We start from the raw sequence: 115,343 nt of genomic DNA on the forward strand, positions 1-115,343 counted from the left end.
CGACGAACGCCCAGCATATTGGCGATTAACTCCTGAGTCATGACCAGTTCATCGCCCGATAGCCGGTCGAGGCTGAGCAGCAGCCAGCGACATAGCTGCTGGTCAACACTGTGATGGCGATTACATACCGCGGTCTGCGCCATTTGCGTTAGTAACGCCTGGGTATAGCGTAGCAGCAGCCGTTGCATCGGCCCGGCGCGGTAGAACTCATTTTTTAGTACCTGACCCTTAAGACGATACGCTTTCCCAGCGCTTTGCACGATCGCTCGGCTGGGTGTGGTCTCACCGCCCATGAACAGCGAGACACCCACTACGCCTTCATGGCCCACCACAGCGATTTCCGTCGAGGCGCCGTTTTCCATTACACAGAGTAGGGAGACAATGGCATCAAGTGGGAAGTAGACATGGCTCATTTGCTGACCGGATTCACACAGCGATTGCCCCAGCACCAATGGCACCTTTTCAAGATGGGGCAACAAACGTCCTAGTTCCTCTTTTGGCAGTAACCTAAGCAACGCATTTTGGTGAAAATCCTGCGGTTCAGACATCGACACCTCTCCTAATCCCCAGCGGTTGAGCAGAGCATGACGCGAATTGTCTGCATAGGTAGCCGTGATAGGCACCTGGGAGTATCGCCCCCAGTCGGGAGATACATTTAGTTTCAGTATAGGTTACTTAGGGGGGCTCTCTGTACGCTACCGCACATAGCTGGGAGTGAGCGGGTTTACAAATCGTTCTTATATTAGACAAATGTAGCCTTGTGAATATTTCATCATCCATGTTCGCCAGCGCACGGTCAGCTGCCGCTGTATTTCCTAGTATGCATCCTAAGTGCGGCAACGGACATGCCTAAACAGGATGTTGCACTTTGCGCTGCAGGGAACGCAGCGCCTCCTTTCTAATATCGTCAATACCGAATACCGCTCTAGTGTCATTCACCCATTCGGGCTATCTGTTGTGCATTTAATGAGCAATAGTGCCTATTGAGAGGGATAGCGACGCTTTGGGCATGACCGCATTGAAAAATGCGCCATGCGTTCGCTTGCGCACAGAGCAAGGGCTTGTAACCCCCTTATGGTTGAAAAAAAGCATCGATAATCACCAGCGGAAAACGCCATTCAGAAGATTAAAAAGTAAGAGGCCTAGTTTTAAAACAGAGGCCCTGCGCATGAAGGGGAGCGACTATGCAGAACGGCAGCTATCAAAAAGATGACGTTCAGACGTTTGAAGGTATTACCGAGCAAAAACATGCCGACATTCGGTTGCGTGATGCTGAAGCTGCCCTGCAGGCCGCCACCGAATGGGCCCAAGTGACGTTAAACTCGATCGGCGATGCCGTCGTGACGACCGACCTTGAGTGTCGGGTTACCTATATGAACCGAGTCGCTGAAGCACTGACCGGGTGGTCGAGCATTAAGGCGCTCGGCAAACCCTTGGCTGAGGTCTTTACGTTAATTGATGGGCAGACGCTTAAGACGGCCACCAACCCGGCGCTGCGCGCTATGGAAGAGAACCGTACCGTTGGGCTCGCCATGGATTGCGTGTTGATTCGCCAGGATGGAAGTCAGTTGGAGATAGAGGATTCGGCTGCGCCTATTCATGACCGCAACGGCTGTGTCACAGGTGCCGTGATCGTATTTCATGATGCCTGCCAGTCACCTACCCAGTCGGCGAAGCTGGCCTATCAGGCCCAACACGATGGCCTGACTGGGTTAGCCAATCGTGTTCTGCTCTCGGAGCGTCTCTCGCGGGCTATTGGGCTGGCAAAACGGCATAACCATCAGGTCGCCTTGATATACTTGGATCTTGATGCGTTTAAAGCCATCAACGACTCTCTCGGCCATGCCATAGGCGACTGCCTGTTACAGTCGGTTGCGGGGCGACTCAGTGAATGTATTCGCGACACGGACACAGTTTGCCGCCAGGGGGGTGATGAGTTCGTGGTATTGCTGAGCGAAATTGAAAAGCCACAGGATGCCGCTAGGATTGCCGAGAAAATTCTTGCTGCGTTAGCCAAGCCGTACCATATCGGCAACCATGTGCTAAACGTTACCACCAGTATCGGAATCAGCCTCTACCCTGACCACGGCATCGATGGCCATACGCTGCTGAATAATGCCGATACAGCCATGTATCATGCAAAGAATAGCGGTGTTAATCACTACCAGATGTTCAGGGCTGATATGACCGCCTTGATGGTGCAGTACACTCATATTGAGTCCCAATTGCAGTTGGCTCTGCAGGGAAATAGCCTGTTTCTCGACTTTCAGCCCAAGATAGATATCGCTACCGGGTACCTGTGTAGTGCCGAGGCACTGGTTCGCTGGCGCAATCCGACACTGGGGCTCATGCAGCCCTCGGTATTTCTTCCTGTCGCAGCAGCCTGCGGGCTCATCATACCGATCGGCCAATGGGTGTTGCTCGAAACCTGTCGTCAGTTACAAGCGTGGCGCGAGGAGGGCGTGGAGATTGTGCCCATAGCGGTGAATATGTCGGCCATTGAATTAAGCGACAAAACACTGCCCGCCCGTATTACCCAAATCCTCGCTGAGACAGGAATAGAAGCACGTTACCTGGAACTGGAAGTGGCCGAAATCAGTTTAATGCATCATCATGTTGACGTTGCGATATCAACGTTAGCCGAGTTGAGTCGCTTGGGAATACGTATCGCCATTGATGATTTCGGCGCTGGGAGTGCCAGTCTGAAGCACTTAAAGTGCTTTCCAATTGATACGCTTAATATCGACGCCTGTTTCATTAATGACATGCTCGACAATCCAGGAAATGCCAGTTTCACCAAGGCGCTCATCAACCTAGGCCAGAATTTGGCATTGCGGGTTATTGCGAAAGGCGTCGAGACTCAAGCACAGCACGACCAGCTCAAATCCCAAGGCTGCAACGGTGCCCAGGGCTTTTTGTTTAGTCGGCCGCTTTCATCAACCGACTTCCGCGCATTACTCCTTCCTGATCAGCCCGGTTGGGGGCAGCGTCATCGAGAGCTTGTTTCTCTCCAGTTGCCGAGCTCTGAGAGCGATGCGATTTGAGTAATGCGAGAGACGTTCTAATCTACCAATAAAGCTAGTGGGCCTTTAAGACCTAGTTCCCATTGTTAAGCGTAATAAAAATTCGTATCATTCGCTTTACAATAAAATTATATCTTCCTTCGCATCCTCGAGGCCCTCTTCATGCTCCGGAACCCTATTCCCTTCGCGCGCGTACCACTCGCTGCCGCAGTGCGACGTTCATTGACCTTATCGCTGGGTGGTATGCTCTGCATAGCTCCGCTCGCCGTGCTTGCCCAAGAAGAAGATAACGTTGATAACGGCACCACGGTGGTTACCGCCACGGCGTTGAAGGTAGATACGCCTTCAGTCGAAACCCCTCGCCCCGTTTCTACTGTGAATCGTGAAGAGCTAGATGATCGTAATGTCCAGCAGCTAGACGAGACATTTCGCTATCGGTCTGGCGTGCTGTCTGGCCACTATGGGGTCAGATAACAACACTGACTGGTTCAAGGTTCGTGGGTTTGATCAGGCAACCTATCAGGATGGCCTGCGTCTCTATCGCACTGGGTATTACCAGTGGCTGCCTGAAACTTATGGCCTTGAGAGTGTGGATGTCTTTAAAGGCCCCACATCTATTCTCTATGGCGAAGCGCCCTCAGGTGGGATGATTAATGCCGTTAGTAAGCGTCCGACCGATGAGCCCCGTGGAGAGTTCGAGATCCAGGCAGGCAACCGTGATCATCGTCAGTTGGGCATTGATACATCAGGACCGGTTACAGAGAGCGGAGATGTACGTTACCGCTTCGTGGGGCTGTACAAGGAGCGAGATGGTGACCTGGATGGCACCGACAACGAGCGTTACTATTTTGCGCCGAGCCTTGAATGGGATCTCTCCGATGATACGCAGCTAACGCTGCTGTCCAGTTTCCAGAAAGATGATGGCGTTCCGGTCAACTCCTTTAAACTTCCCTACGGTACGGTAGACGATACCCCTTTTGGCAAGGTAGACCCGCAAACTAACTATGGCGCGCCCGACTACGATAAGGATGAACGTACTCAGGCCACTCTAGGTTACGAATTCAAGCATCAACTCGATGACACTTGGCAATTCGAGCAGAATACTCGTTACAGCCATCTCGATTTGAACCTTCGCAGCACCTATGTGCTAGGAGGAACCGGCGATGGGCAGACTGCTTCTCGAGGTCACTTGCAGCGTGATGGTGAGATAGACAGTTTTACAATTGATAACCGTATGGTGGGCAAGTGGTACACCGACCGCACTGAAAATACCTTGCTATTTGGGGTGGACTACCAAGACCTAAGTCTTGATGGTAAAGAGTTCGATAGCTTTGGTTATGATGTTGTCGATATTTTTAATCCCCAGGGCGATATTGCGCCAGTCCCGAATGATCAGTTGACAGAGCGCCAGATCAATAAGGATCAACTGGGTTTGTATTTTCAAAATCAACTACGTATTGATGACCGCTGGGTTTTATTGGGTGGCGTTCGCTACGATAGTGCTGATGTCAGAAACGAGTCTGAGCGTGAGAACACAACGGTAGATGAAACTCAGACCGCAACGTCCTTGTCTGGTGGCGTTATGTATCTTGGTGATAATGGTCTGAACCCCTATCTCAGTTACAGCGAGTCGTTCCAACCGGAAGCGCAAACTGACCTAACCGGTGCCGTCTTTGAGGAAATCAAAGGTGAACAGTGGGAGTTGGGGGTCAAATATGCACCGTTTAACTGGGATGGATACGTAACGGCAGCATTATTCGACATTGAAGAATCGAATTCTTTTGCTACCACGCCTGCGGGATATCAAACCCAAGAGGGTGAGAGAACTTCGACTGGGCTTGAACTTGAGGGGGTTGGTTATATTACTGATTCGCTCAAGCTGACGGCGGCGTATACCTATACGGATGCGCGTGACGCTAATGACGATCGTGCGGCATTGATTCCAAAGCATATGGCGTCTGCATGGCTTGACTATGACTTTGAAGGCACTGCCGTGGATGGCTTGAAAGTTGGCGCTGGTATTCGACATGTCGGTGAAAGCTCAGGCGGACCTACCATCGAAGTGCCTAGTTATACCGTGGGCGATGCCATGGCGAGCTATGACATCAATGATAGCTGGACGGCACAGATCAACGTCAACAACGTCACTGATGAAGAATATGTGGCGAGTTGCGAATCTGACTTCTGGTGCTACTACGGTGAATCCCGAAGCGTCGTGGGCAGCCTGAAATATAATTGGTAACCTATGGATTCACGATCAAAACCCGGCTTAATCGCCGGGTTTTTTTTATGATGACAGCGGGTGTGAGGACATAGAGAGTGGGCCGCTTAGCGCTTCGCCACACGTCACCTCAACCGCCTGCCAAATAACGCTTTCGGTGGGGCCTTGCTCAAGGTCGGCGCAGGTATCCACGCGCATGATGGTGGTGGCTTGGCAGCGTATGCTGAGCTCACCCTGATCGTCACTGCGTTGCCACTGCCAGTGTAGCCAGCGTTCCTGCTCGTCGCCTGTTTCGTTCCGCAGGGTGAGGTGGGGCTGCTCGTCATCGCTGCTTAAATGGGTAAGCGCCGCCAGTTGGCTACACTGCTGGACGGGCGTGAGGCGGGAGTCACCGCGGTAGCCGGGCAGGTAACGCTGACCTTTTGCTTCGGCGTGTAAGAAGGGCAGCGTCTGGTCGGGGCTAATACGCCCGTATTTACGCACCTGTGGGAGCAGGATAAGGCTGGCGGCGAGACGGCAGCCTCCCAGGTGGCTGCTTTCCCATACCTCGAACGGCAGGTGATGCTCGGTAACGGCTTTTACCAGCGCCTTGTACGTCTGATAGCCGTATTTCGCGCAGCATTTGTCCTTTTTGCCGTGAGTACAACAGAGCACCAGATCGTTTTTGAGCGGAAATTGCTCCCAGCGAGCCAGGCGATTGCCCGCTTGTAGGGCGGTTAAGAAGCTTCCTAACTGATGCCGTGCCACCCGAAAGCGCCGTCGTTCGGGCATCAGAAACACCTGATGCTGGTGCGTATCCATGCCCGATTGCTGGATAAGGTTGATGCGCAGACCGTTATCCGCAATAGCATCCAGCGTTTGTTTGAGCGTATCGTCCATATCGCTGGCGTGACGCAGCTTGCGCTGCCATTTCGAGCGGGGCCAACTAATCAACAGGTGGCGTTCAGCATGGGCGGCGCTGCCCGCAAGTGGGTCTCCCTGCTCGCGACTCAGGTCGGCACAAAAGTGATGATTCATAAGCGATGGCTCATAAGGCCCCCCGGCTCTGGCTGGCTTTCTTGGTGTTGGAAGCAGGTCGGGCACGCGGGATACATAGCGGACGGCCGTTTTCCGGGTCGTACATAACGTGGGCGTCCAGATCAAAAACGTGCTTGAGGTTTGCAGCGGTAAATACCTCACTGGGCGTACCGCTTGTCACGATGCGGCCATCGCGCATCATCACTAGGTGATCGGCGTAGGCGGCGGCTAGATTCAGGTCGTGGAGGACCAATAACAAGGTGCGACCGTGCTCGTGCGCGAGGCGGGAAAGCAGTTCCAATAGATCGACCTGAACCTTGAGATCCAGGAACGTAGTGGGCTCATCGAGCAGGATCAAGTCGGTCTGTTGGGCTAGCACCATCGCGATCCAGCAGCGTTGGCGTTGTCCGCCGGAAAGTGTATCAACACTATGTTCAGCAAAATCCGTCACATTGGTATACGCCATGGCTTCGCTAATGGCATTGGCATCCTTGCGCGCGTCGCGCTGCCATAGTCGTTGGTGAGGAAAACGCCCCATGGCCACCAATTGATTCACGGTGAGTCCCTCTGGCGCGATGGGGCCCTGAGGAAGGATGCCTAACTGCGTTGCCACCTCGCGGGTGTTGCGACGGTGAATATCTTTGCCATCCAGATACACATGCCCAGCGCTGGGTGTGAGCGTTCGTGCCAGCGTTTTTAACAGCGTTGATTTACCACTGCCATTAGGGCCCAGCAGTACCGTCAATTTTCCCTCTGCCACCGCCAGGTTCACGCCATTGAGCACGTGACGTGATTCGTAGCCAGCATAAAGGTTGTCCCCCGTTAAACGGGCATGGGGGGGTAAAGAAAAGGGCATGGATAGGGTTCACCAGTCATCAACGCAGGTCGCACCGTAAGACAAAATATTCTCATTTTCAATGTTATTGAGCAGGTTGGTGATGACTTACTGTGCTTGGCAGGTGCTAACAGGCCGCCGGTCATATCTCGCTGTGATTGACTATTGCCCTTTTAGCAACGTGCTGTTGCACCAAGGTAGACGGGAAACCTTCTTCTATGCATAATGTACTCATTCTCATTTGTTTATGAGTTGTATTAGCAAGGGTGTCTAACAGCAAGAAGGGGATAATGAGGATGCATTCCAAGAAACACAGCGCGCTCTGGTCGACGTTGTCTTTTGTCAGTTTGGTGGCAACAAGCCAAGTGCATGCACAACAGGCTTCCACTAATGCCGAGAGCGAGAGTCTTTCGGAGGAAAGCGAGGCCATGGTGGTCACCGCGACCCGCAGTCGTAGCGATGAAGGTGAAACGCCTCAACGCGTGACGGTCATTGACCGGGAGCAGATCGAGCAACAAATGGCGATCACCGAGGACCCGGGGCAGGTCTTGAGTAATCTGATTCCTTCCTATTCCCCCAGCCGCCAAAAGCTCTCAAACGCCGGGGAAACCTTTCGTGGCCGCGATGCGGCTTTCTTGGTCGACGGGGTGCCACAGTCCAATCCATTACGGGATAGTTCGCGGGATAGCTACACCATTGATCTCTCCATGGTCGAGCGCATCGAAGTAATTCATGGTGCCAGCGCTGAGCATGGCCTGGGTGCAACGGGTGGACTGATCAATTTTGTGACCCGTAAAGCCGAGGGTGGGGGAATTAGCCAGCATGCGGGTGTGCGCCTGACCACTGATGACGACTTCGAGTCTGATGGATTCGGCCATAAGCTGGACTACCGGGTCAGCGGTCAGCACGAAAAATGGGATTTTGTCGCCGCCGCTACGCGCCAGGAGCGCGGCTCGTTTTACGATGGCAACGACCAGCGTGTGGGCATTGCCTATCCAGGTGAACTGCAAAACTCTGAAAGCTATGATCTATTCGGTAAGTTGGGTTACTGGATAGACGACAACCAGAACCTCGAGCTGACGCTTAACCATTTTGATCTGGAAGAAAGCAATGACTATGTGCCCGTAGCGGGTGATCGCGATGCGGGTGTTCCCTCTACCGCGCAAAGGGGCACGCGAGATGGTGCGCCTGGCTTCAACGAGGTCACAAAGGCGCGGTTGGCCTATTCCCATGCCGATTGGCTGGGCAACGAGGTGGATGCTCAGGTGTATCACCAGCGCTTCCGTGCCCGTTTTGCCACTACACCGTTTTTCCCTTACCTGGACAGCAACGGCGACACGCAATACGACCAAACGCGTAATGAATCTGACAAGGTCGGTGCCAAGTTCACTGTGAACCGCGATGGCATGTTGGACGACCGTCTTAGCCTGACAGCGGGTCTGGATATACTGCGCGATGAGACGCGTCAGATGCTGGTGGAAACCGGGCGTACCTACGTGCCGGAAAGCCAGTTCGATAATATTGCGCCGTTCTTGCAGGGTAAGTTTGAACTGGCCGAGCCGCTCACGCTTCACGCTGGAGTCCGCCACGAGCACGCCGACCTGGAGGTGGGCACTTACCAAAGCATCGACCGCAGCAACGTTACCCAGGATAACGTGACCGTCGAGGGCGGTAAGCCGAGCTTCGATGAAACCCTGCTGAACGCCGGCCTAACCTATCAAGCTACTGATTGGGCGCAACTTTACGCCAACTACTCGGAAGGCTTTGGCATGCCCGACGTCGGCCGGGTATTGCGAGGTATCGATACGCCGGGGCAGAACGTGGATAACCTGTTGCAGCTGCAGCCCATCGTCACCGACAACCGCGAAATCGGTGCGCGTTTCGACTGGGACCGCTATGGCTTGGAGCTGAGCTACTTTGAATCCGATTCCGACTATGGTCAGCGCCTGACAGAGCAGAATGGTACCTGGGTAGGCAGCCGTGAGAAGACCGAAATTCAGGGTGTTGAGATTACTGGCGATATGCAGGTGACCGATAATCACGACCTGTCGCTGTCGTATACGCATGCCGAAGGTGAGTCCGACCAGGACGGCGACGGTCGTGTAGACACTGACCTAACCGGGATCAATATTGCACCGGATACGCTCAAGCTGGGATGGAGCGCCACATGGAATGACCGGCTATCGAGCCGTTTACAAAGCACTTACTACTTCGATCGTAGTGTGGATAGTCCCGACCTCGATTTCGAGGGCTATGGCCTGGTCGATGCCTCGGTGGGTTACCGCCTGCCAGCCGGTAGGGTCTCGGTGGGTGTCGAAAACCTCACCGACGAGGACTATCTGACCTATTACTCCCAGTCGGCGCGGATCAGTGATGAGTATTACTTCACCGGCCGTGGGCGCACCTTCACGCTGGGCTATCAATTGGATTTCTAAGCGTTGACGTTCTGAAATGTAGGGCTTTCAGCAATAAAGAACTACCGCCGGTAGATTGGCGGTAGTTCTTACTCCTCTTAACTCATTCGATAAGCACAACACCACATCTAAAAAACTTCGCAAAGTGACTAGCCACGGACGCGCGGATTCACATGCCATGCGGCATATGAATCTTAAAAGGATGACATTTTTGCGGGGGCCATATGAGCTACGCACACTACTCTCGTTTACCTGGAGAGATCAGTCGGCATGCCTCTATGCATGCGTTGCTGAACTGTATTATCAAGGAAGTGGCAATACCCGATAGTACGCTATCCTATCGCTGGCCAGACTGTCTTAAAGGTTTGCCTGAGCATTTGTATGGCCTGCCTTTACTGATTGAGTGGTCCACAACCCTCACCCTGCTGGTGATGGTCGACCGGCGCTCAAGCATCGGAAACCATTACTACCTCTCCGACATCTACGCCAGAGCTGGCGCGGCATCTCAATGGCAAGTGCTTGGCATGGCAAGTTTGGTCAATGCGTTACTGGAGCACTGCGAGTGGCTGGACGGTTCGCCCAATGGTGAGCTGGTTGACCAGATACTCCAGAGCCAGGAGGTCATGACCTCGATTGTCGCCCATGCTTCTGAGCAACCCAGCCTCGACCCCCTGAAAGACTACCGCAGCAGCGAGCAGGGGTTATGGTTTGGTCACCCCAATCATCCAACCCCAAAGGCCAGGCAGTGGCCTGCCCATCTGCTGCAGGATAAGCCCCCTTATGCGCCGGAGTTCAGCGCCACTACGGCCTTGCATCAGTTTTCGTTTCCGCTTGACGGGTTGAATGCCCAGGCCAACCGAATGAACGCACTGGAGGTGCTCCCGTATGTGGCGGATCAGCGCAAGTCAGAAAACAGCCAGCGTGTCGTACTTGGCATGCATCCGGTTCAGGCGGCGCTGTTCAAGCAGGATGCCAGGGTGGCCGAGATGATAAAGGAGGGCGTCATTGGCGATCTTGGCAAGACGGGTTGGCAAGCTGCTCCGACTGCCTCCATGCGCACTTGGTATGTCTATGAACAACCCTGGTTCATAAAAGGCTCGCTCAACGTCCGTATTACCAACTGTGTGCGCAAGAATGCCTGGTACGAGCAGGAAAGCACGCTGATTATTGATCGCATCATGCATCGACTTCTTCAGCGCAAAGACAACGCGCTGGAAGCGCTCTACGTGGCACAGGAGCCCGCCACCATACACTGGCAACCGGTAAACGGTGATGAGGAGCAGAAGCGCTGGTTCCGTGAACAGACCGGGGTGATTCTGAGGGAGAACTTCTGCCAGCGCTACGCTTCACAGAACTGCCTGCTAAGCGCAACGCTGTTTGCCCGCGATGCACGGCTGGCGCCAATGATACTGCCCTTCATTGATGGCGCGATGACCTCCGCCCAGCAGGAAACCCTACCGACGGAACGCCGGGTGCGGCACTGGTTCCAGGCATATTTACGCACACTGGTGGCCCCGGTTATGGGGCTGTTCTTTCGGCATGGCATCGTCATGGAGCCGCATCTACAGAACTGTGTGCTGATCCATGCACTTGGCGAACCGCAAAAAATGCTGCTGCGAGATTTTGAAGGGGTCAAGCTGACCAGTGACAAGGGCGTTGACTGGCTGGCGGGCGAAGCCCTTGATCCTCGCGTTGAGGCGTCGATGATCTACAGCCGCGAGCAGGGCTGGAGCCGGATCGCCTACTGCCTGTTGGTCAACCATATTGCCGAGGCGATCCTCGCTCTAAGCTGGCAGCGACCGGCTTTGGCCGATCTGCTATGGGAGGACACCCTGGAAGAGCTGCTCCGCGTGAGGAAAACGCTGGATGTAGCGGCGCCCGAGCTGGACGCCTTGCTGAAGGGGGGCAGCCTGCCGTGTAAAACCAACTTCAAACTGCGGCTGATGGCCAAGCCCGACCGCCAGGCCGAGTACGTGTTGCTGCCTAGTCCATGGCAGCTAAACCGGGTCATGAGGCAGGAGGTGGCTTATGGCTGAGCAGACCACGATGCCTGTTCACGTGCTTGCTGCCATTGAAGAGCATCAGCGGCAATGCAGTGACCCCGTGGCGGCCTTCTTTTATGACCTGCCTGCGCTTGCCGCCCATGGCCGTGCGGTCAAGTCAGCGCTGCCTGAAAACGTCGAGCTGTACTACGCAATAAAGGCCAATAGCGAAGCCGCCATCATTGATACGCTGGCCCCTGTTGTCGATGGGTTTGAGCTGTCATCCGGTGGAGAAATTGAGCGCGCCTGCAACAGCGCAACGCCGCGCCCGTGGGTCCTGTCAGGGCCTGGAAAGCTAGACTCCGACATGCGCCATGCGATGCTGCAAGGGGTGGAGGCCTTTCATATCGAAAGCATTGGCGAAATTACTCGCCTGCAAACGATAGCGGCATCGCTCCAGCGCACCCAGCCGGTGCTGCTGCGCATCAACCCCACACTGCCGGATGAACTCTCAAGCCGATTGAAAATGGCTGGCACCGCCTCGCCCTTTGGTATTGATGAAGCGCAGTTGGCAGAGGCCGTTACCGCCGTGGATAGTGCGCCCAATCTATCGCTGCGCGGCTTTCATATCCATGCCATGTCGCATCAGAAATGTGAGCAGCGGCATCAACGGCTATTGAGTTTCTATTTGCAGTGCTGGCCGCGTTGGCGAGCGTTAGCGAGCAAGCACGAGCAGCTCACCCAGCTTAACGTGGGAGGTGGTATCGGCGTGAACTACCTCCAGCCAGCGCAGCAGTTTGACTGGCCCGACCTGTGCAGGTCGCTTGAGCAGCAACTGGAAGCTATGCACGAGCCGCCGCTGGTGCGCTTTGAAATCGGCCGGTTTCTTTCCGCTTTTTGTGGCTACTACGTAGTCGAGGTGATGGATACCAAGATTAGCCACGGAGAAGGTTTCCTGGTCTGTCGTGGCGGTACCCATCAGTTTCGTTTGCCGGCGGCTCAAGCCCACGATCATCCGGTCATTCACCTTCCGCGCAGCGCCAACCAGCCAAACCAGGCAGAGTACCGGCCGTGGACGGTCGTCGGTCAGCTATGTACGCCCAAGGATGTGCTGAGTCGGCATCAGCCGCTGCGCGGTGTCGCCATTGGCGATCTGCTGGTGCTGCCGCTGGCGGGCGCCTATGGCTACAACATCTCCCACGCGGATTTCCTCTGCCATCCCCGGCCTGAGCAAATTTTCGTCGGGCACGTCTCTGAGAGTCCCACTCCCGAGGCGTCGCATGTGCAGAGCGAGCCGGTGGAGTGAGCAGGCTGTTTAGTTAACCCATTATTTATGTTTTGAAGGTACCCCATGTCATCGCATGAATGCATATCTGGTGCGCCAGCGACACCGTTCGCTTCATTAGCCAGCTGGCGCCATCATCAGCGGATCGAACAGCGCGTAGTTGGTCAACTCCTGCAGACGTTGCTGTTTGAAGATGTACTTCGTTATGAGGTAGCGCCAGCGTCGAATCCAGCGTTTGCCGGCAATACGCTCTTCACTATCACCCTGGGTAACCGCTGCTATCAAGTGTACGGCTGGCTGTGCCATAGCTTCCAGATTATCCGGCTCGAGCACTCCTCGCTGACCATCGTTCCGCAAAACGGGGCGCCTGAACCCACCAGCCTGCAGCAATTTATCGACGACATTGAGAGTGTGCTGGGCGGCGGCGCGATTCAGCCCGGTTTCGTGAACGAGCTGAAGCAGACTCTGATCAAGGATATTCAATCCTCGGCCTCGCTCTCGGCTTGCCCCGAAGCACCGCAATCGCTGGATGCGGACGCCCTGGAGCACTACTTCACCGATGCGCATAGCTATCACCCCTGCTACAAGTCACGACTTGGTTTTTCGCTGCTGGATAATCAGCGCTATGGCCCCGAGTTTGCCCAGCCGCTTCAGGTGCTATGGCTGGCGGTGCCCCGCCAGCTGGCGCACCAGGGTGGAGTTGAGGGAGAACTGCCTGTTGAAAGTCTTGAGCAGTACGCTGGCCCTCGCGTTCAGGCAAGCCTGAAGGAGTACCTGACGCAGCGACAGTTGGCGCGTACCGAGGTGGTGCTGATGCCGGTACACCCATGGCAGTGGGAGAATGCGCTGGTGCCTGCGCTCTATCCAGAGCTTGCCAAAGGTGAAATCGCGCTGCTTGGCGCCGGGGAGATGACCTATAGCCCACAGCAATCAATTCGCACACTCGCCCCTCACGATACCCGCCAGCCCTATCTCAAGCTGGCGATGAGCATTACCAATACATCAAGCACGCGAATTCTGGCTCGTCATACTGTGACCAACGGCCCGATCATTACCCGGTGGCTTCAGCAGCTTGTTGACACCGATAGCACTGCCCAAGCGGCGGGCTTCGTGATCCTGGGTGAAGTGGCAGGCGTGGCTCTAGATGAGCGCGCCTTTCCTCGAACGCGCTACCACGATATCTATGGCAAGGTCGGTGCTATCTGGCGGCAGAATATCAGCCAGTTTTTGCAGGCTGGCGAGCAGGCCGTGCCCTTCAACGGGCTGAGCCAGCAGATGCGAAACCCAGCCGGCGAGCCGACAGCCCCTTTTATTGAACCCTGGATAGCAAATCATGGGCTGGAGGCCTGGACGCACCAGCTTGTTCACGTGGCTACGCTGCCGATTATCCACCTGCTGTTTGCCGAAGGTATCGGGATGGAGTCCCACGGCCAGAATATCCTGGTCATTCATCGCGACGGCTGGCCGACCAGAGTGGCGCTAAAAGATTTCCACGATGGTGTACGTTTTAGTACCGGCCAACTGGCCAGGCCTGAACTGGCCCCCGTGCTTGAGCCGGTGCCTGCGAGCCATGCTGCCCTTAATCGCAACTCCTTTATCGTGACCGACGATCTGGCCGCCGTACGCGACTACTCCTGTGATGCCTTCTTCTTTATTGCGCTGGCCGAAATGGCGATTTTCCTGCAGCGTCATTTCAGTCTGGAGGAGTCTCGGTTCTGGGCAATGACTGCTGGCGTCATCAGAGAGTACCAGCGCGCTCATCCTGAGCACGCCGAGCGCTACCAGTGCTTCGATGTGTTTGCGCCCGAATGGGAAGTGGAAGCTCTTACCCGACGCCGCCTGTTTGGGGATGAACGGCCACAGGTCAAGCAGGTCCCCAACCCTCTGGCCGCTTACGCCGAAATGGAGGAGGCGCCATGCTGAGAACCAACCGACTCAAGCGGGCGCTTTGCGAAGGCCGGGAAGTCTACGGTGTCATGGCTTCGATACCTTCGGCAGCCTCGATAGAGCTGATTGGTGAAGCCGGTTTTGACTTCGTGGTCATCGATACCGAGCACGTGTTGATCAACCCGGAAACCATCGAGCACATGATTCGCACCGCCGAAAGTTACGCGTTGACGCCGCTGGTGCGCGTTGCCGATGCCCACCCCAAAACACTGCTGCGCCTGTTGGATGGCGGGGCCCAGGGTATCGTGCTGCCCAATGTGGAAGATGCCGATACCCTGGCCCAGGCTGTCGCCGCCTGCAAATACGCGCCAGAAGGGCAGCGCAGCCTCAATGCCGGACGCCCCGGCGGGTTTGGCAAAAGCTCGCTTGCGGACTACGTCGTTCAGGCGAACCGGGAAGTAATGCTGATCGCCATGCTGGAAAGCCGTCGCGGTGTGGCGAATATTCATGAAATTTGTGCGGTGCCAGGGCTCGATATGGTGCTGGAGGGCGCGGCTGACCTTTCCCAGTCCCTTGGGGTGACATGGCAGCCAGAGCATGCCGAGGTCATCAATGCGCTGGAAACGGTCCAACGCGTGGCCTGTGATCAGGGGATTCCCTACTGCGCCTTTCTTCGCCAACCGAAAGCGCAGGAGAGATGGCGAGCAAAAGGAGTTGGCGCCTTCATGTTGGGCGATGAGCGGGGGATTGCCTTTCGAGCCCTGCAAACGCGCCTCGGTGAGGTCAGGGCCCCCACGTCGTGATCCGTTTAATGCGTTCTCGCCAACTATCCGCACTCATAATTTTTGGAGCTCTCTATCATGCAATCCCTTGATGCCAAACGCTATTCCCAGCAGCTGATCATGCAGGCCTTGGTAGATGGACTACTGGTGGAAGGCCTGCTGGATAAGCTTAATGCCGAGTGGATCAACATCGCGCAAGCCGCAGAGCTGCTCACCCAGCTACCCGTGTTGCAGACATGTCAGAACGACGCTTCAAAGCGGCTGTGGCGCTGGCCCCAGGATCAACAGCATAGCGTGATCATGCTGCTGCAGCCTGGTATTACCCAGGCATGGGAGAGGGTACCGCAAACACCGGTGATGTTGCTAAACCACGCAACCCGCCAGGGGCAGCCGCTGGATCCTGTGGAGGTCACTCGGCGCCTGTTTTGCGCTATAACCGACGGCGACCAGTCCTTGACACAGGGCCAGTTGGTATTCCTTCAAGCGCTATCCGACAGCCTCTGGCAGGCTGAAAGCTCTGTGGATCACCATGTGGAAACGCACGGTTTGCACCAGTTAACCACGCCCAGACACTTTGCCGTCATGGAGCAGTGGGCATCGCTGTTGGACCGGCCCTATCATCCCACGGCAAAAGCCAAGCAAGGGCTCAGTGAGGCGGAATATCGCGCCTATATGGCCGAGTTCAATAACCCGATCCAACTGCGCTGGGTAGCGATCAAGACCAACCGGATAATCACCGGGGCGGGTGTCAACGAGAACTGCGCTGCCCCGATTCAATGGCTGGCAGGCGATGAGCATGGCCAGGCGCTGGAGCGTGAGATGGCAGCAAAAGGGTTAGCGCACACGCATACCGCCATCCCCGTGCACCCTTGGCAGCATGAGCATGCGCTACCTCACTGGCTGCAGGAAGCCTTTGATGCAGGCGAGTGCGTTTCGCTTTCAGCGGTTACCGAGCCTTGGCTTGCAACCTCTTCGCTGCGTTCATTGGCTCCGACAACGGCAAGCCCCCATTTTCTGAAGCTGCCCATGGCGATCCACTCTCTGGGAGCCTCTCGCTATCTGCCTGCCGTCAAAATGGTGAATGGTGATCTTAGCGAACGGCTACTAAAGCAAGCCATACAGCTGGATGCCGAGCTTGGCGAGAGGCTTTACCTTTGCGACGAGAGCAAGTGGTGGGCCTATATGCCGGAAGAGGCGACGCTGTTTGATGAGGCGCCACGCCACCTGTCGGCCATGGTACGCAGCTATCCAGGCACGCTACTGCAAGACCCCAGCGTGCGTTTGGTTCCCATGGCCACGCTGGGCACGCCGCTACCGGCCAACGAGCATCATGTGTTTGATGACTGGCTGGCGCAGCGGGGCCTGGAGGCGAGTGGGGCAACGGTGATACGGCTATTTGGGGAGCTTTGCAACCGTTTCTTCGACATCAACCTGCGCATGCTGCGGCTGGGCATGCTGGCAGAGGTGCATGGCCAGAATGCCGTACTGGTTTTCAAGGAAGGCCAGTGCCATGGGCTGCTCTTGCGCGACCACGACTCGCTGCGTATTAGCGTGGAACGCCTGGAGCAGCATGGCATGCAGGACCCGTGCTATCGCATCAAGCCGGGACATGCCAATACGCTCTATCATGATAGCCTCGAAGACCTACTGTTCTGGTTGCAGACCCTGGCCATCCAGGTCAATCTTCGCGCAATCATCGACAATCTTGCCAACTATTATCGTCTTTCTGCACGCGACCTTTGGCAGGTGATGGCTACGCGCCTTGAAGAGCAGATCAATACGCTGCCTTTTGAGCAACACGATCGTGACATGCTCCGAGAGCAGCTGTTCGATCGGGAACAATGGCCCTACAAACGCCTTATTGCGCCGATTATCGAGCGTGCCGGCGGGCCGGGTAGCATGCCCTTTGGAACCAGCGCCACCTGTAATCCCTTTAGACGCGTAGCCTCTCACGCGGTTGATATCAAAGATGAGGCAGTGGCGGAGAGCTGAGAGTGATTAACCGCCCGATCAATATCGGGCGGTTTTTTACCGCCCTGATATTAAGTAAAGCGTTCTAAGCGAATGTAAACGAGTCAGTAAAACCAGTCAGCGAAACCATTCAGGAAACTCCGTCTTCAGCGCATGGCGCTTCTCTTCCTCCTGAGCCTGCTTGGCCTCCGCTGCATCTGCCAGCGCGTCAGCCCTATGGGGAGGAATGATAAACAATCCATCGTCATCGCCCACGACCAGATCACCGGGGTTGATGGTGACACCCTCGATAGCGACGGGAGTATTGAGCTCCCCTTCCAGCTCCAGCGCCCTGGTTGTCAGCGGGCTTGCGGCGCGTGCGTATGTCGGCAGCGTTAACTGGGTCAATGCGTCCCAGTCGGTGACCGCGCCGTTGGTTACCACACCTGCCAGTTGTTTGCGTAGCGCCGCATAGGCGCGAAACTCTCCCCAGCAGGCGCGTTGGTGGTCGCCGGAGACATCAATCACCAGCACGTCTCCAGGGCAGGCCATGTTTAGCGCTTCGCGGATAATACTGCCATCCACGTAGGGAATCCTGACCGTTAAGGCTGTGCCTAGCAGGCGCTCAGGGCGTCGAAGGGGCATCAGCGAAGTAATGGCGCCAAAGTCGGTGAAGTGACCCAAGGTTGACGTGGCCAGATGTCGGTAGCGAGAGTGCTGTTTGGCACTCAGTGTGACCTTACGAGGCTCGATATGGAACATGGCTCTCCCGGCTGATCGATAAGCTTTCTTGAGCGTGAACAAGACGGCTGTTTAACGCCTCTGGTAGCGTGTTCTGTGCAGTAGATAAACGAAGAAGGGCGCGCCTATCCCAGCAACGAAGATGCCTGCAGGCAAGTCTTTGGGTAAAAAGGCCACCCGGCCCAGCAGATCGGCGTAGAGCACGATTAGTGCCCCAACCAGCGCTGACGCGGGCACTAGCCGTGCCAGATTACGGCCTACCAGCCTGGCCGCCAGGTGGGGCGCAATCAGGCCCACAAAGCTCAAGCCACCGGCAAAGGCCACGGCAGCTCCTGCCAGCGCCACGCTGCAGGTCAGCAGCGCCAGTCGGCTGCGCACAATAGCCACGCCAAGGCCTTCAGCAACGTTGTCGCCAAGCGCCATGGCATCGGCATGACGGGCGAGGGTCAGACAAACCGGTAGCGTGACTAGCAGCCACGGCAACATGCCCTGGACATCCTGCCACTGCGCTGCATAAAGGCTGCCGGTCAACCATACGTAGGCCGTCATGGCGGCAGCGTCATCACTGATCACGATCAACAGCGTGGTGCCAGCGCCCATGGCGGCTGCCAGACCGATACCCACCAGTACCATGCGCAATGGGCTGATGCCGTTTTTCCAGCTCAGGCCAATCACCGCGAGGGCCGCTACCAGCGCCCCCAGCATGGCCGCAACGGGCAACCAATGAATGCTCAGAGGGGTGCTCAGCAGTGCCAAAAACAGCACGGCGGCAAACGCTGCACCGCTGGTTATGCCGATGACATCGGGGGATGCCAGCGGATTGCGCACAATGCTCTGCAGAATCGCCCCGGCTATTGCCAGGGCAGCGCCGACCAGTATCGCCAGTACGATGCGCGGAAGACGTAGTTCCCAGATAATAAAGGCGATATCGCTACTTTGCGGCGCTGCCAAAGCACGCAGCACCTGCGTAAACGATGTGGGAAAACTGCCTAAACACAGCGACAGCGTAGCGCTGGCCACTAATAGAAGACCTAGTAGCAGCAGTCTTCTAAGTAAGCGATTACTTGCGTTTTTTATTGCGCTGCTGTGGGTTAACGCTGCACTTGTTCTCATTGGGCGACCATCTTGCGTCGTGCTAAGTAAATAAAGAAGGGGGTGCCAATCAGCGCCGTCATCACACCGACCGGAATCTCCTGGGGCGGCATTAAAAACCGCGAGGCCAAGTCGGCCAGCAGCAACAAACAGGCGCCCAGCAAGGCGCAGGCGGGCAGCAGCCAACGGTGGTCGATGCCAAACAGCCCACGCGCCATATGGGGCACAATCAAACCCACAAAGCCGATCATGCCCGCCAGGGCCACGGAGCTGCCCGCCAGCACAATCACGATTAGCCCCAAAAGTAGCTTGATGGTGGTGGCCTGCATGCCAAGCCCGGTGGCCATGTCATCGCCAAGCAGCAGCGCATTGGCGTGGCGTACCAGCAGCGCGCAGAGCAAAAGTGCCCCGCCAAAAAGCGGCAGCAGAGGCATGACGACGGAAAGTTCACGCCCCGATACCGACCCCGCCAGCCACTGAAGAACGCTTTCAAAGCTTTGCTGGTCAATCACCAGGAGCCCCTGGCTGAACGATACGAACATCGCCGTGACGGCAACGCCTGCCAGTACAACCCGCAGGGGGGAGAGCTCGCCATGGCGACCACGGCTAAGTACCATCACCAGAACGGCTGCGACCAGCGCGCCCAAAAGCGCGGCCCAGACGTAGTGCGCGGGGGTGTGCAGCGGCAGTAGCGACACCGCTACCACCACAAAAAACATCGCGCCTGCGTTGATGCCCAAAATGCCTGGTGAGGCCAGTGGGTTGCGCGTCACGGTCTGCATTAGCGCGCCGGCAATGGCGAGACTTGCTCCCACCAGTGCGGCAATCACCGCGCGGGGTAAGCGTTCGGTTAGCAGAATGATGTGGGCTACGTTGGTTGGATCATAGTGATTAAGTGCGGCCCATAACGATGACCAGGCAATAGCGGTGGTGCCTAACATGACACTGGCACAGAAAGCGCCCAGTGCCATTAGTAATCCAAATAGAAGCCCAAGCCCTTTTGCGCTGACGCTGTTTAGCATGGAAAGGGCTCCACATGGTCGATGAAATGGGGTAGACAAACGTGCGGCTGCGCCGCTTCGGGTTGCGACAGGCCATAGTGGGCGAAGAGATCATCCAGCATGGCATTGGCCGCTAATATGCCGCCACCCATCATCCAACTGACCGGGTCGACCTCATACACCCGATCGTTTTGTACGGCTGAAAGTTGTTGCCATAGGGGATGAGACGCCCAATGCTGGTAATTATCCGCAATCGCCGGGTCATCCGGTTCAAGCAGAATAAAGATGGCATCAGCATCCATCACCGGAATATTTTCAGTACTGGAGAGCTTCATTCCCCATCCTTGGCTTTGCAGAGTATCGGGTTGCTCAAAGCCCAGCTCATCTAAAATCGAGCCCGCAAAGCCGCTGGTGTAGATGCGCACGTGGTCGCTCTTGAAACGCACCACTGCCACTTTCTGAGGCCACTCGCTGCCAAGCTTGGTGGCAATCTGCTGGCGAAAATCGACTACCCGCGCATCCCATTGCTGAAGCAGCTCATTCGCTTGCGCTTCGCGGTCGGTGGCATTGGCCACCATTTTAAGCGTGGTTTTGAAGTCAAACACAGTAGGTGCAGATACCGTGGGCGCGATGGCGGTGAGTAATGATGCTATTCGCGCGTGGCGAAAGTCGCTGGCAATGACAAGGTCTGGATCAAGCCAAGCAATCTTTTCCAGGTTTGGCTGGGTTTCCAGCCCCACATGCTCAACGCCCGCCAGCGCGTCGCGCAGGTAGCGGTACATGGGCTTTTCCAGCCAGGAATCGACCACGCCTATGGGCGTCAGCCCAAGAGCAATAGCGCTGTCGGTGGCGCCCTGGTAAAGCGTAACGATGCGTGTTGGCGTGCTGCGCGAAGCCGTTTCGGTGTTATCAGCACGGACGGCACTGGCTGCCGCGCTCGTCGCTGTAGAGAGTATGCCGGTCACCATAAGTGCTGAGGCGACAATACTCATGATGAGTCGAGGTAAGATCACTGACTGCATATCGTCCTGGCATCTGGGGTGGTCTGAATCACGCGACCTAACTGCCACGCCAGGGGTAAGCAGAGCGCGGCGATGCAGGCCAGGGCAAAAAAGGCCTGGTGAAGGCTCGAGGCGCTAGCCTCGGTATAGGTGGCTCCCTGATTAAGCGCTGCGTTGACTGTTATGTCGTAGTAGATCGACAGGGCAACAATGCCCACAGAAGCGCTTACCCGACGTGACATATTGTTCATCGCCGACGCCTGGGCAACACTCGATTCAGGCAGATCTTTCATGCCAGCCGTGGTGGCAGGCAGGTAGGCACAGCCCAGGCCAACACCGCGCATTCCCATCCAGGCGCCAATCACCCAGACCGGCGTGGCTGGCGTCAGCATGCCAAGCCCTATCAGACTCACAATAGTAACTATCAGCCCGATACTCATGCACCATTGGGGCGGGTAGCGGTCAATCAGCTGTCCTGCAACAGGGGAGCAGGCGGCGGCGGCGAGCGCGGTGGCCAAAAACACCACGCCTGTGGTTAGTGGGCTAAATCCCAGCGCATTCTGCATCCACAAGGGAACAAGCAGAATACAGCCAAACAGAATAACGGATTGCAGGCAGGCGAGCACGACACTGATACGGAAGCCTTGATGAGTGAAAAGTGACAGGTCAAGCAAGGGCGTCGGATGATGCCGCTCAACATGAACAAAACTCAGTAGCGCCAACACGCCGATTATCAGCGGGGTGATTATCTGGAAACGCAGAAGGTCGGCGAGGGTATCCACCCAGCTAAGCGAAAACAGCACCGCACCCAGACCAAGCGTAATCAGCGTAAAACCGGCTATATCAAATCGGCGCGGTTGGTTGGAGGATTCTGTCGTTAGATAGCGGTAGCCACACAGCAGACCAAGCAGTGCAAAAGGGATATTCATTAAAAACAACGCTCGCCAGTGACTAATTTCAAGCAATAGCCCGCCAACCGTTGGCCCAATGGCGGGCGCAATCATAACGGCAGCTCCCCATATGCCGCTGGCTCTGCCACGTTGATGAGAGGGATAGGCCGAAAAAATTAGCGATAGCGACAGCGGAATCATTAGTCCGGCCGCTATGCCCTGAACCCCTCGGGCGAGAATAATACCATTTAGACTTTGAGCCATGGCGCCCAGACTAGAACCGGCCAGGAAACCCAAAAGACCTAGCAGGTAAATACGTTTACGGCCAAATTTTCCGGCTAAGTAACCGGTTAGCGGCATGGTCATACCCATGGTGATCATAAAAAGGGTCACCACCCAGCTCACCTGGGTAGTGCTGGCATTGAACGTGGTCATCAATTCAGCTACGGCAAGGTTCAGGGCGCTATTGTTAAGGCTTACGGTAAAGGTGCCTAGTAGCACGCTGAATAGCACCTTGCTGCCATGTGCAGTAGTTGTCGGCATTTAACTTCACTTAACGATAAAAATTGCTTGGCAGAATGGCCAGCGAGGAATTTTATAGGGTTAAATGATGGCATGTTGTAAAAATTAATACAAATCGTTATCAATTAAGAGGTGTCTACTTAACCAACCGCTATCTTTTTTGCGAGTGTGGGTTACCATGCCGGGCACCTCGGCACTTCTCTTATATAGGCACTATCGGCATGAGTATTTCTCCTTTCCAGGCGCTGGCCTGCCCGTTAGATGGCGAACCGCTAACGCCGTCGGGCAGTGCATGGCGATGCTCAGCGGGGCATAGCTTCGACATTGCCAAGCAAGGCTATGTAAACCTGCTGCCCGTTCAGCACAAGCGCTCCAGTGACCCTGGTGATAGCAAAACAATGGTGGCCGCGCGTCGTCGCTTTCTAAATGCCGGGTACTACCAACCTATCGCCGACGCGGTGAGTCTCGCGGTTTTTGAACATACCCAGCATGAAACGAGCCATGACGCGGAGCTTAGTTGCCTGGATGCTGGCTGTGGTGATGGCTATTACCTTAGGGCATTGGCCAATGCGGTTTCGAGCGAGAAATCGCTGGCGCTGTTGGGGCTGGATATTTCCAAATGGGCGGTGCAGACGGCGGCTAAGCAGGATAACAAGCAGACACCGCAAAGCAGTTGGGTGGTGGGCAGTAACGCCAACTTGCCCGTGCAGAGCTCGTCGCTCGACTGCGTGCTATGCATGTTCGGTTTCCCGGTATATCGGGAATTTGCTCGTGTGCTCAAACCGGGCGGTGTGTTAATTCAGGTTGAGGCGGGGCCGGGTCATTTGCGCGAATTGCGCGATATTATCTATCCGACGTTAAAGGCAGAGCGTTTTAGTGAGCCTGAGTGGCCAGAGGGGTTCACGCAGTTGGGCGTAGAGGCCTTGCGCTATGCGCTGACGCTCAGCGATGCGGAAGCCATTGCTGACTTGTTGGTGATGACGCCACATTTTTATCGCGCCACGACAGAAGGTCGTGAGAAAGCGGCTGTGCTTAGGTCAATCACCTTAACGGTAGACGTGCGTATCGTGCGGTGGGCGCGCGTTTAGCGGGCGTTAAACGCAATGTTTGTATGTTCCAAATACAACAAGGCCCGCATAAGCGGGCCTTGGGGTCGAATCCGAAGATTCGGACAAACTGCTAACGGATGTTAGGAAGTTTGCTTGATGTTAGAGGCTTGTAGGCCTTTCTTGCCCTGGGTAACGTCAAAAGAAACGTTAGCGCCTTCTTGAAGAGATTTGAAGCCGTCGGCTTGAATCTCAGAGAAGTGAGCAAAGAGGTCGTCGCCGCCGTCAGAAGGAGCGATGAAACCGAAGCCTTTAGTGTCGTTAAACCATTTAACTGTGCCAGTTGCCATGATGTAGATCCTTTCGCGCAATAGCGCCTTAATAAAGTTCCTGGTATTACCCAGATTGAAGTAGCGGGTGAAACAAGGAATACAATGTCAGGCTGCCGAATAAAGATCGTACACTTCTGAAACCATGCTGCTTGCTAACCACTGACGACACAGTGTCATGGATTGGATATTAGGTCAAAGGGTTTCGCAATTATTTTTATAGGCGCTGAGCTTTTGACTGGTGCTGGATTAACGACTCGCGGTAGGTCGTACGACGATATCGCTGGTATCCACGTCATCGGGCTGGTTGATAGCATGCGCAATGGCGGAGGCGATGGCCTCGGGCTTTAGGGCAATCTGACGATACGTCACCATGGCTTCGGCGGCCTCTGGGTCAGTAATGGTATTAGCCAGTTCTGATTCCACCACGCCGGGATAAACACAGCTAACACGGATATTGTCGGTTTCCTGGCGTAACCCATCCGAAATGGCGCGCACGGCATATTTGGTGGCGCAATACACGGCAGCGGTTGGGACGACGGTGAACCCGCCGATAGAGGATACGTTGATCACTTGTCCGCTTTCCTGAGCTTGCAGGATGGGTAGAGTGGCAGCGATACCGTTGAGTACGCCACGAATGTTGACGTCGATCATGCGGTTCCACTCATCGACTTTAAGCGATGCCAACGGTGAGAGCGGCATAATGCCCGCGTTGTTGATAATGACATCAATCCGGCCATACAGATTGATAGCGAAATCCGCGAATGCCTGCATATCCTCCAGGTTAGTCACATCCAGCGCTCGATAATCCACCGTGCCGCCTTCTGCGCGCAGAGTCTTGGTCAGTGCTTCCAGCCTGTCGGTACGACGTGCGCCGATGATGAGACGGTGCCCTTGGCCTGCAAGCCAGCGAGCCGTTGCTTCGCCGATACCGCTGCTGGCACCGGTTAATAAGACAACTTTTGATGGATAGGGTGTAGATGAAGGGTTAGTTGTAACCGCCATTTGATAATCCTCTTATTGATAAGCACTGGAAATAAGCACTGGGGATAAGTACCTGGAGAAGATTAGCGAGCGGCAGCAAGTGGCAATAGCGGCGATCCTATTAAATTTTTGCCTAATCCTATTGCTTAAAGGGGTGAATGTGGGAGGTTTAGCCGTAAAGTATATATATTCCTCTCGTGGTGATGGCGGCTGCCTTTGTTTGGCCACGATGCCGGTAACCGTAGGCGAGGTAATTTACATGTCATTGAAGAGCAATGCTGTGGTTTACAGCAAGACCGTCGAGCGCTACTGATATAATAATGAGCGTGCTTATGATGTTAAAATCAATAACATATTCAATCCTGTTAAAGGACACGCAATGAAACGCATATGGAAAGCCTATTTTGAGGCGTCATTGATTTTACGCGTCACCATCGCGCTGGTGCTTGGGGTTGTTGTCGGGCTTGTCGGCGGCGAGACAGTGGCGGCCTGGCTGGCGCCACTGGGTGACCTGCTGCTGCGGCTGCTGACGTTTCTGATCGTGCCCATTGTGTTGTTTACCCTGATGGTGGGCGTTAACCAATCCCGGGAGGGCAGTGCAGGTCGCATCGGCGGAAAAGTGCTCGGCTATTACCTGGCGTCCTCGGCGCTGGCGATTATGGTGGGCTTAACCGTTGCGTCGCTGTTTAGCCCAGGCAGCGGGATGACGCTGGATGATGATGCCAGCTTCTCGGTGCCGGAAAACCCAGGCGTTGTCGATACACTGCTGAACATCGTGCCGAACAATATTATCGGTGCCTTCTCCGAACTCAATATGCTGGGGATTATTTTTACTGCGCTGGTGTTTGGGATTGCGCTGCTCAAAATGCGCCAGTCAGAGCGCCAGCATGCCATGGGCGAGCGTCTGTATGAGGTAATTGAGTCGCTCAACGAAGTCACGCTCAACGTAATGGCTGGGGTGTTGCACTACGTGCCCATAGGCGTGTTTGCGATTGTTGCCGAAACGGTGAGTCAGCAGGGATTGGAAACACTGCTATCGTTGGGAGATATGGTGGTTGTGCTGTACATCGCGCTGGGTGCTCAACTACTGATTTACTGCGGTGTCATGCGTCTGTTTGGGGTGAAACTACGCAACTTCTTCCGCGAGGCGCGCACGCCGATGTTAACTGCATTTGCCACCCAAAGTAGTTCTGGCACCTTACCCATCACGGTCAATGCAGCTCGCCGTTTGGGAATTTCCAAAAGTATTTATGGCTTCAGTCTGCCGCTTGGGGCCACCTTAAACATGGATGGTGCGGCGATTCGTATCGCGATATCAGCGGTATTTGCGGCCAACGTGATTGGCGCACCGCTGGATTTCATCAGCATGGTGCAGATTGTACTGATCGGGACGTTGGTCTCGGTGGGCACGGCAGGGGTGCCCGGCGCCGGCATTATCATGATTGCCACGGTATTTGCCCAGGTGGGGCTGCCGATTGAAACCGTCGCGCTGTTAACCGCCATTGATGCTCTGGTCGGCATGGGGTGCACGGCGCTGAACGTCACGGGAGATTTGGTCGGCACGTCGGTTATCGCCCGCAGCGAAGGCGAGCAGTTGAGCGAGCAGTCTGTTGGCGAAGCGTCGGCGGCAGCGAACAGTTAGTTGAAAGAAGGCTCGTAAATGAAAGGCCCGTAAATAGACAGGAGCTGCCAAGATGGATGATCGAGAAATACCCTTCATTGAACGGGCCGTGGCGCTCGCTGAAGAGGCGCTAAACGCCGGGGATGAGCCTTTTGGTAGCGTGCTGGTCGGTGGCGATGGCGAGGTGCTGGCTGAGGATCGCAACCGCATTGCCGGCGGCGATTCCACTCAGCACCCTGAATTCGCCCTGGCGCGTTGGGCCGCTCAGCACATGACGCCAGAGGCGCGGGCGCAGGCCACGGTGTTCACCTCCGGGGAGCATTGCCCGATGTGTGCCGCGGCCCATGGCTGGGTAGGGCTTGGGCGTATTGTGTACGCCAGTTCCTCAAAGCAACTGAGCAACTGGCTCGCTGAGCTAGGCGTGGCACCGCCGCCGGTGGCGACCTTATCCATTCAACAGGTGGTGCCAGGCCTTACGGTAGAAGGGCCGGTAGCCGGGTGGGATGAAAAGGTTCATGCATTGCACCAGCGTCGGCATGCGGGCCTCAGCTGAATATAAAAAAACCGCCTGAGCGCAGGCTCAGGCGGTTTTTTAATCGTTACCAAGGGAAAAGCTAGTGCTTCAATATCACGTAAAACGCGTGGATGATGCCGGGCACAAAGCCAAACAACGTCAAGATGATGTTGAGCCAGAAATGTCCTTTAAGACCCACCTCAAAGAATACACCGAGGGGCGGTAAAATGACCGCAAAAATCATTTTGATCGGGTCAGTCGCGGTAAACGCCATGAAGCCTCCTTTGCTTTCAGGGTATTAGTGCTTATGTCCATTTTCGTCATTGCGCACATGAGCACTTTAATAAGTACTTGAATGGTGCTTATACAAGAACGATAACAAGCGCTTTTGCAATAGCGGTAGCAAAAGCCATTACAAGTGTAGACACAGTCAGCGCTTCTATCGAGGCCAACGTAGTGCTGTGACGCATGCTGCGCAAAATCGTTCCGTCTGGTTATACATCATTGTTATACACATGTTTATCACTACCCCGGGAGGGACCCCTGTGAAAAGACTCACCATCACCACGGTTTGTGTGGCAGGCGGCTTAATGGCCGGCCCAAGTTGGGCGCAGACGAATGAGTCGGAAATGGCCACGCTTGAGGTAACGGCTCCCCGTCTTGCCCGTGAGCTTTACGCGACGCCTGCCGCCGTTTCCACGTTGGAGAGAGACGCCATCGCCCAGGGCCAACAGCGCGTTAGGTTGGATGAGTCGCTGGTGCGGGTGCCCGGCGTGTTTTTACAAAACCGCGATAATTTCGCCCAAGGCCAACGGATTGCCATTCGTGGCTTCGGGGCCCGCGCGCCTTTTGGCGTGCGCGGTATTACGATCATGGTTGACGGTATTCCCTATACGCTGCCGGATGGGCAGGCGCAGTTGGATGCGATTGATTTAGACAGCGCCGAGCGTATCGAAGTGATTCGAGGCCCGTCGTCGGTGCTCTACGGCAACGCAGCGGGTGGCGTGATTGATGTGACCACTGGTGACGGCCGCGATAACCCCGGTACAAGCCTGCGCGCCGAAGTAGGCAGCGATGGCTACCGTAAAACGTCCCTGCAAACCGGCGGGCGTCAAGGGGACTGGTCGCACCACGTTAGCCTTTCAGCGCTGAATGTTGATGGTTATCGCGAGCAAAGCTCTTCCGAAAAGTACCTATTAAATGCCAAGTTGCGCCGTGAACTGGGCAGCGAACGCGCATTAACCGCCATCATCAATCTATTAGATAACCCACGTTCGGAAGATCCCGGTGCACTGAACGCGGGCGAAGTGGCAGAAGGCCGCGATCAGGCAGCGCCGAATTCGCTCGCCCTTGACGCCGGGCAGAACGTGGACCAGCAACTGCTGGGATTACAGTACGAAGATCTGGCCGCAGGCCCTGGCGAACTTTACCTTAAAGGGTTTATCTCCCAGCGTGATTTTGAGCAGCAACTGCCCTATGTCGGCGACAGCCGCCTGGGCTATCAGCGGGATTACCTGGGCGCGAGCGCTGAGTACCACCACGAGGTGACGTTGGGCGACTTGCCGCTGAGCTATATCGCAGGTTTAGAGGTGGCCCAACAGGATGACGAGCGTTTCCGCAACGACGTGAACCCTCAAGGCGTCGTCGGTGAGCAGGCGGCCGAAGAAACCCAAACGGCAACCTCGACCAGCGCTTTCGCTCAGGGCGACTTGGCGTTGAGCGATCAGCTAACGTTGTCTCTGGGCGCGCGCTTTGACCGGGTGGAATTAGAAATAGATGACCGCTATCTGGACGATGAAGGTGGCGATCAAAGTGGAGAAAAAACCTTTAACGAGTGGAGTGGCTCTGCAGGGCTGAGTTATCGCTACCGCCCGCAGCATCAAGTCTATGTGAATACAGGTACCGCCTTTGAAACACCCACGTTTTCAGAGTTTGCCAACCCGGCGGGTGGTGGTTTTAACGCGGCCATTGAGCCGCAAAAAGCCTGGAACCGTGAAGTCGGTGCACGTGGTTACGTTGCGCCTTTGGCAATGGATTATGACCTCACGCTGTTTTCGGTGCGCGTGGATGATGAACTGGTGCCTTACGAAGAAGAGAGCGGAGGGCGTACTTTCTACCAAAACGCTGGCGATACCGACCGTGACGGGATTGAGCTGGCACTTGGCTGGCAGGTAGCCGATCAGTGGCGGCTGGATAGCGCCTTAACGCTGGCACGCTACGAGTTTGACCAGTTTGCCACGCCTTCGGAGCGCTTTGATGGCAATCGCATCCCTGGCTTGCCCGAGCAAACCTGGGTGAACCAGCTAACCTGGGAAGGCCTTGATGAGCGCTTTGCCACGCTGGAAACCCAGTACACGGGCGGTATGGTGGCGGACAATGCCAACGCAACGGAGGTCGATAGCTACTGGCTGGTGAACTTGCGCATGGGAGATGGCTGGCAGTTGGGAAGCGATACCCGGCTAAATGCGTATGTTGGCGTGCGTAATCTATTCGATGAAGAGCATTATGCCAACGTGCGCCTAAACGGCACCTTTGGCCGTTTCTACGAACCCGCGCCGGGGCGCAGTGTTTATGGCGGGGTAGAGATCAGTTTTTAAAAACGTCATAAGCAAAAAAACGGGCGGCCCCAGTGTTAACAATGAGGGCCGCCCGTTTATTGAGTCACCTATAAAAGGTTGTCTGGCTACTCAGGGAGCGCGTAGCCAATCACGTAGTCACCCATTTTGGTACCAAAGGTCCCGTGACCACCCGCCGTGACGACCACGTACTGGCGGCCGTCTTCACCGGTGTAGGTCATCGGGGTCGCTTGGCCACCGGCCGGTAGTCGAGCTTTAAACAACTCTTCGCCGGTGGTGATATCGTAGCCGCGCAGGTACTGGTCCAGCGTGCCGCTCAGGAACGAAACGCCGCCGCCAGTGGTCAGCGGGCCGCCCAGTGCTGGCACGCCTACCTCAAAGCCAATCGGCAAATCGAAGGGCATGCTGTCACGAGTGGTGCCGTTGCGGTGCTTCCAGGCAACGTCGCTTTCCTGCAGGTCGATACCCGCCACATCACCCCATGAGGGCGCTTGACAGGGTAAGCCGAGCACTGAGAGCAGTGGGCCAAGTTTCACCGCGTAGGGCGCGCCTGCATTGACTTGCAGCCCCTGTTCGCTAGCCGAGCCCTGACCTTCCTCGACCTCTTCACGGGGGATCAGCGTGGAGACAAAGGCCAGGTACTTGGCGCCAGTAAATAACGCTTGGCGCTCAGGGTCCACCGCGACGCCGCCCCAGTTCATCACGCCAACGTTACCCGGGTAGACGATGCTACCTTCGAGCGAGGGCGGTGTGTACTGGCCTTCATAGCGCAGCGAGCGGAACTGGATACGGCACATCATCTGGTCGAAGGGTGAGGCGCCCCACATATCGTGCTCGGTGAGCGGTGGGGGGAGCAGGTTAAGCGCCGAGCGGGGCTGCGTTTCAGACGTCCAGTCTCCTTCAACGGCGCCCAACGGTGCCGGAATTTCCTCGATGGGCACAATCGGCTCGCCGGTTTCGCGGTTTAACACGTAAAGGCTGCCCTGTTTGGTCGGCTGAATGACCGCAGGCTGGGTGCCTTCCTCGGTGGCAAGATCAATCAGCACCGGCTGGGCGGGCGTGTCCATGTCCCAGAGATCATGGTGCACAAACTGGTACACCCATTCCACCTGGCCAGATTCCAGGTCGAGAGTCACCAGCCCTGCGCTGTACGTTTCGTCGTTGGCGCTGCGGTTGGCACCGTATTGGTCGGGCGTGGCGTTACCCATGGGCAGATAAACCATGCCCAGGTCTTCATCGACGCTGATAGGCGCCCAAACGTTGGGTGAGTTGCGCGTGTAGGTTTCGCCGTCGTCAAGCGGCTGGGTGTTATGGGGGTTGCCGCTGTCCCAGTTCCAGACAAGTTCGCCGGTGTGTACGTCAAAGGCACGAATCACGCCGGACGGTTCATCGGTAGAGCTGTTATCGGTGACGTGACCGCCGAGGATAATCAGGTCTTCAGTCACCGTAGCGGGCGAGGTGGAATAGTAGCCGCCGGGGTCAAAGTCGCCGATATTGCGCGTTAGGTCGACTTCACCCGCGTCGCCGAAGGCGTCGCAGCGTTCGCCGGTATCGGCGTCAAGTGCAATCAGGCGTGCATCGGCGGTGGGCAGATAGAGCCTGCGCGGGCACATGACGTCGGCAGCGCTAGGCATGCTGGGTGTGCTATTTTCTTCAGCGGTATTGCCAGCGCTCAAAAACAGCAGAAATGCCAGATCGATATCGAAGTTATCGCGGTCGTTAAATAGCTCAGGCGCGTTGCTGGTGTCAGCGTCGTTGTCGGTGTCGCTATCTGAATAGCTGGCGGCATCGTAATAGGCGAGACCACGGCAGGTCATATGTGCCCAGCCGGAGAAATCATCCGCCCCCATGGTGCTGATCTCCGGGTCGAAGGACCAGTTGGTCTCGCCGGTTTCCGGGTCCAGCGACATTGCGCGGCTGTGCGAGGTACAGATGTAAAGGCTATCGTTTACCTTTAATGGCGTGTTCTGGTTGGTGATTTCCGGCGGTGCGTTAGGGCCGGCTTCGTCGCCGGTCTCGATACGCCAAACTTCTTCCAGTTCACCGATGTTATCCGGCGTAATCTGGTCAAGGCTGGAATAATGCGTGCCTGCGTTGGTGCCGCCGTAAGCGGGCCAGTCGTCACCGGCGATTTGGGCCGGGTTAACGGTTTCCTGGTGCTCGCCGCGCTGGGTGTCGATGGTGCCTTCGACGCTAGCTGGGTCATTTAACTGACTAGCCACTGCCACCCCAATCGCGACTAAGATACTTAGCGCCAATGCCAAACTGCCGCCACGCGAGTTAAGAGGTTTGCGCCACCATGGAAGTAGCAGCACAATGCCAATCAAGCACGGAATAGCCACCCTGGGGACAAGTTGCCACCAGTCTAAGCCGACTTCCCACAGGGCCCACCCCAAGGTGGCAAATAAAATCAGCGCGTAGAGCCATAAGGCAGCACCTTTGCGCAGTATCAGTAATACGCCGCTGGCAATGATGGCGACGCCTGCTATCAAGTAATAAGCGCTGCCCCCCAGACTAAGTAGCTGCCCGCCACCAATCGCCAAGGCCAGGCCTGCGATGATGAGCAATAAACCAAGTACTATGGCGGGCCATTTGGCCCGCTTGCGTTCTTCCATGAAGGATCCCCTTTACTTAATTTTTGATCGTCGCCGACCTGCGGGCGCTTTATTACTAACGTGACAAAACGCTTAACTTGCTAACTATTTTAAGAGTCAATGCGCCGTTGGTCTAATGATTTTTAGTACTTCTAAGTATAGTGACCTGGTGAACAAATAGAAAAGCCGCGCTTGCGGGCCAAGCGCGGCTTAAAAGACACAACATAAGCGTTAAGAGTGGGGTCAATCCAGCTTGACCAGCATTTTGCCGGTATTGCCGCCATCAAACAGTGCCAGGAAGGCGTCGGGGGTGTTTTCAAGCCCTTCTTTGACGGTTTCTTTATAGTCGAGTTTACCTGCGACTACCTGGGGGGCCACTTCCTTGAGGAAATCCGGATAGTACTTCCAGTGGTCCGTCACGATAAAGCCCTGCATTTTTGCTTTGCGTACTACGAGTTGGGCAAGGTTGCTAGGGCCAGGCATTGGCGTTTTGGCGTTGTAGCTATCAATCATGCCGCAAACTGCAATCCGTGCGCCTTCGTTTAACTGGCTTAGGGCAGCTTCCAGGCAAGTACCGCCAACGTTTTCAAACACCACATCGATGCCTTTGGGGCTGGCCAGTTGAATGGCATCGCTAAGTTGTTGAGCATTTCGGTCGCGGTAGCTCACCGGTTCTATGCCAAGCGATTCTAGCCAGGCCAGTTTATTGGCCGCGCCAGCAATGCCCACCACGTGGCAGCCTTTTGCTTTTGCCAATTGAACCGCCAGTGAACCGACGGCACCGCTCGCGGCACTGACTAAAACGTTATCGCCAGGCTGGCATTGAGCAATGCGATTAAGCCCCGTCCAGGCGGTCATACCCGGCATTCCCAGCACACCGAGATAGGCCTGTTCGGCAACCCCAAAGTCGGGCAGTGCTTGAACGCTCTCAGAGGAAATCTGGGCAATATCACGCCAGCCGCCCATATGGCCAACCAAAACGCCTTCTTTTAGGCGTTCATCGCGGGAGGCAATCACTTCACCAACCGCGCCGCCTTCCATGGGTTTACCCAATTCAAACGGTGCCACGTAGGTATGTAAGCCTGTCATCCGGCCACGCATATAAGGGTCGACCGAGAGCCAGCGGTTGCGTATGCGGACCTCTCCCGGGGTCAGCTCAGGCAGCGTTTGGGTTTCCAACTGAAAAAGCTCGCGTTCGGGGCGTCCTTCCGGGTAACGGCTCAAAGTGAAAAAGCGAGATTGCATGTGGCCTCCTGCGACTGCATTGAGAATAACGTTCCGTGCTCAATAAAGACCGTTAGCGTGCTTGATAGTTCGTCGCAAACCGTGACAAAGGAATTAGAAAAGCACAACGGGCGCTGAGCGCCCGTTGTCTGTAAAAAAGTAGCTTGAAAAAAACCGGTAAAACTAATAGCGGGTAAGCAAGCATGCGTGCTTAATCAAGCCGCGTCACCATGACAGGGGCAACCCCACGGCTCAGCATGCCAAGCTCACGCGCCGCACTTTTGGACAGATCAATGATACGTCCTTGAACATAAGGGCCGCGGTCGTTGATCAGCACTTCGACTTCTTGGCCTGTATCGGGACGCTTTACAAGGACCTTGCTACCGAAAGGTAGGCTGGGGTGTGCGGCGGTAAGCGACTGCTGGTCAAAAGCGTCGCCGCTAGCAGTCGTCGCTCCTTGAAAACGGTCACTGTAGAAAGATGCAACGCCTTCTTGCGTATCTGCCGCTGAGTCGTGGGCCAGAGCGCTATTCACTGCCGTGGTGAATATGGCTATGGCGAAACAAAAAGCCATTGATGTTCGTTTGATAGCTCCCATAGGAGTACCTCAGTGTGTCGTGTCGCGGGTGCCGCATTCATCGATGAGGTGCCAAATTGGCTATGTGATAGTAACGTCGTCTGCCATATTGGGCAAGCTTTCAGACGATCGGTGCCGTTAGCTTCACGTTTGCCTAAATTGACCAGGAGATGCAGCGCCTTTTAATTCAGCGGCTTATCCGTATTGCTAACAACATGGTTGTGGATAAAAAACACAAAGTCAGATTAGACAAAGCCCCATTCGAGGCCAGGATGCGCTTATACTATCGAGTTCAACCCAATGATTGTTTTGCCACTGGATCAAGGATGCGCTCATGGCTAAATCTTCTCCCATTAGTTATCTGTTAATTGCCCTCGGCGGCGGTGCAATTGGCTTTCTGGCCGCTCAGGCTATTACGCCCGGCGACTCGCCTGAGTCGGCACCCACATCAGAAAGCAGCGATGAGGGTGCTGAACCGACCGCACTGGAAGGCCTTGAGCGCGCTACTTTGGGGGAGCGCTTAAGAGGCGAAGTGACCTCTGAAAGCGAGCTTAACGGCAATGATGGCAGCCGCTTTGAGCGCTATATGATCACTCTCGATGAAGACGATCTAGTTGAGGTCTCGCTGGATGGCGCACTTCAGGGCGTGGTGGCACTTTATGATGACCAACTGCAACTGCTAAGTGCCAGCGAGACGTTGCGCCAGCGCATTGATCAAAGCGGTGATTATATGTTGGTGGTTAGTGGGGCAGACGCCCAAAGCTATGGCCCCTTCGCCCTGGAAAGCCGTCGTATTGAACTCAGCGATACGCACACCTTGACACTGGATTCGCCTCTGGATAGCTGGCTGCAAAGCGATGAACGCGAGTATACGTTCACGGTTGAAGAGGCGGGCATGTACGACATTGATATGCGCTCCGACGAGTTCGACGCCTACCTGGTGTTGGAGGGCCCAGATGGCTACTATCGCGAGGATGACGATAGCGCGGGCAACCTGGATGCACGGATTGCTGATTTTCTCGCCCCAGGCGAGTATCAATTAACCGCACGTTCTGCTTACGGTGAAGGCGAAGGTGTATTTACCCTAGCGCTGACACCCCGCGAGCTTTCTAGTGATATTGAACTGCGTAACGCGGGCGTGCTGACGCCCGATGAGCCACTCAATGGATGGTATAGCGGTGAAGAGTTAACCTACGAGCTCACCCTCGAAGAAACGTCTAATGTCACCCTGGAAATGCGCTCCACCGATTTTGATACCTACCTCGATGTCAACGGTAACGGCGTTTCATTAAGCGATGATGACAGCGCAGGTGGTACGGATGCGCGAATTGCTGAGCAACTATTGCCTGGCACCTACACGGTGACAGCGAGGGGCTTTAGCAATACCGCGAGTGGTCTGTTTGAACTCACCGCCCGCACCGAGCCAAGTGAAGGTGAGCCAGAGCTGTAATGATTGAAAAAGCCGCCTCTGTTCGGCGGCTTTGATCAAATACGTCCTGGTGTCGTGAGACTAACGGCTGGCTTTTAGGCAACCGACGACAACCAGTGCGCCCGCGACGGGTAGCCGCCAATCCAGCGTGCTCATTCCGGCCACTACCAACAGCAGCGCTGCTAAAATGGGCACGCCGTAAGCGAGGCTGCCGACCAAGCTGGTATGTCCCCAGCGCAGCGCTTTATCCCACGCGACCATCGCGATCCCGTAAGGCCCCAGACCTAATGCCATGCCGGTCAACACTGCTTCGCTGCTGGGCAATGCAATGTGGCCTTCCAGTAACGCACTCGCGGCTACGGCGATGACACAAGCAATCAGCAACAAGCGTGGCAGCAAGGGCGTCAGCGGTACCGGAGCCACCTGGCTAAGCCATGAATAAAGCGCCCAGCAGCATGCCGCCAAGAGGGCGAGTGCATAACCGGTTAGCGCGGTATCTCCGCCGCCACCAGACGCCTGAGGTATCAACAGCAGGGCGGCACCGGAAAACGCGATCAATGCGCCCACCAATCCGCCAATCCGCAAACGACCAAACCGGCTCCACTGGCTGAGCAGAACAAACAGCACCGGCCAGGTATAGGTGATCAATGCCGCTTCAGCAGCGGGAGCCAGCCGCATGCCGATAAAATAGGTGCTGACCGCACCGATGATCAATAACGGAATACCCAGCCAGATACTTAGTTGCCAAACGCGGCCGCAGGTCGCGACATTCACCCGCCGACTCAATGGAAGCGTGGCTAACGCGCCCGCTAATAGTGTCAGCGCCGTGAGCTGTAACGGCGGCGTTGCGCGGGCGTAATCCGCCAGAAGGGGGGCGACGCTCCAAAGCATCACGGCTACCAACGCCGCGCCAACACTATAGCTACGTGGAAACACAACGAGTGGATTTACGGGATGCATAAACGATCTCCTGACTTGCCTTGAAGTGACCTGCACAGCATACTCATCCAAAACACATCACAATATCGATCTTTTTTGATCGTTTTAATCAAGGATCATGATGTATGCGAGCGCCTACGCTGGATCTGACGTTGCTACGCACGCTCGTGGCGATTGCCGATACCGGTAGCGTGACGGCTGCTGCTAAGCGCTTGGCCTACACTCAGTCAACCGTGAGCATGCAGTTACAGCGTTTAGAAACCCAGTTAGCGCTAACGCTGCACGAGCGTGAGGGGCGTCGGCTACGCTTTACACCGGACGGAGAGCGGTTGCTCAACCACGCGCGCCGGTTGTTGATTCTCAATGACGAAGCCTGGAGCGACATGCAGGCGCGTCAGGTGGGGGGTGAGCTGACGCTGGGTATTCCCGAAGATTACGCATCGCTGCTGCCATCGGTGTTTGCCTACTTTCACCAGCTATATCCTGGGGTGGGGTTGCAGGTTCGATGTGGTACCAGCGGGGACTTGGTCGAGCGGGTAAAACGTGCCGAGCTGGACTTGGCGCTGGTGACCCGGCAGCGCAATTCGCCCGGAGGCGAGGTCATTCGACGAGAGCCTTTGATATGGGCGGTGGGTGTCAACCAGCAGCCATCGCTAACCGACCCGTTGCCATTAGCGCTCTACTCACCCGGCGCGGATGTGTTTCGTGAGATAGCCGAGGAGGCGTTGAAAAATGCCGGGCGAGATTGGCGCGTCGCCTACACCAGCCAATCCATGGCGGGGTTGGCGCCTATTGTCACAGCAGGGTTGGCCGTCGTGGTGGTCACACGGAGCATGCTGACGCCGCTGTTAAGGCCACTCGACGAGGCCAGCGGGTTGCCGTCCTTACCGATGATTGAGTTGGCGTTACATCGTGCACCGCATCGCCCATCGGAACCCGCTCGGCGGCTGGGCGAACTGATACGCGAACAGTTGGCAGCCCCAATAGATGCTTGGGTGCCATAAACGGTAAGCGTTGACGATAGAGGGCGGCTTTATCAGCGAAGCCGCTTAGAACTGGCTAAACTAAGCCCACATATATGATTTTTTGAGCGGGTGCAGAGGAGCAAAGCATGCATGAGTTGGACCACTATATTTACCCGCACCGGGTGCTCCACTGGCTGGTGGCAGGTGCGGCGCTGCTCTCGCTGGCAAGCGGGTTGACGCTGGGCTTTCTGGGCTTTGAGCGAACAGTCTCGCTGATCGGGACGGGGCTCACCAATGTGCTGTATACCAGCCACAAAACCCTAGGAGTGACGATATTGCTGCTGATGACGCTGCGTATTATCACTCGGATTGCGTTCGTGGTACCCGACCACGATCCGCCCCTGAATGGTTTCGAGCGCATCGTTAGCACCAGCGTGCATCATTTGCTGTATGCGGCGCTGGTGGTGATGCCGCTGTTGGGCTGGGCGGCAACGGCCAGCGGTGGCTTCCCCGTGGAGTTCTTCCAGTGGCATTTGCCTGGCCTCATTGGCGAACATCCGGCGCTGTCGGAGCAACTCTTCGTCTGGCATGGCTGGCTTGGCTGGGCGATTATCGTATTGACCACGCTGCATGTGCTGGGGGCGCTTTATCACTGGCGCATCAAGCGCGATAGCGTGATGACGCGCATGAGTCTATTTGATTAAGACTGAGCCGAACCATAGCGAATGCCGCTGTCGGTTCGGCGGGCTTTAACGTCGTACATTTGGCCGTCGGCTTCCCGCAGCAGGCTCTCTAAACTTTTATTGTCGCCCTGGCAAACACTCATGCCAATACTCACGCCGACACTGACCAGCTCGCCACAGGGTAGTTTAATGGGCGCGCGAATTGCCGAATTTAAGCGATGGCGTATCTCATTGAGCGTATTATGATCGGCGATGCCTTCGAGCAGTATAATGAATTCATCGCCACCAAAGCGGGCACAATGGTCGTGGGCACGTGCCAAATGCTCAATACGCCTGGCCACTTGCTGCAGCACAAAATCCCCCGCTTCATGCCCATACTGGTCATTAATCGGCTTGAAAAGATCCAGGTCAAGCATAAACAGTGCCACCGGTTGCCCCGTGTGCTCGCTGCGTTTGAGCGCTTTTGCGGCACAGTCGGCCAAGCCTTTTCGATTCAGCAGTCCGGTTAACACGTCTCGCGTGGCAAGAAGCTCAAGCGCTTTCGTACGGTCGGCGACTTTCTGTTCCAGCACGGCTTCCTGGCGTTTGAGCGTCATCAGCATATCCGCCTGGGCACGTTCTTTTTGCCGTTTTAGCTTATTAAAGCGAGCAGCGAGAGCAAATGACAACAGCAACATTTCTATGGCGGAACCAATTTGAATGCCGTGCAAGGTAATAAAATTTGCGGGCAAAATACCTAGGTTGCGCAGCGCGAACACGCAGGCCCCGACTAAAAACAGTGACCAGGCCAGGACAAATATCCGCGCGCTGGGCACACGTTGCGATATACAGTAAATCCCGCAGATCAGCATCAGTAGAGCGGCCATAAAACCGGTGACGTCCATCAGGCGCAGGGCAGGCTGAATAGGCAGCACCAGGGTTGCTAAGAGCGCGAGCGAGCAGTAGCCGCGAAAATAATTCAGCGCGCGGTGCCAGCGGGGAGTGAAGCCTTTAGTGTTAAGAAAGCTCTGAGCAAACAGCGTGCCCATGGTGGACGCAAACGTAAACCCAATAGCAACCAGCCGAGATGTGTTTTCGCTAAGTGCGCTCCAGAACATCAGCGTGCCAATACCGTTAAAGGTGAGAATAGCGACGGTAAAGCCCAACGCAAACAGTGAGTAATACAGAAATACGCGCTCTTTTAGGCCGAAAAATAACAGCAAATTGTAGAGGCCAAGAGCCAGCAACATGCCGAAATAGGTGGCCAACCAAAAATTATGCCGGTCGTTTTGTTGGAAGAACGTCTGCTCGGATAGCAGGTTGTAGTTCAGCATTTTGCTACCCGCCGCGTTCACCAGTGCATACAGCGTGACGGTTTCACCAGGCGCCAAGTTTAATGGAAACACCGGTTGGCGATGGGCAAGTGCACGTTGCTCTCTGGGCACAGCGCTGCCGCTTATCATGCTTTCGCTAAAATGCTCGCGCAGAACATTCAGTGTGACACGATCCAAAAAGGGGTATTCAAACTCAACAATCCAATGTTGGGAATGCGCCGTTGGGTTCTCGATCTGGGTACGCAGCCATATGTCGTTGGGCGTGTAACCAAAATTTAAGTCACTTTTGTGAGTAGCTCTAGTAAACGGAGGGTCGCGCTCAAGCAACTCGTTAAGCGTAAGCGACTCATCGCTGTGCCAGAGCTGGGTGTGGCTGGTTAATGAATAGCGAGACTGATCGTGAGAGGTGGAAAGCGAGGCGAAAGCAGGCTGCCAGCAGGCGACCCAACCGACGAACAGCACAAATAAGCCCACACAAACCTTTAAAGGTAAAACCCGTGTATGCATAAGGGGTCGCTTTGGTTATGTTCTTCTGACCCCGTGCTGATGTCCCTTTAAGCTGCTACTGATGCCGGGGTATTTCTTTATTATCGCCAAACCTCTGTGTATGGCGTCATCACGATGCTGTTCATACAATGGCTTAAAAACAAAGGAAGCTTAAGATACTTTGGCATCAGCGACGTTTTAATGACATGGCTTGCGTCAACGATAATTCAGCCTTTCGCTGTTGGGATACCCATCCTCCAAGGCTAACGCAATTGTAGAAGGGTTTTGCGACGGCATGGGGAAAAATGGATGATCTAGCTCAAGGCGACACTCGAAAGCCGGTCGGTGAGCCGCTGCACCAAGGTGCCGCTATGCCGCCAATAATGCCAATAAAGCGGGACGCTCAGGGTTTGCCCAGGCGCAATGCTGACCAGTTGGCCGCTATCCATCAGCGCATGGGTTTGTAGCTGCGGCATCATGCCGTAGCCAATGCCCGCTGTTGCCAGACGAATAAACCCCTCCGACGAAGGGCATAGATGGTAGGGAAAGCGACCGTGGTAGCCGCATTGAGCAAGAAACTGGTGCTGCAGCTGGTCGTGTGGGCCATAGACAATGGCGGGTGCTTGAAGGAAAGCGTCTGCGCTGGGGCCATGGGGAAAGTGGCGCGCCACGTAGTCGGGCGAAGCAAGCGGGTGGTAATGCATGTCGCCCAATGCCAGGCAGCGCGCGCCGGCGATGGGATGAGGCGTCGCGCACAGGCATGCTGCGACATCGCCATCGCGCAGGCGCTTGAGACCGACGTCCTGGTCTTCGATCACCAGGTCAAGCAACAGCCCTTCGGCCTGGCAGATATCGGCGATGGCATCGGCCCACCAGGTCACGACGCTATCGGCATTGATCGCAATCCGCAGGCGGGGTGCCGAGTCGTCCAGGGTGGGAAGCGAGCCGCGCAGGTCGCGTTCAAGGAGTTGAACCTGCTGGTAGTGCGTCAACAGCCGCTGCCCCGCCGGCGTGGGCGCCAAATGAGGATGGCGGATCAGCACGGGCTGCCCCAGACGGACTTCGAGGGCTTTGACCCGTTGCGAAACGGCCGACTGCGACAGTCCCAGCACGTCGCCAGCGCGTTCGAACCCCCCGCATTCCACCACGGTTGCCAGCGCTTTGAGTAATTTATAATCCAGCATGACGGTGTTCCCAAGGCATGAAGCCGTGACGTTAAGCAAAAAGGCAAGATTAAACAAATAAGCGGCCGTGATCAGGTATCAAATAAGATTGAATGTCAAAAGTTAATGGATTACATTTCAGTTGAAGGTACGGCAGACCTCTTTGCATAAGTACCTTTTGCGGACCTTCCGTCACGTTATCGCCTAAAGGACACTGCCATGCCCGCCATTATGCTTCGTCGCCCCCTTGTCGGCATCATTGCGCTTAGCGCCCTGATGCCTTTCGCCGTGAATGCCAGCGACTCGGTCAACGCCGATGCTGTCGTGCACCACTACGCCGACCTGGCCCATGCCAATTACGCCGATGCGCTCAACGCCGCCGAGGTGTTGAACGAGCGTATCGACGAATTGCTTGCCAACCCAAGCGCCGACACGCTGCAAGCCGCCAGGCAGGCCTGGCGGCAGGCGCGGGTGCCTTATCAGCAGAGCGAAGTATTCCGCTTTGGCAATGCCGTGGTCGACGACTGGGAAGGCCAGCTAAACGCCTGGCCCCTGGATGAGGGCATGATCGATTATGTGGAAGGTGATGACTACCAGCATGAGCTGGGTAACGAAGGCGCTACCGCCAATATCATCGCCAATGAGCAAATCACAGTTGGGGGCGAGAGCCTGGACGTCAGCGAGATCACTCCAGAACTCCTCGCCGACCTGAATGAAATCGGCGGCTCGGAAGCTAACGTCGCCAGCGGTTATCATGCCATCGAGTTTCTGCTCTGGGGGCAGGATCTAAACGGATTCGAGGCGGGCAGCGGCGAGCGACCGGCAAGTGATTTTCAGACCGGCGACGACTGCACCCATGGCCACTGCGACCGTCGTCGCACTTACCTGGACGCGGTATCCGATCTGTTAGTCGACGACCTTAAGTGGATGGTGGCCCAGTGGGCGCCGGATGCTGAGGATAACTACCGCCAGGAGCTGCTGGCGGAGAGTGACCAGGAAGGCTTGCGTCGCATGCTGTTCGGCATGGGCTCGCTGTCGCTGGGCGAGCTGGCAGGCGAGCGCTTGAAGGTGGCGCTGGAAGCCAATTCGTTCGAGGATGAGCACGACTGCTTCAGCGACAACACTCACAATTCCCACTACTACAACGGTCAGGGTATTCAGAATATCTTCACCGGCACCTACCAGCGCCTTGACGGCAGCGTGGTCGAGGGGCCTTCGCTGCAAGACCTATTGGCTCAGGACGATAGCGAGCTTGCCGATCCCCTTGCTCAGCAGCTCGACGCCACGATGGCGCGCCTCGATGCGATCAAGCAGGCGGCCGAGGCGGAAAGCTCACCGATGGCGTTTGACATGATGATCGCGCCGGGCAATGAAGCGGGCAGCGAGCTGATCAACGACGCGATTCTCACCCTGGTAGCGCAAACCGGTTCCATCGAACAGGCAGCGGGCGAGCTGGGTGTGACGTCGCTGCAGCCGGATGACGCAGGCCATCAATTTTAACGCAACCTATTGATGCCCACGAGCCGCCGGTTGCCTCGTCACCGTGCGGCTTTCGTGCTTCGTGTCTCATGCCATCCGTCTCAAGGTATCACCATGTACCGCTTATTCCGTGTCTCGCCAAGCCGGTGTTTGCTAACCGGTCTTCTGCTGGTGCTGATGGCAATGCCTGCGCAGGCAGCCGAATCACCTGCCCAGGATTATCCCATTCAGACCACGCCCATGAGCGGTGGCGATGGGTCGGTGGAGCAGTTCGACCACAACGCTTATTCGCTGCCGCTGGGTAATATGTCGATGACCAAGCGGCTGGATTTCAGCGTCGGCAACAGCTTCTTCCGTAACCCCTGGGTGGCGGCCCCTGCCAGCACTGAGGCGCGCGATGGCCTGGGGCCGCTGCTCAATACCAATAGCTGCCAGGGCTGCCATATAAAAGATGGTCGGGGGCATCCACCGGCAGGGGACGAGAGTCCCATTGCGCTTTTTCTGCGCCTTTCGCTGCCTGCTCAGCAAGCAGAGCCCGAGGTTCTGGAACAGCGCGGCGCGCTCCCCGTGCCCAACTACGGCCTGCAGCTACAAACCGCGGCGATTAGCGGTGCCGATCCTGAGGGTAAGCTGGTGATCGCGTATCGTCCACGGGAGGTGACGTTTGCCGATGGCACCAGCGTGACGCTCAAGGAGCCGCTCTACTCGATTGCCGAGCCCGCCTACGGCGAGCTGCCCGAGGATCTGCAGACCTCGCCCCGGCTGGCGCCGCCGATGATTGGTCTGGGGCTGCTGGCGGCGATTCCCGAAGCCGATCTGCTGGCCGCCGCCGACCCTGACGACGCCGATGGCGACGGTATTTCCGGGCGTGCCAATCAGGTCTGGGATCTGCGTACGGGCAGCACCGTTATGGGGCGCTTCGGCTGGAAAGCCGGCGAGCCCAGCATCGAACAGCAGGGCATGCACGCCTTTGCTGGCGATATGGGGCTGACGTCCAGCCTGGTGCCGCAAACCGACTGCATGGCGAGCCAGGGCTGCGATGACTTTCCTGATGGCGGTACACCGGAGGTGAGCGACGACGTGGCCGACTTCGTGACCTTCTATGCCTCCAGCCTGGCGGTGCCGATGCGCCGCAACCTGGATGACCCCGCGGTTCAGCAGGGAGCCGAACGGTTCAATGCCCTGGGCTGCGCCAGCTGCCATACGCCGCGCCATCGCACCGCCGCGGATGCTGAACGCCCGGCGCTGGCGGATCAGATCATATGGCCTTATAGCGACCTGTTGCTGCATGATATGGGCGACGCTCTGGCGGATCATCGCAGTGAGTTCCAGGCCGACGGCCGCGAATGGCGCACCCCGCCGCTGTGGGGTATCGGCCTGGCGCAAACGGTTAATCCCCGGGCGGGGTTCCTTCACGACGGCCGTGCTCGCACGCTGGAAGAGGCGATTCTCTGGCACGGCGGCGAGGCGGAAGCGGCCGCACAAAGCTATCGTGACTTGCCCGAGGATCAGCGTGCTGAGCTCATTCGTTTTCTTGAATCCCTGTAAGGGTCGTTGAATGGTTGAAAGGTTTGATTGCCAAGGAGTTTAGATGATGGCTGCGTTTCGACGGTTGGGGGTGCTGGCCTGTACGCTATTGGCCGCGCCGTTCTCTTTTGCTTCGGACGCTCCCACGCCGCGGGATATGTGGCACGGCGCGGTGGAGCTGCAGTACGCCGAGCTGAGTGCCGCCTCCGAGCGCCTGGAGGCTAGCGCCACGCGCTTTTGCCAAGCCCCCGATGAGTCGCACAGGCAGCGGCTGGAAAACGACTGGCTGAGTGCCTATCAGGCCTGGCAGGCAGTGCGCTTTATCCAGTTTGGCCCGGTGGAGCAGAACAGCCGGGGCTGGCAGCTGCAGTTCTGGCCGGATCGTAAAAACCTGGTGGGCCGCAAAGTGGGCGGATGGCTGCAAGCAGCCGACGCGCCGAATGCCCAGGATATCGCCGCTGACAGCGTGGCGATCCAGGGCTTCCCCGCCCTTGAGTACTTGCTCTATGACGACGCCATGGGCGAGCAGGCCCTTAGCGATCCTGCCGCCTGCGACTTGATGCAGGCCATCACGACGCATATCGCGGATGCCACAAACGCGCTGCATCGCGACTGGCAGGCCTTTGGTGAGCACTATATTGAAACTTCTGACTACACCGAAACTACCCTGGCCAGCGCCATCCAGACCCTTGAGCAGCTCGAAGACAAACGCCTCGGTGAGCCCATGGGCCTCAAAGGCGCTTCTGCTAATGGCTATCTGGCCGAAGCGTGGCGCAGTGAACAATCGGTTCGTTTGGTAGCGAGTAGCCTGGAGGGTCTGCGTACCGGCTTCCTGCCGGGCCTCACCGCGCTGCTGCGCGAGGCCGATGCGCTGCCCCTCGCCGAGGCGTTCCGCGATCAGCTCGACAAGACGCTCGCCCAGGCCCGCGAGTTGCCGCCGGGCTTGGTGCCCTCTCTTGAAGACGATGAGGCATTTCGCGGCCTGCAGTCGCTCTACCTCGACATCAGCCAGCTACGCCACCTGCTGGGTAACGAGATCGCTGGTGAACTGGGGTTGTTGCGCGGTTTCAATTCCAGCGACGGGGATTGAACCATGCAGCGACGCCAGGTACTCAAGGCAGGGCTGGGCAGTGTCGCCATGGCGCTGACCCCGCTGAGCTGGGCGCTGCCCGCTCGTGAGGAAGTGGATTGGCTGTTTAGCGCGGTGGATGACGCCAATGGCGGGCATTTTATTGCCGGGGTGGCGCTGGATGGCCAGGCCCGTTTTATGATCGAAGTGCCCGAACGCTGCCACGGCGGCTGCTTACGGCCGGATTCTCGCCAGGCGGTGCTGTTCGCCCGCCGCCCCGGCACGCGGATGCACGTGATCGATGGCGACAGCCGTCAATTAGCCCACACCATTGCCGCGGGAGAGGGCTACCATTTCTACGGCCACGGGGTGTTCGATCTGAGCGGGCGCTACCTATATGTCACCGCCAATCGCCTGGAGGACAGCGCCGGTCTGGTGCGGGTTTACGATGCGGCCAATGACTACGCCCATGTTCGCGATATGTCACTGGAGGGCATTGGCCCTCACGAGCTGCGGCTGATGCCGGATGGTGACACTCTGGTGATTGGTTTGGGCGGCATTCAGACCCACCCTGACTACGGCCGCGTAAAACTCAATCTGGACACCATGGCCCCGGCGCTGCTGCTGATGGATCGCCATAGCGGCGAAATTCTGGCCCGCCACGGGCCCTCGCATCACCAGTTAAGCTGCCGTCATCTGGACGTGTCCGCGGACGGCACGGTGATTGCGGGTTATCAGTTCGAAGGCCCTGAGTGGGAGACCCATCCGCTGATCTGCCGTCTGGATGCCGCTGGGCGCTTCTCAGAGCTGCCGCTGCCCGACGAAGTGACTGCCAGCCTGAATCACTACATAGCCAGCGTGGCGTTTAGCCGTGTATCTGATAACGTTCTAGTGACTGCCCCTCGCGGTAACCAAGTACTGCTGCTGGATGCCGCCAAAGGCAAGCTTGTTGCCAACCTGGCGCTGCCCGACGCCGCCGGCGCCCGCTGCGACGGCAACGGCGGCTTTCTGGTCTCCTCCGGCCAGGGCGGGCTCTACCGGGTAACGCCTGACTTGGCAGCGCCTGAACTGCTTGCCAGTCTGGCACTCCGCTGGGATAACCATCTGACCTGATCAGCGATGTGACAAATAACGAACTCCTTGCATAGTCATCGTCGAGAGCAGGAAAAATCCAGCGGCCAGGGTGACAATGGTCGGGCCGGTCGGGGTGTCAAAGAAGTAAGCCGCTTTAAGCCCCGAGGTGACCGCCACAGCCGCAATGCCCGCCGCCACCAGCGCCATCATTTCAGGGGTTCGGCAGAAGGGCCGTGCCGTTGCGGCGGGAATGATCAACAACGCGGCAATCAGCAATACCCCGACGACCTTGAGGGCTACCGCAACCACCACCGCGAGGGAAAGCGTGAGCACCAGTTGCTCCCGGCGGGGCTGAATGCCGCTGGCATGGGCGAGCTCATCGCTGAGCGTGGCGGTCAGCAGCGCCGACCAGCGCCAGCCGAGTAACGTCAGCACCAGTAAGGTGCCGCCACCGATGACCCACAAATCATTTTTGCCAACGGCCAGAATATCGCCGAACAAGTAGGCGCTGAGGTCGATACGCACACCTGAGATAAACGAAACGGCAACCAATCCAATTGCCAAAGCCGAGTGGGCCATGACCCCCAGCAGGGTATCCATGGCGTAGCCGCGCCCGCTCAGCAAGGTGACGCAGCTCGCCATGGTGAGGGCGACCATTAATACCCCGGCAAACATGGAAATGTTAAACACCAACGCCAGCGCAACGCCAAGAATGGCGGCGTGAGCCGTTGCATCGCCGAAGTACGCCATGCGCCGCCAGACCACAAAGCAGCCGAGGGGCGCGACGGCAAGCGCGATGAAAAGGCCCGCCAAGGTCGCGCGCCACATGAAATCATCCAGCATGGACGGCCTCCTCATGATGGTGGCGATACAGGGCTAACATTTGCGCTGTCTGCTCACCGAATAACGCCTGATAGTCTGGGGAGGAGGCAACCCGCTCGGGTTTGCCCTCGCAGCAAATGCGGCCGTTCAAGCACAGCACATGATCGGCGGTACGCATCACCACATGCAGGTCATGGCTAACCATCAATATCCCGCAGCGATAGGACTGGCGTACCTCTTCTATCTTTTGATAGAAATCGGCGATGCCTCGGTGGTCGAGCCCCTGCGTGGCTTCGTCGAGAATCAGGATGTCGGGCCTGTTGATGAGGGCGCGGGCCAGCAGCACCCGTTGCAACTGCCCGCCGGAAAGCTGGCTCATCGCCGCATTGTGTAACGCCTCGACGCCCGCGTTCGATAACGCTTGATGCACATCGTCACGGCGATGGCGGCGGGGCAGGTTCATGAAGCGCGAGACGGTGATGGGTAGCGTTGGGTCCAGATGCAGCCGCTGGGGCACGTAACCGATACGTAGCTTCGCGCCGATCTCCACACGACCCGATGTTGGCTTGATGGCGCCCACCAAGGTTTTGACCAGCGTGGATTTCCCCGAGCCGTTGGGGCCAATCAGGCTGACGATCTCGTCTCGGTGCAGCGCCAGGTGAATGTCTTCAAGTATAGGTCTTTTCCCGATGCGCACGTTGAGCTGGCATGCACGTAAAAGGGGATCGCTAGCGGTAATCGGTTGAGGCATTGGCAGGCTAACTCTGGCTTACGTATTAATTGTTATGTTATAACATATTTTGCGAGAGGCGCCTAGGGGTCAGCGTGACCTAAGTGCCTGGCCAGAAGACGATTATTTACCTGCTGTTGACCATTAGGAGAGAGCAATGACGCATCGCTTTGCACATTACGCCTTGCCGCTATTGGTGTGCCTTCCCTTGACGGCCGTGGCCGATGTTCCCCGTGTGGCGGTGGATATCCCCCCGGTGCATTCGTTGGTCGCCAAGGTCATGGGGGATCGTGGATCGCCCGAGCTGTTTATTCAGCCCGGTGCATCGCCCCACGGTTATTCACTGCGCCCCTCGGAAGCAGAAACGCTGGATAATGCTGACCTGGTGGTGTGGGTAAGCACTGACCTGACGCCTTGGCTGTCAGGCCCTATTACCAATTTGGCAGACGATGCCGAGCACCTGGAGCTGATGCGCGTATCCGACATCAACACCTTTGCCTATCGCGAAGGGGCAACGTTTGATGTGGTTGACGACCACGACCACGACCACGACCACGACCACGACCACGACCACGACCATGACCATGACCACGATCACGACCATGGTCATGACCATCATCACGAGGGGCAAGACCCGCATGGCTGGATGGACCCCGACAACGCGCGGCGTTGGCTCGACGCCATTGCCCGGCAGCTTGGCGAGCTGGACCCTGAAAACGCGGACTATTACCGTGACAACGCGGCAAGGAGTCAACAAGAACTCGAAGCGCTTGAGCAGTCAATAAATGAGCGTCTAGGCAACAGTGAAAACACGCGCTTTATCGTGTTCCACGACGCCTACCAGTACTTTGAGAAGGCTTTTAATCTGTCGGCAGCGGGCGCGATTTCCATCGGCGATGCCTCCTCACCCAGCCCTGCCCGCATCGAGGCCATTCAAGCACTGGTCAACGAAGAGGGCATTCAGTGCGTCTTCAGCGAGCCGCAGTTTAATCCGCAAATTGTCGATTCGGTCTTTGGCGATACCGATACCTATATCGGCGTTATGGACCCCCTGGGCGTTGACCTAACGCCTGGCCCCAAGCTTTACGACGCGCTGCTCAACCAGATGGCGGATGAAATTCAGCGGTGCACAGACACAACCTGAGTCATACAAGAATGTTTTAATTTACTGCGCCACGGCGATATTGTGCTCCCCGTTCGGGTGCTTCATCACCTGCATGGGGAGCCCGTAAATCGCTTCCAAGGTGCTGTCGCACATCATGTCATTGGGGGAACCGCAGGCCAGCAGGCGGCCACTGTGCAGCGCCATCAGCTCATCGCAGTAGCGCGAGGCCATGTTGATATCGTGCAGCACGATAATCACCCCGAGGTTTAGCTCATCGCACAGCTTGCGAATCAACGCCAAGACTTCGATTTGGTGGGCGATATCCAGCGCTGCAAGTGGCTCATCGAGGAGCAGAAAACGGCTGCCCTGGGCGAGCAACATGGCCAGCCAGACTCGCTGGCGCTCGCCGCCGGAAAGCGTATCGACCAGACGGTCGGCGAAGTCTTCGGTATGGGTCAGGGCGATGGCGCGGTCAATGGCGTCTTTGTCTTTCTGGGTGTGGCGCCCGAGCAGGCCATGCCAGGGGTAGCGCCCAAAGGACACCAGTTCACGCCCGGTCAGGCTCTCGGCGCTGGGTAGATGTTGAGGCAGGTAGGCGACTTGGCGAGCGAACTCGCGGTTGCCCCAGTCGCTCAACGGGCGCTGGTCAAAGTAGATTTCTCCCTGGCTGGTGGGCTGCTGCTGGGCCATGAGTTTTATCAAGGTCGACTTGCCCGAGCCATTGTGGCCAATCAGGCCGTATACCTTGCCTTCATGGAAGTTATGCTCAATAGGCTGAAGCAGCGGCTTGCCATTGATTTCAAAGGTGGCGCCTTTGACCTCGAACATGAATGACTCCTGGCGATTGGTTAAATGACAATGGTTCCATTCTAGTGCTAATAGTTCTCATTTTTAAACAAAAAATGAAAAGAACGATCACGGCTAGGTCTTGCCCGGCATGGCGGCCAGGTCGAGAGGCTGAGGAGATAGGGCAGCTAGAAACGCATGTAAGCGGTTATCAGCAGGCTCGTAAACATGCCAGCAACTGATGATGGTGATCCGGGTGTGTCGCTATCACGCTATTCCATTCTTCAGGGTTCGGCTCGCCATTGAGATTGGTTACGGTGCAGCCTGCTCCTCGGGCAATCAAATGCCCGCGGCGATATCCCAGAACTCGAGCTTGGCGCCCTGGGACCAAAAGGCAACAAGAACGGCCCAGACTGAGGTAGGCGATCTCCAGCGCCGCCGAGCCTGGACTGCTGATGCCCAGCCACTTGGGGCATCAGCAGCAGCGCATAAAAGGTGATATGTACAAGGCGCGCCAAGCGACCACCCAGCCCAGGCGGGTGAGGCGGGCGTTGCTTGCGGTTGACCCATGCCCAGCCAAGGCGCACCAGAGTCACTATCAGGAGCATAAAGCCCAATGAGCCATGAGGCCCAATGCTCGCCAACAACAGTGTGATAGCGTTTTCACCCATTCCCCGCCAAGCCAGCAACACAGTAAACTGAAGCGTGACCAGCGCAGCGGTCAGCCAGTGCAGCGCACGGCTTATGCGACCATAGTGGCGGGGGCTGTCTCGCCAACCAATAGACGTTTGAGCTGGCTTGCTTAGGTGATCACTGTTGAGCGCTGTGCTGTTTGCTGCGCCTTTACCCATTGGCCTTGTCCCTGCGCCAGTAGCCCATGCTAGTGACGTACTGCTTGGGTAACCCGCACTCGTTGATTAAATAGCGACGCAGCTTCATGGCGACTTTGGTTTCAGCGGCGATCCAGGCGTAGAAGGGCGCGCTGTCATCCAGAGTGGCGGGTTCCCAGAGAGGGCCGTCCTCATTGTCGCTTTGGTCGTTGGTAGTAGCGTTAGCAGGCGTGCCGCCCAGTGCTTGAATTTCCTTATGCAAATCAATGTCGTGCAGCGCTCTCATCAACAGCTCGCCGTGCTGGCAGGCGGGGTCAGCATCGCGGGCTAGCCAGTGCAGCTTGGCGGCTTGGGGCAGCGGCTGAACGTCGTCACTGCGGGGTACTTCGAACAGCGCTTCGACCCTGGGCTTGAGCGGCAGGTCATCGAGGGTTTCCAGAATGCCCGCCGCAGCGGGTAGGGCGGTTTCATCGGCGATGATCAGAATACGGCGCACACCCAGGGGTGGCTTCCACTCGTAACCCAGCTTGGGCCCTTCCACGTTGGCGTCGGGGGCCGTCATGGCCAGGCGGTCGCCAGGGCGGGCGCGCATTGCCCAGCGCGAGGCGGGTCCATTGTCGCCGTGGAGCACGAACTCTACATCCACCTCGGCTTTTTCCGGGCGCAGGGCGCGGATGGTGTAAGTGCGGGCAGAGGGCCGCTGGGCATCCGGTAGAGCGCGATAGGCGCCGTACCAGTCGTGCTCTTCCAGCTTGGCGATCTCGAACAGTGGATCAAGGCTGCCACCACCTTCGGGGAAGAACAGCTTGACGCGCTGATCCGGGGCGTAGGTCGCCATGTGGCCAACGTCTGGGCCGGTAAAGGTAAACCTGACGAGCGAGGCGCTGACCTGGGTACGCCTCGCAAGGGTGATGTCAAAAAGCTGATAGCTCGGCTTGGCTGCCATGGTGCGGGTCTCCTTTATATCAGGAGTCAATTGTAGTGCTAATTATTATCATTTAGAATCGCTATCTATAATTCAGCTATTAACCTCCAGAACACAGTAAGGCTAAGACAATGATTCTGCTGCCTATCACGTCCCGCTGGGTGAACGCCCCGGTCACCACAAAAGGGTGCCCACTATGCTAGGTGCTGCGCAAGTTGCTCAGCGAGTGGGGGGCATGTCGCCCGCAAAAGCCTGCCTATTGCTTAGCCTGCCCATGGTAGTGCTGTTTTGGCTGGGCCTACAGAGGCAGGGCGGTTTTGCGTTGGGCCTGCAGGCATTGGTGGCCCCCTCTTTTGAGAACGTGGATGAGCTGTTACTGCATTACGCCTGGTGGCCGCGCCTCTCAATCGCGCTGCTAGCCGGGGGCGGTCTGGGGCTTGCGGGGGTGCTGATGCAGCAGGTGCTGCGTAACCCGTTGGCATCGCCGACGACGCTTGGGGTGGCATCGGGCGCCAATCTGGCACTGATGACCGCCACGTTAATGGCCCCTGGCTTATTAGTGGTGGGACGCGAATGGGTCGCCTTGCTGGGGGGCGCGCTGGCGGTAGGATTAGTTTTCTTGCTCTCCTGGCGGCGCGGGTTAGCGCCTATCGTGGTGGTGCTGGCGGGCTTGGTGGTCAATTTGTACCTGGGAGCGCTTTCCACGGCGCTTTTGCTGTTTAACCACGAGGCGCTCTCAGGGCTGCTGATTTGGGGCGCGGGGTCGCTGGCGCAAAACGGTTGGGACGGGGTCTCGATACTCTGGCCACGGCTGGCGATTAGCTGTGTGGCCGCTTGGTTCCTGCTGCGCCCTCTGGCGGTACTTGAGTTGGACGACGCGAGCGCCAAAAGCCTGGGCGTATCGCTTGCTTACTTGCGTTTTGCGGGCATGGGGCTGGCGGTGTTTATTACCGGCAGCATCGTCAGCGTGGTGGGGATCATTGGTTTTATCGGCTTGGCCGCGCCCAATATCGTGCGCATGGCCGGAGCGCGCCGGCTAGCGCCTAGGCTGCTTTGGTCGACGCTGCTGGGGGCCGTGTTGTTGGCCACCACGGACCTATTGCTGCAGCAGTTCTCAGGCATGGCGGCGGCCTTTATTCCTACCGGGGCGATTACCGGTGCCCTGGGGGCGCCGCTTCTGATGTGGTTGATTCCTCGCTTGAAGCTGCAGGGCGATCGGCCGCCGCAAGGCGCGGGCGTTTTTGCCCATCGCCATCCTGCACCTTCGCGCTTGGCCACCGGTTTAATCCTCGCGTTACTAGGCGCCACGCTGCTTGGCTTATTGTTTGGCCAGGGCGTTGATGGCTGGTATTGGCTGCCGCCAAACGATTGGAGTGTGATGCAGTGGCGCCTGCCCCGCGTGATGGCGGCGGCGGCCAGCGGATTGATGCTGGCGGTGGCGGGTACGATTCTTCAGCGCCTGTCGGCCAACCCCATGGCCAGCCCTGAAGTATTAGGTATCAGCGGTGGCTGTGCTATTGCGTTGATTTTGGGGATTTTTCTGTTACCCGCGCCGACCAACATGATGCTGATCGGGGTAGGCACCCTGGGCGCTTTCGCGACGTTGTTGGTGTTGGTGGGTATCAACCGTAAAAGCGGTTTTCTGCCCGAGCGTTTGTTGCTCACTGGGGTGGCGATCAGCGCGCTGTTTGACGCTGTGCGCAGCGTAATGCTGGCGGGCGGCGACCCCCGCGGTCAGCAGGTTATCGCCTGGCTAGCGGGTTCCACCTACTACGTGGATATTACCAATGCGGTGGTGGTTGGGGTTGTTGCCGCCGTATTGTCACTGGTCACGCTGCCCTTTACCCGCTGGCTGGATATTCTCCCCCTGGGCGCGCCGACCGCGCGCGCGCTTGGGGTAACCCTCAACCGCGCACGTTTGGCACTGCTGCTACTGGTGGCGCTGTTAACTGCTTGTGCCACCCTGGTGGTGGGGCCGCTGTCGTTTATTGGCTTACTGGCACCCCATATGGCGCGCTTGGTGGGCTTCTCCCGCGCAGGGCAGCACCTGCTTGGGGCGGCATTGATCGGCATGCTGCTGATGGTGCTGGCTGACTGGGTCGGCCGTCAGATCATTTTTCCTTACGAGATACCGGCCGGCTTGGTCGCCTCTCTGATTGGCGGCGCTTACTTTATGTGGGGGCTGCGGCGGCTATGAGTAATGTGGCGACCAAACCGAGCGGACTTTGGACTTCGGTGGATCCTGCGGAGGCGTTATTGACGCTTTACCGTCAGCCGCCGCTGGATAAGATGAAGGCCCCCGTGTTTGGTCAACCCGATGAACCAACTCTGGCGGCTTCTGCGTTGCTGGATCGAAACTTCTTAAGTGAGCAACTGACGCGCTACGGCCACAGCTTCGGTGACGATGCCGACTATCTGGCTGTTGCCTCGGTATGGTCAAAGTATTATTTCAGCAGTGTCTCGATCCCGACGCTGGTGGCCAACCTGCTATTGGGTTATGACCTGCCGTTGGGTGGAGATGAGCTGCGGCTGGCGCTGGGTGATAAGGGCCAGACTGTGCGTATCTGGCTGCCCCATGGTGGTGTGCCGCTGGCCTCCAAAGCGCTCCAGGCACGCTTCAGTACCCTGTTCGATGACCATTGTGCGCCGCTTATCGAAGCGCTGTCCGAGGTTTCCGGGCTGTCTCCCAAGGTGTTCTGGAGCAATCTCGGCCATTATGTGGAATTCGTGGGAAAGACCTGCTCCCAGCACCCTGATTTCATTGGCGCGTGTGGGCCGCTGCTGGATTATCTCGACACTAGGACGCTCCCTGGTGGGCGCCGCAACCCGCTCTATCAGCCGGTGCGCTATCTGGAACTGGGCGGTGAAAGTCCCGCTCGCGTGCGGCGTCTGTGCTGCATCAAGTATAGGCTGCCTGGCGAGCCGCTGTGCGGCGGCTGCCCGCTAAAGCCAGAAAACAAGCCGGCCAAGCGTCGGCGCTAACTCGCTGCTAAGCGCCAAGGAGCCTGGTTCATGGAGTTGTTGAGGATTGTCTGGCGTGATTACCGCTGGCCCTTTGTGGCCGTGGTGGTGCTTAGTCTGGTCAGTGCCGGGCTGGGCATCGGGGTCATTGCCTATATCAATGACCGGATGCTGGGCACCTTTGCTGATCCCTGGCGCGTCCTGCCGGAATTTCTGGGCCTGGTGGTGCTGTTGCTAACGATTACTCTGGCATCGCAACTAGCCTTGACCACTTTGGGCCACCACTTCGTCTATCGGCTGCGGGGTCAGTTGATCAAGCGCATTATGGATACCGATATCGAGCGTATCGAGCAGATTGGCAGCCCGCGTTTGCTGGCCAGCCTATCCAGCGATGTGCGTTATATCACCGTCGCCTTTGTGCGCTTGCCAGAGCTGGTGCAGGGTGGCGTATTGACGGTGGGCGTTACCCTTTATTTGGCCTGGCTCTCGCCTGCCATGTTGGCGGTCACAGCGCTGTGGGTGATTGTCACGATCCTGGTGGGCATGCGCCTGGTGGCGAAGGTTTATCGGCATATGGCTAAGCTGCGCGATTCAGAAGACCGCCTCTACGCGGATTACCAGTCGGTGATCGAGGGGCGTAAAGAGTTGGCGCTCAATCGCGACCGTGCCGAGTGGCTTTACCGCGAGGTTTATACCCCCGACGCCAAAGAGTATCGGCACCAGATTATTCGCGGCGATACTTACCATCTTAGTGCTGTGAACTGGTTCAATATCATGATGTTGGGCGCCATCGGCGTGGTGTTCTTCCTGGCCAACGGCCTGGGCTGGTCGTCGGCCCAGGTGGCGACTACCTTTTCGCTCACGCTTCTGTTTTTGCGCGCGCCGCTTATTCAAGCCATTGGCGCCTTTCCGCCGCTGATCAACGCCCGGGTGGCGTTCGAAAAAATCAGTGCGCTCGATCTGGCCGAACACCACGAATCGTTCGGGCACTCATCCCGTCGCCATGAATGGCAAACGCTGGCGCTGGATCAGGTCGTCTATCGATACCCCGAGGAAGAGGCGCGGCCGGGCTTTGCCATTGGTCCTCTCGATCTGACCTTGAAGCGTGGCGAGGTGGTGTTTCTGATCGGTGGTAATGGCAGCGGCAAGTCGACCCTGGCAAGACTCTTAACCGGGCTTTATCAGCCCCAAAGCGGCTATGTTCGCGTCGATGGCAGGCCGTTGCAGGAGGAGGACTGGACAACCTATCGCCAGCACATCTCGGCTATTTATACCGACCTGCACCTGTTTGATCGCTTGATCGGGCCTGCAGGAGAGTCTCCGGACCCCGCGCTGATGGAAGAGTGGCTGGGGGCACTGGGTATGCATAGCAAGCTCGATTTTGACGGCGACCGGGTCACCAACGCCAATCTTTCACAAGGGCAGCGCAAGCGACTGGCAATGCTGCTGGCCGTGGCCGAGCAGCGCGACCTGTTGCTGCTGGACGAGTGGGCCGCCGATCAGGACCCGCAATTCCGGCGGGTGTTCTACCGTGAGCTACTGCCCCAACTGCGGGCGCTGGGCAAGACGCTGGTGGTGATCAGCCACGACGATCATTACTTCGACCAGGCCGACCGCCTGCTGGAAATGCGCCAGGGCCAGTTGGTCGAACTCACCGGCGAACAGCGTGAAGCCGCCAGCCGCGATGCGGTGGCAAGGGTGAATGGGTGAAAGCGTAATGGCTAACCAGCCATCAGCGCAATCGGCGGCTGATTTTGGCAATGTATGAAGCGTCTTTTTAATAAGAAAAACTAATGCCCCATTAGCAGGATGATTTTTAGTTATCCTAGCCGCCCTTTATCTTAGTGCCAGGATTTATCAACACGACGCTTATTCTGACGCTGGGAGCTGGGCAATGTGGGAGAGCTATATCACCGGACTGGTGGTGTGTGGCGGCATTATCATGGCGATTGGGGCGCAGAACGCCTACATTCTGGGGCTGGCGATTCGTCGCGAGTATCACTGGTGGTCGGCGGGTCTTTGCATCAGCGCGGATATTATTCTGCTCACGGCGGGAATGTTTGGGGTGAGCGCCTTCCTGCTGACGATGCCCAGCGCTATGGAAGTTATGCGCTGGGTGGGCGTGGTGTTTTTGAGCTGGCTGGCGGCGCAGGCGTTGTTCAGAGCCTTTAGCGGTCGGCAGGGCCTAAGCGCCGAAGCGGGCAAGGCGCGCAGTTTAATCAAAGTGATTTTCGCAACCCTTGCCGTCACCGTGCTCAATCCACAGGTCTACCTGGATACGCTGCTGCTGATACCCGCCATTGGCGCCCAGCAGGAGAGCGCCGGTGTGTTTGTGGCGGGGGCCTCTACCGCTTCTATCCTCTGGTTTAGCCTGCTGGCCTGGGGTGGCGCTGCACTCTCGCCTTGGCTTTCAAAACCTATCGCGTGGCGCACTATCGATGGCCTGATTGGCTTGATGATGGCCGGGATCGCCGTGCACCTGGCGCTTAATGCCGGCTGAAATAGGCTTCCATTACCGCGATGACCTTATCGATAACCGCATCGCTAATATCTCGATGTGCGACAAAGCGCGTGGCGTAGAGTAGCTCAATCAAAATACCGTGCTCTTTAAGCCAAGTGGAAAGTGGCTGAACGTGTTGATCGGGGAAGTGCGCGAATACCATATTGGTTGCCTGGGAAGTAATTTCGACCCCTGGCAGCTTTGCCAAGCCTTCGGCCAAGCGCGCCGCTCGGCGGTGATCGTCGGCCAGGTCTGCTACGTGATGGTCTAATGCATGCTGGCAGGCAGCGGCGATAATGCCTGATTGGCGCATGCCGCCACCGACGACTTTACGCCAGCGACGAGCGCGGTCGATCAATGCTTGCGAGCCCACCAGTGCCGAGCCGATGGGCGCTCCCAGGCCTTTCGAGAAGCACAGCGAGACGCTATCAAACGGCACGCACAACTGCTTGAGCGAAGTATCCGTGGCGACCGCCGCATTAAACAATCTTGCGCCATCCAGGTGCGTTGCCAAGCCGCGTTCACGGGCCAGTTCAGTGGCGTTTAGTACATACGCCTCGGGCAGCACTTTGCCGCCGATAGTATTTTCCAACGCCAGCAGCTTCGTGCGCGCAAAGTGAAAGTCATCGGCCTTAATAGCAGCGCTGATTTTTTCCAGCGGCAGCGAGCCATCGGCGGCGTTTTCAATTGGCTGGGGCTGGATGCTGCCCAAAACCGCTGCACCACCGCCTTCATAGCGGTAGGTATGGGCTGACTGGCCCACAATGTACTCATCGCCGCGTTCGCAGTGCGCCATGAGCGCCACCAGGTTGCTTTGCGTGCCGCTTGGGAAGAGCAACGCGGCTTCCTTGCCCGCCTGCTCGGCCAGATTTTCTTGAAACGCGTTAACCGTTGGGTCATCGCCCCATACATCATCGCCAACCGGCGCGGCCATCATGGCGTTGCGCATGGCGTCGGAAGGGCGGGTCACCGTATCACTGCGTAAATCAATCATGCGCATCTCCTTTTTTGTGTAGGGGCGACTACTTAAGCAGGCTATATCAAGCAAGTTCGCAGGAACCATCTATGGTTAACAGCATACTGCAAGTCAAACTGGCATAGGCAATCAGATGGATCTGAAAAGTGGTTACCCCTTTTGGGCGGTCAAGAATGGCCTACTTAAAACCTTTCCTCAGCTGACCCGCGATCACGAGAGCGAAGTGGTGGTGATTGGCGGCGGCATTACCGGCGCGCTAATCGCTGATGAACTGAGCCGTCACGGTCACCATGTAGTGGTGCTTGAGCGCCGGGATGTGGGGTGGGGAAGCTCTGCCGCTAGCACGGCCTTGCTGCAGTATGAAATTGATACTCACATGACCGAGCTAGCAAAATGCTACGGTGAAGCCGATGCCGTGCGTGCCTATCGCGCCTGCGCTGAAGCGATTGGTGAGCTCGAAGCCCTGGCTGCTGGGATGGGGGATGTGGATTTCGAGCGTCAGCAAAGCCTTTACTATGCCAGTAGCGATAACGATGTGGCGTCACTTAAACAAGAGCTGGCGCTTCGGCAAAAGCATGGCTTCGAAGCAACTTGGCTGGAGCGCGAGACTGTTTTGGCGGAGTACGGTTTTGAGGCGCCGGGCGCGATTCTTACCCAGTTAGCAGCCAGCATGGATCCTTATCGTATGGCGTATCAGCTGTTTACTCAGGTCTCCGAGCGTGGCGGCGAAGTGTATGACCGCACGCAAATGGAGAAAATGTCGAGTGACGAGCGAGGCGTCACGTTGACGCTTGCCAATGGCGCCACACTGCGTTGCCAGCATGTGGTGATGGCGGCAGGATATGAATCGCAGGCCTGGTTGCCCGAATCGGTGGCGGTTAATCGCAGCAGCTATGCGCTTATTACCGACCCGCTGCCGCCGGAGGCGCTCGGTAAGCTTCGTCACACCATGATATGGGAATCTCAGCGCCCCTACCTTTACATGCGTACGACACGCGATGGACGCTTACTGATAGGCGGCGACGATGATGAGGAGGACCTTCCCGAGCGGCGGGATGCTCGGGTGCTGGAAAAAGCTCAAGGGTTGGCGCGCAAAGTAGAAGCATTGTGGCCTGACCTGACGATCAACCCGACGTTCAGTTGGGCAGGAACCTTTGCTGAGACCGAGGATGGCCTGCCCTTTTTTGGCCCCCACGATGCGCTCAGCCCGCGCGTACACTTTGCTATGGCCTATGGCGGCAACGGTATTAGTTACAGCATGATAGGAGCAAAACTGCTGCGCGCATTGATTGAGGGTAAAACGCATCCGCTGGCTGAGCTGTTTTCATTTAAACGCCATACACTAAACAGTCGGTAGGCGTTCACCTAGCTTTGCTTACTGGCTGACATCTATTACCTGTCGTAGGGAAGAGATCACCATGCGAAACACGCTGCATCTGCGGGCGCTAGAGCGCAATGATTTGCGCTTTGTGCATGAGCTCAATAATAACCAAAGCATTATGTCGTACTGGTTTGAAGAACCTTATGAGTCCTTCGATGAACTGGAAGAACTTTATAACAAGCATATTCACGATAACGCCGAGCGCCGCTTTGTGGCCGAAGACGCCAGCAGCAACCCCATCGGCCTGGTTGAACTGATCGAGATTGACTACATCCACCGCAGCGCGGAATTTCAGATCATCATCGCACCGAGCTATCAGGGAAAAGGCTTTGCGCGCACGCTGATTTACCAGGCGCTGCACTACTCGTTCACTATTCTCAACCTGCACAAGGTGTTTTTGATCGTGGCGGTGGAAAACGTCAAAGCCATTCATTTGTATCAACAAAGCGGCTTTGTGGAGGAGGGACATCTGGTACAGGAGTTTTTCATCAATGGTCGTTATCGCGACGTAAAGCGGATGTATATCCTGCAAGAAGCCTTCTTAGCCCAGTTGACCGATACCGAGCATTCGGAACTCGCGGGGCTATAAAAAACGCCTCATTACGAGGCGTTGGGTGGCTAGCGCAAATAGGCGGCGATGGCCTCAAACGCAGCGTTCTGTTTCTCGGCACGTGCAGCCCATACGTTGAATACATCAACGTCGGCGGCGTTGCTGGGTAACGGCATGGCGTCAACTCCTGGGTGGGAAGGGAGGCGTGTTGTTATAGAAATAGCCGCTATATTGCTTAGCGAGAAAACGATATTAAGAGCTTTTGACCGATCAATCTAGTGCTTAAGATGTAGTCTTTATGCCTACGTTTGTAAGCATATGCTTACAATTTTGGCCTAAGGCACCCAGGTGTTTGAGCGGGAAAGCTTTTATAAAATCAAAAAGCCGAGCAACAGCTCGGCTTCGATGACAATCTTTTGGTCTAACGAGGTTAGCAATACGTCAGTGACTCGCAGTAATCCGCGAGGGCCTCACTGGCCGCGCGCTGTAAATGCGCACGTTGCGTCCAGAAGTTGAGCACTTCGCTATCTCGTGTCGGGCATAAATTGAATGAAGACATGTGTGTGGCCCTCCTATTCGGACAACATAACCAGTATAGCGCTTTTGCTGCGATGCAGCAAAGATTTTTCAAACGTTCGTTTTGGACTGCGGCATATATGGCGGGCGCGCTGTGTTAATGATGACTTGCTGAGTCATGTTGAGTGCCGATATCAGTTACACCAGTATTGTATTCAAGCGTTTATCGACCAGGTGAGCGCTGAGCTTTAGCATGGAGAAAGCGGATGCGCTTGCGCGTTTTATCAGACCCTGCATTTGGAGTTTTTTAATGGCGACCGTGTTTTGCCGGAGGTGATGGCCGATGTAGTGATTCTGGCGGGTGATATTCATCGTCAATGCGAAGGCTTGGCCTGGGCTCGTCAGCGCTTTCCTGAAACGCCAATTATTTATGTACCCGGCAACCATGAGTTTTACGGCACGTGCTTGCCGCTGTTGCGTGAGGAACTGGCGCACGAAGCCAAACGGCTCGACATTGAGCTTCTGGACAATCGTGCCGTCACCCTTAATGGCGTGCGTTTCTATGGCACCACGCTATGGACCGACTTTGCGCTTTACGCGGATAACCCGACGCGCAACCCGCGAGAAACCGTCACGAAAGCCAAAGGCTTTATGCCTGATTTCCGCATTGTCGAATCCGCCCCTGGCATCACCCTGACCCCCGAGGCCAGTAGCGCCCTGCACCAAGAAGCGTTGGATTGGCTATCGGAGGCGCTTGCCGAGCCGTTTGATGGCCCCAAGGTGGTGATCAGCCACCATGCGCCGATGCGTGACTGCATACCCGACCAGTACAAGGGCGATGCATTATCGCCGGCCTTTGCCTCCCATCTACCGCAACTGATGGGCCACATGAACCTGTGGATTCACGGCCATGTCCACGAGCCGGTCGACCGCTATTATCGGGGCACCCGGGTCGTGGCAAACCCCGGCGGCTATCCTGATGAATTCAGCCCGCCGCTGTTTAAGCCAGATTGGCTGGTGGACCTGTAAGTCTTGGGAATGACCACGATGCGACAAGGATAAAAACTGGCTAGACTCGAATAAGAGCGCGCATTTAGACTACCGCCCGCTTGCGGGGTAAGGCACTTCCCGCCGTTATTCAGTAATCTGGAGAGCATGGCCATGGAAATCCTCGAATCGATAGTAGGCCCGATGCGTGATGGCCTTTATGCCGTCATGATGCCGGTCAGCGACTTTATCTGGAGCTATATTCTGGTTTACCTGCTGCTAGGGGCTGGGGTGTGGTTTACGGTTATCACCCGTGGTATGCAGTTTCGATTGTTCGCCCACATGGCTCGTGTCACGGTAACCGCCAGGGGGGCTGGCGAAGGTATTAGCGGCTTCCAGGCGTTTGCTACATCGATGGCCGCGCGTATTGGTACCGGCAACCTCGCTGGGGTGGCACTAGCGCTATGGATTGGCGGCCCAGGGGCGATTTTTTGGATGTGGGTGACCGCGCTGGTGGGCTTCGCCACTGCTTTCATCGAATCCACGCTGGCCCAGGTCTACAAACACCGCAATGAAGATGGCGTATTTCGTGGTGGACCTGCCTACTATATTGAGCGTTGCCTGGGATGGCGCTGGCTGGGGTCGCTGTTCGCGGTATTTTTGATTATCGCCTACGGCCTTGCTTTCAATGCCGCGCAGTCCAATACCATTGCCCAGGGCATGAGCGGGGCGTTTGGCGTACCCAGTTGGTTAACGGGGGTGGTGATCGCCATCTTGGCGGGCTGTGTGATTTATGGGGGCCTTAAATCGGTGGCGCGTACCGCCGAGAAAATCGTACCGGTGATGGCGATTGCCTATCTGCTGGTGGCGCTGTGGATTCTAATTGCCAATATCTCCGCTGTACCCGATATGCTCTCGCTGATCGTGATGAGTGCCTTTGGGTTTGGTCCCGCCGTGGGTGGTGCAGCGGGCTACGCGATCAAGGCAGCGATGGAAAACGGCATCAAGCGCGGTCTGTTTTCCAACGAGGCGGGTATGGGGTCGACGCCCAACGCTGCCGCCCAGGCGACTGTAAAACACCCCGCCGCCCAGGGGCTGGTGCAGTCGTTTGGTGTGTTTGTCGATACAATCGTGATCTGTAGCTGCACGGCGGTGGTGATCCTGCTGTCCGGCGTATACGAGCGGCTGCTGTCTGAATCAGCGGGGGATAGCATCGAAGGCATTCAACTGACACAGGATGCTATGGTCGATCACCTGGGCGGCTTCGGGGAAATCTTTATCGCCTTGGCGATCTTCTTCTTCGCCTTCACCTCAATTTTGGCTAACTTCTCGTTTTCGTCGGTGAATATCGAGTACCTGTTCCGCCGCCATGCGCAAAAAGCGGTCAACGTCTTTAAAGTGATTATCATAGCCATGGTACTGATTGGATCGGTAGCAGAGCTCACCGTGGTGTGGGACTTCGCCGACCTGGCGATGGGGCTGATGGCTACTACCAACCTGTTTGCCATTCTCATCATGGGGCCAATCGCCGTGTCGGTGCTGAAAGATTACGAGCGCCAACGTCGGGACGGCATCAAAGAGCCGGTCTTCGACCCCTCGGTGCTCAAACACCCCGAACTCGTTGATGACGATGTATGGCCGATCAAGCCAGAAGCGCCTTCAAATCCGCCAGCGCGGGATTCATAACGTTTTAGTAGAACCTCAGACGTAATAGTGACTTTTAGCGGCCTGCGGGCCGCTTTCTAGTTCACTCCTGGCCATCGGCCTCGATAAACGCCTTGGCTCTTGGATCCTGCATGTAAGCAACATTGAGGCGTAACCAAGAGGTGGCTTGATGATCTGGCAGAAATAAATGCCCAGGCGAAAGTGTAACCCCGCAATGCTTTGCTGTTGCCTCGATTGTATCGAGCCGCGAGGCAGGCGGCTTTGCCCAAATGAACATGCCGCCTGTTGGCTCGGTAAATATTTCCCATTGGGCCTGCTTCAACTGGGTCAGGGCGATAGACATCTGGTTGGAAAGCCGACTACGCAGCCGTTCAGTCAATTTTCGGTAGCTGCCATTTTGTAGCATGATGGTGACTACCTGCTCTGCAAAATGGGGCGCAGAAATGCTGGTTAGCATCTTGATGTCGACCAAGCGTTGAACCCAGGCGGCAGGTGCGGCGATGAACCCGACGCGCAGTGAAGAGGATAGACTTTTTGAAAAACTACCCAGATAGAACACACGATCAAGAGCATCCAACGTCGCTAAACGTGGTGTCGGCGTTTGCTGGAAATCGGCATAGATATCGTCTTCGATAATCTGAAAATCGTACTGGTCAGCAAGTTGTAAAACACGGTGGGCAATGGCGGGTGCTAATGTGCTTCCCGTTGGGTTATGAAACACACTGTTGGTATAGAGCAGCTTAGGGCGGTATTGCTTGAGTAGGTCGGTCAATCGCTCGATGTCTGGCCCATCGGTTAAGCGAGGGACGCCAATAACGCGAACCCGTTGCAAATGCAGCAAACCAAAAAAGTTGTAATAGCCCGGCGATTCAACAAACACTACATCGTCAGGCGCCAGCAATAATCGCACTAATAAATCAAGCGCATGGCTGCCACCGCCGGTGGTGACAACTTGCTGTTCGTTAGCATTAATCCCCAGGGTGCGAAGGCGCTCCTTGATCAAATAACGCAGTACCTGGGGCCCTTGCGGTGTGCTGTACTCGAAAATACCTGAACGGCTCTTGCGCGTGACTTGGCGAATGGCGTAAGTAAGGTCTTCTCCTTCGCGCCAATCGTTAGGTAACCAGCCGCAGCCCAGGTTCAATGACTGTTCATCGGTGTTAAACACGCCCCATAAGCCATTCGTCACTTCTTCCAATGGCGTTGATGACGCGGGTTGAACCAGTTTCAGCGCGTTATCTGCCACATAAAACCCCGAGCCAGGTTGCGAGCGCACAAGCCCTAATGCCACCAGCTGTTCGTAAGCTTCAATGACTGCATTGCGGCTGACGTTATGTGTTGCTGCTAAATGGCGTATCGAAGGGAGGCGACGCCCGCCTGTCGCTGCATGCTGCTGTATCCACTGGCGAATTTCCACCTCAAGCTGTTTAGCCACGGAGATGGGCGCACGGCGGTTAATCGAGAATCTCATAACAAACTTGTCCACCTAAACTGTTCATGAAAACGGCAAAACAGTGTCTTGGTAATTGCGGCTAAGTGTACCTTACTGCTAGCCAGCAGAGCTGCGAGCGTAACGGTTCGATTGATTGCGCCTAGAGGAATAATGCCATGAACCGTTACCCAGCGTTCTGCCTGTCGTTCGCGTTATGCATGATTACGACGGCGGTTAATTTACAAGCACCGCTTTATGACGCGCTGGCAGCGCAGGATGGCCTGGGTGTTGGGGCCACAACGCTTGCTTTTGCTTGTTACGTTGCTGGCATCATGCCGGTGTTGCTGGGGCTTAACGGGCTAGCCGACCGAGTGGGGCGTAAGCCGTTAATCCTTCTGACACTTCTATTGTGCCTAGTCGCTACCACGCTAACGCTAGTGACACCGGGGCTATGGGCGCTTGCTATTGCACGATTTCTGCTGGGCATTGGCACCGCTTTTACGACGGCTATCGCGTCTGGCTATATGCAAATGCTGGTAGGCCGTCACGCTCATCAGAAAGCCACGCATTATGTGACGGCCAGCACGGCATTGGGCTTTGGCTTGGGGGCAGCGGTGACCAGCGTGTTTATCCTTTTTGCACCAAGTGTCACACCACCCAGCCTGTGGCTTTACCTATGTGCTGCTGGCTTAGCGTTGGTGATGGTCATAACTCTGCCAGATGAAACAGTCCGCTCTAACGGGCGTGCCATGTGGCGTTTGCCGGCTTACCCGCACGGTACGCTAGGCTATGGGTTGGCGATTTTACTGGCTTGGGCAACGGTGGGTTTGGTGATCGCCATTTTACCTTCCACGCTTAACCAACACGGATTAAGCGCTTGGAGTGGTTTCGCTACTTTCGGCGTTTGCAGCGGTGGGGTGTTGTTTCAACCCTGGGCGAGAAAGCTTACGCCACATCGCGCGACAGCGCTTGGGTTATGTATTTTACCCTTGGCATATGGACTGATCGCATGGGGCGCTATTGAAGGCTATCTAGTAGCCGTATTAGCGGGCACGCTTGCGGCCAGCAGTGCTTGCTACGGGTTTATTTATTTAGGTGGACTAAGCGGCGTGCTGGCTGTCGCTAAAGACGTACCTAACGAGGCGAGCGCAGGTTATTTTTTAATGGCCTATATAGGATTTAGTCTGCCGGTGGTGGTCACGGGTGTGCTGGTTGATGCCACCGGTCATGCAGCCGCATTAACGCTGTTCGGTGGTGTGTTGCTGGCCGGTGTCAGCGTGGCCGGTTGGCTAGTCAAGCGGTCAGCAAGTCACGCGCATGAGCCGGGGTATGCGGATGGTTGAGTATTTTAATGGGATGTCTCAACCAACAGCCCGCAGGAGGGCGCGGCCCATCGGGTGTCGGCGGTAAATACCACGTCACAAATCACCGGTGAGTAGTAACGGCGCACGTGTTCGTCAATATGCGCTCGCAGGGCGTCTTGTTGAGTAATGGAGGCATTGGGCGACGTGTCGGGGAGCACCACATGGACCATGACATAGAGTAACCGTCCTGGGCGCACTATACGGACGCGCACTTCTTGCGTGTCAGTGTCGGCGAGTGCCCGTGCGACGGCTTGGCGAACCGGCTCGGCAATGGCCTCTTCAGGACTTTTATTGAGCAGTTCCTGCAGCGATTGAGATGCCATTCTCACCGGCACGCCGAGGCAAAGTAGTACGACAGCGATCACCAACACCGAATCCACATACGGCAGCACTGTGTGCCAGCCTAGCTGCTCGAACAGCATGACCAAACAGAACGCGGCGAGCACGGCCGCCGAAATCACGCTGTTAACCACCCAGTTGAGTTTATCCGCACTCACTAATGGGCTGTGTACATGTTGTTGGCTTCGATGCATGACCCAGGCCGTTAGCGAACACACCGCCGTGGCAAATAGCGCGTAAAGTACCGCTAACCCGGCAGCGATCTCACGCCCTCCGCTGAGGAGCGCCGCGATGGCATCCACCAGGGCAAAAATCGAGACGCCTAGAATCAATAGCCCCTTGCACAGGTTTACCAGCGACTCAAAGTAGCTATAGCCAAACGGGTAAGACTCGCTGTCCGGGCGGCTGGCTAATTTGCTGACCTTGATGGTGACCAGCGCAACGCTGAAATAGATAAGGTTGAATAACCCGTCCAGCAAAATGGCCTGGGAGTTGGAAGCCAGCGTCGCGGCAATGCCCGCACAGCCGATCAGCAGTGCCATCAAGGCGGAAAAGGCTAAAGTTCTGGATTCTGTCTTCACGAACGTTTCTGCTCCGATGCCTACCTAACAAAAAGTGGGAAAGCATAGCAATATCATGGGTTGTCTCAAAAAATGAAGGCTAAATAACCTCTTCTGGATGAAAGGCGCTTTTAAAGGCTGTTTTTGTAAGAGATTGCCGACATGGTTTGTAAGATATTAACCCTTTGTGCAGTGAAGGGGTTGCCTTGCTTTCTGGTGCCGCTACTCTGATCGTTTCTCATTAGCAGATAACGATCCAGGGAGCGGGATTATGTCTGAAAGGCTGGGGGCGGATAAGACAGGTTTGCAATTCACCCTGACACTTCCGGGGGTGGATGACGTGGCGGTGATCGACTTCACCCACCGCGAATCGCTCTCCCAACCCTTCGAGCTGGCGCTGAACCTGGCCAGCCGCGATGGCAGCCTGGACGCCGTCGAGCTGCTGGATCGTGAAGCGTCATTAACCATCTGGCAGGACGGCGAAGCGCTGCGCCGGGTGCACGGCATTGTCAGCGAATTTGGCCGGGGCGACCGAGGCCACCGGCGCACCTTCTACTCGCTGGTGCTGCGCCCCGCTTTGTGGCGGCTTTCTCTGCGCCACAACTCGCGGATCTTCCAGAAAGTCGACCCGCTCACCATCATCAATACCCTGTGCGACGAGCGCGGCATCCGCGACGTGGCCTTTGCAGTCACTCGCGAGCTCCCCGAACGTGAGTACTGCGTGCAGTACCGCGAGACCGACCTCGCCTTTATCGAGCGCCTGGCCGCCGAAGAGGGGCTGTTTTATTTCCATGAGTTTGAAGCAAGCGACGGCGGCGCCCATCGGCTGGTGTTTGCCGATGACCCGCAGCTACTCACTAGCCTCGGCGAGCGCAGCTATCACAGCCGTGCCGGAGGCACCGCTCCCATGCGCCATGTGCGCAAGCTCAGCCACACCGCCCGGGTAGCGAGTTCATCCGCCACGCTAAAAGACTACAGCTTTAAAAATCCCGCCTATGCACAGCTCCACGACCACCTGGGCCGTGATGTAGAAGACCATGGACAGCAGGTCGATTACGAACACTACGACTACCCCGGCCGCTATAAGCAGGATGCCTCCGGCAAACCCTTTACCCGCATTCGCCTGGAACAGCTGCGCCGCGAGGCGATTACCGCCAGTGCCGAAAGCGACCTGCCAGAACTGGCCCCCGGCCTGCGTTTCACGCTGACCGACCACGACACCGACAGCCTCAACCGCGACTGGCAGGCCATCGAAGTACGCCACGTCGGCGAGCAGCCCCAGGCGCTGGAAGAGGACGGCATCACGCAGGGTGACGCTGCCGGGATGACTCGTTATCACAACCAGGTCACGCTGATTCCCGGCGATGCGCCCTGGCGCGCCACGCCCAACCCAAAACCACGGGTGGATGGCCCCCAGGTCGCCTTCGTGGTCGGCCCCGACGGCGAAGAGATTCACTGCGATGAGCACGGTCGGGTCAAGGTCCAGTTCCCCTGGGATCGCTACGCCGAACCCAATGAAACGGCGAGCTGCTGGGTGCGGGTTGCCCAGGGTTGGGCGGGCGGCGGCTACGGCAGCATCGCCATCCCGCGCATCGGCCACGAAGTGATTGTCTCGTTTCTGGAAGGCGACCCGGATCAGCCCTTAATCACCGGGCGCACCTACCCCGCCGTTAATACCGCGCCGTATCCATTGCCGGAACACAAGACCCGCACGGTACTACGCACCCAAAGCCACAAGGCCGACGGCTTCAACGAGCTGCGCTTTGAAGACGAAGCCGGGGAAGAGCAAATCTGGCTCCACGCCCAGAAAGATTTAGAGCTGCTCACGCTCAACGACCGCAGCGAAGAGATCCGCCGCGACAGCCACCTCAAGGTGCATAACGACCGCATCAGCGAGATCGACAACGACGATCACCACACGGTGCATAACAACCGCCATACGAAGGTAGACGGCGACGACCACCTGATAATCGACGGCTCCCGCCACGAGAAGAGCGGCCGAGCGCACCTGCTGGAAGCAGGACGGGAAGTGCATCAAAAATCAGGCGGCAAAACGGTGATCGATGCCGGGGCCGAAATCACCCTCAAAGCCGGGGGAAGCTTCGTCAAACTTGATCCTAGCGGGATTACCATCGTTGGTGCTCAGGTCAAGATCAACTCTGGGGGTAGCCCCGGTGTGGGAAGTGGGCAGGCGGTAATAGATGCCCTATTGCCAGGGCATGTAGCAACCGAGCGCCATGAGCGTATTGCCCCCTTGCAGCAAGACCAACTGATGACGGCTGCCTTGCAAGGTGCCGCGGTGGTTGAGGTATGCCAACGGCTGAAGGACGGCAATAACGATAGTGTTGATCGCTGTGCTTTGGGGGATCAATGCCCATGTCGCTAAGAACGCCGTCGCTATCGGTCTTTTATTTGATTGACTTAGCTCTCTATCCACAGCTGTTACAACAGATGTTCGAAATAGACGAACGCCCCGCCTACGAGCAGCTGTATTTGCAAACGGCCTACGCCCAGCATGCGCAACAAGGGCCAATCCTGATGAGCTTTTCAACGGCTAGCGCCCATGATGCCGCATCACGTTGGGTACAGCAGGGCGCCGCGATCGCACTGTATAGCGATGCAACCCTGGCGGAAGTCGCTGCGCATTACCGGCAATTAACTCATGTCGACCGCCAAGAGGGGCCGCTCGCCCTGTTTCGCTATGCTGATTCGCGGCTATACGGCGGATTGGCCGGGGCATTGACCGAGGGCGAAACGCACGCGTTGCTAGGGCCCATCAAAGCCATAAGTGGCGTTGCCAACGGTGAGGCATGGCGGCTTGAGTCGCCAGTGCCTGGGGATGAACCGCTAGGCAAGTTCAGTTTGACAGCTGACCACGAACAGGCCCTGCAACGGACCCGTGATCAAGCGTTCTGCCAGCAGTTGGCCAGTGATCATGGCCTTTCAACTTCGCTGGCGCAGCAATGGCTCCAGCAAATGGAAGCGCTGCCTTTTACGACGGAATCTGCGCGCTGGGAAGGGTGCAGCCTCCTTGCCGCGTCTGACTATCGTACGCCGCTCTCGCCAAGCCATATGCAGCAACTGAAAGCACATAAGGGTTCCCGGCAAGCACTGCTGGATGAGTTGCAAACGCTGGTCAATGAGCAAGCTCCTTTAGCAGAAACCGATGGTGACCCCCGATGACCGAAACCCTCTCGCCCCCGCGATTACAGCCCAGCCGAACAAGCTTGTCAGGTGTCACGATGCCTGCCCACTGTAGCGTGGGCGTTACCGTCTTGATTGTGCATCGCGATACGCTGGGGCGTTATCTACCGGAAGGCACAAGCGTCAAGTTAGTTGATTCTGCCGGAAAGACCATCACCGCCACCATTGATGCCGAGGGCGCAAGTCGTCATGAAGGGGCGGCGCCTAATAAGGTCGCCTGGCAACTAATGGATGCCCATGGTCAGCACCTGGTGGCGGTCGACGATAAGCCGCTGGAACCATGTCGAGCAGCGGCGGAGCCTCCGGAAGTCGATATTGCCATGGATGAAACGACGATCCAGGCCACCTACCTGCCTCCGCCTATCAGCCTCAATCTGCGCGATGAAATGACCTCACCCGAGGCCGACTTACTGAGCGACGAGCAACTGGAACAGCTGCGTTTGGCGGGTAACAACGCCACGCTGTTCTTGCATGGCTACAATGTCCCACTGGGTCAGTACGGGTCGTTTGCCTCCTGGGAAAAGCGCAGCGATATCAGTGCTAAACCGTTATTAACCACTGCCCATACGGCCAGCAGCGCCACCATTCTTCAAGATATCGACAAGGTAAATATCCAAGTACCTGTCACGAGAGGCAAGATAGCCAACAATCTCTATCATACGCCGACCGAAAATGGATCGGATGAATATCGTGAGGCGTATTGTAACGGCAGTGGTGCCTACAACTGGTTCGTTCACATGGAGCATCAGCTCAACCGTGCGGCGGGGATGACCGAAGAAGACTGGCGACCCTACACCCGCATGGTGGGCATCGCCTGGTTTGGCGATACGGGCAGCGTCGACTTCTTCCAGGCCGAACTCAATGCGATGGCAGCAGGGCGGCGGTTGGTCGCTTTGCTTGAACAGCTTGATGAAGCAGGCATTGCCATCAATATCATCAGCCACTCGCTGGGCGCGCGCGTGGTACTCACGGCACTCAATATTCTCGGTGAGCAGGAGCGCCACCAATGGATCGACAATATTTATCTGTGGCAGCCAGCGGTTGCCGATAACGCGCTCGTCAATGATTCCTCTCAGGACAGCCACCCGCTGGGCATGGGCGTCTTCCCCGACGCCCACAAGGCAGCGCGCAAGGTGGTGGTGTTGCACTCCGAGGAGGATGGCATCCTCGGGCCGCCGCCGCAGGATAGCCGCTCCTTCTGGCAACAGGTAGCTGAAGTCATCAGCCCCACCGCAGTGTGGGCACAAGAGCTATTCGGCGCCGACGATATGTTGGATGAACTCATCGGCTCGGCGGGAGGCGCCTACGGTAAAAAGTGGTGGGTATTCCCCGCTGGCCTGTCGACGCCCTTAATCCGCTACTACACCGATAAGGCACCGGACGATACGGTACAACCTCCTGTGCCTCCACCCATACCGGTTGGCCCTGATCCTTATGGCAAGGAGCACGCTGCAAGGGCTTGGCAGGCATTCAGAAAGCTGGCGATTGAGGAGGCGCGTGAGGCAATCGCCAGCGCCGACCCCTTGCCCACTTATGACCTGTTGGCACCGCTCGCCCACCATGCCGTGGTGAGCGAAGAACGCGCCGCCTCCTATATCGATACCCTGGAGTGGCTGGTAGGCAGGAATTGGCGAGCGGGGAGAGGACCGCGCGCAGCGCTGGGGAGTGTCGGGTTTGGTGTGGTGCGTGCTGATAATGTTTTTATTAGAAGGAAATTAGGTACTGAAGAATTCGACTTCGTCGACCAGACACTATGGTTATTTGATCACTCGGGAATGAAAATTCCTAGCGATGAGGTGTTTGAGAAAAGCTATCAGGAAGGGATTATTGATCGGATCAAGGAGGCATCGCGTTTTGGTCGCTATGAATAAGCAAAAAATAATCGCTCTTGTAATAGTTGTTGGCACTGTATTGGCTTTGGCCTATTACGGCGTAATGATGCTAACAAGGCTTGAACCGGTTACTTCACTAAGCATGTCTAGCAATGGTCGCTATGTGATCTCTGCCCACGAAGACGGCGCGCTGGTGCTATGGGATATAGACGCCAAGAAGAGAGAGCAACTGTCTGATAATGCGAACCTTTATAGTGCCTATTTTATCCCCGAAGGCGATGCATTCCTATGGCAGGATCAAGATGATGTCGTTTATGTGCAGCGCGTCGATGGCGAGGTGATTGAGGAATTTGAGCACTTCCCGACCTATGGGCATGTGATGTCCGCTGATAGACAGGACTACCTCTCCAGTAATCAAACCTGGAACATTTACCATGGACATGGCGATGCGTTACGCCCCGTTTTGCTTGATAGCCAAAGCCCCAGCTTTACCGGCACCGGGCAAGTCTTGAACCTTTCTATGGGCGACGGGTTTTTCGTCTCCGGGGGCTCGGGAAGTCCTGGTGGCGAACTCGAAGACTCCCCGCCGGTACGGGAAGAGGACGATTTTCGTTTTTCCTCCAGCTACGGCGGGGTGACGTTATGGGATACTGATACTTTGGAACCCGTAGCTAAATTGCCGGGCAACTCATCCAAAACCTATGCCACCGTTAGCCCGGACGGTCAGTGGGTGGTCAGCGGTGACGAGAATACCATCGGGCTTTTCTGGAATACGGATGAACCTCAAGAACGCCACAGAATGGCTGACTATGATAGCGGTGTTTTGTTAGATGATTTGCCAGATGGGCTACCAGAAGAAGATTATTGGGATGCCAGTGAATTAATTGATGTCCCAAGGAAGGAAAAGCCTGATGAACATGGTATTTATCGCCCGTTAGCTACACCAACGACTATTGCCATTGCTTTTATCAATGGCAGTGAGGAGTTCTTACGCATCGGCCATAGCCATTATCGTAGTGATGGCACTAGTCAAACCTATGCCGCCCTGTTCAAGGCAGGCAACCCCTGGCCCCAGGCATATCTTGATTTAGGTACGGATCCTTTTCCCTCAGTCAATAACTACTCTCGCAACCTGAGTATCGACTCCGCGCCTGATGCCAACCTGTTAGTCACCGGCCATGCCTTTGATGGCGGTATCACCGTGTACCGCTATGACCCGGAAGAGCGCACGCTAGCCAAGGAGTGGGTAGGGCAGTAATGCTGGCAAGCGTCATCGCGAGCGCTAGACACCGCCTCCGTGAGTTGGTCATTATCATGCTGGTGGTCATGGCCGCTGGTGCTTGGCTCTGGTTCACGCTTAGTCGCCTGGAGCCGGTGACCTCGCTAAGCGTTTCCAGCGATGGTCGCTATGTGATCTCTGCCCACAAAGATGGTGCGCTAGTGCTGTGGAATATCGAGGACCAAAAACGGGAAGTGCTTTCCAATGAAGCCAATATCTACAGCGCTTACTTTATTGAAAGGGGAAATGCATTCCTATGGCTGGATCAGAATGATGCGGTGTACGTGCAGGGCGTCGATGGCGAGGTGATTGAAGAGTTTGAACACTTTCCCACCTACGGGCATGTGATGGACTCAACCTTTTCCGATTATTTAGCTTCCGATATTGACTGGAACATCTTCCATGGTCACGGGGGCGCCATGAAGCCGGTCATGCAAGATGGTGTCTCTCCCAGTTTTAAAGGGTCGGGAAAGATATTGAAACTAACGCTGTCTGAGCAGGGGCGTAAATTCGTATCAGCAGGGGTGGGAGATCGTGAAAGCCCAAGCGTCGACGAGGTGCCTGCAGTCGCACCTGAACGTCGATTCAGCAACTATACGGGCGTGACGCTATGGGATCTTGACACGTTTGAGCCTATTTCCATGCTACCAGGGAACTCGTTTAAGGTAGATGCCACTATCAGCCCCGATGGGCAGTGGGTGGTCAGTGGTGATGAGAATACTTTGGGTTTTTTCTGGGATACAAATGCACCACAAGAGCGCCGCCGTATGGCTGACTACCTCAGTGGTGTTTTCCTAGAAGATGTTCCAGAAGGTTTGGCAACGGATGAGTACTGGGATAAAAGTAAACTTATTGATGTTCCAAGAAAAGATAAGCCTGATGAGCACGGCGTTTATCGTCCGCTAGCTACGCCAACGACCATTGCCACTGCCTTTATCAAGGGCAGCGAGGAGTTCCTGCGTATTGGTTACAGCCAGTATAGCAGTGATGGCACTAGCCAAACCTATGCCGGTCTGTTCGAGGCAGGCAACCCCTGGCCCCAAGCGTATCTTGATTTGGGCACTGATCCTTTTCCCTCAGTGAATGATTACTCCCGCAACCTGAGTATCGACTCCGCGCCTGATGCGAACTTGCTGGTCACCGGGCATGCTTTTGATGGCGGTATCACCGTGTACCGTTACGATCCTGAAGAACGCACGCTAGCCAAGGAGTGGGTGGGGCAGTGATGCTGATTATTTACTTTCACGATTTATATCGGAAAAACCGTTAATTCGCGGATGGTCATATGAAAACGCGATGGAAGAAGGCAGCTCCCTGCCTTCCTTCATCATCTTAACCATCACCCCTCGATCCATACCTCATCGCCTTTGAACTCAATTGGCCATGTGCGTAGTTTGACGTCCTCATCCTCCAGGCACTGGCCGTCTTCCAGACGAAAGTGCTGCTTATAGATGGGCGAGGCGACGACTGGGGCACCTTTTAGATCGCCGACAATACCCCGGGCAATGACGTTGGCGTTGGAGAACGGATCGTGATGGTCGAGGGCGAAAAGCTCGTTGCCATGGCCTGGTAAATAGAAAATGGCCACCTGGGCCGGGGGGGCGCCGCTATCCAGCCAGGCGGCCACACCGGAAAACTCCACCAGGTCGGCTTTGTGACAGACTTTTTGCCAGGTCTTGCTGTTTTCAACACTCACGTTATCCATCTCTTTTTTCATTGCCGTTGCGGTCATGGGATGCCTCGTTGTTTGATCATTGTTTATTCAGTGAAAAGCGTCGCTTAATTAAGCAGGCCGAAGTTGGCCGCGCTCGCTGGTCATGATGATCGACGGGTCCGGGCGCTCGTCGTTGACGAAGCTTCTGAAACGCTTGAGTTTTTCCGGATCGCTGATGGCATCGGCCCATTCGCACTGATAGTTGTCGATGACAGTTTGCATCTGACGCTCTAGCTCGTCGCCGATATCCAGGCTGTCTTCCAGAATCACCTCTTTCAGGTAATCCAGGCCACCTTCGAGGTTCTCCCGCCATACGGACGTACGCTGCAGGCGGTCTGCGGTGCGCACATAGAACATCAGGAAGCGGTCAATGGTGCGGTAGAGCTGCTCATCGTCCAGGTCGGTGGCAAACAGCTCGGCGTGGCGTGGGCGCATGCCGCCGTTACCGCACACATACAGGTTCCAGCCGTTCTCAGTGGCGATAATGCCAATGTCTTTGCTCTGCGCTTCGGCGCACTCACGGGTGCAGCCGGAAACGCCAAACTTGATCTTGTGCGGCGCACGCAGGCCCTTGTAGCGATTCTCCAGTTGGATCGCCATGCCGACGCTGTCCTGCACGCCGTAGCGGCACCAGGTGCTACCGACGCAGGACTTCACCGTGCGCAGCGATTTGCCGTAGGCGTGGCCGGTTTCAAAACCGGCGTCGATCAGTTCGCTCCAGATATCCGGCAGGTCTTCCAGGCGGGCACCGAATAAATCGATGCGCTGGCCGCCGGTGACTTTGGAGTAGAGGTTATATTTCTTGGCCACCGCGCCAAGCGCGATTAGCTTGTCAGGGGTGATTTCACCACCGGCAACCCGCGGCACCACCGAGTAGGTGCCGTTTTTCTGCATGTTGGCCATGAAGGTGTCGTTGGTATCCTGCAGCGGCACATGCGCCGCGTCGGTGATCGGCTCGTTAAAGCACGACGCTAGAATCGAGGCCACGGCGGGTTTGCAGATATCGCAGCCCAGGCGGTGGGTCTCAGGATTGCCGTGCTTGTCGATCAGTTCGCTGAAGGTTTTAATGCCTTCTACGCGCACGATGTCGTAAAGCCCCTGGCGGGTATGGGCGAAGTGCTCGCAAATCGATTTATCGACTTCCACGCCGCGGGCTTCGAGTTCGTGATCCACGACACTTTTGAGCAGCGCCGTGCAGCCACCGCAGCCGGTGCTGGCTTTGGTCTCGCCTTTCACACCCGCCAAATCGACCGCGCCGCCGTCAATCGTGGCACAAATATCGCCTTTGGTGACGTTGTGACAGGAGCAAATAGTGGCGGTTTCCGGCAGGGCATCGGGGCCAAGCGCCGGGGCGGCACCACTGCTTTGCGGCAGAATCAATGAGGCCGGCTCGTCGGGCAGTTCGATGCCGTTTGAATAGTACTGCAGCAGCGTGTCGTAGGCGCTGTTATCGCCCACCAGCATGGCCCCCAGCAGCTTCTTGCCGTCGCTGGAGACGACCATCTTGCGGTACACCTGAGTGAGCGGGTCGAGGTAGCGGAACATCCGCGCCCCCGGGTTCTGATTGCCGTGGGCATCGCCAATCGACCCCACATCCACGCCGAGCAGTTTGAGCTTGGTACTCATGTCTGCGCCGCTAAAGCGGGTATCGCCGTCGGTCAGCGTGGCGAGCGCCGCCTTGGCCATCTGATAGCCGGGGGCGACCAGGCCGAAAATGCTCTGGTTCCATAGGGCGACTTCACCGATCGCCAGGATGGCGGGATCGCTGGTGCGGCACTGGTCGTCGACCACCACGCCGCCGCGCTCGCCGATCTCCAGGTCGCAGTCCCGGGCCAGCTGGTCGCGGGGGCGAATGCCCGCCGAGAACACAATCAGGTCGGTTTCCAGCACCTTGTCGTCTTGGAATACCATACGGTGGCGGCTCGCGTCGCCGTCTTCGATACGTTGGGTGGCCCGCTCGGTAAGCACCTGCACGCCCAAGGCTTCGATTTTTTCACGCAGCAATTCGCCGCCTTCATTATCCACCTGCATCGGCATCAGCCGCGAGGCAAACTCCACCACGGCGGTATCCAGGTTCAAACCGCGTAGGGCATTGGCCGCTTCCAAACCGAGCAGGCCGCCGCCGACCACCACGCCGTTCGTGGCGTTTTCGGCCGCCGCGCGGATGTCGTCCAGATCATCCAGCGTACGGTAGACCAGGCAGCCGTCGCGGTCGTTGCCGGGAATCGGCGGCACGAAGGGATAGGAGCCGGTGGCCAGTACCAACTGGTCGTAGGGGTAGCGCCCCTGGTCGGTCACCACTTCCTGCTGGTCGCGATCAATGTGCGTCACGGCTTCGCCGGTGCGCAGCGTGACGCCACTGGTGGCGTAGTAGTCGGCGTCGCACAGGGCGAGCGACTCGGCATCGCGGCCGCTGAAATATTCCGAAAGGTGGACGCGATCATAGGCGCGATGACGCTCTTCGCCAAACACGGTGACCTGATAGCGATCAAGAGCGCCGTTATCTACGAGCTGCTCGACCAGGTGGTGGCCGACCATGCCGTTACCAATAATAATAAGCTGCTGTTGGGTAGACATGCTTAAGCCGCCTCCGACGTTGTATGAGAAGAGTGTTTAGAAGAGGGTCCAGAAGGATCAGGGAGCAGTTGAGATGCCGCTTCACGTAGCACCTCGACATCCGCGGCGCCGAACAGCAGCGCCTGACGACAGGCACTCAGGTCGTTCCCCGCCAGCGCCTGCTCGAAGTACCAGGGGCCGTGTTGGGTGTCGCCATAGAGCACGGCTCCTTCAATGCGGCCGTCGCGCAGTAATAAGCGCCGGTAGTCGCCCCGTTGTGGGTCGTGGTAGCGAAGCTCGTCATGCTCGGGCGAGGCCTCGGTAGGGCCAAACGCGAAAAGCGAAACGCCGCTGACTTTGAGCTTGGTAGCGGTGGGTGCCTCGCGGTAGCCGTCGCCCGCGTCGCCACAAAGCACCGCTGCCAATACCTTGACCTGATGCCAAATGGGCTCGACCAGCCCATAGGTGTGCTGCTCAAACTGGCAGCATTCGCCCAGGGCAAAAATATGCGGGTCGGAGGTGGTGAGATGGCGGTCGACCTTGATCGCACGGTCGGTGGTGAGCCCTGCTGATTGCCCCAATTCGGCGTTGGGGGTGATGCCAGCGGCGATAATCACGCTGTCGGCAGGCAGTCGACGTCCGTCATTCAGCACGGCAGCGCAGACGCGGCCGGTAGGGTCGCCTTCGAGTTTTGCCAACTGCGCTTGGGTGACAATGTTGAGCCCGCGCTCAACGAGTGAGGCTTTCAGCAGGTTGGCGGCGGTGGCGTCCAACTGGCGGTTCATTAGCCGGTCGCTGCGCTGTAAAACGCTAACGTCTAGCCCCTGGCCGCGTTTGCGTAACCCCTCGGCGGCTTCCAGACCCAGCAGGCCACCGCCAATTACCAGCGCATGGCCGCCCTGTTGGGCAATGGCTTCAAGCGCAGCGGCGTCGTCTAAATCACGAAAACCGTGCACGCCATCTAGCGCTATGCCCGGCACCTTGGGAAGCGTCGGACGCGAGCCGGTGGCCAGCACGAGGCGATCATAGCGTATGGTGTGCCCGCCATCGGTTGTCAGTGTACGGTTCTCACGATCGATGGTTTCGACGCGCTCGCCGAGACGTAGCGAGATACCGTTTTCCCGGTACCAGTCAGCGTCGCGCAGGGTTAGCGCATTGTGCTGCATGTCGCCAGCTAACAGTGGGGAGAGCAGAATGCGATTGTAGGCGGGCACCGGCTCTTCCCCAATCACGGTAATTACCTTAGGGCGTTGGGGGGCATTGACCAGGGCTTCCACCAATCGGTGACTGGCCATGCCGTTGCCGATAATGACCAAGTGGTCATCGAGTGAGCACCGGGGAAAGGTTTCCATGGGTGGCTCCTATTCATCTTGCGTGATAGCGATTTGCTCCAAACAAAAACGCCCCTGACACATGCGCTTCCTGCAAGCAGGATGAACAAGGTCAGGGGCGTCGTTGCCCGGTAACGTTGGTTAACGCGTGGCCGCCGCCATTGGCCGCCAACAAGTTATATACTCAATAGCTGCAAATCGACGGCCAATCCTGGGATATTGTTTTTTTTGCTTTATTTTTCATGTCTTTGAATAGAAATTTATAAGAACCTGGTTAGACACTTCCCCGAGCCTATGCACGCTGTTGGTGCGCATGAGGTGTTGGATTGCACTCTCAGCACACAAGCGCGGGGCGTCAGCGGCGTAGCAAATGTCTGAGATGGGCTGTGGTTTTTATTTAAAATATTGTTTTTTAATAATTATTTGTGATTTTTTTGAATAACGGCTTAGCGTTTGCAGTTAACCAAGTACAAGGAACAATCGCGCATTGTATTGCGTTCATTAAAAGCAATGGCAGCGAATAACCCCAAGAAAGCCGTTAAACAATAAGTAGCCGTTAAAAAATACGTTTGGCACCTTTGACGGTGCTCGCTGTGGCAACGACGTCCAGCCTGCTGATCGACTTTTGCGAATTCTGCGCAAGCGATTAGCAGCCTGGGCGTTTTTTTATGGGCGGCGTTTGCAATCTGCCAAGGAGTGATCATGCATCAAGCCAAAACGACCTGTCCCTACTGTGGTGTCGGCTGCGGCGTTAACGCGACCGTGGCGGATAACGGCAAGCTGAGCGCTGTGGAGGGCGACCTTGAGCACCCCGCCAATTATGGGCGGCTGTGCGTAAAAGGCTCGGCGCTGCACGAAACGCTAGGTGATCAAGGCCGCCTAACACGCCCCCGCGTGGATGGCGAGGAGGTCTCGTGGGATCAGGCATTAAGCGCTACCGCCGACCGGTTAACCAGATTGCGCAATGAGCACGGTCATCACTGTGTGGCAGCGTATCTCTCCGGCCAGTTACTGACAGAAGACTATTACGTTGCCAATAAACTGTTTAAAGGCTTTTTGGGCACGCCGCATCTGGATACCAATTCGCGGCTGTGCATGGCTTCGGCGGTGGCAGGATACAAGCGCGCCTTCGGTGCCGATGCGGTGCCCTGCAACTATGAAGATCTGGAAGAGGCCGAACTGGTCGTGTTGGTAGGCTCCAACCTAGCCTGGAACCACCCGGTGCTCTACCAGCGCATCAAGGTCGCCAAAGAGCGTAACCCGTTGATGCGTGTGGTGGTGATCGATCCGCGGGTGACTGATAGCTGCGAGATAGCCGACCTTTACCTGGGCATCAAACCCGGCAGCGACGCGGTACTGTTTAACGGGCTTTTGGCATGGATGGCGGCCAAGCGCAAGCTGGACCACGTCTACCTGGAGCGTCACACCCAGGGGTTTGACGAGGCATTAAAGACTGCGCAACAAACGGTGGGCTCCATCGTCGAGGTCGCGGCAGCCTGCGATGTGGATGTCGAGCGTCTGGAAACCTTTTATTACTGGTTTGCCAGCCAGCTACACGTGGTGACGCTGTATTCCCAAGGGGTCAACCAGTCTTCAAGCGGTACCGATAAGTGCAATGCGATCATCAACTGCCACTTGGCGGGAGGCAAAATCGGCCTGCCCGGCGCAGGGCCGTTCTCGGTCACCGGCCAGCCCAATGCCATGGGCGGGCGCGAAGTGGGCGGCTTGGCCAACCAGCTAGCCGCGCACATGGATTACGATACCCCCGGCGCGCGTGACTTAGTCACCCGTTTTTGGGCTACCGATAACTTGGTGCCCGAACTGCCAGATGGCCCCGGCTACAAAGCCGTTGAGCTGTTTGACGCCATTGAGCGCGGCGAAATTAAAGCGCTATGGGTGATGGCCACCAACCCTGCGATAAGCCTGCCCGATGCGGCCCACGTGCGCGCGGCGCTTGCAAAATGCCCGCTGGTGATTGTCTCGGAGTGTGCGGCGCATACCGATCTGCTGCCCTACGCCGATATTGTGCTGCCGGCTTCCGGGTGGTCTGAGAAAGACGGCACGGTGACTAATTCCGAGCGGCGTATCTCTCGCCAACGTGGCATGTTGCCGCCACCCGGTGAGGCTCGCCACGACTGGCAAATCATCTGCGATGTTGCCAAGCGGCTAGGGTTTACAGAGGCGTTTGATTACGCTCACCCGAGCCAAATATTTGACGAGCACGCACGCCTTTCCGGCTTTGAAAACGCCAGTACCACACAACGGCTATTCGATATTTCGGGGCTTGCCGGGCTGGGCCGTGACGGTTATGACGCGCTTGCCCCGATTCAATGGCCGGTAAATATCCAGGCCCCTAAAGGTACAGCGCGCTTATTTGAGAATGGCCAGTTTGCCACGCCCGATGGACGCGCCAAGCTACTGCCGATTACCCCGCGGGGGCCCGAGCAAGCGCTCAGCCCAGCGTATCCGCTGCGTCTCAACACCGGGCGAATACGCGACCAGTGGCACACCATGACGCGCACCGCCCGTTCGCCGCGGTTGATGAACCACCGCGCCGAGCCGTTTATCGATGTACACCCTGACGACGCTGCCGAGGCGGGTATTAGAGATCAATCACTTGCCGTTTTATCTGCCGCGACGGGTAAGTACCTGGCACGCGCCAGAGTATCTAAGGCTCAGCGACGCGGCGAAGTATTCGTACCTATTCACTGGACCGACTGTTTCAGCCAAAATGCGCGCAGCAGCGCGTTGATTCAGCGTATTATGGACCCGATTTCCGGCCAGCCTGAAGCCAAGCACGGAGCAGTGGCGCTGGTGCCATTAACGCCTGCCTGGGAGGCAACGTTGCTGGTTGCCGACCACGCTAGCGCTATGCCAACGGGGCACCCTGCGTGGTGCGAAAGCGACTACTGGACCCGTATCCCCATGCGCGGCTGCCAACGCTGGCAACTGGCAGGTGCGACGGCCGTCAACGATTGGTTTGCCTCACTGGCGGCGTGGCTGCCCACGTCGCCAGCGCTTTGGTGCGAAGACGTCGCCACGGGTGGCCTGCGCGCGGCAGGTGTGGAAAATGGCCAGCTTAAGTGGTGGTTGATGGTAGGTCCGCCCAATGAACTACCTGGGCTCGCTTGGCTGGAAGCGCGTTTTAACGACGCCCACATCGACGATACCCATCGTCGGCGTTTGTTAGCGGGCTGCGATGACGGTGCGGCGGATACCGGCCCGGTTATCTGTAGCTGTCATCAGGTAGGTCAAACCGCTATTGTTGAGGCCATTCGGGGAGGCGATACCAGCGTTGAAGCGTTGGGCGCACGCCTTGCCTGCGGCACCCAGTGCGGCAGTTGCATTCCCGAATTGAAATCGTTACTTGAAGAGGAGCGCCCCAATGCGCGCGCTAAGCAAAATTCCGCTTATGAAATGGTGTAATGCCTTGGCGCGGCTCGTGAACCGTCTAGATCCAAGCCGTTCTAGGCTCGGAAGCGTCGCCCGCGATACCGCCGATCAGTTGCCGCATAAGGGCGATTGCCAGCCAGGGCATGTGTATCTGGTCGGCGCTGGCAGCGGCGATGTCGAGTTGCTGACGCTCAAGGCGGCGCGCCTGCTGTGCCAGGCAGACGCCGTGGTCTATGACCGGCTAGTGGGCGACGACGTGCTGGCGCTGATTCCCCGCGGTACCCAGCGCTATTATGTGGGCAAGGCAAGCGGACACCACAGCATGCCTCAGGCCGAGATTGGCGCCCTGATGGTCAAGCTTGCCAGGGCGGGCAAGTCGGTGGTGCGTCTCAAGGGCGGTGATCCAGCCATTTTTGGCCGCATGGGCGAAGAGCTGGATGCGCTGGCTGCCGCTCAGCTACCTGCCACGATTGTCCCCGGGATTACCGCGGCCTCCTCAGCGGCGGCGTGCATGGGCATTCCGCTGACCGACCGCGGCCATGCCCAGCAGCTAAGGTTTGTGACTGCCCAGTTGTGCCGTGAAGACGGCACCCCGGATTGGTCGGCGCTTGCCCGGCGCGACGAAACCCTGGTGTTTTACATGGGGCTTTCCAAGGTTGACGCGATCTGTAGTGGTTTGCGTGGCGCGGGGCTGCCCGATGACTGGCCGATTATGCTGGTGGCCAACGCCAGCCAGCCGGACCAGCAGTCGTTAGTGGGTACGCTCGCTGATATGCCCAGCATGCTCGCGGCGCAACCACTGCCGTCACCCTGTGTCATCGTCGTCGGCAGCGTGGTATCGCGCGTAGCGACAAGCCCTGCGGCTCTCGAAATCAATAAAGCCTTTTGCTGAGTATGGCAACGCTGAGCATTTCCCTGGGCCAGTGCTCTGATAAAGGCCGTAAGCCGAGCAACCAGGATTTTTACGGGGCCTATCTGCCCGACGACGCCCAGCGGCGTCATAAGGGCATTGCCATTGCGTTGGCCGACGGCATCAGCAGCAGCACGGTGAGCCGTGAGGCAAGCGAAGCGGTGGTAGGTGGCTTTCTTGGTGATTATTACGCCACGCCAGCTTCCTGGAGCGTTAAAAATGCGGCCCAGCGTGTGCTCCAGGCCACCAATGCGTGGCTGTATGCGCAAACCCGGCAGAGCCAATACCGCTACGATATGGACCGCGGCTATGTCTGCACGCTGAGCGCCATGGTGATTAAATCGGCCACGGCGCATCTGTTTCATGTCGGCGATAGCCGTATTTACCAGTTGGCGGGCAGTTCGCTGGAACCACTGACCGAAGACCATCGCTTTTGGGCCTCTCGGGAGACCAGCCATCTAACGCGCGCCATGGGAGCAAGCCAGCATCTGGAGCTTGATTATCGTGCCGTATCGCTCAGCGAAGGCGATGTGTTTTTGTTGACCACCGATGGTGTTTACGAATGGCTGTCTCCCCACGCCATGGCTTTAATCATTCAAGACAATGCCACCGATCTGGACGCGGCTGCCCGGGCGTTGGTGAACGCGGCGCTTGAGAAAGGCAGCGATGACAACCTGACGGCTCAACTGGTGCGCATCGACACGCTGCCCGACCGGGACGCTGATGAGCTTTACAATGTGCTGGGCGGACTATCCTCACCGCCTGAGCTTCGCCCCAATAGCGAGCTTGACGGCCTGCGCATTATACGCCCGTTGCACGCCAGTGCCCGTAGTCATGTATATTTGGCGCACGACCCGGAAAGCGATCAGCACGTCGTGGTGAAAACGCTATCCACGGAGCTGGCCGAAGACGCTGCCAGCGTCGAGCGTTTCGTGCGTGAGGAATGGATCGCCCGGCGCATTAACAACCCCCATGTGCTTTCCGCGCCCGAACAGCGAAAGCCCCGCCGTTACCTGTACAGCGTCTGGGCATATATCGACGGTCAAACCCTGACCCAGTGGATGCGTGACCACCCTGAGCCGGATCTGGCCGAGGTCCGCGGCATTATCGAGCAGGTGGCCAAAGGCTTGCGCGCCTTTCATCGCCTGGAAATGCTCCACCAGGATGTACGCCCGGACAATATCATGATCGACCATCACGGCACGGCGCGTTTGATTGATTTTGGCGCCGTTCGGGTCGCGGGAATTGCCGAAGCAGACGCGGCCGCTGGGGAGGATATTCTCGGCACGGCGCAATACACGGCACCGGAGTATTTTCTGGGCGAAGGGGGCACTGAAAGGTCTGACCTGTATTCCCTAGCGGTGATCGCCTACCAGATGCTGACCGGCACGCTGCCTTACGGTACTGAAGTGGCCAAAACCCGAACCCGGGCAGCACAGCGCAAGCTCGCCTACCAATCCGCGCTCAACGAAGACCGTGCACTGCCCGCCTGGGTGGACGAGGTTCTAAAAAAAGCGCTGCATCCTAACCCCCAACATCGCTATCCCGCGCTTTCGGAATTTATCTTCGAGCTGCGCTCGCCAAGCCCAGGCACTTTGAAGCAATCGCGGCCACCGCTATTAGAGCGTGACCCGGTGCGATTTTGGCAATGGCTATGCGTGCTGCTGGGCCTTATTATCATCGCGTTAATCGCTAACATGCCTCAGTAAGTCGTGAGTTTGAGGTAGGCCTGGACGCCGTAAAGCACCCGCTGCCATTCGGACAGGATGTTTTGGTATTCATCTGCCTCCAGGGTGTAATCACCCCCTTCGTTATGCCACAGCATCAGGAAGTAGTCATCGACCTCGCGCATCACGTCTGCATCGTTGGGGCCTGATATCATCAGGCTGGCCTCGAGGTTGTAGTTATCCAGATTGCGGCTGGTGAAGTTGGTCGAGCCGCTGATGATCGTGCTCTGATTAGCCTGACGGAGCATCATCATCTTGGGGTGGAACTCCTCGACCTCGACGTCATACCAACGCACGCGCACCTCGCCGTCGGTATTTTCCATGAGCTCCTCAACCACTGGGCGGTTAGGTAAACCGGATTTTTTACGGCCAAACGCCTTTTTATTTGGGTCGAGAATCAAGGAAACTTGCGCCCGCCGCCGTGCTGCGTCGGTCAGCGCATTAACCACTTCGCGGTCAGCGAGGTAGTACATGGCCAGCCACAATTCGTCGTCTTCGCCGGCCTGCTCAATGGTGTCGAGCACGTTGTGAAGCGTTTGCCTTTCAGTAGTGTACTGAAGGCTTAATTCCCCGGTGGCAGGTTCCTCTGGCGGTGTGTAGCTGGGCAATTGAATACCGCTGTCGCCCAGATCAATCACTGCCTGCTCGGCGTCGAGCAGGTCGGCGATGATCGGCCCATCGATTTCAAACGCGACGTTCTCATGAAAGCCGGATTCATCGTGGGCATTGGCGGAGGCGACCAGCGCCGTTCGCTCGGTGATCACCACCTTGCGGTGATTGGCCTTGATATTGAACATATCCAGGTAGCCGCCCAGGTTGAACTTGGGCCCCTTCTCTAAAAACGGGTTGGGCCACCACTCACCGCCCAAGTCGCCCAACCACTGCGGCCCCATACGCCAAAGCGATGAATAGATCGGCGTTGAATCGCGCAGCGGGGTCAGGTTGGAGATCACCACGTCGATGTCAGCGTCGCGCAGCCGGTCGAGCCATTCAGCGGGGTAGGAGCCGTAGCCTGAGTTGATCGCGTCGCTGATAAACACAATTGGCATATCGGGATTGGCGTCGCGTTTGCGAACTAGCTGATCAACAAGGTTATCGCTCAACTGCGGGTAATCTTCGGAGGGATCATTGACCAAGCCATTGACCATGAAATTATCGATCACGATAAAGTCATCGGCGCGTTCGATCATACGCTCGACCTGGTCAAAAATTTCCTGGTCCACGTGCCGTTCGTCATCCGCGTGGTGCGTCAGGTCGCGGAAGAACTCAACATTGTCAGTTTGGTAAACCGGGCTGGCGTGGGAAATGCCGGGGGGAAGAGGCTTTAACTGGTGGTACGCCATGAGGGTGAAATAGAAGGTGAGTAAGACCAAAACCACAACGCTCAGACGTCGTAACCAACGAACAAATTGTTTAAAAAATGTCACCCGAATCCCCAACCCAAGAATGTGACAGCAACATCGTTGCTGAGCGAGCTTTTAAGATAGCGTGTTCGCTCAAAGCTGCAATGTAATAGACGCAGATTTTGGGCGCCGGTAAAAGGAACGCTTGGTGAGCCAAGGTGTCGTAGTTGTCGGTGTTAGCAAGCGCCAGTCATAAGTCATAACCATTCGATTAGGAGATAACGGTGAAGAAACATTCCATTCGCGATAATGCACTGCAGGCACAGCTGCGAACGCCGATGTTTAAAATGCAGCAGCAAACGCCGAAAAAAGGCAAAGGCAGCTACTCCCGTAAAGGGCGCAATTCCCTTAAAAGCCACAAGGTCCTGAGGGGGTATCGCCAAGTCGCTTGAGCCATGCATTGACGCTAGGCGATTTGGCTATATCTCCGTCATTCCTTTTAATTCCTTTACACCCTCAAGTAAGACGCCCCGGCCACTTCCTGTGGCCGGGGCGTTGGCTATGCCAGTCTACTCCCGCAGTGTGGACATTTTTCGTGGGCGTCGCGGGTTTCAGCCTGATGGCGCTGGTTGCGCTGGCTTGTTTCCTCTACCCCATGAATGGATACCAGTTGACCCTGTTCCCAGCGTAAGCCGATATCTTTCAACAGGTGGGGGTCATGAAAACGCAGGTCTTCATAAAGACGACGCTGCGTGCGCGAGTGCTTGATGGCGTTGAGTAGTTTGCGGGCAATCGTTATTACTGCCATGGGGTCGGTCTCCTGGGTTAGGAGGCCGGGCAACATCGCGATCAGGGAGTATCAAAGGTAACGATAAAACGCATGGCCGCGACACCTGCCGCGGCCAGTTTCTCTCTCTACATCGCTGGCGCGCGACAACAATAGGCTGATACCGCATTATTCATAATGCGATGTAGCTTATTCATTCGTGTCGCGGGGATTTGCCAGCGCATGTGAGGTCTCTGAGAACGTCTTGTTAACAAAAGATAAGAGCTGCCTTTAAAAGACAACTCTTATCTTATAACTGATGCTCATGAGAGCGTCAAATTTAGTTAGCTACTTGTAACCTGCCGCCTGAAGTCGAAACAGCTTCGCATAGCGGCCGTCTGCCGCGAGCAATTCCTCGTGGGTGCCGCGTTCGATGATGTGGCCCTGATCGATCACCAGAATGAGATCGGCGCTGCGCACGGTGGAGAAGCGGTGGGAGATCAGAATCGCCATCTTGTCGCGGCTGTGCTCGCGGAAGCGGGCGAAGACCGCGGCCTCCGCGGCGGCATCCATGGCGGCGGTGGGTTCATCCAGCACGATGATGTCGGCGTTCTCGCGCATGTAGGCGCGGGAAAGGGCGATTTTCTGCCACTGGCCACCGGAGAGTTCCTGGCCGTTCTTGAACCAACGACCCAACTGTGTCTGGTAGCCGCTGGCCATGGCGCTGATGAAATCATCCGCCATGCCGTGCCGAGCGGCTTGCTGCCAGCGCTGCTCATCCTCATAGGCATGGGTGTCGCCGACGCCCAGATTTTCACCCACCTGTAACTGGTAACGCACAAAGTCCTGGAAAATAACGCCGGTACGTTCGCGTAGCGCCTGGGTGCTCCAGTCGCGCAAATCGCTGCCGTCGAGCAATATCCGTCCTTCGGTGGGGTGATAGAGCCGCGTCAACAGTTTGATCAAGGTCGTTTTACCCGAGCCGTTTTCACCTACCAGCGCCAAACTCTGCCCAGGAGACAAGTGCAGGGAAATATCGTGTAAGACCGGCGCACTCCCAGGGTAGGCGAAGCTGACATTCTCAAAGCGCAGGCCGTCGCCGGGCATTACGCCCTGGGTCAGAGTGCCCGGAGCGGTCTCGACTGGCTGCTCCAGATACTCATAAAGGTTGGACAGATAGAGGTTTTCTTCGTACATGCCGCTGATCGCGGTCAGGCTGGCGGAAAGCGCGGCCTGGCCCTGCTTGAAGACCATCAGGTACATGGTCATCTGGCCGAGGGTCAGCGCGCCGGTAATCGCTTCAATCACCACCCAGGCATAAGCCGCGTAAAAGGTGAGCGTGCCAAGCAACCCCAGTACAAAGCCCCAGCTTTCCCGGCGCAGCGTCAGACTACGGTCTTCGGCAAACAGTTGGGTAAAAATATCGCGGTAGCGCTTGAGGAAAAGCTTCTCCAGGCCAAACAGCTTGACCTCTTTTATGCTGTCTTCCCGGGCGAGCACGGTTTCCAGATAAATTTGCATGCGGCTTTGTGGCGAGCGTCGGCGAAACAAGCGAAAGCCATCCCCCGAAAACTTGGCTTCCGACATAAACACCGGCAGGGCACCGGCCACTAAAATCAGCAATGCCCAGGGAGAGAACTGCACCAGTAAGACCCCAAAGCTGCCCAGCGAGATCGCGTTCTGTAATAGCCCAAAGGTTTTATTCACCAGGGCGAGAGGGCGCGTTGAGGCCTCGCGCCGCGCCCGGGTTAGCTGGTCATAGAGCTCGGAATCCTCGAACTGGCTAAGCGACAGCTGGCCTGCCTTCTCCAGGATCATCACATTGACCTTTTGCCCCAGTAGCGCTCGTAGCAACGACTGCTGGGCCGACAGGCCTCGCTGGGCGAGCGCTATAAGCGCAATGATAAGCGCCTCGAAGGCCACCAGTTTGAGCACCGGCGTGATGGACACCAGCAGGTTGGGGTCGGTGGCGGCTTGATGCGTGTCCATCGCATTGACCACGCCATCGACGATCAACTGGCCGACCCAGGCCGCCACGGCGGGCAGCACCCCGGCCACCAGCGTACACAGCGCCAGGCCAAGCATCATCCAGCGCGAGGTCTCCCACACCAGGCCGAGCGCCCGGCGGCTATAGCGGAAGACACCAAAAAAGCTGCTGAGCGGCGATGACGAAGAAGCATCGGGGGACGAGGGTGGCGACATAATAGAACGGGCAATGACCTGGCAGACACGGAGAGCCATGATGCGATGGTTAACCGTGGATAGCCAGTTCAACCCAGCAAAAGCCCGCCATAAGCAGAGAATTAGCCACCCAACCGCCGATTGCCTGCAACGGCAATACGGCGGAGAGGCAGTGTTAGGGGGGAGACATTACCAGGGAAGAACAGCCCCATCGGTGCGTGGCTCGGTGCCGCCTTGGAGCACGCCGGTGCCAGCATCGCGCAGAATGATTTGGCCACGGCCAAAGCTGATGGAATCGGCAACCTTGACGATGTTGTGGCCACGCCGGGCCAGGGCAAGCGCTAAGTGATTGGGGAAGTCGGCTTCGACTTCGATGGTCTTGCCTTGGGTCCACTTCCAGCGTGGCATATCAAGCGCCGCCTGAGGGTTGAGTTGATCCTCCAGCATTGCCGTCACCACTTGCACATGGCCTTGGGGCTGCATGTAGCCGCCCATCACACCAAAGGGCCCAACGGCCTGGTTATCCTTGGTAATAAAGCCCGGGATGATGGTGTGGTAGGTGCGCTTGCCTGGGGCGAGTGCATTCGGGTGCTGCGGGTCGAGTGAGAACGACCAGCCGCGGTTTTGGAGGCTGATGCCGGTCCCAGGTACCACCATGCCAGAGCCAAAACCTTTAAAGTTGCTCTGAATCAGCGACACCATATTGCCGTCGCTGTCGGCCGTCGCGAGATACACGGTGCCACCCTTGATCGGGTTGCCGTGCTTGGGGTCAACGGCCTGTTCACCGATCAACGCGGCACGCGATTTTAAGTAATCATCGTCCAGCATCTGATCAACAGTGGGGCGCATGGCATCCAGATCGGTAACGTGCGCAAAGCCATCAACGTAAGCCAGTTTGGTGGCTTCAATACGACGGTGGAGCGTTTCGACCGGGTCCGATCCTGCTTCGCCCAGACGCTCAAGCATACCCAGCGCTTGCAGCACGATCATGCCGCTGCCGTTGGGAGGGATTTCCCAGATGTCGTGGCCTTTGTATTTCACGCTAATCGGATCGACCCACTCCGGCTGGTAAGCCGCAAGATCTTCCTTGCGTAACAGGCCGCCACTTTCGCGGGAAAACGCATCAATGGCGTCGGCCAGTTCGCCTTTGTAAAACGCGTTGGCGTGGGTGTCAGCAATCGCTTTTAGGCTTTTTGCATGACCTTCAGACCGCCAAAGCTCACCGGGCTGCGGCGCTCTCCCTTCGGGTGCAAAGGTGTCGAACCAGGGTTTAAAGGAGGCGTCTTCATAGGCGGAGTAGTTAGTAAAGGCGTCCTTCCACATTTGATGGATGACGGGAGAAACGGGGAAGCCTTCATCGGCCAAGGCGATGGCCGGGGCTAACAACTCAGCAAACGGCAGCTTGCCGAAGCGCTCAGACAATGCCGCCCATGCAGCGGGAGCACCGGGAACCGTGACAGGCAACATGCCGTGGTTGGGTATCGCGTCATGGCCTAGTGCTTTGAGCTTTTCAATGGTTGCCGCTTGAGGCGCAGGCCCACTGGCATTCAGGCCATGCAGCTTACCGTTTACCCACACAATGGCGAAGGCATCGCTGCCAATCCCGTTGGACGTGGGTTCGACCACCGTCAACGCTGCCGCTGTGGCAATGGCGGCGTCAATGGCATTACCGCCTTGTTGCAAAATAGTGATACCCACCTGCGCCGCCAATGGCTGAGAGGTCGCCACCATGCCACGTTTACCGAACGTTGCCATACGTCGCGAGGCGCTGGGGTAGTAGAGTGCATCGTGTTGCATATCAGAGTCCTTTTAACGATCAAACGTTTTCTTGTTGGGCCGCCTGTTTTAAACGCCGTATCTTTCGATCCTGATAGAGAGAAAACAGGATGGAGGCGATGGCCAGTGCCAAGAAAAGAGCCGAGAGAGGGCGGGTTAAGAATGTTAGCCAGCTGTCATTGAGTTCCAGGGCACGAAATAGCTGCCGCTCAAGGTTTTCGCCAAGTACGACGCCCAGTATCAGCGGTGTAAGAGGCACCTCGGCTTTCCAAAGTAGGTAGCCAATAACGCCAAAAATAAACAGCACCCAAATATCAAACAGGTTGTTATTCAGGGCATAAGCGCCAATGGCACACAGCATTAACACAACGGGAACGAGGATCTGTTGGGGGATCAACGATATCTTGGCGAACCAGCGCACCAGTAGCAGGTTACATAGCACCATGACCACCGCACCAATCAGCAGGCTGGCGTAAATGGCACCCACCAATACCGGGTTTTGTTCAAACATCATCGGCCCCGGCGTAATGCCGTGGAGAATCAGTACGCCCATCATGATCGCCATGGGAAGATCCCCAGGGATGCCGAGTGCCAGTGTGGGGACAAAGGCACCGCCCGCCACCGCGCTGTTGGACGCTTCCGAAGCAACGATGCCGCTAGGCGTACCCGTGCCAAATTCTTCCGGATGACGAGAGAACTTCTTGGCTTGGTCGTAGCTTAAAAAGTTAGCCACCGTGCCGCCAGTACCTGGCAATGCACCGACTAAACTGCCTATTAATGAAGAGCGTAGGGTATTTAGCTTTTGCCCCGCCATGTCCTTGATAATTTGGCCGTAGGGAATGGTGACATTGGTGTCGACTTTTTTAGCGTCGTGACCTTCATCTTTTATTTTTTCAATGTTTCCAAGTAACTGAGAAAAAGCAAAAATACCAATCATGACCGGTAGAATTTCAAACCCTGAACCCAAGGCAGGTAGGCCAAAATCAAAGCGAAGGTTGCTGTTTCGATCATAGCCAACGGTGGTGATCAATAGCCCTATGGCGGCGGCTAGCAGGCCTTTGAGTAGCGCACCATTGGATAGCCCCGCGACCAGCGTTAGCGCGAATACAATCAGCGCGGTGATTTCCCAGGGGCGAAAGTTCATGCTGAAGCTGGCAATTAACGGTCCGAAAAAGACCAGTACCGCCACGCTGATGATGGTGCCGAGAAAGGAAGACGCTACGCCGATACCCAGGGCACGGCCCGGCTCGCCTTTTTGCGCCATGGGGTAGCCGTCATAGACGGTGGTGATAGAGGAAGGCGTGCCGGGAATACCGAGCATGACGCCGGATACGATCCCGCCAGAGTACCCCCCAACAAACACCCCGACCATCAACGACACACCGCTAACGGGGTCCATGGCAAAGGTGAACGGAAACACTACCAGGATCGCCATGGTGACCGTAAAGCCGGGAATGCTGCCGCCGATGATACCGAACAGCACGCCGATAAGTATGAGGCCCAAAACCGATGGTGAGCCCACCTCAGTGAGGGCTTGGAGAAAAAAGTTCGTCATTATTGACTCCACGGATTAGGGCAGCCAGACATTCAGGCCATAGCGGAAAATCACAAATATCGCGATAGCCAAGGTGCAACTGATCGTGAGGTTCATCACCCACTTGCGACGTGTATCAATGCCCATGAGTAGCGCAAAAGAGGTGATAAGAAAGCCTATAGTGGCAGCGATATAGCCCACTAACGGAAGGAGTGCTGCATAAAGTCCAAACAGTATAAAGAGTGCAAGTATGGTACGTCGACGTTGAAACCATTCGTTGATGCGGGTGCCCAGCCCCGCCTGTTCAGGCACTTTTACCAATAGGGAACGCACTAAAATCAATAGTGACAACAGCCCAATCACGACCAATAAAATACGCGGAAAAAGTGCTGACCCATAAGGCTGCCAAGCGGTAGGTGGGCGGATATCACCCGATGCGATCCACATGACCGCAACAATAAGCAATAGCGCCAACGCCAAGGCGCGGTCTTTGGTTAGGGTTAGCATGATAGAAGCCTCCCGGCCTCCCTGGCCTTGAATTAGGGCCAGGGAGGACGTCATCAGTTCTGGAATTCAATGTTTTCAGCGGCGGCTGAAAGGGCGGCTTCGTTGTCTTCAAGGAATTCGTGATAGTCCTCACCGGCAAGAAACTGCACCACAGAACCAAATTCATTTTCGATGCGGCTCTGTACTTCTTCATTTTCCAGTGCTTCGCCGTAGGCTTCGGCGATGGTATCGATGACTTCCTGCGGTGTTCCTTTCGGTGCGAAAATGCCACGGCTGGTGGAGTGATCCATTTCGATGCCCTGTTCACGCAGCGTTTCGACATCGGGCATGCTTTCAAGACGCTCAGGGTGGGCAATGCCTAAAGGTCGGAAGCTGCCATCTTCAAAGTAAGAACCACCAGAAGGCAGATTGAACATGGCGAAGTCGACTTCCTCTGCCATTAAAGCAGACACTTGTTCACCAGTGTCTGGATAGCCGACAAGCCTCACGTCATCCATATCAATGCCGGCTTCCTGGAAAAATTGCGCCCAGAAAAAGTGATCGGTCGAACCGGGAATCATGCTAAAGCGAACGTCGCCTGGGTTCTCGCTCACGTAATCGGCAATTTCGTCAGCACTCTGGACAGGGTGGTCGGAGTGAGCCGTGGGAATATTGATGGTCTGTGTCAGTAGGGCAACGGGTTCAAAGGCGTCGTAGGAATAGTCAACGGTGCCAGCAAGCTTTGAGAGAGCAATGGTATCGTGGCTGCCGAGCACCGTGTAGCCATCTGGGTCGGCATCTTTCACGTCACGAGATCCAAGCGTCGCCCCTGCGCCTGCCATGTTGACGGGGACGATGGACTCGCCCAGCGTTTTTTCCGCTTCCTGGGAAATAAGGCGGAAAATGATGTCCGTGGCGCCGCCAGGTCCGTAAGGAATGATTATGCGGACATCCTGTTCTGGATAGTCAGCGTGAGAAGTGGTGGCAACGGCCATGCTGGACACAAGTCCGATGGCGGTTAGGGTCGAACGTAGAGTAAATTTTGAACGCGTCATTTTGTTACACCTTTATGGTTAAGGTTGGTGTGATGATGGCCGTCGGAGCTTTGACGGCACGGTGAGCGCGTGATCCTTTCCGGGTTTTTGTTTTCTGAGATATGCGGATACCACTTTTTAGCCGAGAAGCAATCCTCCGTAAGCAAGTGCCCCCAATACCACGTAGGCGGGGTGGATATTGAATCTGACCAACGCAAGTGCCGCTATTGCGCCAATGATCAGCGTGTGTGCCGTGCCGCTGGTGTTAATGCTTTCCAGCAAAAAACCAAGCGTTAGCCACCCCATCATCATGGCGATGACCGGGCGAACCCATTGGCTCATGCGTTTGACCCGTGGCGATTCGCGATGGCGGTACAGCAGGCCAAGGGCACCGAGCATTAGCAGTAGGGAAGGAATCACCGTGGCGGCTATGGCAACGAAGGCTCCGCCAAATCCAGCCACTTCGTAGCCGATATAACCGGCCATTTTGGTAGCAATAGGGCTGGGTAGCGCGTTGCCTAACGCTAGCGTTTCGGCAAAAGTTTGTGCCGACATCCAGTCATAACGGCCAACCACTTCGGCTTCAATCAGCGGAATGATCGCCGGCCCGCCGCCATAGCCGATAATGTTAGGAATAAAAAACGCCAAAAAGAGGTCCCAATAAATCATGCTGACCCCTTAATGGGTTTTTCACGCGATGGACGCAGCAAGGCAGTGATCAGGATGGCCCCGATTACCCAGCCAGGGTGCACGCCTAGCCAATAAATGAGCCCGCCCGCCAACATGGCCATAATGACGCTGGCGAGCCAACCTAAAGATGCTCGCGATTTTATAAAGAAATCCCAGGTCAACTGCGCCATCATTACCATAACCACAGGTACCACTGCCTGACCCATGCCGCGAATCCAGGCAACATCGCGGTAATGACTGAAAATGCCTAACATGGCAATCATGGCGACAACCATGGGCAAAATAATGGCTACCAGGGCGGTCACACAGCCAGACACGCCACCAACGCGGTAACCTACGTAACCAGGCAGCTTGGTGGCAATGGGGCCGGGGAGGGTATTGCCGATGGCTAACACATCGGCAAATTCTTCATCGTTTAACCAGCGATGCCGGCTAACCACCTCAGCATGAACGAGCGGAATCATCGCCGGGCCGCCACCAAAGCCTAAAATGCCAATGCGAAAAAATGCCCAAAATAAAGGAGGTAGGTTCATGTGGACGGTTTCCATCGCCAATGTAAACGCAGCATGCGGAGGCCTTTATCGTTTGTCTGTTAAAAAATCGATTATCTTGTATAAAATAGACTATAGGCGAGTATTTCCAAAGGCGTCAACTTCTCCCGCGTAAGACGCGCTCGCTAACACCAAAAAGGACCTTTTATGAATCATCATCTCCAACCGGTCATCAGCACGGCTTCCAGTCGCATTTATGAGACGCTACGCCGTGATTTAGTCGGCGGACGTTTTACCGCGGGCGAGAAATTGGCGATCAACACGCTTAAAGAGCATTACAACGTCGGGTTAAGCCCGTTGCGCGAGGCGTTGAACAAGCTGGCTGCCTACGGGTTGTTGATTCAGGAGAACCAGCGTGGTTTTCGCGTGCCGACGTTATCGAGAAATGAGTTGGATGACATCGCCAATATGCGCTTAGAACTCGAAGGCATGGCCTTTGAGCGCGCCATTCAGCATGGAGATGCAGTATGGGAAGCCGAGTTGCTGGCGGCTGCCCATCGTCTCAAACGAGCGGACTTGTCGCTGGATAAAGGTGAGGAATGGGAAATCTTGCACAGCCAGTTTCACCGCGCGCTCGTGGCCCCCTGTGGCTCGGTTTGGTTGCTGCGCTTCATCGAACAATTACACGACCAGTTTGACCGCTACCGTCGCTTAGGCCCGAAGATGCCCACCGTAAGACAAACGCTCGATGATCAGCACCACGAGCTGGTGGAGCTTGCCTTGCAGCGCGACAGCAAAGCCGCTCGGGCGCTAATGGACGACCATATTCACAAATCCTATCAGGTGGCGCTCAAGCGCTATCAGGAACATGCCTAGGCGGGCGTGTGTAAACTAGGGCGCGACAACCGAGTAGGATGGAGAGCAGGCATGCAAGACGCAGATAACACGGTCATCGCGCGGACGTTGAACTGGGTGAATCACTTTATTGTGGCACATGATATATGCCCGTTTGCACGCCGAGAGTTGGCGTGCGATGCGGTACGCGTTGAAGTGGTGCGTTCTAAAAAAATTGAAGTAGCGCTGGAAGAGTTGATGGTTGAGGTGCACTGGTTAGACGAGCACCCGGAAACAGAAACCACGCTGCTGGTGTTTCCCACGCTATTTAAAAGCTTCGATCACTATCTTGATTTTATTGAGCTCGCCGAAAGCATCCTGATTGACCAGGGATATGAAGGGATCTACCAGCTTGCATCGTTTCATCCGGATTACTGTTTTGAAGACGCTGATGCTGACGATGCTGCTAACTATACCAACCGTTCACCTTATGCCATGGTGCATTTGCTGCGTGAAGAGAGCGTCGAAAAGGCGATTGATTACTATGGCGATACGGCGGCGATTCCCGAGCGCAACGTGGCGCTGCTGAATGGCATGGGTACCGAGGCCGTGGAACAATGTTGGCAACGCAGCTGCCGCGTCGACGATCAAGATTGATGAATCACTCGTTGGTGATTATCTTGAGGGTGGCTGCGCTTGATGCGGATGAGTTTAATGATAGATGCTTAAAGGGCTTTATACATGACGTGGGTATCGACCTTGCCAAGTTGGGCGTGACGGTAGGCGTTAGGCACCGTACCCACAATGGCAAAGCCCAAACGCTGCCAAAGCGCTATTGCCACCTGATTGGTACTGACCACCGCGTTGAACTGCATGGCGCTGAATCCAAGCTTTTGCGCTAGCTGCTGTGAGTGTTCACACATGGCCCGGGCCACGCCTTTCCCGCGAGCCGCGGTGGCCACCATATAGCCGCAGTTACACACATGATTACCTGGCCCTGCAGCATTCGCCTTTAGGTAGTAGGTGCCGAGTATCGTCCCCGTTTCATCTTTGACCGAAAGCGTAGCGCGGGGCGTTTTACACCATAGCTGGTAGGCATCTTCGGCGCTTATATTCGGCTCTATGGCGTAGGTTTCCTGAGCCGCGACAATGCCTTGAAAAGTTGGCCAAAATGTCATGAAGTCATCGTATGTCATCGGGGTGAAGGTGAGCGTAGACATCGTCCTGTTTACCTGGTGATTCGGGTTGGCTCGGCTGCCATGGGCAGCCGTTGGGCAAAAACGAGCGGCAATGGCGTGCTGTTATCGAGCTGCTTCAGCCACAATCTGATAGCTTCTTAGCCGGTCTTGGTGGTCATAGAAATCGCTGTTGATCATCAATTCGTTGGCTCCCGTACGCGCTTGGAAATCCTTTAACTGAGCCTTGACGGTATCGGGGCCGCCGATAATCGCCGCGCCTAAGAATTGCTCTACCTGAGCGCGCTCCATGGGCGTCCAGTCCAACTGCTCCACCGGCGGCAGCGATACCGTGGGTTTGCCGCGTATCAGATTGAGAAACTTCTGCTGAGCCGTGGTCGCCAGATATTCCGCCATGGCATCGCTTTCTGCTGCGATTACCGGCAGCCCCACGGTGGCATAAGGAGCATCCAGGTGGGCGGAGGGCTGGAAGTTATCACGGTACAAGCGCAACGCCTCAAACAAGTAGCCGGGGGCGAACTGGGCGGCAAAGGCAAAGGGCAAACCAAGCTTGGCGGCCAGCTGTGCGCTAAAGCCACTAGAGCCCAGCAGCCAAATCGGCACGTGGGTGCCCTGGCCGGGGACAGCTTTTACCCGCTGGTGAGGTGAAGCCTCGGCCAGATAGCCACGCAGCTCGTTTAACTGGGCCGGAAAATCGTCAACGCCAGCGTGGGCATGGCGGCGCATCGCCTGCATCGTCGCGCCATCTGAGCCGGGCGCACGGCCAAGCCCCAGGTCGATGCGCCCAGGGTAGAGCGTTTCCAGCGTGCCAAACTGTTCGGCTACCACCAGTGGTGGATGGTTGGGTAACATGATGCCGCCACTACCCACGCGAATGCGAGAGGTTTGCCCCGCGATATGGCCAATTAACACCGCTGTCGCGGCACTCGCGATGCCTTCAATGTTGTGGTGCTCGGCCAGCCAATAGCGGTGGTAACCCAACTGTTCGGTTAACTGGGCGAGGGAAACGCTATCTTGGAAGGTTTCAGCAGCGCTACCGCCCTGACGAATCGGGGCGAGGTCCAATACGGATAGCGTGGTAGACGCTAGTTCGCTCATGCATCACCTGTAGAGCCGGAATGTGAGGCGGACTAATAACAAGTCGGCGTTTTCGTGCCGGCTAATTATTAGCACGCTTGTTAATTACCCGTTATGCGGCCAGCAGCGATGAATTACAAGGCGAAGTAGCTACGAAACATGTTATTCCACTGGGGGAGTAGGGCGAATCAGAATTTCGTTGACGTCGACATGGGCAGGCTGTGACAGCGCGTAAATGACCGCATTGGCGATATCGCGGTCTTCCAGCGCATGCTCTGGGGGTTCGTCAAAGAAAGGGGTGTCGACCATGCCAGGTTCAATCAACGTGACGCGCATGCCGGTGCCGCGCAGCTCTTCACGCAGGTTATAGCCGATACCTGTGACGGCCCATTTGGTCGCGCTGTACATGGAGCCCGGAATGGTCGCACGGCCTGCGGCTGAGCCAGTTAACAGCACGTGACCTTTGCTGCGCTTGAGCGCCGGAAGGCACGCCTGGAGGGTCAAGCCCACGCCGTATACATTGGTGAGAATCATGTCTTTCCAGCGTTCATGGTCGGCGCCGCTAAAGCCACCTGGCGTGCCACCACATCCTGCGTTGGCAAACATGGCATCAATCCTGCCAAAGGTTTCCAGCGCTTCGTCGACCATGGCGTGCTGTTCATCCATGTGGGTAACGTCTAGTTCGCAGGTCAGCACATTTTCTGGCCCAAGCTCCTGGGCAAGTGCGGTGAGTTTGTCCGTTGAGCGGGCAGCTAAGACCAGCTTGTAGCCGTCTCTGGCAGCGGCTCGCGCCGTAGCAGCACCGATTCCACTGGAAGCTCCCGTGATAAGTAGTACGCCTTTATGCATCGTTTGCACTCCTTGCGATTAACCATAACTGCTTATTTAGGATGGCTAATCGAGCGAGGTTGTGCAAATAATAAGCCTGCAAACGAAAAGATCAGGGCGTCAATGATCTACTTCTTTGCGTCTTAGCATGGTGGAGAGGTCAAGAATCGACTGCGCCATGTCGGCCATGCTTTTACTCTGGTTCATTGAAGTGGTGCGCAAAAAGCGGTAAGCCTCTTCTTCTGTCATGTTTTGGTGGGCCATGATAAGGCCTTTCGCCCGCTCAATTAGCTTGCGCTCGCGCAGCGCTTTACGGGTGTTTTCCAGCTCGTCGCTCAAGCCCTGCAAACGGCTGGATTGTGCCTGGGTGAGTTCAATGAGCGACCGACCCAATGGTGAGTTAAGCGCACTGGCGGTCAAGTCACCCAAGGGCTCCGTGCTGCTCAACGCTAGCAGTTGCTCGCAAGGCGCTGGGGAAGTAGTGCAGGGTTCCGTTTTGGCTTTTTCCAGTGCGGCGCTGGCTTGATGGATCTTACAATGACACAGTGCGGTGAGCTGAGCGGTGAGGGCATCCTCCACGCTTTTAATGCTGTCGATGCGCAACGTGGTGAGTTCGTACCAAGTTTCACCCAGCGAATCCGGTGTCTCAGGGTGCGTGGTACGTTGGCAGGCAATATCCCGCAAATGGCCAATACCCGAGAGCGTGCGTGGCGACAACTCCTGCTGCCAGTGCTGCTGTGCCTCCGAGGAGGCAAATTCCTCAAAGGTATCAAAGCAACGTTGCTGATCGTTGATTAACTGACTAAGCAGCGCACTATGCGCATCGTCAAAATACCCTTGGGTAAAGCCAAAGGCACCACAGGCGCGTTCCTGGCCGGCTAATTCTTTGCCCTGCATTAGATGGAAAATGGCCACCAGGGCGCGGGTTATATCGGGGTCAACGGCCGTATCGGCGGCTTCGAAGACAATTGCCAGCAAGCCGCTGGTCAGTTGATTGAATGCCTGGGTCGCCGCATCGGGGGTTATCGCAAACGTATCGATGGCGTGGCGCAGCGCGCTAAGCTCATCCAAGGCGGACCATACCGTGGCAATCCGGCGTAGTAGGCGTGCGGCAGCCTGGGGACGGGCTTCCTGGCTTAACGCTTCCAGGCGACGTCGCATCATCGCTTCAGCGTCCTGGCTATGCTGCCGGTAAGTGGCGCGGCGTTCCTTAAAACGGGCGCCATGAGAGACTAAAAAAATAGTCGATGCCCCCCGTTCACGTTGCAACATATGAATAAAGTGGCTGATGTCGCCGACAATTTCACACGTTGTCGCAAGGTGGGTCAGGTTATCGATATCGCAGCGTTTGGCGGTTAACAGTAGCTGTTGAGCTGAAGACATAATGCGATTCCTTTGTGCTCACCGCCATTAGCTGCGCACTTTCAGAGAAAGTGCGCAGTAGGCGCTTTAGCGTAACGATAGGGCACCGGCCCCGGTGTCGTCGCCCACCGCATCCTGGTAGGCGGCTGCCTCTTCGGCTTCTTGTGCATCGCTGAACCGTACCAGCAAGACACATGAGGCCAACGCCAGTACGGCCAAGCCCAGATAAAAGAGGCCTTGTTGATAGGTCAAGCTTTCACTACGAAACAAGAATGCAGCGGATACCGCCCCCACGTTACCCCCCGCACCGACGATGCCAGCGACCGCCCCGAGAGCCTTTTTATTGATGAAGGGGACCACGCCATAGGTAGCGCCTTCAGCCATCTGCACAAACAGGCTAAAGACCAGCATGATCCCAATCGCCCAGCTCAGGATATGCATCTGTGAGAAAGCTAACAACGCGATGCCTTCGCAAATCAGCGCAATAAACAACCAGCGTACGCGACCCTTTAGCCCGCCTTGTTTGGCAAATAAGTCGGAAAATATGCCACCCAGAGTGCGTGCAAAAATATTCATCAAACCAAACAATCCGGCAATCATACCGGCGGTGGCCAGTGTCAGCTCAAAATTATCAAAAAAGTAGATGGCGGCGATATTGTTGATCGTCAGTTCTACGCCAAAACAAAGGCCATACACCACAAACAACGCCCAAACCCGGATATCTTTCGCCGCTGCGGTAAAGCATTGCAGTGCGCCATGCTCGCCGCTGGCAGGCGGGAGTTCACCTCGAGCGCGAAGCTCGTCAAAATTGCCGTTTGGAGCATCCTGGGTAAATAGCCAATAGGCAATACCGGTGAAGAATAGCACTACGCCCGGCACGACCATGGCCAAACGCCAGCCTAGCGCTTCGTTAACACCCAACATTAACATGCCGGAAAAAATCAACGGCATAACGATCTGGGTGGTGCCGCCGCCTAGGTTGCCCCAACCAGCACTGGTGGCGTTAGCCGTGCCAACCACGTTGGGCGCAAACATGATAGAAGTGTGGTATTGGGTGATCACGAACGACGCACCGATGGCGCCGATAGCCAAACGCGCGATGAGAAAGCTTTCAAAGCTATCGGCCAGGCCAATGCCCATCACTGGAATTGAGCCAAGCAAGAGTAAGCCTGAATAGGTTTTACGCGGCCCTAAACGGTCACACAGTACGCCAATTACCAAACGTACAATCACGGTGATCGCGACCGAAGCGATGATGGTGTTGCCGATTTGCGTCTGAGTAAGCGCTAAATCTTCGCGCACCACTGCCATGAGCGGGGCGATACCAAACCAGCCAAAAAAGCACAGGTGGAAAGCAAACCAGGAAAAGTGAAACGCGCGCATTTGCGGCGTAGAGAAATTGAGCAACCGAATGCGGTTGGCTTTATTGCGAATATCCATGGGATGGCCTCACGGGTCTTGTTACGAGTTCAATACCCTGCGCATCAATTGCACAGCGTCATTGGTTAACGAGAACATGCCTTCGCCATTGAAGGTCAGGTTCGACGCACTCGTACCCGGTTGGGCCTGGTCCACGCCTACCACCACTGGTTAGAACGAAGCAAATTTTTTGCCACTAAATAAATTTATTATTTTTATCAGTCATTTATCTTTAACAAAAAGATGGGCGTAAGCTTTTTTACAACGCATATGCTGCATTGTTGGGCATTGTTTAACCCGCAATGACTTATATTGGTGCCGAAGAAGGCGCCGAGTTGTCGTCTAACTAGACATCGTCGATATCCAGCGTGGAGCGCTTCCCTAGCGCGCCAATATTTTCCTCCAGCCAGTGGTCTGCGGCTGCGCGGCCTTGCTCAAATAGGTGGCACAGAAAAGGCCACTCGGCGTTAAGCTTGCTGGATACGGAGAGCTTCTGTAATGCGCCTTCGCCGCTGATGCGGTGAAACAATGCCTGCTGATAGCAATTCTCGATACCTTGGGCATCAAGCACCTGCTTAAGCATAGCGATCATGCGCACTTCTTTAATTAGCGCTGAATTGAAGGTGATTTCGTTGAGTCGATTCATAATGCTCGACGCTGTGGTGGGAATGGTATCGCGTCGAATGGGGTTGATCTGGACAAGCAATATATCCCGCGCGTTACATTCCTCCATCAGTGGAAACAGTGCCGGATTGCCCATATAGCCACCATCCCAATAGGCCTCTCCGTTAATTTCAACGGCCTGGAAAACAAACGGTAGGCAGGCGGAGGCCATGACGGCCTCAAGGCTCATCTCTTGCCGACGAAACACCCGCTGCTTGCCAGTACGTACGTTAGTGGCGGTCACGAAGAGCTTAAGCTGCTCGCATCGGCGCACCCGCTCAAAGTCGATTCGCTCGGCGACAATTTCGCGCAGCGGATTCACATTAAGTGGATTGAATTGATATGGCGAGACCAGGCGGCTCATAAGGTCCATGGCAATATAGCCAGGTGAATGCTCCAGGCTCCAGTTGCCTGTCAACTTATCCAGCGGTGAACGTCGAATAGGACTTGCCATGCCCGCACGGCTAACGGCTTGCCAGAAATCGTGCAACGCCTCTCGGGCGGTTTCTTTGTCGCCCCGCGTAAGCGCGTCGGCCATGACCACACCGTTCATCGCGCCAGCGCTAGTGCCGCTGATGCCCTCTATCTCGACCCGTGAGTCCGCCAGTAAGCGGTCAATGACGCCCCATGTAAAAGCCCCGTGAGAACCTCCGCCCTGTAATGCTAAGTCTAACGATTTGGGTTGAGCCATCGGCTTGCCCCCCGTGTGGTTGGCAGTAAAAGAAATTGCTAAGCGGCTACCAGCATGGCACATCGCAGCAATTAACCGTTACCAAGCAAGCTATTTAGCCCTTAAGCCTCTTAGCGTATCTGGCAAAGTGAGACGGTGTGCGCCCATATAAAATAAAAGCTACCTTTATATTGGTATTGTTCAATAAGCATCTATTTTTAATACAAATATATAGGGCTGCACCCAGTCTTGAAGAGTGGGTGTGCTAGGTTTTAGACGTTCAAGCTTTTATTTAGCGTTGGGCGAGCGAAGGCGTGTTAGGGCAGTTAATGACCTGGGAGGTGGCCAACCATTCCTGGTCAGGGTAATAGGCAAAGACGTAGTGATCGCCTTTCAGGCTGTCAATCAAGGGATAGGTCACTTCTTCGCGAACCGCTGGGCAACCATGGCTGCGACCCAGCCGGCCAGTTTGATCAATAAAGGCTTCACTGACGTAGTCGGCGCCGTGAATCACGATGGCCCGTTCAAAGGCGTTATCATTAACGTTGGCTTCTAAGCCTTCAAGGCGCAGTGAATAGCCGTTGCGTCCGTAGTAGCTATTCATCGTTTTAAACAATCCAATGCTCGATTGGTGGCTGTTGGGGATATTGGAAAACGTTTCCGCCTCTGCGTCCCCAGAACCTTGCCCGTGGGATACCAGCTCTTGAAACATCAGTTCGTGCTGGGACAGGTCAAACACCCATAGACGGGGCTCGGTTGACGGTAGCGAGTAATCGATCACCGCTAAGCGCTCGGCGTTAGGGTCGCGACAGCTAAGCGCTTGAGCGGCAAGGCGCAGGGCCTCTGGGCTGGCGCTTGGGGCAAGTTGCAGCAGTTGGTGGTGTAACGGCATCACGCCGTTAGGTGGGGCGGCATCAACTTGGCTGAAAAAGGTGGCGGCGTGGAGTGGAAATGTGAAAAGCGTGGCAGGCAGACAAATAAGCCAGGCACGAAACGAAAAAAATGGCACCATTTAAGTCCATCCTGCAAAGTAGAAAGCGAGTAGAAAACGGTGAGGCAGTCGCTAACCGGCTATGATAACAAGAAAACACAGTATTATCGGGACGACCATAGTAACGCAAGGAGAGGTCAATGGACGAGCGGCAGCCATTAAGACGATGGGCGATAGGGGTGGCGCTTTGCCTGAGCGTAGGCGTGGTCGGCAGCAGTGGGGCAGACACATCACTACCGTTGCAAGAGGCGCTTCAGGCGCGTTTGGCAGCGAGTGACCAGCGGCTGCCGGTCGAGCGTTTCTATGAATATCGCGACCATCAACCAGTGTGGACCACTGCGCAGAGCGTAAAAGCGCTTATGGCAGGGCTCCGCGAGCTTGAGCGAGATGGCATAAACCCTGACAACTACGCGGTAGCATCGCTAATGGAAGCGTTTGAACGTAGCCAGTCAGCGGGCGTATCTGCCCAGGCTGCGTTTGAATTGCAGGCTAGCCAAGCACTATTGCAAGCGCTGGATCATTTAAACCGCGGTCAGGTGAACCCTCGCAAGCTAGCTGCTCAGTGGGATGCTGAACGCCCGTCGCGTGGCTATTCCATGGCGCGGGTTATGGAGGCCGTGAATCAGTTGGATATTGCGGCCGCGCTTGATCAGGCGCGGCCAGACTCGTCGGCGTACCGGCAGTTAAGAGCTGCTTTTGCCGACTTCCAGTCGCGTGCCTCGCAGTCGAGCGTTCCTTATCTGGACCGTCGCGACGAGTCGCTGCAGCTTGGTGATCAACATGATGATGTACTGACGCTTCGGCGGCGGTTAACGCGCTGGGGCGAGCCGCAGTTGTTAGCCGCCAATTCTCAAGCTTATCCCCAAATAGACGCCGAAGCCCCTGATCAGCGCCAGTTCGATGCTTCACTTGCCGCCGCCGTTAAACGTTTTCAGCGGCGCCATCTGCTCCAGGAGGATGGTGTGGTAGGTGAGCAAACGCGCCGCGCGCTTAACGTTCCGCTTTCATCACGTGTTGAGCAACTCAAGGTAAATCTTGAACGTGCCCGGTGGATGGGGGGGCGGCCGGATGATGCCCCTGGCGTATGGGTAGACTTGGCCGGCTACCGATTACATTACACTCGTCCTAACGGGGAACGCTGGCAGACGCGGGTGGTAGTGGGGTCGCCCCGGCGCGCAACACCGGTGATCCAGTCAGCGATTACCCATTTAACCTTAAATCCGAGTTGGACTATTCCGCCCACCATCTTGCGCGAAGATGTGCTGCCCCGTGTGCGTGAGGATGTTAATTATCTAGACGAGGAAAACATCCAGGTGATTGATTTTGACGGTAACCCTGTGGAGGCGGAGGATGTCGATTGGCAGCGCCCTGGAAGTGTCATGCTGCGCCAGGTGGCTGGTAACGCGAACCCGTTAGGTCGTGTTGTTGTGCGCTTCCCGAATAACCATATGATTTACCTGCATGACACGCCTGCTCAAGGGCTTTTTCAACGGTCTCAACGTGCGTTGAGTTCAGGGTGTGTCAGGGTGGAGGGTGTCACCCAGTTTGCCCAGTTGCTACTTCAGGATACCGGCAGTTCAGCACAGATAACGCGATTAATGGCTGGAAGCCAAAATGATCGACAGGTGTCGTTACCTCAACGCGTGCCAATTGCGCTGCACTATTTAACGGCCTGGCCTAACGCTGAAGGCGAGGTTGAGTTCCGGCCGGATATTTACGGACACGATGCGGATGTGCAATCGGCGCTTAGCCAGCCCTTGCGGCTATCGGGATAAACGGCATAGGAGGGGTTGGACCATAAAATAAAAAAGCGCCACACAGTGGCGCTTTTTGGCAATGAGCTAGCTGCTTATTCGTCGTTTTCCGGCGCATTATCAACCAAGCTGATGGTGCCTGTTTCTTCGCTATCCAGAGCGGCTATCATCGGCTCTGCCTGGCGTTGGAAGGCCACTAAAGTGTCGCCGTCTAAGCTAGTGTTTTCGGGCAGATCAACGGTCATCGCATTAACCGGTGAGTTGTCAACGATGACTTCGTAATGGAGGTGGGGGCCGGTACTGCGGCCGGTGTTGCCCGATAGTGCAATGCGCTCACCCATTTCGATTCGCTCGCCTTGGCTAACCAAGGGTTCGGACAGGTGCAGGTAGCGAGTGCGGTAGCCGTTGTCGTGACGAATTTCGATGTAGCGCCCGGCAGCATGGTGGTTACCGATGCGTTCAACGCGGCCAGTGGCTGGGGCCGTGATAGGCGTGCCAATTGGCATGGCAAAGTCGGTACCGTTATGAGGACTTGTTCGTCCGGTGACGGGGTGCTTGCGCTGTGGGTTGAAGTTTGAGCTTAAGCGGTAATTGCCTTCGAAGGGGCGGCGTGCGAACGCGGGGTCTAAGCTGCCGCCTTCCGGGGTATAAAAGTTATCATCTTTGGCGTTGCGGACCACTGTCAAATCCATGCGTTCGCCCTGGTATTTAACCGCTAGCACGCGCGAGTCAAGCGTTTCGCCTTCAATCATGTCGGACTCGACCAGTACCTGAAAATGATCGCCGCGACGGCTGTCGCGGCGAAAATCGAGTTTTTTCTCCAGCAGGCGCGTCAATTCCGTGACAGCTCCGCTATTAAGACCCGTTGACTGGGCAGAGCGGGCAAAACTACCGCTGACAGTACCAGCGTAAATGCGTTGAACGGGCTCGCCTTTACGCTCAATGCCGGTAATCGCGTACTCGTCCTCTTCGCGCTCTACCAGCACACCCTCTCGGGTGTTTTTCATCATGCGTAGCGACAGTAAACGACCCTCTTCGTCTAGCTGATAGTCAAAGCTGTGACCGGCACGCCAGTGAGTCAGCATTTCAGGGTCCGGCACGTTATCCAGTAGCCTGAGGACTTCTCTGTAACCCAGCCCTAATTGGTCTTGCGCCAGAATAGCAAATGTCTCACCGGATTCGACGATGTGGGTTTCCCACTCAGGCACATATGAGTCTTCAGCCGCGAGCTCTAAGTCAAGAAAGGACACATCACCGAAAAGGTCAGCACCGTAATCTTCATAGGACGTTGCGTCTGATTCGTCTGAAGAGGCCTCGGCAACCTGGGAGGCCGAGGTGCCGTCCACGTCCAGCATACCGTTGGTCAAAGTGCCAACTACAATGGCCATGTGCAATGCACCGTCATTTAAGCCCGTGCTTGATGCTGCATTCAGCACTTCAGAGGCGGGCGTTAGCACGTTCGCTGTTTGGGCATCAATATCAGCTTCTGCGCCCTCGATAACACCCAGGTCGACAATTTCGGTCGCCTTCAAATCGCTAAGTGGGATGTTCTCGCGGGTCGCGTCCAACGCGCGGGAGGCGCGGTCGATAGCGTCAGTAACGGGCGTGCGTTCTTTGTGTAAAGAGGGGACGCCGGGAGTAGAATCGCTTGGAAGGGGGACCAGAACGCTCTCCATTGGAGCGTCGGGTTGGTTCAGGTCGTGGTACGTCGTTAATAATTTTTGTGTGCCCAGCACCGTAACCATAGTGGCTACCGGTAACAATAACAATTTATGCGTGCGGGGCAGCGAATGAAGGATTCGCAACATGGGAAAATAGACCGCCGAGTTCGTGATTATAAAGTAACTAAAGCGAATAAACCCATAGACAATACCCCATCATAGCAGGGGTGCATAGACTGTATATCCATACATAAAGGGAACTTACGCCTGAATACGCAAGAACAATGCAGACCTTACTATTTTTGAACGCTGTTTGCTAATAAATGTAACGGTAGGCGATAGTCATCCTTGTAGAGCTTAGTGCTGACCCGAAGGCCATGTGCACTTCCATGTGTTTGGTTACTGAAATATAGACGCAGTTTGAGTTTTGTAAAGCGCTTATATAAGTCGTGTCTAACACTGCCTAGTGTAAACGATGCCGTGTGGGTGCTTACAAGGAGGCTAGGTATAACCAGAGAAGATTACCAGACAGAATAGTTCGTTCGGGGTACGGTAATCAATGCCATTTACTGGCATGCTAGGGGTGTTTTTTCGAAAGTTGAGCCGATTGTTTCGCTGTTTTGCGTCGAGGAAATCGAAATGTCTCGGGTAACACTTGCACAGTGGCAGATGCTCGCCGCCGTGGTTGACCATGGAGGGTTTGCTCGGGCCGCCGAGGCCGTACATAAAAGCCCGTCAACGCTAAACCATGCGGTACATAAATTAGAAGAGCAACTTGGGGTTCAGGTGTTGGAGCCTGTGGGCCGTCAAGTCCGCTTAACTGAAGCGGGGGAGTTGTTGCTGCGTCGAGCTCGGCAGCTAATTGAAAGCGCTGAGTCACTAGAGGATGTGGCCTCTCGACTGGCGGCTGGGCTAGAAGCGGAGGTGGTGCTTGCTATCGATCAGGTCTTTCCCGCCGCCGCTCAGGCGAAAGCACTGGAACGGTTTTCTGAAACCTATCCTCAGGTACGCGTACAGCTTTTTGAAAGCGTATTAAATGGCGGCATTGAGATGCTCTACGATGGCCGCGCCGATATGGTGATATCGGGTATCGAGGCTCAGGGGTTTCTTGGCGAACCGCTGGTAATGGTGAGATTTGTAGCGGTCGCCCATCCTGACCATGTGCTTCATCGTTTAGGACGGTCGTTGGATTTACGCGATCTGGCTCAGCATCGTCAACTAGTGGTGCGCGATTCTGCACTTCGCCAGTCCACCAATGCGGGCTGGCTTAAAGCCGAGCAGCGTTGGACGGTGAGCCACCTTAATACATCGCTCGATATGCTCAAACGCGGCCTGGGGTTTGCCTGGATGCCGGAAACGCGGATTGAAGAAGAATTGCGTGAAGGGCAGCTTAAGCCACTACCGCTCGCTGCGGGCAGTATTCGGGAAGTGCCTATTCAACTGATTTTTCGAGACCAGGATCGCGCGGGGCCAGCGGCCCATGCCATGGCCGCTGCGCTTCGCCAAGCCGTTGCTGAGTGCGTCCCGGAGGATTCGACTGTGTCGAATGAAAAGCGCTAAAACATCCGCTTGAGTCGCCTGGCCTCTGGCGTATGCTGATCCTACGCTAACGCTTTGAGGAGAGGCTTCATGGGCTTGTTGATTGAAGGTAAATGGCACGATCAGTGGTACGACACTAAGAAGCATGGCGGTGAATTTGTTCGCGAGTCAGCTCAGCTGCGCGACTGGGTGGGCGATAAACCCGGCGCTGAGGGGAGCAGTCATCCCGCCGAGCGTGATCGTTACCACCTCTATGTATCGCTTGCCTGCCCGTGGGCTCACCGGACGCTTATCATGCGAACGCTGAAGGGGCTTAAGTCGGTGATTGGCACTTCTCACGTCAGCCCGTTGATGCTCGACCAGGGGTGGACCTACCATCAAGATGAAGGGGCCAGCGGCGATCCTGTTAACGGGTTTGAGTTTCATCATCAGCTTTATACGATGACTGATCCCGACTATACAGGGCGGGTAACAGTCCCAGTGTTATGGGATAAGCAGCGTAACGCCATCGTCAATAACGAATCTGCCGATCTGGTGCGTATACTCAACGATGCCTTTGATGAGCTGACCGGCAATGATCTGGATTTCTATCCTGAAGATTTGCGCGACGTGATTGATGAGGTCAATGCCGACGTGTATGACCATATTAATAACGGCGTTTACAAGTCAGGTTTTGCCACCGAACAGCAGGTTTATGAAAAACACGTTCAAGCGCTTTTCGACGCTTTAGAGCGCATGGAAACCCGGTTGGGTGAACATCGTTATCTGGCGGGCGAGTGGTTTACCGAGGCAGATATTCGGTTGTTTACCACCTTGATACGTTTCGACGCTGTGTATTACGGGCACTTCAAATGCAACGTTAAGCGTATTAATGATTTTCCCAATCTGGCCAACTATGTGCGTGAGCTTTATCAATGGCCGGGCGTGGCAGACACAGTGAACATGGACCACATCAAACGCCATTATTACTACAGTCACGATACCATTAATCCCACGCGCATCGTCCCGGTTGGACCAGCGCTGGACTTTGGGCGACCCCATGATCGCGAGCGATTGCCAGGAAAAGGGATACGTCGTAAAACCTGATAGGTCGTTAGACACCAAAAAGCCACCTTAAAGGTGGCTTTTTGACGTTAGCCCTTAATGAGGTTAACGGTATCGGTACAACGTTTACTCTTCTTCGATATCATCGTCAGGGTCGACCGCATCTCGGGTAGACTGCCAAGCGCTTTCAACCCCTTCCTCGGTGCTTTCCCAAGCATCACGGGCATTTGCCTTGGTTTGTTCCCACCAGTCGCGGTCATAAGTGGGGAACGACTGTACTTCGTCTTCGGATGCATTAATGAGGACACGATGGTCCGTATCGTCACCGTCGGTATCGGTTTCTAGGCTGAAGTAATCCGTGTCGACGACAATTTCACGGCCGCCTAACCCCAGTACAGAACCGCTTTCAACCACCAGAGCGCTGACCTTCATGTCTTCATTCAACAGGATGTCGTCAACGTCGCCAATTTCTTCATTGGTGTCACCTTCAAGATAAACCTCTGCATCCATAAGGTCATCGGCGGAATACATGCCTTGGGGCTCATCCGATGCGTTGGCATTAAAGGCGACGCCGCTGAGCAGGGCGGCACTGACGGCGGTAGAAATAATTGATTTACGCATAGCGTCTCTCCTTGTGGCTACGATACTCAATACCTGATCTGTATCACCCTTCAGCATCGCTGAATGGGTAATAGGAAGTATTGAGGAGAAATAGGATATGGTGCTTACATGAGCTGAACGGCTATAGAGAGCTTGCCCATTCGTCAGCTTTGCGCTCGGCTTCATCCTTTGCCAAGCCATATTTTTGCTGCAGCTTACCCACTAGTTGCTCGCGTTTACCGTCGATTTGATCCAACTCATCGTCAGTAAGCTCACCCCAGCTGGCGCGTGCTTTGCCTTTCATTTCGGTCCATCTGCCTTCGACTTGATCCCAGTTCATCGGATCCTCCTTGAGGTGCCATGAAATTGATAAGGCACCCTTCAGGCTAGACCATATATGGCATGGTGCAAGCTAAGCGCCTCAAAAATTTGCGCTGAAATAACTGGTCAGGCACCTATAGCAGTGTTAGGATGCGCGCTCCTCGCATGTGTTGACCCCTCCATCAAGACGATAAGCGTTTGCCTGCTGAGTGGTTTTTTTAGAAATAGCCCTCAACGAAGCAACGTTTGCTGGAACATCTCTCTAATGCAGATGTTCATTGCTGTGAAGATGGCGCGCCTCCAGCATTTCACCAAACGGGTGAAATCGGCGCAGTAAGGTCGCCACGGCGGATTGAATCGCCACCAAGGTGATCAATCCGGATGCTAGGTGCGACCGGCGTCTCCGACTCCACTGATGACGATATCCGCTATGCGGAGCCATGTTCTTTGATGCTGCCTTGCAGTGCACATCATTAACTGAGTCAGAGACGCTTACGATGTTTTTTGCCGGAAAACCCGGCCTACCAAGGTGTGATTAATGACCTCGACTTCTGTCGCCTCGCCGAGCTTCGGCGATCTGGCTCTTTTGCCTGCCGTTCTGTCTGCTGTTGAATCACAGGGCTACCTAGTTCCCTCGCCGATTCAGGCGCAAACTATCCCTGCGCTGCTTGAAGGCCGCGATATGCTGGGCCAAGCCCAGACGGGTACCGGCAAAACCGCAGCGTTTGCATTACCGTTACTGTCACGTTTAGAACTCACTCGCCGCGAGCCGCAAGTATTGGTAATGGCGCCAACCCGCGAGTTGGCCCAGCAAGTAGCTGCCTCGTTTAGTAAGTATGGCCAAAATCTCAAAGGTCTCGAAGTTGCCATCCTATGTGGCGGCCAAGAGTACCGTGAACAGTTAGGCGCCCTGAAGCGCGGTGCCCAAGTGATTGTCGGCACCCCCGGCCGGATTATCGATCACCTTGATCGCGGCAGCTTGAAGCTTGACGGCCTTTCTGCGTTGGTGCTGGACGAAGCCGACGAAATGTTGCGCATGGGCTTTATCGACGACGTAAAACGCGTGGTTGCCGATACCCCAAAAGATGCTCAGCGTGTGTTTTTCTCAGCAACGCTGCCGACCGAAATCGAGCGCATTGTTAATCGCTACTTGGTTGACCCGGTAAAAGTGGCGATTGAGTCTGGCACCACCACTGGCGAAAACATTGAACAGCGCATCGTGCGTGTTGACGGTGGTGCCAAGCTTGAAGCCCTGGCACGTATTCTCGAAGTTGAGCCGGTCGATGGTGCTATCGTCTTTGTACGTACCCGTGCGGCCTGCACCACCTTGGTTGAGCAGCTAACCGCCCGCGGTGTTAACGCTGCAGGTTTGTCAGGTGATCTCGATCAGAGCCTTCGCGAACGGACAATTACGCGCTTGAAGCGTGGCAAGGTCGATGTGCTGATCGCCACTGACGTTGCGGCGCGCGGACTTGACGTGTCGCGTATCACCCACGTTATTAATTACGATCTGCCCCAGGATGCGGAGGCCTATACCCACCGTATCGGCCGTACCGGCCGTGCCGGACGTAGCGGAATCGCGATTACCTTTGCCGGTTTCCGTGAAGGCCGCAAAGTAGGTTGGATGGAGCAGGCGACCGGTCATAAAATGACCGAAATGCCACTGCCCGACGAAGCCGCTATTCGTGCTCACCGTGACGACGTCTTCCATCATCGTGTCATTGCTTCCTTGACCAAGGGCGCAGAAGAGCAGCGTGCTTTGATTGAGCGCCTTGTTGAAGAAGGTCACGACCCTATTGAGTTGGCCTGCGCCTTTTCCGCTATGGCCCGCGCTGACGAAGCACCAATCGGTCGCCTGCAGGCGCCGCGCAAAGAGAAGCCTTCGCGTGATGGCGCGCAAGGCGGTAAGCCAGGGGCTCGCCGTGAGCGGTCAAGCACGCCTAGCGAGGGCATGACCCGTTATCGCGTCTCCGTTGGCCATAAAGATGGCGTTAAGCCTGGCCAGCTAGTCGGCGCATTGGCTAACGAGGGTGGAATTGAAGGCGCACGTATCGGCCGTATCGATATCCGCAACGCCTTCTCGGTGGTTGAGCTGCCTAGTGGTTTGCCGTCCACCATTTTGACTAAAATGGCCCGTGCCCGTGTTGCTGGTCGTCCGCTGGAAATCAGTGAAGACAGCGCGCCTGAGCGTGCTCCGCGCCGTCGTCGTGATGAGGGTGATGCGCCGATTCGTCGCCGCGAACGCGCCTAAGGATTAATCAGCTGCCGCTAAGCGGCCACTGAGAAAATCTCAACGCCCCCGTGCCTTTTCAGGTGCGGGGGCGTTTTTTTGCTACGTTAGTCACTGGCGTTTGTTTATTTCCAGGGAGGAAAAAATGTCGACATCACTACATCAATGGAACCTAGCGCCCACAGAGGCGATAGCGCTGCAAACAAAGCTGGCAAAGCAATTAGTGCTTACCGACCGTATCGACCCGGTACGCCATATTGCCGGGGTCGATATTGGCTTTGAAGAAGGGGGTGCGATAACCCGGGCCGCGGTGGTGGTTTTGCAATGGGACCCCCATGCTGCACCAGACTTACCCATAGTAGAGCAAGTGGTTCACCGTGAACCCACCCGCATGCCGTATATTCCCGGGCTGCTATCTTTCCGTGAAATACCCGCCGCGCTAGGGGCATTTGCGAAATTGAACACCATGCCTGAATTGGTGATGGTCGATGGCCAGGGCATTGCCCATCCTCGCCGATTAGGCGTTGCCGCGCATTTGGGGTTATGGCTGGGTCTGCCGACCATAGGCATTGCCAAATCCTGGCTATATGGGACGCATGCAGAGGTAGGTGAGCAGCGTGGCGACTGGGTGCCATTAACTGCCGGTAACGAGATAATTGGCGCGGTACTCAGGTCGCGGGCAAAGGTGAAACCAGTGTTTGTTTCGCCTGGTCATCGTCTTTGCCTCGAAACGTCTCTGGAATGGGTTTTACGTTGCTTAGGGCGTACCAAGCTTCCCGAGCCGACTCGCTTGGCAGACCGATTGGCCTCGCGGCGCGACGAAAAGCGCCTGCCCGCTAGCTAATGGCACACTAGATAAACGCCATAAAGCGACGCAGCAGGCTCGAGGCCTCAGGGGTATCTTGAACGGCGCTGAGAAGAGCGTCGGGGTCTTCGCCTTGATCGCGCAGCGCTGCTCGCTGGCGTTCGAGGTAGGCGCGCATGACCGGGGCGGTAAATTCAGGGTGATACTGCACGCTCCATTGGCGTGGTCCATAGCGCAGCGCTTGGTGAGCATCGTGGCTGTTATGTGCCAGTACCGTTGTGTTGGGCGGCAGTTGCATGACCGACTGGGCATGGGTGAGGTGGGCCGGGAAACACTCGGGCAACTGGCTGAATAAGGGGTCTTGCTGGCCTGCCTGGGTGAGCCTTACCGAATGGGTGCCTGACTCCCGACCGGCGGGATGGAAGTCGCTAATGCCGTCAAAAGCGGCGGCCATTAGCTGGTGGCCGTAACACACGCCAAGCATCGGCACGTTTTCCACTAGCGCCTGCTTGAGCCAGGGTTTTAGCGCTTCACTCCACGGTGGCGCTTCGCTGACCATGCTGTGCGAGCCAGTAATGACGAGGCCTGCAAGTGATGATGGCGACACAGCGGGCACCTGGTCCCGCGCATCCCACACAGTTAACGTTATTGCAGCAGGTAGCGCCTCACGCAGCTGTTGTATAAAGAGCTGCTCGAAATCACCGTGCTGTTCAACCACTTCCGGGAACGCATCACCGGTTTTAATAATCACTAAAGCAGGCATTAATGACTCTCATGTTAGCGCAGCGTAAACGTGAAAAGCGCTATGCAGGGGGATCGCAAAGCGGAAACCGTAGCCTATCGGGGGAAATCCCATGTAAGGTGCAGTAGTAGTCCCATATTACGTTTAGGAGCCTGATATGCAACAGATAACCCGCGCGGGTGAGCCGATGGATGTCGCTGGTAGTTTGCCAGCCGCTGGGCAAGTAGCGCCTGCCATGACGCTCACTAACGGTGATCTAAAGGATGTTACTCTGGACAACTACTCGGGGAAGCGCAAAGTACTCAACATTATTCCCAGCGTCGATACCCCGACCTGTGCCATGTCGACCCGTCAGTTTAACGAGCTGGCTTCCAAGCTTGATAACACCGTGGTGTTAGTGGTGTCCGCCGACCTTCCTTTTGCCGCCAAGCGTTTTTGCGGTGCGGAAGGGTTGGACGAGGTTGAAACCCTATCCACCTTCCGCCATCGCGAGTTTCAAGAAGCGTGGGGTGTGGCGCTGTGCAATAGTGCGATGGAAGGCTTGTGCGCCCGTGCTGTGGTGGTGCTGGATGCCGATAACCGCGTGTTGCATAGTGAACTGGTCAGTGAGCTGAAAAACGAGCCGGATTATGACGCCGCTCTGGCGGTTCTCAACGCGTAGTGCCCGCTTGATGGCGCTCCGCCGCCGCCACCAAC

The 115,343-nt window shown here is 56.4% G+C and carries 97 protein-coding genes (2 of these 97 running past the window's edge); 47 read left to right on the forward strand and 50 right to left on the reverse strand.

What is annotated here, in order from left to right:
- Positions 1-548, reverse strand: the 5' portion of a protein-coding gene (locus tag GA0071314_RS04650; protein ID WP_074395532.1) for a Crp/Fnr family transcriptional regulator. 172 nt of this gene lie to the left of the window's left edge; only the first 548 of its 720 coding nucleotides appear in the window; its start codon is at positions 546-548; its stop codon lies beyond the left edge, outside the window.
- A gap of 636 nt (positions 549-1,184) precedes the next feature.
- Between GA0071314_RS04650 and GA0071314_RS04655 the strand changes: the two genes are divergently transcribed.
- The 3 genes from GA0071314_RS04655 (at position 1,185) to GA0071314_RS04660 (ending at position 5,265) form a co-directional block, all read left to right on the forward strand.
- Positions 1,185-3,044: a putative bifunctional diguanylate cyclase/phosphodiesterase gene (locus GA0071314_RS04655; protein WP_074395533.1), complete on the forward strand. Its 1,860-nt coding sequence runs from the start codon at positions 1,185-1,187 to the stop codon at positions 3,042-3,044.
- A gap of 141 nt (positions 3,045-3,185) precedes the next feature.
- Positions 3,186-3,497: a hypothetical protein gene (locus GA0071314_RS19935; RefSeq protein WP_331710473.1), complete on the forward strand. Its 312-nt coding sequence runs from the start codon at positions 3,186-3,188 to the stop codon at positions 3,495-3,497.
- Positions 3,484-5,265 (forward strand): TonB-dependent siderophore receptor, encoded by a 1,782-nt coding sequence (locus GA0071314_RS04660; RefSeq protein ID WP_331710474.1) that lies wholly within the window; start codon positions 3,484-3,486, stop codon positions 5,263-5,265. Before GA0071314_RS19935 ends, GA0071314_RS04660 begins: the two co-directional genes overlap by 14 nt.
- Before the next feature lie 45 nt (positions 5,266-5,310).
- Here the strand turns inward: GA0071314_RS04660 and GA0071314_RS04665 are convergent, their stop codons facing one another.
- A complete protein-coding gene (locus GA0071314_RS04665; protein ID WP_074395534.1) occupies positions 5,311-6,261 on the reverse strand; it encodes a sucrase ferredoxin in 951 nt (316 codons plus the stop codon).
- 10 nt (positions 6,262-6,271) lie between these two features.
- Positions 6,272-7,117: an ABC transporter ATP-binding protein gene (locus tag GA0071314_RS04670; RefSeq protein WP_074395535.1), complete on the reverse strand. Its 846-nt coding sequence runs from the start codon at positions 7,115-7,117 to the stop codon at positions 6,272-6,274.
- A gap of 275 nt (positions 7,118-7,392) precedes the next feature.
- Between GA0071314_RS04670 and GA0071314_RS04675 the strand changes: the two genes are divergently transcribed.
- The 6 genes from GA0071314_RS04675 to GA0071314_RS04700 all read left to right on the forward strand — a co-directional run bounded on the left by GA0071314_RS04675 (position 7,393) and on the right by GA0071314_RS04700 (position 17,438).
- Positions 7,393-9,531 carry a TonB-dependent receptor gene (locus GA0071314_RS04675; RefSeq protein WP_074395536.1) on the forward strand — a complete coding sequence of 713 codons (2,139 nt, stop codon included), beginning with the start codon at positions 7,393-7,395 and terminating at the stop codon, positions 9,529-9,531.
- A 203-nt stretch (positions 9,532-9,734) separates the two neighbouring features.
- Positions 9,735-11,546, forward strand: coding sequence for an IucA/IucC family protein (locus GA0071314_RS04680; RefSeq protein ID WP_074395537.1), 1,812 nt, complete (start codon positions 9,735-9,737; stop codon positions 11,544-11,546).
- Complete coding sequence (locus tag GA0071314_RS04685; protein ID WP_074395538.1) at positions 11,539-12,798, forward strand: type III PLP-dependent enzyme; 1,260 nt, start codon at positions 11,539-11,541, stop codon at positions 12,796-12,798. Before GA0071314_RS04680 ends, GA0071314_RS04685 begins: the two co-directional genes overlap by 8 nt.
- A 45-nt stretch (positions 12,799-12,843) precedes the next feature.
- Positions 12,844-14,700 (forward strand): IucA/IucC family protein, encoded by a 1,857-nt coding sequence (locus GA0071314_RS04690; RefSeq protein WP_074395539.1) that lies wholly within the window; start codon positions 12,844-12,846, stop codon positions 14,698-14,700.
- Positions 14,694-15,467, forward strand: a complete 774-nt coding sequence (locus tag GA0071314_RS04695) for an HpcH/HpaI aldolase family protein (RefSeq protein WP_074395540.1) — start codon at positions 14,694-14,696, stop codon at positions 15,465-15,467. The genes GA0071314_RS04690 and GA0071314_RS04695 overlap by 7 nt, the downstream gene beginning before the upstream one ends.
- Before the next feature lie 57 nt (positions 15,468-15,524).
- On the forward strand, positions 15,525-17,438 hold the full coding sequence (locus tag GA0071314_RS04700; RefSeq protein WP_074395541.1) for an IucA/IucC family protein: 1,914 nt from the start codon (positions 15,525-15,527) through the stop codon (positions 17,436-17,438).
- Between the two features lie 96 nt (positions 17,439-17,534).
- Here the strand turns inward: GA0071314_RS04700 and GA0071314_RS04705 are convergent, their stop codons facing one another.
- The 5 genes from GA0071314_RS04705 to GA0071314_RS04725 are packed head-to-tail and all read right to left on the reverse strand — an operon-like array spanning position 17,535 to position 22,664.
- Positions 17,535-18,158: an RraA family protein gene (locus tag GA0071314_RS04705; protein ID WP_074395542.1), complete on the reverse strand. Its 624-nt coding sequence runs from the start codon at positions 18,156-18,158 to the stop codon at positions 17,535-17,537.
- A gap of 51 nt (positions 18,159-18,209) precedes the next feature.
- The gene (locus GA0071314_RS04710) at positions 18,210-19,250 is read right to left on the reverse strand and encodes a FecCD family ABC transporter permease (RefSeq protein WP_074395543.1); all 1,041 of its coding nucleotides are present in this window, start codon (positions 19,248-19,250) and stop codon (positions 18,210-18,212) included.
- Complete coding sequence (locus GA0071314_RS04715; RefSeq protein WP_074395544.1) at positions 19,247-20,251, reverse strand: FecCD family ABC transporter permease; 1,005 nt, start codon at positions 20,249-20,251, stop codon at positions 19,247-19,249. Before GA0071314_RS04715 ends, GA0071314_RS04710 begins: the two co-directional genes overlap by 4 nt.
- Positions 20,245-21,222: an ABC transporter substrate-binding protein gene (locus tag GA0071314_RS04720; RefSeq protein WP_082934316.1), complete on the reverse strand. Its 978-nt coding sequence runs from the start codon at positions 21,220-21,222 to the stop codon at positions 20,245-20,247. The genes GA0071314_RS04715 and GA0071314_RS04720 overlap by 7 nt, the downstream gene beginning before the upstream one ends.
- Before the next feature lie 17 nt (positions 21,223-21,239).
- Entirely contained in the window at positions 21,240-22,664 is a 1,425-nt protein-coding gene (locus tag GA0071314_RS04725; protein WP_074395545.1) for a DHA2 family efflux MFS transporter permease subunit, read from the reverse strand.
- 200 nt (positions 22,665-22,864) lie between these two features.
- Between GA0071314_RS04725 and GA0071314_RS04730 the strand changes: the two genes are divergently transcribed.
- Positions 22,865-23,731 (forward strand): putative RNA methyltransferase, encoded by an 867-nt coding sequence (locus GA0071314_RS04730; protein ID WP_074395546.1) that lies wholly within the window; start codon positions 22,865-22,867, stop codon positions 23,729-23,731.
- Positions 23,732-23,832: 101 nt separating this feature from the next.
- Here the strand turns inward: GA0071314_RS04730 and GA0071314_RS04735 are convergent, their stop codons facing one another.
- Complete coding sequence (locus GA0071314_RS04735; protein ID WP_074395547.1) at positions 23,833-24,039, reverse strand: cold-shock protein; 207 nt, start codon at positions 24,037-24,039, stop codon at positions 23,833-23,835.
- 228 nt (positions 24,040-24,267) lie between these two features.
- Positions 24,268-25,023 (reverse strand): SDR family oxidoreductase, encoded by a 756-nt coding sequence (locus tag GA0071314_RS04740; protein WP_074395548.1) that lies wholly within the window; start codon positions 25,021-25,023, stop codon positions 24,268-24,270.
- 358 nt (positions 25,024-25,381) lie between these two features.
- On the opposite strand from GA0071314_RS04740, the gene GA0071314_RS04745 reads away from it, so the two are divergent.
- On the forward strand, positions 25,382-26,644 hold the full coding sequence (locus GA0071314_RS04745; RefSeq protein ID WP_074395549.1) for a dicarboxylate/amino acid:cation symporter: 1,263 nt from the start codon (positions 25,382-25,384) through the stop codon (positions 26,642-26,644).
- Between the two features lie 52 nt (positions 26,645-26,696).
- Positions 26,697-27,176, forward strand: a complete 480-nt coding sequence (locus GA0071314_RS04750; protein WP_074395550.1) for a nucleoside deaminase — start codon at positions 26,697-26,699, stop codon at positions 27,174-27,176.
- Between the two features lie 61 nt (positions 27,177-27,237).
- Here the strand turns inward: GA0071314_RS04750 and GA0071314_RS04755 are convergent, their stop codons facing one another.
- Positions 27,238-27,411 (reverse strand): YqaE/Pmp3 family membrane protein, encoded by a 174-nt coding sequence (locus GA0071314_RS04755; RefSeq protein ID WP_074395551.1) that lies wholly within the window; start codon positions 27,409-27,411, stop codon positions 27,238-27,240.
- Between the two features lie 316 nt (positions 27,412-27,727).
- On the opposite strand from GA0071314_RS04755, the gene GA0071314_RS04760 reads away from it, so the two are divergent.
- Positions 27,728-29,734 (forward strand): TonB-dependent receptor family protein, encoded by a 2,007-nt coding sequence (locus GA0071314_RS04760; RefSeq protein WP_231896541.1) that lies wholly within the window; start codon positions 27,728-27,730, stop codon positions 29,732-29,734.
- An 86-nt stretch (positions 29,735-29,820) separates the two neighbouring features.
- Here the strand turns inward: GA0071314_RS04760 and GA0071314_RS04765 are convergent, their stop codons facing one another.
- The 3 genes from GA0071314_RS04765 to GA0071314_RS04775 form a co-directional block, all read right to left on the reverse strand.
- A complete protein-coding gene (locus tag GA0071314_RS04765) occupies positions 29,821-32,328 on the reverse strand; it encodes a glucose/quinate/shikimate family membrane-bound PQQ-dependent dehydrogenase (RefSeq protein ID WP_074395553.1) in 2,508 nt (835 codons plus the stop codon).
- A gap of 222 nt (positions 32,329-32,550) precedes the next feature.
- On the reverse strand, positions 32,551-33,552 hold the full coding sequence (locus GA0071314_RS04770; RefSeq protein ID WP_074395554.1) for an NADP-dependent oxidoreductase: 1,002 nt from the start codon (positions 33,550-33,552) through the stop codon (positions 32,551-32,553).
- A gap of 190 nt (positions 33,553-33,742) precedes the next feature.
- Positions 33,743-34,105, reverse strand: a complete 363-nt coding sequence (locus GA0071314_RS04775; protein WP_231896512.1) for a septal ring lytic transglycosylase RlpA family protein — start codon at positions 34,103-34,105, stop codon at positions 33,743-33,745.
- Positions 34,106-34,442: 337 nt separating this feature from the next.
- Between GA0071314_RS04775 and GA0071314_RS04780 the strand changes: the two genes are divergently transcribed.
- Complete coding sequence (locus GA0071314_RS04780) at positions 34,443-35,558, forward strand: hypothetical protein (protein ID WP_074395556.1); 1,116 nt, start codon at positions 34,443-34,445, stop codon at positions 35,556-35,558.
- Positions 35,559-35,618: 60 nt separating this feature from the next.
- Here GA0071314_RS04780 and GA0071314_RS04785 read toward each other — a convergent pair whose 3' ends face one another.
- Positions 35,619-36,497: a DMT family transporter gene (locus GA0071314_RS04785; protein ID WP_074395557.1), complete on the reverse strand. Its 879-nt coding sequence runs from the start codon at positions 36,495-36,497 to the stop codon at positions 35,619-35,621.
- A gap of 104 nt (positions 36,498-36,601) precedes the next feature.
- On the opposite strand from GA0071314_RS04785, the gene GA0071314_RS04790 reads away from it, so the two are divergent.
- A complete protein-coding gene (locus GA0071314_RS04790) occupies positions 36,602-37,480 on the forward strand; it encodes a LysR substrate-binding domain-containing protein (RefSeq protein ID WP_074395558.1) in 879 nt (292 codons plus the stop codon).
- 107 nt (positions 37,481-37,587) lie between these two features.
- A complete protein-coding gene (locus tag GA0071314_RS04795; protein ID WP_074395559.1) occupies positions 37,588-38,145 on the forward strand; it encodes a cytochrome b in 558 nt (185 codons plus the stop codon).
- On the opposite strand, the gene GA0071314_RS04800 is transcribed toward GA0071314_RS04795, so the two are convergent.
- Together GA0071314_RS04800 and GA0071314_RS04805 are read right to left on the reverse strand one after the other, a co-directional pair.
- The gene (locus GA0071314_RS04800; RefSeq protein ID WP_074395560.1) at positions 38,142-39,944 is read right to left on the reverse strand and encodes a diguanylate cyclase; all 1,803 of its coding nucleotides are present in this window, start codon (positions 39,942-39,944) and stop codon (positions 38,142-38,144) included. The genes GA0071314_RS04795 and GA0071314_RS04800 overlap by 4 nt on opposite strands.
- A 293-nt stretch (positions 39,945-40,237) precedes the next feature.
- Entirely contained in the window at positions 40,238-41,107 is an 870-nt protein-coding gene (locus GA0071314_RS04805) for a LysR family transcriptional regulator ArgP (protein WP_074395561.1), read from the reverse strand.
- Positions 41,108-41,305: 198 nt separating this feature from the next.
- Between GA0071314_RS04805 and GA0071314_RS04810 the strand changes: the two genes are divergently transcribed.
- The 4 genes from GA0071314_RS04810 to GA0071314_RS04825 all read left to right on the forward strand — a co-directional run bounded on the left by GA0071314_RS04810 (position 41,306) and on the right by GA0071314_RS04825 (position 46,274).
- Positions 41,306-42,586 carry an imelysin family protein gene (locus GA0071314_RS04810; protein WP_074395562.1) on the forward strand — a complete coding sequence of 427 codons (1,281 nt, stop codon included), beginning with the start codon at positions 41,306-41,308 and terminating at the stop codon, positions 42,584-42,586.
- Between the two features lie 93 nt (positions 42,587-42,679).
- Positions 42,680-44,113: a di-heme oxidoreductase family protein gene (locus tag GA0071314_RS04815; RefSeq protein WP_082934201.1), complete on the forward strand. Its 1,434-nt coding sequence runs from the start codon at positions 42,680-42,682 to the stop codon at positions 44,111-44,113.
- A gap of 43 nt (positions 44,114-44,156) precedes the next feature.
- Complete coding sequence (locus tag GA0071314_RS04820; RefSeq protein WP_074395563.1) at positions 44,157-45,182, forward strand: imelysin family protein; 1,026 nt, start codon at positions 44,157-44,159, stop codon at positions 45,180-45,182.
- 3 nt (positions 45,183-45,185) lie between these two features.
- Positions 45,186-46,274 carry a DUF1513 domain-containing protein gene (locus GA0071314_RS04825; protein ID WP_074395564.1) on the forward strand — a complete coding sequence of 363 codons (1,089 nt, stop codon included), beginning with the start codon at positions 45,186-45,188 and terminating at the stop codon, positions 46,272-46,274.
- Here GA0071314_RS04825 and GA0071314_RS04830 read toward each other — a convergent pair whose 3' ends face one another.
- A complete protein-coding gene (locus GA0071314_RS04830) occupies positions 46,275-47,078 on the reverse strand; it encodes a metal ABC transporter permease (RefSeq protein ID WP_074395565.1) in 804 nt (267 codons plus the stop codon).
- Positions 47,068-47,808: a metal ABC transporter ATP-binding protein gene (locus GA0071314_RS04835; protein ID WP_074395566.1), complete on the reverse strand. Its 741-nt coding sequence runs from the start codon at positions 47,806-47,808 to the stop codon at positions 47,068-47,070. The genes GA0071314_RS04830 and GA0071314_RS04835 overlap by 11 nt, the downstream gene beginning before the upstream one ends.
- Before the next feature lie 136 nt (positions 47,809-47,944).
- Between GA0071314_RS04835 and GA0071314_RS04840 the strand changes: the two genes are divergently transcribed.
- Positions 47,945-48,931 carry a zinc ABC transporter substrate-binding protein gene (locus tag GA0071314_RS04840; RefSeq protein WP_074395567.1) on the forward strand — a complete coding sequence of 329 codons (987 nt, stop codon included), beginning with the start codon at positions 47,945-47,947 and terminating at the stop codon, positions 48,929-48,931.
- 21 nt (positions 48,932-48,952) lie between these two features.
- Here GA0071314_RS04840 and GA0071314_RS04845 read toward each other — a convergent pair whose 3' ends face one another.
- From GA0071314_RS04845 to GA0071314_RS04860, 3 genes are all read right to left on the reverse strand, one after another.
- Positions 48,953-49,720, reverse strand: a complete 768-nt coding sequence (locus GA0071314_RS04845; RefSeq protein ID WP_074395568.1) for an ABC transporter ATP-binding protein — start codon at positions 49,718-49,720, stop codon at positions 48,953-48,955.
- A gap of 242 nt (positions 49,721-49,962) precedes the next feature.
- The gene (locus GA0071314_RS04855) at positions 49,963-50,529 is read right to left on the reverse strand and encodes a cytochrome b (RefSeq protein ID WP_082934202.1); all 567 of its coding nucleotides are present in this window, start codon (positions 50,527-50,529) and stop codon (positions 49,963-49,965) included.
- Entirely contained in the window at positions 50,522-51,454 is a 933-nt protein-coding gene (locus GA0071314_RS04860; RefSeq protein ID WP_074395569.1) for a siderophore-interacting protein, read from the reverse strand. The genes GA0071314_RS04855 and GA0071314_RS04860 overlap by 8 nt, the downstream gene beginning before the upstream one ends.
- Positions 51,455-51,629: 175 nt before the next feature.
- On the opposite strand from GA0071314_RS04860, the gene fhuB reads away from it, so the two are divergent.
- From fhuB to GA0071314_RS04880, 4 genes are all read left to right on the forward strand, one after another.
- Positions 51,630-53,630 (forward strand): Fe(3+)-hydroxamate ABC transporter permease FhuB, encoded by a 2,001-nt coding sequence (gene fhuB, locus GA0071314_RS04865; protein ID WP_074395570.1) that lies wholly within the window; start codon positions 51,630-51,632, stop codon positions 53,628-53,630.
- The gene (gene fhuF / locus GA0071314_RS04870) at positions 53,627-54,415 is read left to right on the forward strand and encodes a siderophore-iron reductase FhuF (RefSeq protein WP_074395571.1); all 789 of its coding nucleotides are present in this window, start codon (positions 53,627-53,629) and stop codon (positions 54,413-54,415) included. The genes fhuB and fhuF overlap by 4 nt, the downstream gene beginning before the upstream one ends.
- A gap of 30 nt (positions 54,416-54,445) precedes the next feature.
- The gene (locus GA0071314_RS04875; RefSeq protein ID WP_074395572.1) at positions 54,446-56,104 is read left to right on the forward strand and encodes a multidrug ABC transporter permease/ATP-binding protein; all 1,659 of its coding nucleotides are present in this window, start codon (positions 54,446-54,448) and stop codon (positions 56,102-56,104) included.
- A 184-nt stretch (positions 56,105-56,288) separates the two neighbouring features.
- Entirely contained in the window at positions 56,289-56,894 is a 606-nt protein-coding gene (locus tag GA0071314_RS04880) for a LysE/ArgO family amino acid transporter (RefSeq protein WP_074395573.1), read from the forward strand.
- Here the strand turns inward: GA0071314_RS04880 and ltaE are convergent.
- Complete coding sequence (gene ltaE, locus GA0071314_RS04885) at positions 56,881-57,888, reverse strand: low-specificity L-threonine aldolase (RefSeq protein WP_074395574.1); 1,008 nt, start codon at positions 57,886-57,888, stop codon at positions 56,881-56,883. The genes GA0071314_RS04880 and ltaE overlap by 14 nt on opposite strands.
- Before the next feature lie 115 nt (positions 57,889-58,003).
- Between ltaE and GA0071314_RS04890 the strand changes: the two genes are divergently transcribed.
- Together GA0071314_RS04890 and speG are read left to right on the forward strand one after the other, a co-directional pair.
- On the forward strand, positions 58,004-59,227 hold the full coding sequence (locus tag GA0071314_RS04890; protein WP_074395575.1) for an NAD(P)/FAD-dependent oxidoreductase: 1,224 nt from the start codon (positions 58,004-58,006) through the stop codon (positions 59,225-59,227).
- Between the two features lie 61 nt (positions 59,228-59,288).
- Complete coding sequence (gene speG / locus GA0071314_RS04895; RefSeq protein WP_074395576.1) at positions 59,289-59,840, forward strand: spermidine N1-acetyltransferase; 552 nt, start codon at positions 59,289-59,291, stop codon at positions 59,838-59,840.
- 391 nt (positions 59,841-60,231) lie between these two features.
- Here speG and GA0071314_RS19860 read toward each other — a convergent pair whose 3' ends face one another.
- Positions 60,232-60,360: a hypothetical protein gene (locus tag GA0071314_RS19860; RefSeq protein WP_269449426.1), complete on the reverse strand. Its 129-nt coding sequence runs from the start codon at positions 60,358-60,360 to the stop codon at positions 60,232-60,234.
- Positions 60,361-60,614: 254 nt separating this feature from the next.
- Here GA0071314_RS19860 and GA0071314_RS04900 point away from each other — a divergent pair, with 254 nt between their 5' ends.
- Positions 60,615-61,346 carry a metallophosphoesterase gene (locus tag GA0071314_RS04900; RefSeq protein ID WP_231896513.1) on the forward strand — a complete coding sequence of 244 codons (732 nt, stop codon included), beginning with the start codon at positions 60,615-60,617 and terminating at the stop codon, positions 61,344-61,346.
- A 132-nt stretch (positions 61,347-61,478) separates the two neighbouring features.
- Complete coding sequence (locus GA0071314_RS04905) at positions 61,479-62,990, forward strand: alanine/glycine:cation symporter family protein (RefSeq protein WP_074395577.1); 1,512 nt, start codon at positions 61,479-61,481, stop codon at positions 62,988-62,990.
- Positions 62,991-63,051: 61 nt separating this feature from the next.
- On the opposite strand, the gene GA0071314_RS04910 is transcribed toward GA0071314_RS04905, so the two are convergent.
- Positions 63,052-64,440 carry an aminotransferase-like domain-containing protein gene (locus tag GA0071314_RS04910; RefSeq protein ID WP_074395578.1) on the reverse strand — a complete coding sequence of 463 codons (1,389 nt, stop codon included), beginning with the start codon at positions 64,438-64,440 and terminating at the stop codon, positions 63,052-63,054.
- Between the two features lie 137 nt (positions 64,441-64,577).
- On the opposite strand from GA0071314_RS04910, the gene GA0071314_RS04915 reads away from it, so the two are divergent.
- Positions 64,578-65,744: an MFS transporter gene (locus GA0071314_RS04915; protein WP_074395579.1), complete on the forward strand. Its 1,167-nt coding sequence runs from the start codon at positions 64,578-64,580 to the stop codon at positions 65,742-65,744.
- Between the two features lie 5 nt (positions 65,745-65,749).
- Here GA0071314_RS04915 and GA0071314_RS04920 read toward each other — a convergent pair whose 3' ends face one another.
- Positions 65,750-66,685, reverse strand: coding sequence for a cation diffusion facilitator family transporter (locus GA0071314_RS04920; RefSeq protein ID WP_074395580.1), 936 nt, complete (start codon positions 66,683-66,685; stop codon positions 65,750-65,752).
- A 250-nt stretch (positions 66,686-66,935) separates the two neighbouring features.
- Here GA0071314_RS04920 and GA0071314_RS04925 point away from each other — a divergent pair, with 250 nt between their 5' ends.
- The 5 genes from GA0071314_RS04925 to GA0071314_RS04945 are packed head-to-tail and all read left to right on the forward strand — an operon-like array spanning position 66,936 to position 74,205.
- Positions 66,936-69,050 (forward strand): type VI secretion system Vgr family protein, encoded by a 2,115-nt coding sequence (locus tag GA0071314_RS04925; protein WP_074395581.1) that lies wholly within the window; start codon positions 66,936-66,938, stop codon positions 69,048-69,050.
- Entirely contained in the window at positions 69,041-69,847 is an 807-nt protein-coding gene (locus GA0071314_RS04930) for a DUF4123 domain-containing protein (RefSeq protein WP_074395582.1), read from the forward strand. Before GA0071314_RS04925 ends, GA0071314_RS04930 begins: the two co-directional genes overlap by 10 nt.
- Before the next feature lie 59 nt (positions 69,848-69,906).
- Entirely contained in the window at positions 69,907-71,739 is a 1,833-nt protein-coding gene (locus GA0071314_RS04935) for an alpha/beta hydrolase (protein ID WP_074395583.1), read from the forward strand.
- The gene (locus tag GA0071314_RS04940; RefSeq protein WP_231896542.1) at positions 71,732-72,958 is read left to right on the forward strand and encodes a WD40 repeat domain-containing protein; all 1,227 of its coding nucleotides are present in this window, start codon (positions 71,732-71,734) and stop codon (positions 72,956-72,958) included. Before GA0071314_RS04935 ends, GA0071314_RS04940 begins: the two co-directional genes overlap by 8 nt.
- Entirely contained in the window at positions 72,958-74,205 is a 1,248-nt protein-coding gene (locus GA0071314_RS04945; RefSeq protein WP_231896514.1) for a WD40 repeat domain-containing protein, read from the forward strand. Before GA0071314_RS04940 ends, GA0071314_RS04945 begins: the two co-directional genes overlap by 1 nt.
- Before the next feature lie 113 nt (positions 74,206-74,318).
- Here GA0071314_RS04945 and nirD read toward each other — a convergent pair whose 3' ends face one another.
- From nirD to GA0071314_RS04960, 3 genes are read right to left on the reverse strand one after another with little or no spacing between them, the layout of a single operon-like run.
- Positions 74,319-74,711: a nitrite reductase small subunit NirD gene (gene nirD / locus GA0071314_RS04950; RefSeq protein ID WP_074395586.1), complete on the reverse strand. Its 393-nt coding sequence runs from the start codon at positions 74,709-74,711 to the stop codon at positions 74,319-74,321.
- 51 nt (positions 74,712-74,762) lie between these two features.
- On the reverse strand, positions 74,763-77,270 hold the full coding sequence (nirB, locus tag GA0071314_RS04955) for a nitrite reductase large subunit NirB (RefSeq protein ID WP_074395587.1): 2,508 nt from the start codon (positions 77,268-77,270) through the stop codon (positions 74,763-74,765).
- 2 nt (positions 77,271-77,272) lie between these two features.
- On the reverse strand, positions 77,273-78,601 hold the full coding sequence (locus tag GA0071314_RS04960) for an NAD(P)/FAD-dependent oxidoreductase (protein WP_074395588.1): 1,329 nt from the start codon (positions 78,599-78,601) through the stop codon (positions 77,273-77,275).
- Between the two features lie 681 nt (positions 78,602-79,282).
- Between GA0071314_RS04960 and GA0071314_RS04965 the strand changes: the two genes are divergently transcribed.
- The 3 genes from GA0071314_RS04965 to GA0071314_RS04975 are packed head-to-tail and all read left to right on the forward strand — an operon-like array spanning position 79,283 to position 84,592.
- On the forward strand, positions 79,283-82,006 hold the full coding sequence (locus GA0071314_RS04965) for a nitrate reductase (RefSeq protein ID WP_074395589.1): 2,724 nt from the start codon (positions 79,283-79,285) through the stop codon (positions 82,004-82,006).
- Complete coding sequence (gene cobA / locus GA0071314_RS04970; protein WP_074395591.1) at positions 81,966-82,865, forward strand: uroporphyrinogen-III C-methyltransferase; 900 nt, start codon at positions 81,966-81,968, stop codon at positions 82,863-82,865. Before GA0071314_RS04965 ends, cobA begins: the two co-directional genes overlap by 41 nt.
- Positions 82,866-82,867: 2 nt before the next feature.
- Positions 82,868-84,592 carry a bifunctional protein-serine/threonine kinase/phosphatase gene (locus GA0071314_RS04975; RefSeq protein WP_074395592.1) on the forward strand — a complete coding sequence of 575 codons (1,725 nt, stop codon included), beginning with the start codon at positions 82,868-82,870 and terminating at the stop codon, positions 84,590-84,592.
- Here GA0071314_RS04975 and GA0071314_RS04980 read toward each other — a convergent pair.
- The gene (locus tag GA0071314_RS04980; protein WP_074395595.1) at positions 84,586-86,037 is read right to left on the reverse strand and encodes a phospholipase D-like domain-containing protein; all 1,452 of its coding nucleotides are present in this window, start codon (positions 86,035-86,037) and stop codon (positions 84,586-84,588) included. The two genes, GA0071314_RS04975 and GA0071314_RS04980, sit on opposite strands and share 7 nt — an antisense overlap.
- A gap of 200 nt (positions 86,038-86,237) precedes the next feature.
- Between GA0071314_RS04980 and arfA the strand changes: the two genes are divergently transcribed.
- Positions 86,238-86,405 carry an alternative ribosome rescue factor ArfA gene (arfA, locus tag GA0071314_RS04985; RefSeq protein WP_074395598.1) on the forward strand — a complete coding sequence of 56 codons (168 nt, stop codon included), beginning with the start codon at positions 86,238-86,240 and terminating at the stop codon, positions 86,403-86,405.
- A gap of 107 nt (positions 86,406-86,512) precedes the next feature.
- On the opposite strand, the gene GA0071314_RS04990 is transcribed toward arfA, so the two are convergent.
- The 8 genes from GA0071314_RS04990 to GA0071314_RS05025 form a co-directional block, all read right to left on the reverse strand.
- Positions 86,513-86,761: a hypothetical protein gene (locus GA0071314_RS04990; RefSeq protein WP_074395599.1), complete on the reverse strand. Its 249-nt coding sequence runs from the start codon at positions 86,759-86,761 to the stop codon at positions 86,513-86,515.
- A 306-nt stretch (positions 86,762-87,067) separates the two neighbouring features.
- Positions 87,068-88,921, reverse strand: a complete 1,854-nt coding sequence (locus tag GA0071314_RS04995; RefSeq protein WP_074398436.1) for an ABC transporter ATP-binding protein — start codon at positions 88,919-88,921, stop codon at positions 87,068-87,070.
- Between the two features lie 168 nt (positions 88,922-89,089).
- Entirely contained in the window at positions 89,090-90,697 is a 1,608-nt protein-coding gene (locus GA0071314_RS05000) for a gamma-glutamyltransferase family protein (protein ID WP_074395602.1), read from the reverse strand.
- Positions 90,698-90,716: 19 nt separating this feature from the next.
- Positions 90,717-92,231: a tripartite tricarboxylate transporter permease gene (locus GA0071314_RS05005; protein ID WP_074395604.1), complete on the reverse strand. Its 1,515-nt coding sequence runs from the start codon at positions 92,229-92,231 to the stop codon at positions 90,717-90,719.
- A 15-nt stretch (positions 92,232-92,246) separates the two neighbouring features.
- The gene (locus GA0071314_RS05010) at positions 92,247-92,717 is read right to left on the reverse strand and encodes a tripartite tricarboxylate transporter TctB family protein (RefSeq protein WP_074395608.1); all 471 of its coding nucleotides are present in this window, start codon (positions 92,715-92,717) and stop codon (positions 92,247-92,249) included.
- Between the two features lie 53 nt (positions 92,718-92,770).
- The gene (locus GA0071314_RS05015; protein ID WP_231896515.1) at positions 92,771-93,751 is read right to left on the reverse strand and encodes a Bug family tripartite tricarboxylate transporter substrate binding protein; all 981 of its coding nucleotides are present in this window, start codon (positions 93,749-93,751) and stop codon (positions 92,771-92,773) included.
- A 117-nt stretch (positions 93,752-93,868) separates the two neighbouring features.
- Positions 93,869-94,399 carry a chromate transporter gene (locus GA0071314_RS05020; RefSeq protein ID WP_074395611.1) on the reverse strand — a complete coding sequence of 177 codons (531 nt, stop codon included), beginning with the start codon at positions 94,397-94,399 and terminating at the stop codon, positions 93,869-93,871.
- A complete protein-coding gene (locus GA0071314_RS05025; RefSeq protein WP_074395613.1) occupies positions 94,396-94,953 on the reverse strand; it encodes a chromate transporter in 558 nt (185 codons plus the stop codon). The genes GA0071314_RS05020 and GA0071314_RS05025 overlap by 4 nt, the downstream gene beginning before the upstream one ends.
- 165 nt (positions 94,954-95,118) lie before the next feature.
- Here GA0071314_RS05025 and GA0071314_RS05030 point away from each other — a divergent pair, with 165 nt between their 5' ends.
- Both GA0071314_RS05030 and GA0071314_RS05035 read left to right on the forward strand, forming a co-directional pair.
- A complete protein-coding gene (locus GA0071314_RS05030; RefSeq protein ID WP_074395616.1) occupies positions 95,119-95,787 on the forward strand; it encodes a GntR family transcriptional regulator in 669 nt (222 codons plus the stop codon).
- A 51-nt stretch (positions 95,788-95,838) separates the two neighbouring features.
- Positions 95,839-96,402, forward strand: a complete 564-nt coding sequence (locus GA0071314_RS05035) for a DUF1415 domain-containing protein (protein ID WP_074395619.1) — start codon at positions 95,839-95,841, stop codon at positions 96,400-96,402.
- Positions 96,403-96,470: 68 nt separating this feature from the next.
- Here GA0071314_RS05035 and GA0071314_RS05040 read toward each other — a convergent pair whose 3' ends face one another.
- The 7 genes from GA0071314_RS05040 to GA0071314_RS05070 all read right to left on the reverse strand — a co-directional run bounded on the left by GA0071314_RS05040 (position 96,471) and on the right by GA0071314_RS05070 (position 103,972).
- Positions 96,471-96,965 carry a GNAT family N-acetyltransferase gene (locus tag GA0071314_RS05040; protein WP_074395623.1) on the reverse strand — a complete coding sequence of 165 codons (495 nt, stop codon included), beginning with the start codon at positions 96,963-96,965 and terminating at the stop codon, positions 96,471-96,473.
- 81 nt (positions 96,966-97,046) lie between these two features.
- Positions 97,047-98,039, reverse strand: coding sequence for an LLM class flavin-dependent oxidoreductase (locus GA0071314_RS05045; RefSeq protein WP_074395627.1), 993 nt, complete (start codon positions 98,037-98,039; stop codon positions 97,047-97,049).
- 141 nt (positions 98,040-98,180) lie between these two features.
- The gene (locus GA0071314_RS05050; RefSeq protein ID WP_074395633.1) at positions 98,181-98,867 is read right to left on the reverse strand and encodes an SDR family oxidoreductase; all 687 of its coding nucleotides are present in this window, start codon (positions 98,865-98,867) and stop codon (positions 98,181-98,183) included.
- Between the two features lie 99 nt (positions 98,868-98,966).
- Positions 98,967-100,229 (reverse strand): nitrate regulatory protein, encoded by a 1,263-nt coding sequence (locus GA0071314_RS05055; protein ID WP_074395634.1) that lies wholly within the window; start codon positions 100,227-100,229, stop codon positions 98,967-98,969.
- 66 nt (positions 100,230-100,295) lie between these two features.
- Positions 100,296-101,648, reverse strand: coding sequence for a NarK family nitrate/nitrite MFS transporter (locus tag GA0071314_RS05060; RefSeq protein ID WP_074395635.1), 1,353 nt, complete (start codon positions 101,646-101,648; stop codon positions 100,296-100,298).
- 325 nt (positions 101,649-101,973) lie between these two features.
- The gene (locus GA0071314_RS05065) at positions 101,974-102,981 is read right to left on the reverse strand and encodes a patatin-like phospholipase family protein (RefSeq protein WP_074395636.1); all 1,008 of its coding nucleotides are present in this window, start codon (positions 102,979-102,981) and stop codon (positions 101,974-101,976) included.
- Between the two features lie 271 nt (positions 102,982-103,252).
- Complete coding sequence (locus GA0071314_RS05070) at positions 103,253-103,972, reverse strand: murein L,D-transpeptidase catalytic domain family protein (protein ID WP_074395637.1); 720 nt, start codon at positions 103,970-103,972, stop codon at positions 103,253-103,255.
- Positions 103,973-104,091: 119 nt separating this feature from the next.
- On the opposite strand from GA0071314_RS05070, the gene GA0071314_RS05075 reads away from it, so the two are divergent.
- Positions 104,092-105,726 (forward strand): L,D-transpeptidase family protein, encoded by a 1,635-nt coding sequence (locus GA0071314_RS05075; protein WP_074395638.1) that lies wholly within the window; start codon positions 104,092-104,094, stop codon positions 105,724-105,726.
- 74 nt (positions 105,727-105,800) lie between these two features.
- Here the strand turns inward: GA0071314_RS05075 and GA0071314_RS05080 are convergent, their stop codons facing one another.
- Entirely contained in the window at positions 105,801-107,513 is a 1,713-nt protein-coding gene (locus GA0071314_RS05080; RefSeq protein ID WP_074395639.1) for a peptidoglycan DD-metalloendopeptidase family protein, read from the reverse strand.
- A gap of 492 nt (positions 107,514-108,005) precedes the next feature.
- Here GA0071314_RS05080 and GA0071314_RS05085 point away from each other — a divergent pair, with 492 nt between their 5' ends.
- Positions 108,006-108,926, forward strand: a complete 921-nt coding sequence (locus tag GA0071314_RS05085; RefSeq protein WP_074395640.1) for a LysR family transcriptional regulator — start codon at positions 108,006-108,008, stop codon at positions 108,924-108,926.
- A 69-nt stretch (positions 108,927-108,995) separates the two neighbouring features.
- Positions 108,996-109,991, forward strand: coding sequence for a glutathione S-transferase family protein (locus GA0071314_RS05090; RefSeq protein ID WP_074395641.1), 996 nt, complete (start codon positions 108,996-108,998; stop codon positions 109,989-109,991).
- 84 nt (positions 109,992-110,075) lie between these two features.
- Here GA0071314_RS05090 and GA0071314_RS05095 read toward each other — a convergent pair whose 3' ends face one another.
- Positions 110,076-110,570 (reverse strand): PRC-barrel domain-containing protein, encoded by a 495-nt coding sequence (locus GA0071314_RS05095; RefSeq protein WP_074395642.1) that lies wholly within the window; start codon positions 110,568-110,570, stop codon positions 110,076-110,078.
- A gap of 121 nt (positions 110,571-110,691) precedes the next feature.
- The gene (locus GA0071314_RS05100; RefSeq protein WP_074395643.1) at positions 110,692-110,889 is read right to left on the reverse strand and encodes a CsbD family protein; all 198 of its coding nucleotides are present in this window, start codon (positions 110,887-110,889) and stop codon (positions 110,692-110,694) included.
- A 519-nt stretch (positions 110,890-111,408) separates the two neighbouring features.
- On the opposite strand from GA0071314_RS05100, the gene GA0071314_RS05110 reads away from it, so the two are divergent.
- The gene (locus tag GA0071314_RS05110; protein ID WP_074395644.1) at positions 111,409-113,121 is read left to right on the forward strand and encodes a DEAD/DEAH box helicase; all 1,713 of its coding nucleotides are present in this window, start codon (positions 111,409-111,411) and stop codon (positions 113,119-113,121) included.
- A gap of 124 nt (positions 113,122-113,245) precedes the next feature.
- Positions 113,246-113,944: a deoxyribonuclease V gene (nfi, locus tag GA0071314_RS05115; RefSeq protein ID WP_074395645.1), complete on the forward strand. Its 699-nt coding sequence runs from the start codon at positions 113,246-113,248 to the stop codon at positions 113,942-113,944.
- A gap of 7 nt (positions 113,945-113,951) precedes the next feature.
- Here nfi and GA0071314_RS05120 read toward each other — a convergent pair whose 3' ends face one another.
- Entirely contained in the window at positions 113,952-114,668 is a 717-nt protein-coding gene (locus tag GA0071314_RS05120) for a glutamine amidotransferase (RefSeq protein WP_074395646.1), read from the reverse strand.
- 136 nt (positions 114,669-114,804) lie between these two features.
- Between GA0071314_RS05120 and tpx the strand changes: the two genes are divergently transcribed.
- On the forward strand, positions 114,805-115,308 hold the full coding sequence (gene tpx, locus GA0071314_RS05125; protein ID WP_074395647.1) for a thiol peroxidase: 504 nt from the start codon (positions 114,805-114,807) through the stop codon (positions 115,306-115,308).
- On the opposite strand, the gene GA0071314_RS05130 is transcribed toward tpx, so the two are convergent.
- Positions 115,298-115,343: the final stretch of a gamma-glutamyl-gamma-aminobutyrate hydrolase family protein gene (locus tag GA0071314_RS05130; RefSeq protein WP_074395648.1), read on the reverse strand. 638 nt of this gene lie beyond the right edge of the window; the window shows 46 of its 684 coding nt (coding positions 639-684); its start codon lies off the right edge, out of view; its stop codon occupies positions 115,298-115,300. The genes tpx and GA0071314_RS05130 overlap by 11 nt on opposite strands.

It is taken from the genome of Halomonas sp. HL-93, assembly GCF_900086985.1.
Lineage (GTDB): Bacteria > Pseudomonadota > Gammaproteobacteria > Pseudomonadales > Halomonadaceae > Vreelandella.

What these genes read in the sequence shown, in the direction of transcription:
- GA0071314_RS04655 (WP_074395533.1), top strand. Translation starts at nt 1,185, where the DNA reads ATGCAGAACGGCAGCTATCAAAAAGATGACGTTCAGACGTTTGAAGGT.
- GA0071314_RS19935 (WP_331710473.1), top strand. Translation starts at nt 3,186, where the DNA reads ATGCTCCGGAACCCTATTCCCTTCGCGCGCGTACCACTCGCTGCCGCA.
- GA0071314_RS04660 (WP_331710474.1), top strand. Translation starts at nt 3,484, where the DNA reads ATGGGGTCAGATAACAACACTGACTGGTTCAAGGTTCGTGGGTTTGAT.
- GA0071314_RS04665 (WP_074395534.1), bottom strand. Translation starts at nt 6,261, where the DNA reads ATGAATCATCACTTTTGTGCCGACCTGAGTCGCGAGCAGGGAGACCCA.
- GA0071314_RS04670 (WP_074395535.1), bottom strand. Translation starts at nt 7,117, where the DNA reads ATGCCCTTTTCTTTACCCCCCCATGCCCGTTTAACGGGGGACAACCTT.
- GA0071314_RS04675 (WP_074395536.1), top strand. Translation starts at nt 7,393, where the DNA reads ATGCATTCCAAGAAACACAGCGCGCTCTGGTCGACGTTGTCTTTTGTC.
- GA0071314_RS04680 (WP_074395537.1), top strand. Translation starts at nt 9,735, where the DNA reads ATGAGCTACGCACACTACTCTCGTTTACCTGGAGAGATCAGTCGGCAT.
- GA0071314_RS04685 (WP_074395538.1), top strand. Translation starts at nt 11,539, where the DNA reads ATGGCTGAGCAGACCACGATGCCTGTTCACGTGCTTGCTGCCATTGAA.
- GA0071314_RS04690 (WP_074395539.1), top strand. Translation starts at nt 12,844, where the DNA reads ATGTCATCGCATGAATGCATATCTGGTGCGCCAGCGACACCGTTCGCT.
- GA0071314_RS04695 (WP_074395540.1), top strand. Translation starts at nt 14,694, where the DNA reads ATGCTGAGAACCAACCGACTCAAGCGGGCGCTTTGCGAAGGCCGGGAA.
- GA0071314_RS04700 (WP_074395541.1), top strand. Translation starts at nt 15,525, where the DNA reads ATGCAATCCCTTGATGCCAAACGCTATTCCCAGCAGCTGATCATGCAG.
- GA0071314_RS04705 (WP_074395542.1), bottom strand. Translation starts at nt 18,158, where the DNA reads ATGTTCCATATCGAGCCTCGTAAGGTCACACTGAGTGCCAAACAGCAC.
- GA0071314_RS04710 (WP_074395543.1), bottom strand. Translation starts at nt 19,250, where the DNA reads ATGAGAACAAGTGCAGCGTTAACCCACAGCAGCGCAATAAAAAACGCA.
- GA0071314_RS04715 (WP_074395544.1), bottom strand. Translation starts at nt 20,251, where the DNA reads ATGCTAAACAGCGTCAGCGCAAAAGGGCTTGGGCTTCTATTTGGATTA.
- GA0071314_RS04720 (WP_082934316.1), bottom strand. Translation starts at nt 21,222, where the DNA reads ATGAGTATTGTCGCCTCAGCACTTATGGTGACCGGCATACTCTCTACA.
- GA0071314_RS04725 (WP_074395545.1), bottom strand. Translation starts at nt 22,664, where the DNA reads ATGCCGACAACTACTGCACATGGCAGCAAGGTGCTATTCAGCGTGCTA.
- GA0071314_RS04730 (WP_074395546.1), top strand. Translation starts at nt 22,865, where the DNA reads ATGAGTATTTCTCCTTTCCAGGCGCTGGCCTGCCCGTTAGATGGCGAA.
- GA0071314_RS04735 (WP_074395547.1), bottom strand. Translation starts at nt 24,039, where the DNA reads ATGGCAACTGGCACAGTTAAATGGTTTAACGACACTAAAGGCTTCGGT.
- GA0071314_RS04740 (WP_074395548.1), bottom strand. Translation starts at nt 25,023, where the DNA reads ATGGCGGTTACAACTAACCCTTCATCTACACCCTATCCATCAAAAGTT.
- GA0071314_RS04745 (WP_074395549.1), top strand. Translation starts at nt 25,382, where the DNA reads ATGAAACGCATATGGAAAGCCTATTTTGAGGCGTCATTGATTTTACGC.
- GA0071314_RS04750 (WP_074395550.1), top strand. Translation starts at nt 26,697, where the DNA reads ATGGATGATCGAGAAATACCCTTCATTGAACGGGCCGTGGCGCTCGCT.
- GA0071314_RS04755 (WP_074395551.1), bottom strand. Translation starts at nt 27,411, where the DNA reads ATGGCGTTTACCGCGACTGACCCGATCAAAATGATTTTTGCGGTCATT.
- GA0071314_RS04760 (WP_231896541.1), top strand. Translation starts at nt 27,728, where the DNA reads ATGGCCGGCCCAAGTTGGGCGCAGACGAATGAGTCGGAAATGGCCACG.
- GA0071314_RS04765 (WP_074395553.1), bottom strand. Translation starts at nt 32,328, where the DNA reads ATGGAAGAACGCAAGCGGGCCAAATGGCCCGCCATAGTACTTGGTTTA.
- GA0071314_RS04770 (WP_074395554.1), bottom strand. Translation starts at nt 33,552, where the DNA reads ATGCAATCTCGCTTTTTCACTTTGAGCCGTTACCCGGAAGGACGCCCC.
- GA0071314_RS04775 (WP_231896512.1), bottom strand. Translation starts at nt 34,105, where the DNA reads ATGGCTTTTTGTTTCGCCATAGCCATATTCACCACGGCAGTGAATAGC.
- GA0071314_RS04780 (WP_074395556.1), top strand. Translation starts at nt 34,443, where the DNA reads ATGGCTAAATCTTCTCCCATTAGTTATCTGTTAATTGCCCTCGGCGGC.
- GA0071314_RS04785 (WP_074395557.1), bottom strand. Translation starts at nt 36,497, where the DNA reads ATGCATCCCGTAAATCCACTCGTTGTGTTTCCACGTAGCTATAGTGTT.
- GA0071314_RS04790 (WP_074395558.1), top strand. Translation starts at nt 36,602, where the DNA reads ATGCGAGCGCCTACGCTGGATCTGACGTTGCTACGCACGCTCGTGGCG.
- GA0071314_RS04795 (WP_074395559.1), top strand. Translation starts at nt 37,588, where the DNA reads ATGCATGAGTTGGACCACTATATTTACCCGCACCGGGTGCTCCACTGG.
- GA0071314_RS04800 (WP_074395560.1), bottom strand. Translation starts at nt 39,944, where the DNA reads ATGCATACACGGGTTTTACCTTTAAAGGTTTGTGTGGGCTTATTTGTG.
- GA0071314_RS04805 (WP_074395561.1), bottom strand. Translation starts at nt 41,107, where the DNA reads ATGCTGGATTATAAATTACTCAAAGCGCTGGCAACCGTGGTGGAATGC.
- GA0071314_RS04810 (WP_074395562.1), top strand. Translation starts at nt 41,306, where the DNA reads ATGCCCGCCATTATGCTTCGTCGCCCCCTTGTCGGCATCATTGCGCTT.
- GA0071314_RS04815 (WP_082934201.1), top strand. Translation starts at nt 42,680, where the DNA reads ATGTACCGCTTATTCCGTGTCTCGCCAAGCCGGTGTTTGCTAACCGGT.
- GA0071314_RS04820 (WP_074395563.1), top strand. Translation starts at nt 44,157, where the DNA reads ATGATGGCTGCGTTTCGACGGTTGGGGGTGCTGGCCTGTACGCTATTG.
- GA0071314_RS04825 (WP_074395564.1), top strand. Translation starts at nt 45,186, where the DNA reads ATGCAGCGACGCCAGGTACTCAAGGCAGGGCTGGGCAGTGTCGCCATG.
- GA0071314_RS04830 (WP_074395565.1), bottom strand. Translation starts at nt 47,078, where the DNA reads ATGCTGGATGATTTCATGTGGCGCGCGACCTTGGCGGGCCTTTTCATC.
- GA0071314_RS04835 (WP_074395566.1), bottom strand. Translation starts at nt 47,808, where the DNA reads ATGCCTCAACCGATTACCGCTAGCGATCCCCTTTTACGTGCATGCCAG.
- GA0071314_RS04840 (WP_074395567.1), top strand. Translation starts at nt 47,945, where the DNA reads ATGACGCATCGCTTTGCACATTACGCCTTGCCGCTATTGGTGTGCCTT.
- GA0071314_RS04845 (WP_074395568.1), bottom strand. Translation starts at nt 49,720, where the DNA reads ATGTTCGAGGTCAAAGGCGCCACCTTTGAAATCAATGGCAAGCCGCTG.
- GA0071314_RS04855 (WP_082934202.1), bottom strand. Translation starts at nt 50,529, where the DNA reads ATGGGTAAAGGCGCAGCAAACAGCACAGCGCTCAACAGTGATCACCTA.
- GA0071314_RS04860 (WP_074395569.1), bottom strand. Translation starts at nt 51,454, where the DNA reads ATGGCAGCCAAGCCGAGCTATCAGCTTTTTGACATCACCCTTGCGAGG.
- fhuB (WP_074395570.1), top strand. Translation starts at nt 51,630, where the DNA reads ATGCTAGGTGCTGCGCAAGTTGCTCAGCGAGTGGGGGGCATGTCGCCC.
- fhuF (WP_074395571.1), top strand. Translation starts at nt 53,627, where the DNA reads ATGAGTAATGTGGCGACCAAACCGAGCGGACTTTGGACTTCGGTGGAT.
- GA0071314_RS04875 (WP_074395572.1), top strand. Translation starts at nt 54,446, where the DNA reads ATGGAGTTGTTGAGGATTGTCTGGCGTGATTACCGCTGGCCCTTTGTG.
- GA0071314_RS04880 (WP_074395573.1), top strand. Translation starts at nt 56,289, where the DNA reads ATGTGGGAGAGCTATATCACCGGACTGGTGGTGTGTGGCGGCATTATC.
- ltaE (WP_074395574.1), bottom strand. Translation starts at nt 57,888, where the DNA reads ATGATTGATTTACGCAGTGATACGGTGACCCGCCCTTCCGACGCCATG.
- GA0071314_RS04890 (WP_074395575.1), top strand. Translation starts at nt 58,004, where the DNA reads ATGGATCTGAAAAGTGGTTACCCCTTTTGGGCGGTCAAGAATGGCCTA.
- speG (WP_074395576.1), top strand. Translation starts at nt 59,289, where the DNA reads ATGCGAAACACGCTGCATCTGCGGGCGCTAGAGCGCAATGATTTGCGC.
- GA0071314_RS19860 (WP_269449426.1), bottom strand. Translation starts at nt 60,360, where the DNA reads ATGTCTTCATTCAATTTATGCCCGACACGAGATAGCGAAGTGCTCAAC.
- GA0071314_RS04905 (WP_074395577.1), top strand. Translation starts at nt 61,479, where the DNA reads ATGGAAATCCTCGAATCGATAGTAGGCCCGATGCGTGATGGCCTTTAT.
- GA0071314_RS04910 (WP_074395578.1), bottom strand. Translation starts at nt 64,440, where the DNA reads ATGAGATTCTCGATTAACCGCCGTGCGCCCATCTCCGTGGCTAAACAG.
- GA0071314_RS04915 (WP_074395579.1), top strand. Translation starts at nt 64,578, where the DNA reads ATGAACCGTTACCCAGCGTTCTGCCTGTCGTTCGCGTTATGCATGATT.
- GA0071314_RS04925 (WP_074395581.1), top strand. Translation starts at nt 66,936, where the DNA reads ATGTCTGAAAGGCTGGGGGCGGATAAGACAGGTTTGCAATTCACCCTG.
- GA0071314_RS04930 (WP_074395582.1), top strand. Translation starts at nt 69,041, where the DNA reads ATGTCGCTAAGAACGCCGTCGCTATCGGTCTTTTATTTGATTGACTTA.
- GA0071314_RS04935 (WP_074395583.1), top strand. Translation starts at nt 69,907, where the DNA reads ATGCCTGCCCACTGTAGCGTGGGCGTTACCGTCTTGATTGTGCATCGC.
- GA0071314_RS04940 (WP_231896542.1), top strand. Translation starts at nt 71,732, where the DNA reads ATGAATAAGCAAAAAATAATCGCTCTTGTAATAGTTGTTGGCACTGTA.
- GA0071314_RS04945 (WP_231896514.1), top strand. Translation starts at nt 72,958, where the DNA reads ATGCTGGCAAGCGTCATCGCGAGCGCTAGACACCGCCTCCGTGAGTTG.
- nirD (WP_074395586.1), bottom strand. Translation starts at nt 74,711, where the DNA reads ATGACCGCAACGGCAATGAAAAAAGAGATGGATAACGTGAGTGTTGAA.
- nirB (WP_074395587.1), bottom strand. Translation starts at nt 77,270, where the DNA reads ATGTCTACCCAACAGCAGCTTATTATTATTGGTAACGGCATGGTCGGC.
- GA0071314_RS04960 (WP_074395588.1), bottom strand. Translation starts at nt 78,601, where the DNA reads ATGGAAACCTTTCCCCGGTGCTCACTCGATGACCACTTGGTCATTATC.
- GA0071314_RS04965 (WP_074395589.1), top strand. Translation starts at nt 79,283, where the DNA reads ATGCATCAAGCCAAAACGACCTGTCCCTACTGTGGTGTCGGCTGCGGC.
- cobA (WP_074395591.1), top strand. Translation starts at nt 81,966, where the DNA reads ATGCGCGCGCTAAGCAAAATTCCGCTTATGAAATGGTGTAATGCCTTG.
- GA0071314_RS04975 (WP_074395592.1), top strand. Translation starts at nt 82,868, where the DNA reads ATGGCAACGCTGAGCATTTCCCTGGGCCAGTGCTCTGATAAAGGCCGT.
- GA0071314_RS04990 (WP_074395599.1), bottom strand. Translation starts at nt 86,761, where the DNA reads ATGGCAGTAATAACGATTGCCCGCAAACTACTCAACGCCATCAAGCAC.
- GA0071314_RS04995 (WP_074398436.1), bottom strand. Translation starts at nt 88,921, where the DNA reads ATGTCGCCACCCTCGTCCCCCGATGCTTCTTCGTCATCGCCGCTCAGC.
- GA0071314_RS05000 (WP_074395602.1), bottom strand. Translation starts at nt 90,697, where the DNA reads ATGCAACACGATGCACTCTACTACCCCAGCGCCTCGCGACGTATGGCA.
- GA0071314_RS05005 (WP_074395604.1), bottom strand. Translation starts at nt 92,231, where the DNA reads ATGACGAACTTTTTTCTCCAAGCCCTCACTGAGGTGGGCTCACCATCG.
- GA0071314_RS05010 (WP_074395608.1), bottom strand. Translation starts at nt 92,717, where the DNA reads ATGCTAACCCTAACCAAAGACCGCGCCTTGGCGTTGGCGCTATTGCTT.
- GA0071314_RS05015 (WP_231896515.1), bottom strand. Translation starts at nt 93,751, where the DNA reads ATGACGCGTTCAAAATTTACTCTACGTTCGACCCTAACCGCCATCGGA.
- GA0071314_RS05020 (WP_074395611.1), bottom strand. Translation starts at nt 94,399, where the DNA reads ATGATTTATTGGGACCTCTTTTTGGCGTTTTTTATTCCTAACATTATC.
- GA0071314_RS05025 (WP_074395613.1), bottom strand. Translation starts at nt 94,953, where the DNA reads ATGAACCTACCTCCTTTATTTTGGGCATTTTTTCGCATTGGCATTTTA.
- GA0071314_RS05030 (WP_074395616.1), top strand. Translation starts at nt 95,119, where the DNA reads ATGAATCATCATCTCCAACCGGTCATCAGCACGGCTTCCAGTCGCATT.
- GA0071314_RS05035 (WP_074395619.1), top strand. Translation starts at nt 95,839, where the DNA reads ATGCAAGACGCAGATAACACGGTCATCGCGCGGACGTTGAACTGGGTG.
- GA0071314_RS05040 (WP_074395623.1), bottom strand. Translation starts at nt 96,965, where the DNA reads ATGTCTACGCTCACCTTCACCCCGATGACATACGATGACTTCATGACA.
- GA0071314_RS05045 (WP_074395627.1), bottom strand. Translation starts at nt 98,039, where the DNA reads ATGAGCGAACTAGCGTCTACCACGCTATCCGTATTGGACCTCGCCCCG.
- GA0071314_RS05050 (WP_074395633.1), bottom strand. Translation starts at nt 98,867, where the DNA reads ATGCATAAAGGCGTACTACTTATCACGGGAGCTTCCAGTGGAATCGGT.
- GA0071314_RS05055 (WP_074395634.1), bottom strand. Translation starts at nt 100,229, where the DNA reads ATGTCTTCAGCTCAACAGCTACTGTTAACCGCCAAACGCTGCGATATC.
- GA0071314_RS05060 (WP_074395635.1), bottom strand. Translation starts at nt 101,648, where the DNA reads ATGGATATTCGCAATAAAGCCAACCGCATTCGGTTGCTCAATTTCTCT.
- GA0071314_RS05065 (WP_074395636.1), bottom strand. Translation starts at nt 102,981, where the DNA reads ATGGCTCAACCCAAATCGTTAGACTTAGCATTACAGGGCGGAGGTTCT.
- GA0071314_RS05070 (WP_074395637.1), bottom strand. Translation starts at nt 103,972, where the DNA reads ATGGTGCCATTTTTTTCGTTTCGTGCCTGGCTTATTTGTCTGCCTGCC.
- GA0071314_RS05075 (WP_074395638.1), top strand. Translation starts at nt 104,092, where the DNA reads ATGGACGAGCGGCAGCCATTAAGACGATGGGCGATAGGGGTGGCGCTT.
- GA0071314_RS05080 (WP_074395639.1), bottom strand. Translation starts at nt 107,513, where the DNA reads ATGTTGCGAATCCTTCATTCGCTGCCCCGCACGCATAAATTGTTATTG.
- GA0071314_RS05085 (WP_074395640.1), top strand. Translation starts at nt 108,006, where the DNA reads ATGTCTCGGGTAACACTTGCACAGTGGCAGATGCTCGCCGCCGTGGTT.
- GA0071314_RS05090 (WP_074395641.1), top strand. Translation starts at nt 108,996, where the DNA reads ATGGGCTTGTTGATTGAAGGTAAATGGCACGATCAGTGGTACGACACT.
- GA0071314_RS05095 (WP_074395642.1), bottom strand. Translation starts at nt 110,570, where the DNA reads ATGCGTAAATCAATTATTTCTACCGCCGTCAGTGCCGCCCTGCTCAGC.
- GA0071314_RS05100 (WP_074395643.1), bottom strand. Translation starts at nt 110,889, where the DNA reads ATGAACTGGGATCAAGTCGAAGGCAGATGGACCGAAATGAAAGGCAAA.
- GA0071314_RS05110 (WP_074395644.1), top strand. Translation starts at nt 111,409, where the DNA reads ATGACCTCGACTTCTGTCGCCTCGCCGAGCTTCGGCGATCTGGCTCTT.
- nfi (WP_074395645.1), top strand. Translation starts at nt 113,246, where the DNA reads ATGTCGACATCACTACATCAATGGAACCTAGCGCCCACAGAGGCGATA.
- GA0071314_RS05120 (WP_074395646.1), bottom strand. Translation starts at nt 114,668, where the DNA reads ATGCCTGCTTTAGTGATTATTAAAACCGGTGATGCGTTCCCGGAAGTG.
- tpx (WP_074395647.1), top strand. Translation starts at nt 114,805, where the DNA reads ATGCAACAGATAACCCGCGCGGGTGAGCCGATGGATGTCGCTGGTAGT.